Raw genomic sequence first — 115,343 nt, 5'->3', positions numbered from 1 at the left:
AGTTCCTCAATGTTTTGGTTAACGATAAGTCGCACAGATGATACTGGGTTTTATGATGTTATACAATATACACAGGGGCAGTGATAAATAAGGCTGAGTTGTATTTTATCTTTCGCGATAACTTAAGCGCTGTTATTTCGCTGCTTTGCGTAATAATTAAATGTGCTTTTTTTGACCGATTTCTTGCGATAATCAAATAATATTATATCTTTCAATATAATGAATAAAAGAAATTCGGCCAAAGGAATGACAGGGAATGTTTATATTGCCCACGGAACTTACCATTGCAAATGTTGATGAATATCAATCATTATTTCTTGAATTTGTCGCTAGCCATAATGACATCACTCTAGATACCAGTCGTGTCAGCCTAATTGATACTGTGGGCATACAGTTATTACTTACGATGGTTTCTCATGTGGTGACGCAAAAGAAAACGCTTATCTGGCAAAACCAATCTTCCATTATTGAGCAAAGTATTAGGGCATTAGGAATTGATGAGCCTATTTTAGCGCCGTATTTCAATAGCTAGCATTGGCCGTATAGATGATTTTTACAATATAAGGAAAAAAGTATGTCTAAAGTATTGGTTGTTGATGACTCTAACTCAATTCGCGATATGGTGAGTTTTACCCTAAAAAGTGCGGGTTATGAGACTGTCGAAGCAAAAGATGGACACGAAGGCTTAGCCAAAGCACAGGCAGATAACTTTGACTTAGTCATTTCGGACGTCAATATGCCCAATATGGATGGTATTACTTTATGTAGTGAGTTGCGTCAGTTAGATGATTTTAAGTTTACGCCTATTCTGATGTTAACCACTGAAAGTTCTGGTGACATGAAATTAAAAGGAAAATCTGCTGGCGCTACAGGTTGGCTGGTTAAACCGTTTAATCCTGATAAGTTGTTGGCGACAATTAAACGAGTGATTCGGTAAATCATTATGAGTGTGGATCTCTCGCAGTTTATTCCTAGCTTTTTAGAAGAAAGTTTTGAAGGGCTTGAGTTAATGGAGTCGAGTCTGTTAACACTTGAGCAAGGAGATGATGAAACTATTAATTCAATTTTCAGAGCCGCTCATTCGATAAAAGGCGGAGCTGGTACTTTTGGTTTTGAGCATGTAACAGAGTTTACTCATTTAGTTGAAACCTTATTGGATGAAATGAGAGATGGCCGGCGGGCAATAGTACAACCTGATGTTGAGTTGTTATTAGCATCAGTTGATTGTATGCGTTCGTTAATCGAAGCGATCCGAGACGATGAACAATGTGATACCACTAAAATAGAAGAAACATCCAAGTTATTAACGATAGCGTTAAATCAAAAAGCAAAAATAGTTGGTACAGAAAAAAGTTCTTGCCAAGACGAGCAAACGCTTGAACAACGAAGTACGGCAACTACCTGGCAAATCGAATTTATTCCTGAACACCACTTAGTGCAAACCGGTAATGATCCGTTATTACTGTTTAATGTCTTGGCCGATTTAGGCCGTCTGACAGTAAAAGCTAATTGTAAAGAGCTTCCAGCTATTACCGATATTGATCCGAAAGAAATATATATTAGCTGGCAGTTAACATTAGTCTCGTCGGCAACAGAACAAGAAATCAGAGAAATTTTTGAGTGGGTTGAAGATGAATGTCAACTGAATATCACGCAAACAAAAACGGATATGTCGTTACAGCAACAGCAATTATTACCAGCTGAGGAACATAAATTAACGGATAGTGAACAAGCGAAAACCAATCAGGAAACGGTTAAAACTAACCCTAAAAATAATCAAAAAACAGCGGTAAAAGTAAAGCAGGATGTCGGTTCTATTCGCGTTGGAGTCGATAAGGTGGATAGCTTGATCAACCTGGTTGGGGAATTAGTGATCACCCAGTCAATGTTATCCGAACTCGGTAACGATTTTGATTTAAGTAAAATAGACCGCTTAACTTCTGGTTTAGAGCAACTGTTACAAAACACCAAAGAATTACAAGAAAGCGTGATGCGTATTCGGATGTTACCGATTAGTTTTGCTTTTAATCGCTTTCCTCGTTTGATCCATGATTTGTCGAATAAAATGGGCAAAGAAATTGAACTGATTATTAAGGGTGAACATACGGAATTAGATAAAACGGTAATGGAGCAAATAGGCGATCCATTAACGCATTTGGTGAGAAACGCTGTTGATCATGGCATTGAAGCGGCTGAAGAACGTCGGGCTAAAGGTAAGAATGCAAAAGGTAAGATCACCCTCGATGCATACCATCAAGGTGGCAGTATCGTGATTGAAATCAATGATGATGGCGGCGGTATTGACCGAGAGGCTGTTTTTAATAAAGCGGTTGAAAAAGGCATCGTTGAGCAACATAGCATATTCAGTGACAGTCAGGTATTTGATCTCATTTTTGAGCCAGGCTTTTCTACCGCAAAAGAAATTAGTGATATTTCTGGTCGTGGTGTTGGTATGGATGTGGTGAAAAAGAACATTCAGGCATTAGGAGGCCGGATTCAGGTGGAATCGGAACCAGATAAAGGTTCAACTTTTAAGGTTAACCTACCGCTGACTTTGGCGATATTGGATGGGCAATTGGTGCGTGTCGGTAGTGAAATTTACATTATTCCTTTGATCACTATAGTCGAGTCATTGCAAGCAAAGGCTGAATACATTAACCGGGTTTCAGGAGATATGGTGCTTTATCGACTTAGAGAAGACAATGTGCCGGTTATCTCTGTTGGTCAATTATTTAATATTCAAGTGCAGCATCAAAAGATAGAAGACGCTCTATTGGTGGTAGTTGAAGCTGACGGGCAAAAAGTAGGGCTAATGGTTGATGATTTATTAGCTCAGCAACAAGTGGTGATTAAAAGCTTACAGGATAATTACCAGCAAGTTGACGGGATCTCCGGCGCTACTATTTTAGGTGATGGTTCGGTCGCTATGATATTAGATGTCACCGGATTAATTCAAATGGCTATAGGTGATCAACAAGCTACAAGTACGCGTCATTTATCTTCATTAGTCCCAGAGGTAGAAGTTTAAATGGACATTCAAGCATTAGCTCATGAAATCCCTGATATCGATCAATCTATGGTTGATGAGATCGATTTTATCTCAAATGGTAAACAATTTTTAATGTTTAATCTGGCTAGTGAATGTTATGCCGTCGATATTTTATGTGTTGAAGAAATTCGTAGTTGGGAATTACCCACTAAAATCCCTAACTCACCGGAGTATGTTAAAGGGGTGATTAATATTCGCGGGTTGATAGTACCTATTATTGATTTCAGACTTAAATTTAACATCTGCCGGGCTGAGTATCTAGATTCAACGGTAGTGATGGTGTTAACCATAGAAAATGGTGGAACAACGAAAACAATGGGCTTTGTTGTTGATGCCGTATCTGACGTTATTGATGTTGAGGAACAAGATATTCAGGCAGATTCTGGCTTTGTTGGCTCTATTCCTCAGGAAAGTATTCAGGGACTGGTTAATGTTGGGGAAAGTGTTGTCACTATTTTAAATGTCAATGCGCTGCAGCAATTAGGCATTTAGCGGAAAAGTTAAAAGGTGAGGGACGATGAGTGATGAGCAAGAATATTTAACATTTAAAATCAAAGACGAAGAATTTGGCCTTGATATTTTATATGTACAGGAAATTCGTGTATGGAGCTCAGTCACTGAACTGCCGAATAAGCCTAATTACTTTAAAGGTATTATTAATCTTCGCGGCGTCATTATTCCTGTGATTGACTTACGGCAGCGGTTTGAAATTGAACCTTTGGAATACAGCGCTACAACCGTCACTATTATTCTGCGTAGCCAAAAATCAGAGCGATTGAATGCGATTGGCATCGTTGTCGACTCAGTGTCTGATGTTTATAAGGTGAGTAGTGAAGCAATTCGCCCGGCACCTGAATTTGGTAGTCATATCGATAGTTGTTTTTTAAATGGTATTGCATCTATTGATGAGAAGTTAATCATCCTACTCGATACGCAAAAATTACTGGATCAGAATGAGCTTTATAGCGCCACCAGTAAAGAAGAACTAGCTGAAATAGTGGATTAAATAAATTAAGAATTAATTTGTGTAACCAGGTGAGAAATTGTTTATTGGGTAGTTTGACATCCCTGCAAGTACGCATGTTTAAGGAAATATAGCTTTGAGAAAGTTGAGGTTTACGCTTTTTATCAAAGAATATTAACGGAGAAAATGATGTTAAATAAATTACTTGGCAATATAAAACTAGCTTATAAATTAAGCTTAGCTTTTTTTATGATATTAATTCCTTTGGCAATAACAACATACCACCTAGTTACAACTTCGCTCAATGAGGTTAATGTCGCTCGTAGTAGTCGTGAAGGTATTTTAGCGATAGCGCCATTACAGAGTATTGCTCAAAATGTTGCTGATCACAGAGGGGCTTCTGCTGGTTTTTTAGGTGGCGATCAATCATTAGGTAATCGCCTTAAACCACTAGAACAAGAAGTGAATGGCGATTTTAATGAGCTGGCTAAAGTGTTAGCAGATGTTGAGTCGTTTTCATTGACCAATGAAATGAAGATATTAAAAAAAAGCTGGACGGATTTAATAGAGGTTAACTTATCGCTTTCAGCACAGCAATCGATGAGCAGACACAATCTGGTGGTAAAAGAAACTCTGGCTCTAATCCAACTGGTAGCTGATAAATCTGGCCTGTCATTAGATGCTTATATCGACAGCTATTACATGATGTTGGCGGTTACTAATCAATTACCTAGTCTGGCAAATGATCTAGGAGTCTCCCGTGCCCAAGGCGCTAAAGTACTTGCGGCGCAGTCGCTTGATGATAAGGCGAAGATAGCGATACTTGATAAGCTGAGTAATATTAAAGCTTGGGTGGTAGGTCTGGAAACAGGCAGTGAGCGTATTTTTGAGGAAAATTCGGCGGCAAGACTGCAACTCTCATCAAAACTTAATGAGGCGTTTAATGCCGTAAACAACATGGTGGCGTTAATTGATAATGAAATTATTCAGTCAGCATCTTTGGACTATGGTGCAGTTAAATATTACGGGGAAACTACAGCAACAGTAGAGCAAGTGTATGGCTATACCGATGCAGTGATGAGTGCATTAACAGAAATTCTTGAAGAGCGGGCTGCAACTAAAGAAAGTAGTATGTATATTGAAGTGTCACTGATTCTGGTCGTTGTTGTTGTTGGTTGTTTTATTGCCTTTGTTATTATCAGAAGTGCGATTAATGCCATGGATTTTGCGATACAGACCTTTGATAGTATTGCCAAAGGCAATTTGGATAATGACTTATCAACTGAGGATACGGATGAGTTTGGTCAGTTGACTAATGCAATAGCGAACATGCAACAAACGCTAAAGGATAAACAAAGTGAAGTCGGTCGCTTAACTTGTGCCGTTGAAGGTAGTACTACAAACTTTATGATGGCAGATACCAAAGGCAATATTGTCTACGCTAATCCTGCGGTGAAAAAAATGTTACGTCGACGAGAAGAGCGTATACGTTCGGTATTTTCATCATTTAGTGTTGATAATATCGTGGGCACTAACTTTGATACTTTTCATAAAAATCCGGCCCATCAACAAAACTTATTAGGTAACCCAGATAACCTCCCTTACGAAAGCGAAATATCCATTGCTGGGTTGAGTTTTAACCTTATGGCAATTGCCTTACTTGATGAACAAAAAAATCACTTGGGAACCGTTGTGCAATGGCTCGATATTACTGAGGAAAAAGATGCTCAACGCCAAGTGGAGAAATTAATCAACGATGCGACGTCTGGTAAATTGGATAGCCGAATAGACACTTCTGATTATCAAGGTTTTATGCAAGATCTTGGTAATAACATTAATGGCCTAATGGATGCGATTGTTAATCCGATAAATGAAGCTATTCGTGTCGCTAAATCCTTATCAAAAGGAAACTTAACAGAAACGATGGATGGCCAATATGATGGAGAATTTTTAGCACTTGCTGACGCAATGAATGCATCTATTGCTAACTTAAATAACATGGTGAATGAAATTCGCACCGCATCGACCAATGTCTTTGATTCGGCTCGTGAAATCGCCGAAGGTAATAATGAATTAAGTCACCGAACCGAGTCGCAAGCGTCAAGTTTAGAAGAAACGGCGTCGGCGATGGAAGAATTAACCAGTACAGTGCAACAAAATGCAGAAAATGCCTCAGAAGCGAGTAAATTATCAAAATCTGTGATGGATAAGGCAACTAATGGTGGTGAAGTGGTGAGAAATGCCATTACTGCTATGAGTGATATTAATAAATCCAGCAATAAAATTGCCGATATTATTAGCGTTATTGATGAAATAGCGTTTCAAACAAATTTACTGGCCCTTAATGCTGCTGTAGAGGCTGCTCGCGCTGGTGAACAAGGGCGAGGCTTTGCGGTTGTCGCTGCAGAAGTGAGAAATTTAGCGCAACGCTCAGCCGGGGCTGCGAAAGAAATAAAAGGGTTGATTAACGATAGTGTCGATGCTGTCGGCCAAGGCACTAAATTGGTCGATGAAACCGGGCAAACCTTTACTGAGTTGGTAGCAGCGATTGAGGATGTTGAGAAAATGATCGGTGATATTGACAGTGCCGGTAAAGAGCAAGCTGCAGGTATTGGTGAAGTGAGTGCCGCTGTTAGTCAAATGGATGAAATGACGCAGCAAAATGCGGCGTTAGTTGAAGAAGCGGCAGCGTCTAGTAAATCAATGGAAGAGCAATCTCAGTCGTTATTAGAACAAGTAGCGTTTTTTAGCAATGATGACGATGATAGCTTTAGTCGGTCACCAATTGCCAATATTGTCAGTAGCAGCGAGCAAGTGCTTGCGCAGCCGGCCCCGGTAAGTCAGATCAAACGAGAAAGAACCGTTTCAGATCAAGAATGGGAAGAATTTTAGTGTTTGCCTATGAACGACATCAGAGAACGGCCATTTCGTCTGACGGACAAAGAGTTTAATTTTGTTTGTCAGTTTGTCTATGACACAGCCGGCATTGTTTTAAATGCAAGTAAACGTGAGATGGTCTATCGCCGCCTCACGCGTGTGATCAAAGAACGTAAACTCGCGTCTTTCAGTCAATATTGCCAATTATTAAAGCAAAACCCTGAACAAGAAAAACACTACTTTATTAACGCGATCACAACGAATTTAACGAGTTTTTTTCGAGAAAAGCATCACTTTGATTATTTACTGTCAATAGAATTACCACAACTGTTGAAACGAAATAAACAGCAACAAAGAATACGTATCTGGTCGTCAGCTACATCGACCGGCGAAGAAGCCTATAGTATCGCGGCTATCGTATATGAGAGTTGTAAGCAGTCTTTATCTTCTTGGGATATTAAGATATTAGCAACGGATATTGATGGTAATGTTTTAGCAAAGGGAAAAGCTGGTATTTATGACGAAAAGCGTATTGAAGATGTCCCTTCGGTATATTTAAAACCGTATTTTATTAAAGGGACAGGGGAAAATGCTCACAAGGTAAAAGTTGCTCAATGTCTACGTAATCTATTGACATTTAAAGAGTTAAATTTGTTACATCAATGGCCGATGAAGGGGCCGTTCGATATTATTTTTTGTCGTAATGTGATTATTTATTTTGATAAAAAAACGCAAATTGAATTATTTGAACGCTTTTACGAAATGCTAGCTCCTGGTGGCTTGTTGATTTTAGGACATAGCGAAAACTTGGGACATTACCAACAATATTTTAAGAATGTTGGACGAACAATTTTCAGAAAGCCCTTTTAGGGCTATGAGGCTAGGATGCTCTTTAATAATCAAAAAAATATCCATGTAGCACAATCTCTTACCACTTGTCTGCCTGAATTTTCACATATCAACCACTACTGGGATAAAGAACGAGCAAGCGTAGTTGCAAAAATATTGCCGGGCGAATTTTATATGACTAAAGACGATATTTTAATTGCCACTACGTTAGGTTCCTGTATTGCTGCTTGTATCTGGGATAAAAGTTTAGGCATAGGGGGAATGAATCATTTTATGTTGCCTTTGATTGAAAAAGAAGCGCACGAAGTGGAATGGGGGCAAAGAGGTTTGACATCTGATGCGACTCGTTATGGAAATTTTGCCATGGAGCATTTGATTAATTTGATTTTAAAATGTGGTGGTCGGCGGATAAATCTTAGAGCTAAACTTTTTGGTGGTGGGAAAGTACTCAAACAGATGTCTGATATTGGCCAAAAAAATATTGAGTTTGCCCGTCAATATTTGGCACAAGAAAACATCGTTTTAGAAAGCGCTGATCTTGGTGATTGCTTTCCAAGAAAAGTGCTGTTTCATCCCAAAACAGGTAAAGCTTTTGTCAAAAAATTGAATAACTTACATAACGATACTATTGTTAAAAGAGAGTTTGATTATCGTAATCATATTGATAAAGAACCAGTGGATGGTGATATTGAATTATTTTGACAATTGTATGAATTATCAGGCGTTATATTGATATGAGAAAAATTAAAGTATTGATCGTTGATGATTCTGTGGTGATCAGAAATCTTGTCAGTGAAATATTATCTAGCGACTCACAAATCGAAGTGGTTGGTGAAGCAGAAGATCCATATATTGCCCGGGAGTTAATTAAAAAGCTCAATCCCGATGTGTTAACGTTAGACGTTAAAATGCCCAAAATGGACGGTATTACTTTTTTAGAAAACTTAATGCGTTTAAGACCCATGCCCGTTGTGATGCTGTCGACATTAACTTCTCAGGGGGCAGATATTACGTTACGGGCGTTAGAACTTGGCGCTTTGGACTTCATTGAAAAACCGAGTTTTGAAACCCTTATTGCATCTAAAGATAATTTTAAAGAGCAGTTGCTAACTATAATTAAGTCGGCAATGACCGTCGAACAAAAAAAATATTCATTAGTACAGTCTGTATCTGATATTAATTTAACACAACCGTTGCCGTTTAATGGTACTAAAAGAGAGAACCATTTAATCGCCATTGGTGCGTCAACTGGTGGCACGGAAGCGATAAAAAGCGTGCTGGTTAACCTCCCCAGTAACAGTCCTGCTATCGTGATCACCCAACATATTCCTAAAACCTTTAGTGCTCGTTTTGCTGAACGACTCAATGAAAGTTGTCATATTTGTGTGCAGGAGGCAAAGCACAGGCAGAAAATTAAGACAGGTTACGCTTATATTGCACCAGGTGATCAGCACTTGAAGGTTACTGAAAAAAACGGTTCATTGTTTTGTGTGTTAGAAGATAGTGCATTAGTTAACCGTCATAAACCTTCGGTGGATGTGTTATTTCATTCACTGTTACCAATGGCAAACAATGTGCAAGCGGTGTTGCTAACTGGAATGGGAAATGATGGTGCTCGCGCAATGCTTGCGTTGAAAATGCAAGGGGCGCGCACTTTAGTACAGGATAAAAATACCAGCTTGATATGGGGTATGCCGGGCAGCGCTGTTCAACTTAACGCTCATACGGATATCTGTGAACTTAAACAAATACCGGAGTTATTACTGAGCTACGCCGAGCTAGATAAAAAGCAAATGAAGGAAGCGTTTTGAAAGTACCACGATAAAAAATTGTTTAGCTAAGGTTAAACAAAGGTGAAATTGAGAGTTATAAAAATATAAACGTAAAGGAAATTATATGTCATTACAAATTGAAGAGTTTGCAGGCAATAACGTTACTATCGCGATTGAAGACAGATTTGATTTTTCATTGCACCAGCAATTTAGAGAGGCCTATATTCATCGTACCGAACAAGGGGTGAATGTAATATTAGATTTAAGTAAAACCTCCTATATGGATAGTTCCGCACTGGGTATGATTTTATTATTAAAAGATCATATTGAACAGCTATCTGGTACCTTGAAACTTGTCAACCCAAGTGATGCTGTCTATAAGGTGTTAGAGATAGCTCAATTTCAGCGTTTGATGACGATTGAAAGATAGATGTCGTTATTATCGGGTCATAAGCAAGGAAAGTTAGCGTTAGTCGTGGATGACTCGGCAACGCAACGTAAGGTATTAAGCGTTTTATTAATAGAAGAAGGCTACCGAGTTATCACCGCTGAAGATGGTGCTCGAGGAGTGGCACTTTATATTCAGCAGCAACCGGATTTAGTACTAATGGATATTAGTATGCCGGTGATGAATGGTTATCAGGCGGCTCGAAAAATTAAAAGCTTATCGCTAAAAAATAACTTATGTCCGCTTATTTTTATTACCAGTATGGATACTGATGAATCTTTTATTGAGAGTATAGATGCTGGTGGCGATGGCATTTTAGTCCGGCCATTTTCTCCTGAGGTTTTCAAAGCAAAAATTAAATCAATTCAACGGATCAGCGATCTATACAGCCAAGTTAAAAGGCTGCAACAACAGCAGCAAAAAGATGCTGAGCTGGCTGAACAATTAATGTTTGGTGTGATAGAAACCCGTAATTATGCGCTTGATAAAATCGGCATAATAAAAAAGGCAGCGGCGCTGTTTAGCGGTGATATACAATTAACTGCACTAAGTCCTAATGGGGATGTTAATGTCTTACTGGGAGATTTTACCGGTCATGGTTTACGTTCTTCGATTGGTGCGATCCCGTTAGCCGAAACCTTTAGAGCAATGACAAAAAAAGGCTTCTCCTTAGCTGAAATAATTACTCAGGTTAACCAACAACTCTATCATCTTTTACCCGCCGACTTATTTTTAGCTGCCGGCGTGGTAACAATTTCCAATCATGACCAATCGGTGTATGTCTTTAATGCCGGGTTGCCAGATACTTATCTTTTTGATCATCAAGGGAAAATTAAAAAGAAAATTAGCTCGTTTCACCCTCCATTAGGTGTGCTATCTAACTTGCTGACAGACGTCAGTGTTAAAGTGTTATCAATAGAGCAGAATGATCGCATAGTGTTGATCAGTGATGGCATTATTGAAGCGCGTAACGAACAAGGAGAAATGTTTGGTTATCAAAGGTTTGAGGATGCTGCGATACAAGGTGTTAATGGGCATAGCGTTAGTCAAACGGTGCTGAGGCAGGTTGAATTGTTTTGTCAGCAAATGCCACAGGAAGATGATATTTCCTTGATTGATTTGCCATGTGGTGGCTGGCAGCAAAGCTTTGCCGTTAATCAACAAAATATGCAGCCTTTAAAGGTCAGTGATACACAAAATAATGCTATACCGGCATGGCATTGGGACTTAAATTTAACGGGTAAGCGCTTAGCGAAAATTAATCCCGTTCCTTTAGCGATGAATTATATTCAAGAATTAGAAGGTCATGGCGATCATTGGCAAAGCTTATTTACGATTTTAACGGAGTTGTATATGAATGCGTTAGATCATGGAGTATTGAGGTTGAGCTCCGGTTTAAAATCATCGCCAGAGGGGTTCGCCCAATATTTCAGTGAGCGAGAAAAGCGGTTGAAACACTTAACTTTAGGTTTTATTCATATCGTCATTCAATATTATCCATTATCCAATGGCGGCAAAATTGTTGTAAAAGTAAAAGATAGTGGTGATGGCTTCGATTTTCCAGTGCTAAATACTATGCCCAAGCAAGGCGTAGCACATCAACAGCAGTTGTCAGGGCGAGGTATTGAATTGGTTCAACAGCTTTGTCAGGATTTGCAATTTAGTGAACACGGTACTTTAGCGAAAGCTTCATTTTTTTGGCAGAATCAGCAAGACAAAAATTAGCAAAGAAATATTCTAAATGACTGGACGTGTCGCTATAGCGCAGATTAATAGCAATTGAATTAAATATTAGTTTCAATTGCTATAGGTTGCTGGTGAAAATGTGTAATTTCAGAAAAATTCACTATGCTTAAGGTTGGACTGTTGATCTTTAGAGATCACATTGTGTCCGAATTAGGCGTGATTTAATTACGACGTCACGGTTGCAATAGCAGATCACCTAACAAAGAACGATCTGGTTATTGAGCCTTGTAGACGTTGAGTCATTAAATCCGTACAGGCAACAATGGAGTTCATCGCTTTTGAATTAAGCCTAATGGCTAGCAAGAGTGATGATAATGAAACAAAGGAATGCTTTTAAAATGTCTAAACCTAAAATACTGATCATAGATGACGAACAAGATTATTTGGAACTGTTATCGGAAGCATTGGAACATCAATTCCTCGTTTATAGTGCAGACACCTTACAAAGAGCAGAAGCCATTATTGCAGATATTGGCACTGTAGAAATAGCTTTGGTCGATGAAAATATAGGACAAGATAAAGGCTCAGACTGGATTAAGCAAAAGGTAAAACAACAAGACGTTGCGATTTCTTTTGTTTTATATTCCGGGCTCGCAAGTGAAGATGCGATTTTAAAAGGGTTGGAATGTGGGGCTGATGACTTTTTAGTTAAGCCGATGTCTTTGCTGGCGTTGAGTAATAAACTGGAAAAATTAATCGCCTACCAAAAGCAAATTCATCAGTTTGAAAATGAAATTTGTTCGAAAGACAGAGTCATTAATATTTCGATGGCGCAGGCATCAAAATACGGCAGTTGTATGCAACTGACTTCTAGATTAAATCAGTGCTTTTCATTAGAAAAAATCAGGGATGAAGTCTTTTCTTATCTTTACAGCACTAATTTGCAAGGCTGTATCGCGTTTTATCCTTTTACTGGCCCTGCGGAATATTACAGTTCAAAAAATGGTTTCTGTTCGCCAGTAGAAAAAGGAGTGATGGAGCTATTAAAAGTAAAACCTCGGCTCTATCGTTTTGGTTCTCGCACTATTTTTAATCATCCATTAGTGTCAATTTTAATATTAAATTTGGAAGATGGTTCGATTGAAACTGATATTTATATTGATGCCTTGGCGTCTGTGATCGAATGTATTGGTGCTAGGATGGCGTTTATCACTTATAAAGATTCGTTAGAAACGGTACAAGATCAAATTTTGGCTGCGGTGAGTAAAACTAAGAAAATGATTGGAATTTCAAAGCATCATCAGCAAGAGGTGATGAATGAAATAGTGCAAAATATCGGTATGAGTTTTCATGTACTTGATATGACAATGGAGCAGGAAGAGTTCTTAACCGAGCTTGTACAAAATGCGTTACAAAAACATAGTCAGGATGATGCATTATTTATTGATATTAGTCACTTGCTTGATAGTGCGTTAACGAGTGTTGATGAGTTGAAACAATTGAATACAACACAGGAAATGCCAGAAGAAGTGCTCAATGAAGAGGATGAGCTATTTTGACACCAATAAAATGTGATTTTGGTATTGCGCATTTACCTTTTGCAGCGCTCAGTGTAGATACTTCAGGTAAGATAATTGAGGTGAATGATCGTCTTGAGCAGCTAACGGGATACTCGTGCAAGGAATTGCATGGTAGCGATATCGAAAACTTATTGTTTAAAGAGGTGATCTCTTCTTATACGCTATATCAACAAAAGTCTGATCAACATCCGCATACCTCCGCGTTTTCCTATCTAATTGAATTACCGCTTAAATCTAAGCAAACGCTAAACTGCCAGGTTAAAGTTAGTGAGATCAACAATGGTTATTTATTGTGTCTTGAGTATCAAGAGGGTGATCCGATAAAAATGTCTGCTTCGATTAAAGAGGTCACTCAGGAACAAAAATTAATCACACAATTAAAAAAGCAAAACCGCTATTTACATCTGGCAGAACGCTTAAATCAGTCTGGCCACTGGCGGTTGGATTTAAAGCAAGACCAATTATATTGGTCAAAAGGGATATATATTATTCATGGGGTCCGTCCTGGACAGTATCAGCCTGAAATAGCCTCTGCGATTGATTTTTACCTAAAGGAAGAACAAGAACGGATTCAGCAATTACTGGATGATGCGATTGAGTATAAAAAAAGCTTTCATTTTAAAAGCACTATAATCAATGCTCAGAGAAAGCGCGTGCAAGTAGAATGTATCGGAGAAGTTGAACTGAATGATAACGAACAAGTAGTCGCTATTTTTGGTGTTTTTAAGGATATTACTCAAACAGTTGAAACTTATGAGAAGCTAAAACTACTGTCGAAAGTTAATTATACCATAAAGGTACCGATATTTTTTATTGATGAAGCGGATAAGGTGGTTTATCAAGAGTTGTCATCACAAATGGCCAGTGAAGGAATCGGTCTATTTGATTATATTAATTTTAGTATCAAAGATTATTTGCGCTATAAAGGGTTGGCAAAAGAGCAAGGGCAAATAAAGCAAGCTAACATTAGTTTTGATAACTATATATCGGTTTTCGATTTACAGGTGGTATTTGAGTCAGAAGAGGGGCTCTATATTTGGATTGTTGAAAATACTACTGAAAATTATCGAAAAGAGCAGCAACAAATTATTAGTAATCGTTTAGCTTTATTAGGTAATACCTTTGGTAATGTCTCTCATGACATTAATAATGTACTTGGTGTTGCGCTTGGCGCAACAGAAATGCTCGAATTGAAAGTGGCTCATGGTAGTCAAGACATAGGCAAATATATCGACCGAGTGAAAAATGCTATAGATAAAGGTAAAAATGTCACGGAGCGATTATTAGCATTTACCCGTAAGCCAGCCGTTAAAATTATCGAGTTCGATCCAATTCAAGAAATTAAAGAAAATCAATACTTATTTAAACAGCTGTTACTCAACACCATAGATTTTCAATGTCAGTTTGACGATATTCATTGCCAAATTAAATTTCCTCAGGGCGAATTTATCAATATCTTGCTGAATCTGGTGTTAAATGCACAAGATGCGATTCAGGAACAAGGATTGATAGGAACGATAGTGATGAGTGTTGGCCTTAACGAGCAGAAAATGCTGGAAATTCACGTCAAAGACAGCGGTGTAGGCATCGAACAAGAAAATTTAGCAAAAATATTTGATCCCTTCTATAGCAGTAAATTGGTTAATAAAGGCAATGGTATCGGCTTAGCAAATGTTTACGGTACTATCCATAAATATAATGGTGAAGTGCTGGCAAAAGGGCAATGTGATTTAGGGGGGGCTGAATTTATTTTAGCATTCCCTTGCCGAGTTTTTGAGCAGCAAGTCAATACTTGCAAACAGAAAAAGACCAAGATGGCGATGAGTGAAAAATCAGTATTAGTGCTGGATGATGAAACCAGTATTGGTGAATTTGTCGCGCTGTTTTTAGCTAGTAAAGGGGCTGCGACAGAATATGTTCAAAGTAAAGAGTCGCTACTTAAGGTGCTAGCTTGTGACTGTGTGTTTGATGTTTTTATTACCGACATGATCTTACCCGATATTTCTGGTCGGGAAGCGGTTGAATTGGTACAAGAAAAGTTCCCTGAAATAAAAGTGTATTCAATCAGCGGTTATATCGCTGAAGAAGATAATAAATGGCAGCATCCAGTATTAAGAAAACCGTTTAACTCTGAAGAGCTGGCTGATTTTTTAACTAATAATTAAATAGATTATTTCTAAGCTGTTTGTTGTTGTCAATATGACTTACAGATGATTTCAATTATATATTTATTAAAAAATGAAAATATTTTACTTTGAGATAATAGCATTGTACCCAAATAAGTGCTTCAATAATAAGATAATTAGCTGTCAGGTTAATAAATGTGAATGTGTTACATAAAGATTCCTATACCATTTTAGCGGTCGACGACGCGAAAGACAGTTTATTGCTGCTAGAGTGTGATTTACAGCAGGCAGGTTATGATGTGCTGTTAGCGGATTCCACTGAATCAGCGTTTGAATATCTGAAGTCGACACAGATTGACTTGCTATTACTTGATATGTATATGCCTGGGCAAACGGGATTATCTATCCTGATGAAAATTAAAGCCGACTCTCAATTTGATCATATTCCAATCATCATGATGTCTGCTTCAAATGATGAAGATCAGGTAGTTGCCGCCTTAGAATTAGGGGCAAATGATTATGTGAATAAACCTTACAATAGCAAAATTTTACTGGCAAGACTTAAAAACTCCTTAGTGTTGATGGAGAAAACCATTCAATTAGAAGCACTGGCAAACACTGACTTTTTAACTAAGGTTAATAATCGTGGTAGCTTTGAAAGTATGGTAAACAAAGCGATTAATCAGGCTAATCGGGAAAAACATGCGCTTGCATTGGCGATGTTTGATCTGGATTTTTTTAAAAAAGTTAATGATAAGTACGGCCATGAATCTGGTGATAAAGCATTGGTGGAATTTGCTCGTATTTTAACCGCATCGTTTCGTGATTATGACGTTGTTGGCCGCATTGGGGGTGAAGAGTTTGCGGTTTGTATGTTGAATTCCACCATTAAAGAGGCATTTAACGCTTGTGAGCGTTGTCGGCAATTGTTAATGAACTCAGCAATACAAATAGAGTTTGACGGCAAAATTGAGGAGATTTATATAACAGTCAGTGTTGGGTTAGTTTCAGAGGCCCCGCCGATTAATGATTATGATGATATGCTGCGCCGCGCTGATCATATGCTGTATCAGGCAAAGGAAAATGGCAGAAATCGGACTTATGTTGAGCAGTCAAAATTAGCCGATAAGGGGAGCAAGGAAGATATGGAGCAGGCGAATAGCGAAGTTAGCAATGCGCATCAATGTGTGTTTAGCGGCATTACTTATCAAGTTGGTCTTGATAATGTACTGGGAGATAAGGACTTATTTCATGATATTTTGGTGATGTTTTATCAGGATCATGGTCGAGATATTGAGCATATTGAACAGGCGCTGCGACAAAAAGACTATCAGCAAGCTCAGCATCTGGTTCATACCTTAAAAGGAGTCGCTTCTTCCATTGGAGCAATGGAGCTGTTTGATGCGGCGAAAGCATTAGACGTTGCATTAAACGATCGTCAGGAAAGTCAGTTTCAAACATTGTTTATTGATGTGAACAGTAAACTTACTGAAGTGTTATCTGGCATCCAACAAAAATTAGCAAATAAACTGTGAGGCGTTGAGATTTTTTAATCAATCGATTTCTAGTTCTATATCTGACTTAGGAATACAGCAGCAAGGTAATATTTCACCTTCGCCAATAAAAGCAAGTGGTTCTCCGTTTGGATACTCTATTTGCCCTTTAATTAACTTCACTCGACATGCGCCACAAAAACCATCACGGCAATGGTAATGTACTTCAACTCCCGCTTTTTCTAAGCAATTGAGTAAGGTTTTCGCTTGAGGGTCGTAGTCAATCGTTTGTTGTTCGACTACGACCTTATGCTGTTGTTTGCTACTGTTTGTATGAGTATTCGCATCAGCCATTTTTAACCACATAGTTGCTGACGCTAGTTTTTGAGGCATTATTCATGATCAGAGATCAAAATCATCAAAATCATCGCTTGATACGGCTGAGTCAACTTGCCCAACTAGGTAACTGGATATTTCCGTTTCTTGCGGTGCAACTTGAACATTATCACTGACTAGATAGGCATTCATCCAAGGTAATGGATTACTTTTTATAGTAAATGGTGCGTCGAAACCAATGGCAGTTAAACGCTGATTACTAATATATTCAATATACTGATTTAAGATTTCTGCGTTTAAACCGATCATTGAACCGTCTTTAAATAAATATTGCGCCCACTCTTTTTCCTGTTCAACAACATCTAAAAAGATTTGTAATCCTTGATCACGTAACTCATCTGCTATTTCTTTCATTTCTGGATCGTCTTTACCTGACATCCAGTTGTTGAGGATATGCTGAGTACCAGTTAAATGTAGGGCTTCATCACGGGCGATTAGTTTAATGATCTTTGCATTACCCTCTAATAATTCACGCTCTGCAAAGGCGAATGAACAGGCAAAGCTGACATAAAAGCGAATTGCTTCTAACGCATTTACCGAGCAAATTGCTAGGTATAAACGCTCTTTTAGCTTACGTTCTGACACTTCTATCGTTTCACCTTCAACCTCATAACTGCCTTCGCCTTGAGATTGCAATAACTGGGTGGTGATGATCACTTTATCAAAGTAATGGGCAATGGAGCTGGCTCGTTTTAAAATTGCTGGATTGACGACAATATCATCGAAGACATCACTTGGATCGCTAAATAGGTTACGCAAAATATGGGTGTAAGAGCGAGAGTGAATGGTTTCACTAAAGGCCCAGGTTTCAACCCAGGTTTCTACTTCGGGTAATGACACTAACGGTAATAACACGGCATTCACTGAACGTGCAGCCATGCTATCAAGTAAGGTTTGATATTTAAGGTTAGAAATAAAAATATGCTTTTCTGAGTCTGTCAGTCCTTGCCAGTCGGCCCGATCTTTTGATACATCAATTTCTTCAGGACGCCAGAAAAAAGACAATTGTTTTTCGATTAATTTCTCAAAAGCAATATATCGTTGTTGATCGTAACGGGCAACATTAACACTATTCCCCATAAACATTGGCTCTGTTAAGGCGTCATTTGGGGTTTGGTTAAAGGTACTGTAGGTCATCTATGGCTCCTAGAAACAATAGCTACAATTTATTGTTTCAAAAATCTATCTATTCTTTGTTTTTTAATATGAGTATGTTGCGCCATAGCCAATAGCAATGGCGCACAAGAGTTGGTTAAATTTTACAAGCACCGCCTGCACAATCATCGCTTTCAAGCTCTACGCTGTCATCTGCACCGTCACGAGTGTTGTGGTAGTACATGGTTTTGATGCCAAGTTTATAAGCGGTAAGTAAATCTTTTAAAATTTGCTTAACCGGCACTTTATTGCCTTCATATTTTGACGGATCGTAGTTAGTGTTGGCAGAAATGGTCTGATCAACAAACTTCTGCATAATGCCAACCAGTTCTAAATAGCCTTCGTTGCTTGGAATAGCCCACAGTAACTCATAGTTATCTTTGAGTCTTGCATACTCAGGTACAACTTGTTTTAAAATACCGTCTTTACTGGCTTTGACGCTGATTAAACCACGTGGTGGCTCAATACCATTAGTTGCATTAGAAATTTGTGACGACGTTTCTGATGGCATCAGTGCTGAAACAGTAGAATTTCTAACGCCGTGCTTTTTAATGCTTTCTCGCAGTGTTTCCCAGTCTAAATGCAATGGTTCACCGGTAATGTTATCAACTTCTTTTTTGTAAGTATCAATCGGTAAAATACCTTGAGACAAACGGGTTTCATTAAACTTAGGACATGCGCCTTGCTCAATAGCCAGTTTGTTTGATGCTTTTAACAAATAGTATTGAATTGCTTCAAAGGTTCTATGAGTTAAATTATTCGCACTGCCGTTTGAGTAATATACGCCATTTTTAGCCAGATAATAGGCATAGTTGATTACACCTATACCGAGTGTTCTTCGGCCCATAGTGGCATTGCGTGCTGCCGGCATTGGATAGTCTTGATAATCTAACAGACTGTCTAAGGCTCTGACCGCTAAATCTGCTAACCCTTCTAATTCATCTAAGCTGTCAATTGCTCCTAAGTTAAACGCAGACAGGGTACAAAGCGCTATTTCACCTTCAGGATCGTTAATATCATTTAACGGTTTGGTCGGTAACGCGATTTCTAGGCAAAGGTTACTTTGTCTAATGGGCGCAACTTCCGGTAAAAACGGACTATGTGTATTACAGTGATCGACATTCTGTAAGTAAATCCGACCGGTACTTGCGCGTTCCTGTGCAAACAGTGTAAATAGCTCAATCGCTTTAATGCACTTTTTACGAATAGAATCATCCGCTTCATACTTTAAGTACAGCTGTTCAAATTTTTCCTGATCTTCAAAAAACGCATCGTATAGTCCTGGAACATCGCTTGGACTAAACAGGGTAATTGACTCGCCTTTAATCAAACGCTGGTACATAAGTTTGTTAAATTGCACGCCGTAATCTAAGTGGCGAACCCGGTTTTCTTCTACACCGCGGTTGTTTTTAAGCACTAATAAGCTTTCTACTTCTAAGTGCCACAACGGATAAAATAAGGTTGCCGCGCCGCCGCGAACACCACCTTGAGAACAACTTTTAACCGCAGTTTGAAAATGTTTATAAAACGGAATACAGCCGGTATGGAAAGCTTCACCATTGCGAATTGTACTGCCTAATGCACGAATACGACCTGCGTTGATCCCTATGCCAGCCCGTTGCGAAACGTATTTAACGATAGAGCTTGATGCGGCATTGATCGAATCCAGGCTGTCACCACACTCAATTAACACACAGGATGAAAATTGACGGGTAGGAGTTCTTACTCCAGCCATAATCGGGGTTGGTAGCGAGATTTTAAAAGTCGATATCGCGTGATAAAAACCTTCAATATATTGCAAACGTGTTTCTTTAGAGTATTTGGCAAATAAACAAGCAGCAACCAAAATATATAAAAATTGGGCACTTTCGTATATTTCACCTGTGACTCGGTTTTGAACCAGGTATTTGCCTTCAAGCTGTTTTACCGCAGCATAGCTGAAATTAAGATCTCTTCTATGATCGATAAAGGCTTCCATTTGCTCAAATTCTGCTTCGCTATAGTCAGTTAATAAATGCTGATCGTATTTACCAGCCTCAACTAAGTTAACGATATGCTGATAGAGCTTAGGGGGTTCAAATTGGCCATAGGCTTTTTTACGTAAGTGAAAAACCGCTAAACGTGCTGATAGATATTGATAATCAGGCGTTTCTTCTGAAATAAGGTCAGCGGCCGCCTTAATTATAGTTTCATGAATATCTTCGGTTTTTATCCCATCATAAAACTGAATATGTGATTTTAATTCTACTTGTGAGACAGAGACATTATCTAAGCCTTCTGCTGCCCAAGTGATCACTTGATGGATTTTTTCCAGATCTATGGGTTCTTTTTTACCGTTACGTTTGGTGACAAAGAGGTTGTTATTCATGAAAAACCTGTATTATTTACGATTATTTTTTTAATTATCTAGAGTGAATGTTTACAAAAACACAAATTTGAGTTAATGCACTATATCTTGGGGCTAAACTCAAAACTGATCACAAGATAATGAGGTTTTGGCTCTATTGCAAGCACTAAAAAGTGTATAATTTGACTAGGATTTATACGAAGATTTATTTAGTTAGTAACAACTAACTTAGTATCGTCTTTTTAATTTGATTTTTAAGAAACGCAACGATTATTTAGTTTTTTTTTCTTTAAATAGATTTATTTTAGTCATAAATTTTACCCCTATATTCCTAATTGTCATATAGGGTGAAAAATATATAAATTACAATGTGTTACTTATATTGTTTTATAAATAATCAGCTTGATTATTATATATACATTAAACAATCTTTGATGCTTTTTGCGATATAGTCAGCCTGCCATTGATTAATATCATCACTTGTTTTGATATAGCCCCAAGCGGCAACAACTGTTGTCATTTTGGCACGGTTACCTGCTTCGATGTCTCTTTGGGCATCGCCAATGTATAAACAATGCTCAGGTGAAGCTTCTAAACGTTGGCAGGCAAATAATAACGGTGCTGGGTCGGGCTTTCTGGTCGATAGGGTATCTCCACCCACAATGACCCGACATTGCTCAAATTCTACATAGTGAGGTAACAACTGTTTAGTGAGTTGTTCCGGTTTATTTGTCACTATGCCCCAAGGAATGTCATTTTGATTCAGTGTGTTAAGCAATGAAGAAATACCAGGGTAGAGGCATGTTTTAATTGCAATATGCGATTGATAATAAGATAAGAATCTCTCACGTAGCACATCATAGTCATAATTTTTGAGTCGTTGTCCAAAACCGAGCTCAAGCAGGCCTTTGGCGCCATCTGAAGCAACAGGGCGAAAAATCTCGCGTTCAATTTCTGGCAAATTGTGCCCGGCTAATACGTGATTTAAAGCGGCACCTAGATCATCTGCGGTATCTAATAAGGTGCCATCGAGATCAAATAAAACGGCGGCGATGTTGCTAGGTTCTTGACTCATGTTATGACACCTTCTGACAACATAAAATGTAATTTACCTCTAACGAGTCAATTAATTTATGATTTTCGGTCAATGGATTATAATGAATGCCTGCAGCGTCAATGCATTTTAAGCCATTGGCCTCAGCCCAGCCGATTAAAGTAGAAGGGCGGATAAACTGCTGATGGTCATGAGTGCCGTCAGGCACTAATTTTAAAAGTTTTTCTGCCGCGACAATTGCCAGTAAATAAGACTTAAGTGTTTTATTGAGTGTTGAAAAAAACACAAAACCGCCAGGTTTTACTAGGGTGCTGCAAGCCTTTACGATAGACGCGGGATCAGGGACATGCTCTAACATCTCCATACACGTTACGGCGTCAAATTGCCCGGGCAATTGTATAGCCATTTCTTCGGCAGTAATTTTTTGATAATTGACAGTTATTCCTGATTCTAAGGCATGTAACTTGGCAACATTAAGCGGCTCTTCCCCCATGTCGATGCCAGTAACATCTGCGCCAAGTCTGGCAAGACTTTCTGCTAAAATGCCGCCGCCGCAACCTACGTCGAGTATTTTTTGCTCAAATAACTCCTGCATATACTGAATAATAAATTGTCGGCGCACCGGATTAATTTGATGTAAAGGTTTAAATTCTCCATCAAGTTCCCACCATTGACTGGCGACTTTTTCAAATTTGGCAATTTCTTCTAGGTTGACGTTTTGCGACATAGTGATAAAGCAGATCTAAATAGTTAAAGAGCTGGCATTCTAAACTAAAGTTAATATATCGCCTAGCGCTGATGAGGGGGAATGTTTGATCTATCACTTGGATAAAGTGCAATTAGTTGTGTGAGATTTAGTCAATTCGCTGTCAATCCAAGCACAGTAAATGCAAGAATGATGTCAGATTACCTTATTGCGAAAATAATCACTTGAAATAGACGCGTAAGCAAAGCAGAATGTCATGCTATAAAGCAGTACTGCCTATTGAATCTTTGTGATAATATGCGCTGCGTTTTTTACAATAATAATTTCCATATTCTAATTTTTAGGGATACCGTCGTTTTATGACCGATCTGGCAAAAAATGTTGCTCCAGTCAATATTGAAGATGAGCTAAAAAGTTCCTATCTAGATTACGCGATGAGCGTCATTGTAGGACGAGCGTTACCTGACGTTCGGGATGGTTTAAAACCGGTACATCGTCGTGTGTTATTCGCGATGAATGTACTAGGTAATGATTTTAATAAACCTTATAAAAAATCTGCCCGTGTTGTTGGTGATGTTATCGGTAAGTATCACCCGCATGGTGATACTGCTGTTTATGACACTATAGTTCGTATGGCACAACCATTCTCAATGCGTTATATGCTTGTTGATGGTCAAGGTAACTTTGGTTCTGTTGATGGTGATTCAGCGGCAGCAATGCGTTATACCGAAATCCGCATGGATAAAATATCGCATGCTATTTTAGCCGATCTCGATAAAGAAACCGTTGACTTCGTACCTAACTATGATGGCACAGAACAAATCCCAGCGGTCATGCCAACACGTATTCCAACGTTACTGGTAAATGGTACTTCAGGTATTGCGGTTGGTATGGCAACGAATATTCCACCGCACAACTTAACGGAAGTGATTAATGGCTGTTTAGCTGTTATTGAGAACGAAGATATTACTTGTGATGAGTTACTCACATATATCCCTGGGCCGGATTTTCCTACCGCTGGTATTATTAGTGGCCGAGCTGGTATTGAAGAAGCTTATAAAACGGGCCGTGGTAAAATAAAAATTCGCGCTCGGGCTGAAATAGAAGTTGACGAGAAAAGTGGTAAAGAAACCATTGTTGTTCACGAGTTACCTTATCAGGTAAACAAAGCTCGCCTAATTGAAAAAATGGCAGAGTTGGTGAAAGAAAAACGCTTAGAAGGTATTTCCGCATTACGTGATGAGTCAGATAAAGACGGCATGCGTATGGTGATTGAAGTTAAGCGCGGTGATGTCGGTGAAGTGGTATTAAATAACCTCTTTAAATTGACACAAATGCAAATCTCTTTTGGTTTGAATATGGTGGCCTTAAGTAACGGCCAGCCTAGATTATTCAATTTAAAAGACATGCTGGAAGCCTTTATTCTTCATCGCCGTGAAGTCGTGACTCGTCGTACTATTTTCGAATTACGTAAAGCACGTGATCGCGCTCATATATTAGAAGGTTTATCGATTGCACTTGCTAATATCGATCCTGTTATTGAACTGGTGAAAAATTCTAATAATAGAAAAGATGCTGAAGAAAAGTTAGTCGCACGTGGCTGGGAATTGGGTAATGTTAGTAGCATGCTTGAAGCCGCTGGTACTGATGCTGCACGTCCTGAATGGTTAGAGCCTGAATACGGTATTCGTGATGGTTTATATTATTTAACGCCAGAACAAGCGAAAGCGATTGTTGATTTGCAGTTGTATAAACTCTCTGGCATGGAACACGAAAAAATTCTAAATGAGTACAAAGAGTTATTAGACTTAATTGCCGAGCTAATGCATATTTTAGCCAGCCCGGTACGTTTGATGGAAGTGATTCGTGAAGAATTAGAGTTGATCCGTGATGAATTTGGTGATGAGCGCCGTACTGAAATTACAAATGCGTCACATGATTTATCGTTAGAAGATCTAATCTGTGAAGAAGATGTAGTGGTCACGCTATCTAACGAAGGTTATGTCAAATATCAGATATTATCTGATTATCAGGCACAGCGCCGTGGTGGTAAGGGTAAAGCCGCGACTAAGATGAAGGAAGAAGACTTTGTCGAACGTTTATTAGTGGCAAATACCCATGATACGATTTTATGTTTCTCAAACCGAGGTAAATTGTATTGGCTTAAGGTTTATCAATTGCCATTGGCGAGTCGCACGGCCCGTGGTCGTCCAATTGTTAATTTATTGCCATTAGAAAGTGATGAAAAGATCACTGCAATTCTACCGGTTAGAGAATACGAAGAAGATAAATTTATTATTATGGCGACCGCGTCTGGCACGGTGAAGAAAACGCCATTAACGGCATATTCTAATCAACGTGCAAACGGTATTATTGCCTTGAACTTACGAGATGACGATACTTTAATCGGCGTTGATATTACCAACGGAGAAAATGACATCATGTTGTTCTCTGACGAAGGTAAAGTGGTTCGCTTTAATGAAAAAGCCCGTGATAGTGAAACGGGTGAAGTGAAGCTAGATCCTGAAACGGGTGAAGAAATTCACGCATTACGTGCAATGGGACGTACAGCGACCGGGGTACGAGGTATTAAGCTTGAAGGTAACCAAAAAGTGGTGTCTTTGATCGTACCGAAAAATGATGGCGCGATCTTAACAATAACGCAAAACGGTTACGGTAAGCGTACTGCGCTGGAAGAATACCCTGCGAAAAGTCGTGCAACCAAAGGGGTTGTTTCGATTAAAGTCAGTGAGCGTAACGGCCCTGTCGTTGGTGCTGTTCAGGTTGAAGATCAGGATGAGATCATGTTGATCACAGATAACGGTACCTTAGTACGTACTCGCGTCAATGAAGTCAGTGTCATTGGTCGTAATACACAAGGGGTGCGTATTATCCGTACTGCTGAAGATGAACACGTGGTAGCACTGCAACGTATTGATGAAATAGAAGAAGATGAATTACCTGATGACGAAGGTGATACATCAATAGAAGCAAATGAATCGTTTAGTGAAACGCCGCCGGTAGCTGAACAAAGTGAACAACTCAGCGAGGGCGATAACGACTAGCGTTACCGCAATATAAAATAAAATAGGCGGTATTAACCGCCTATTTTTTTATATATGGAAATATTTATTCTTGCGAGCCATGGATGGTGTTAGCAAGGGTTTATGTACAGAAAGTACTGTATGTCGGGGTTACATGGATGTAAAAGAGCGACGATGTACACGACTGCACGGGTACAGGAGTAGGGCAAACAGGATGCCTGAGCCGAGGATATACGGTCAGTTTTTGTTTCTGGTTGGGCTAAGTGCCTAGATCCGTGTAGGCAATGTCGCAAGAGCATGATTGCTTCAAGTGGCAATGACATTTTAGTCACACATTTTTTGATCTTATTAAGTCTCGTTGGCTGTAATAAATCACACATTTACATTTACTATTAGAAAAGGTTGTAAGTTTCTCATGTCCGCTGTTTATAATTTTTCTGCAGGTCCAGCCATGCTCCCGGCTCAAGTGATGCAACAGGCACAGCAAGAGTTCCTCAATTGGCAAAATACTGGTTGCTCAGTGATGGAAATGAGCCATCGAAGTAAAGAGTTTATTGCACTAGCGGAAAAAGCTGAGGCAGATTTACGTGAACTCATGCATATCCCAGATAACTATAAAGTATTATTTTGTCACGGTGGTGGCCGAGGACAATTTTCTGCCGTACCGCTCAATTTGTTAGCTGCCGGCAGCAAAGCGGATTATATTGTTAGCGGTTCCTGGTCAAAAGCCGCAGCGCAAGAAGCAGCAAACTATGGTGAAGTGAATACAATCAATGTCGTGGAAGAAGTTAATGGGGTTAAGCAAGTCAAGGATAGTCGTGACTGGCCGTTAACATCCGATGCCGCATATGTCCATTATTGCCCCAATGAAACAGTAGATGGTATTGAAATGTTTGATATACCTGAAACTGGTGGTGTGCCATTAATTGCAGATATGTCATCAACCATATTGTCTCGTGAAATCGATGTCAGTCAGTTTGCGATGATTTATGCTGGTGCCCAAAAGAATATTGGCCCGTCGGGCTTAACGATAGTTATTATTGAGCAATCTCTATTAGGTCAAGCACGTAAAGAGACGCCCTGCATCATGAATTATCAATTGATTGCCGATAATGATTCTATGTATAACACACCACCTACCTATGCTTGGTATTTAGCCGGCCTGGTATTCCAGTGGTTGAAAGAGCAAGGCGGTGTTAGTGCGATACAACATAATAATCAGCAAAAAGCCGAGTTGCTTTATCAATATGTCGATCGCAGTGATTTTTATCGTAACGGAATTATTTCTAATAACCGTAGTTTAATGAATATTCCTTTTTGGTTAATGGATGAATCACTCGATAGCAAATTTCTCAGCGCTGCAAAAGAGCAAGGGTTAGTTGCGTTAAAAGGTCATCGTTCAGTCGGTGGTATGCGCGCCAGTATCTACAATGCAATGCCGCTAGAAGGTGTACAAACACTGGTTGATTTTATGAAAGCATTTGAACAGGAGAATAGTTAACGTGGAGCAGTTAACCTTACAGCCAATCGCTAAAATTCAAGGCGAAGTGTTTTTACCCGGCTCTAAAAGCTTGTCTAACCGCGCGTTGTTAATTGCAGCATTAGCGAATGGCACAACTAAAATCACCAATTTACTGGTCAGTGACGACATTCAGCATATGTTAAATGCATTAGCGAGTCTTGGTATTGAATATCAGTTAAGTGATTGCGGTACAGAGTGCACTGTTGTTGGTAATAGTGGTTTTTTTAACACAACTGAAGCACTCGAGTTATATTTAGGTAATGCTGGTACCGCAATGCGACCTTTATGTGCAGCACTTGCTGCAAGTCATGGCGAGTTTGTCTTAACGGGCGAACCAAGAATGAAAGAAAGACCAATTGGTCATTTGGTTGATGCATTAGCACAGCTTGATGCGGATATTCAATATTTAGAAAACAAAGATTATCCACCGGTAAAAATTGTCGGCAAAGCATTGTCTGGTAGTACAGTGACGATCGATGGTTCTATTTCTAGTCAGTTTTTAACGGCTATTTTGATGATAGCGCCCTTGTTAAAAACCGACACTAATATCGTCATTGACGGCGAACTGGTTTCTAAGCCTTATATTGATATCACTTTAGATATTATGCGCCGGTTTGGTGTGACAGTGAAAAATAATAGTTATCAATCATTTACTGTTAAAGGTGGTCAAAAATACCAGTCTGTAGACCGGTATATGGTGGAAGGGGATGCATCTTCTGCCTCATATTTTCTTGCGGCCGGTGCAATTAAAGGCGGAGAAGTTACTGTACATGGTGTTGGTAAATTAAGTGTCCAGGGAGATAAACATTTTGCTGATGTGCTCGAAAAAATGGGAGCAGAGGTTATTTGGCATGATGAGTCTATCACGGTTAAAGGAAAAGCATTAACGGCGGTTGATATGGATATGAATCATATTCCGGATGCGGCGATGACAATCGCCACAACGGCACTTTTTGCTAACGGTACCACCACTATTCGTAATATCTATAACTGGCGGGTTAAAGAAACAGATCGGCTAACTGCAATGGCAACTGAGCTTAAAAAGGTTGGGGCACAAGTTATTGAAGGAGAAGATTATATTTCGATTACTCCGCCACAGTTATTAAAACATGCTGAAATTGATACCTACAATGATCATCGGGTGGCAATGTGTTTTTCTCTTGTTGCACTGAGTGATACTCCCGTGACGATAAATGACCCTAAATGTACGGCAAAAACATTTCCTGATTATTTTGACAAGTTGGCGCAAGTCTCCTGCTGAAAATATGTTACAGAATAATTTTTTACGCGATTTTGAAATATAATTCCCGTATAATGCCGCCGATTTTCGACATTAGGAGATAAATGTATGCAGGAAAACATTCCAGTGATCACGATAGATGGTCCCAGTGGTGCTGGTAAAGGAACTGCAGCACGCTTAGTCGCTGAACAGTTAGGATGGCAACTGCTTGATAGTGGTGCTATTTATAGAGTGTTAGCGGTAGCAACACAGTATCATCATCTTTCAGTTGAAGAAGAGGAGCCGTTGATCCCGATTGCTGCACATTTAGATGTCCAGTTTGAAATTTCATCCGATGGAGAAAGTCGGGTGATACTTGAGGGTGAAGATGTCACTGATCATATTCGCACCGAAGAGATTGGCGCGATTGCCTCTAAAGTAGCGGCATTTCCCCGCGTACGAGAAGCGTTATTACGTCGACAACGTGCGTTTAAAGTTTCTCCAGGGTTAGTGGCCGATGGTCGTGATATGGGCACAGTGGTCTTTACTGATGCGCCAGTGAAAGTTTTTTTAACCGCCAGTGCGGAAGAACGCGCGCAGCGCAGATTTAATCAGTTGAAAGAAAAAGGCTTTGATGTTAAAATCACGCGCCTTCTGGATGACATACGTCAACGAGATGAACGTGATCAGAGCCGTAAAGTGGCTCCGTTAGTGCCAGCAGAAGGGGCGTTAATTGTTGATTCTACTGAGCTTTCTATAGATGAAGTCGTCGGTAAAATTTTATTATTTGCTAATGAGAAATTGACGTAACTATTAATTTCAACTGTTTTGGAATTAATTTTTCACCTAACGTAAGGATACTTTAGGTTTATTAACAACCCCATGACACATGTAAGTGGATTGGATAACTTAAGAGTTCATATAAATATTATGACTGAAAATTTTGCCCAACTTTTTGAAGAAAGTTTAAAAGAAATCGAAACACGTCCTGGTTCAATCATTAAAGGGACTGTAGTAGCCATCAACAAAGACAACGTTTTAGTTGACGCTGGTTTAAAATCTGAATCTGTTATCTCAATTGACCAATTTAAAAACTCTGCTGGTGAAGTAGAAATTGAAGTTGGTGCAGAAGTTGATGTTGCATTAGACGCTACTGACGATGGTTTTGGTGAAACAATACTTTCTCGTGAAAAAGCAAAACGTCATGAAGCATGGCAAGTGCTTGAAAAAGCATATGAAGAAAAAGAAACTGTTATCGGTGTTATCAACGGTAAAGTTAAAGGTGGCTTCACGGTTGAAGTTAGCAACATTCGTGCTTTCTTACCAGGTTCATTAGTAGATGTTCGTCCAGTACGTGACACAGCTCACCTTGAAGGTAAAGATTTAGAATTTAAAGTTATTAAGCTTGATCAGAAGCGTAATAACGTTGTTGTTTCTCGTCGTGCCGTTATCGAATCTGAAAGCAGCGTAGAACGTGATGCATTGTTAGAGTCGTTAGCAGAAGGTATCGAAGTTAAAGGTATCGTTAAGAACTTAACTGATTACGGTGCATTCGTAGACTTAGGTGGTATCGACGGTTTATTACATATCACAGATATGGCTTGGAAGCGTGTTAAGCACCCAAGTGAAATTGTAAACGTTGGTGACGAGATCCAAGTTAAAGTATTGAAGTTCGATCGTGAACGTACACGTGTTTCATTAGGTATGAAGCAGTTAGGCGAAGATCCATGGGTAGCTATCGCTAAGCGTTACCCTGAAGGTGCTAAACTTTCTGGTCGCGTAACTAACTTAACTGACTACGGTTGTTTCGTTGAAATCCAAGAAGGCGTTGAAGGTTTAGTTCACGTTTCTGAAATGGATTGGACTAACAAGAACATCCACCCATCTAAAGTGGTTAACTTAGGTGACACAGTTGAAGTGATGGTATTAGAAATCGATGAAGAGCGTCGTCGTATTTCTCTAGGTCTTAAGCAATGTATCCCGAATCCATGGGAAGAGTTTGCTAAGAACTTCAGCAAAGGTGATAAAGTTTCTGGTAAGATCAAGTCAATTACTGATTTTGGTATCTTTATTGGTCTTGACGGTGGTATCGACGGTCTTGTTCACTTATCTGATATTTCATGGGCAGGTGGTGAAGAAGCTGTTCGTGAATACAAGAAAGGCGATGAAATCTCAGCTGTGGTATTACAAGTTGATCCAGAGCGTGAGCGTATCTCATTAGGTGTTAAACAGACTGAAGATGATCCGTTTAATCAATACCTTGCAGATAACAAAAAAGGTGCTATTGTTACAGGTAAGGTAGTTGAAGTAGACGCTAAAGGTGCTAAGATTGAATTAGCAGAAGGTGTTGAAGGTTACTTACGCGTTTCTGATATCTCTCGTGAGCGTATCGAAGATGCTTCAACTGAATTATCAGTTGGTGATGATGTAGAAGCTAAATACATGGGCGTAGATCGTAAGAACCGCACTATCAGCTTGTCTATCAAAGCGAAAGATCAAGCTGATGAGCGTGAAGCAATGGACAGCTTAAACCAATCTGAAGATACTGGTTTAAGTGCTATGGCTGCAGCGTTTAAAAACGCTAAAAGTTAATTTTAGCTAGGAGGAGGGAGGTATTGTATATTCAATACTTTCCTCAATTTGTAAACCATTGGCGTGATGCTAAATGAACACTGGGGGGTCGAATGACCAAATCAGAACTCATTGAAAGATTAGCAGACAAATTAAATCATTTATCTGCAAAAGAAGTAGAACAAGCTATTAAAGAAATTCTCGAAATGATGGCGCAGACTTTATCTAAAGGTGAGCGTATTGAAATTAGAGGCTTTGGTAGTTTCTCCTTGCATTATCGTGCTCCACGCGTTGGTCGGAACCCAAAAACTGGTGAGTCAGTAGAACTTGCTGGTAAATACGTTCCGCACTTTAAACCTGGCAAAGAATTACGTGAAAGAGTAAATCTTTCAATAGCGTAAATAAAATCATATACTAAAAACGGCATGCATAGGCATGCCGTTTTTTTTCGATAATTGTTTACATGGGTAAAGGTTTCCAGTGCGAGTCTATTTAACTCTTATATTAATGCTGTTGCTATTGTTAGTAGCATTTATCTTTGGCAGTCAGAATGATCAATTGATCACCTTGAATTATTTGATCGCTCAGACAGAAATATCGGTCGCTGCTGCGGTAAGTTTATTTACCGTAATTGGTTTTTTTCTCGGATTACTTTTTGCAGTTTTGTGGAAACTAATGCGAATAATTAAAACAAAACCGGGTAAAAATGCCACTTAACGTTACTGGTTAACACATCAATGTTAGAACTTTTATTTCTGCTACTACCTGTTGCCATGGGATATGGTTGGTTTATGGGACGCAACAGCGTGAAACAACGCGACCATAGCGCCAAACAGGACCTATCGATAAAATACTCGACAGGAATAAATTATCTACTTTCAAATCAACAAGACAAAGCAATAGAGTATCTACTGGAAACCTTGACGGTCGAAGATGATACTGTCGAAGCGCACTTTGCTATGGCGAACTTATTTCGCAAACGTGGAGAGCTGGATCGCGCACTGAAAGTTCATGAACATTTGGTGAGGCAAAAGCATCTGCCAACGAAAGCAAAGCAACAAGCGGCATTTGAATTAGGCAAAGATTTTTTAACTGCGGGCCTGTATGATCGGGCCGAGTCGATGTTTCATACGTTAATGAAGTCTAAGGTCTTTGCACAGCGCTCACTGACCTATTTATTGCAAATTTATCAATCGACTAAAGATTGGCAACATGGCATTGAACTAAAAAAAGCGATTGTTAAATCAAAAGATAAAAAACTACTTCATACCTTAGCTAATTTTTATTGTGAGCTGGCGACTATCGCCTTGGAAAAAGATCAATTTATTGAAGTGCTGGAGTTACTGGAAAGTGCCTTAAGGTGTGATCCTAACTCTTGTCGTGCAAATTGGCTAATGGCAGAAATTTACGAAAATCATCAGCAATATAATGAAGCTTGTCAATGCTATAAAGATATTTACACTCAGGATAACGAATTTTTTCCTGATGTTATTGATAAAATGGCTAACTGTTATCATCAGTTAGACGCAGACGATGAGTTTTATTGCTTTATTAAAAAAGTATATGATGAAACTGGCGGTAGCAGTGCTTTAATCAAGTATTTATCATTGATTGAACATAAACACGGTCATGTTAAAGCGCAGGAGTTCATGTTATCTGCATTGAAACGACGGCCAACGATTCAAGGTTTTAAGCATTTTATTAAAATGCAAATGAATCAACCTGAGCAGGACCATGAAAATTTGGCGATGATTAAAGAATTAGTTTCGGCTTACCTCAATATCAAACAGCGTTATAATTGCCGAAACTGTGGCTTTAACAGTAGTACTCATTATTGGTCTTGTCCTTCTTGCCATGACTGGGAAACATTAAAGCCCGTTCGAGGCCTCGAAGGGGAGTAACCTCTGTTTTTGCCAGTTAATCCAATCTCTTTGTCAAAGATACTCATTTATGCTTATAAACTCCGTTTCTTTTCCGCGATATTGAATTAACTGTCTTCAAAGGCAAAGATTACTTGTATAATGACATTATTAAGTTTTTTAAAAGAATTTACCTAAGGAAGTTTTATGAATGATCCAAAAGTGGTAGTGGCATTAGATTTTGATAGCCAGGCGGATGCCCTTGCTTTTGTTGATAAAATTCAGCCGAGTGATTGTCGGTTAAAAGTGGGCAAAGAAATGTTTACTTATTTTGGTCCGGAATTTGTTAAGGCTTTGGTGAACCGTGGCTTTGACGTTTTTTTAGATCTTAAATTTCACGATATCCCTAATACGGTTGCCAAAGCGGTTACTGCCGCCGCTGAACTTGGTGTCTGGATGGTAAATGTTCATGCTTCTGGTGGCAGTGAAATGATGAAAAAAGCTAAAGAAGCATTAGTACCATATGGTGATAAAGCGCCGCTACTCATCGCAGTTACTGTACTCACCAGTATGGGAGCTGAAGACTTAGCAGGTTTAGGTATTACTAAATCTCCAGCAGAACAAGTGAAGCATTTAGCGCAACTGGCGCAGCAATCAGGAATAGATGGTGTTGTGTGTTCAGCGCAGGAAGCGCAATCATTAAAGCAGCTATTAGGAAATGACTTTAAATTAATAACACCTGGGATACGCCCGGCGGGTGCCAGTAGCGATGATCAGAAACGCATCATGACGCCGGAACAGGCGATAGCAGATGGCGTTGATTACTTAGTGATAGGCCGTCCAATAACTAAATCTTCAGATCCTCACCTAGTGTTACAAGAAATTAATCAGTCGATTAGTTAACTATTTATTGTCAATAATCGCTTAAAAGCCATGGTTTGCTAACAAACCATGGCTTTTTGTTACTTACTTGTTTTGATTCGCTAATATATTAAAATCAAAAGATTGTAGTAATTCATTTAGTCGGATTAACGGTAAACCAATCAAGCTATTTGGATCGTCACCTTCGAGCCGATCAAATAAACAGATACCCAAACCTTCACTTTTAAAACTACCTGCACAATTAAGCGGTTGCTCGGCATTAACGTAATTTTCAATATCTTGTTGGTTAAGTTGCTTAAAATGGACTTTAAATGGTTCTACTAATGATTTTACCGTGCTTGAAGTGCTGCTATAGATAGCTAATCCAGTATAAAAGGTAACGCATTTTCCGCTGAACTTTGTTAATTGCTTAATTGCATTTTCAGCAGTGTGAGGCTTACCTAAAATTTCTCCATCACAGGTGGCAACTTGATCTGAGCCTATGATCAGCGCGTTATCATGCTCATTGGCTACTGCTTTGGCTTTTAATATTGCTAATCGTTCCACCAAAGCCTGAGGTGTTTCGTTGACTAATGGAGTTTCATCTACTTGTGGTTTGGCGCAGCTAAAGGCAATGTTTAACTTTTCCAATAGACTTTTTCTAAATGGGGAGGTTGAACCTAAAATAATAGCTTGTTGTGTCATTAGTGAGATTGTCATACAAAAATTAATCAGATTTTGCTAATATGAGGGCAATATTGCAAAATTAAACGGATTTCGTTAATTTTCTTTTGACACATGAGGCTAACGGCATTATTATGCGCGCCTTATGCAGAATCTTAAGCTTCCGATAACAATCGACCCGTATAAAAGCGCTCAACGTAGACTTGAGTGTCAGGGACTATTTGCAATATCGGAAATGAATAGATTGCTTGCTGTCAGTGAAATAAACAGCGAGCAAATTGAAGTTAAATTTAATTTTGATGTGGATGAACTTGGCTTGGTGGTTATATCAGGTAAGGGGTCGGCAACAGTTAATTTAACTTGTCAGCGATGTACTGATGCATTTGAATATTTACTGGAGATAGACTTTTCGTTTAGCCCGGTAAAAAATGCTGAAGCTGCTGAAGATTTGCCATCATATTATGATGCAATTGAATTAGATGAAAATGGTGAAGTTAACTTGCGAGAGTTAGTGGAAGATGAGTTAATCCTTGCGATTCCATTAATACCTAGGCATGACTTCAAAGATTGTCAGTCACCAGCTGATAGTGTTTGGGGGAAATTACCTGAAGAGCATGATAAGCCGAATCCATTTGACGTATTAAAAAAACTTAAGTAACACTATTTGTTACCAATCGATTTTAGGAGTTAGGAAATGGCAGTTCAAAAGAGCAAAAAGTCTCGTTCAAGACGTGGCATGCGCCGTTCACATGATGCATTAACCGCTGAAAACTTATCAGTAGATCCCGTATCTGGCGAAACACACCGTCGTCATCATGTAACAGCTGATGGCTTTTACAAAGGTGTTAAAGTAATCGCTAAATAAGCCATTACTTGGTAAAACATTTTGACTAGTCTAACCATAGCGTTAGATGTTATGGGGGGCGATAAAGGCCCCCTTGTAACTATTCCTGCGGCAGTTCTTGCCATCAAAAAGTCGGCGCAATTACATTTAATACTTTGCGGTGACGAAACGATTATTCAAGAAATTCTGATAAAACATAATGTTTTAGAGCACTCTCAGTTATCGATAGTGCCAACGACTGAAGTTGTTGCTATGGATGAAAAACCGAGCTCAGCGCTTAGAAGTAAAAAGCATTCATCGATGCGTAAAGCACTGGACTTAGTCGAACAGGGTAAAGCGCAAGCTTGTGTTAGTGCGGGTAATACTGGTGCTTTGTTTGCCATGGCACATTATGTGTTAAAGACTCTACCAAGCGTTGAACGTCCCGCATTGATTTCCTCATTACCCACTCATAGTGAACATCAGCATGTTTTTATGTTAGATCTTGGCGCTAATGTCTTTTGTGATTCTAATATTCTTTATCAGTTTGGTGTGATGGGATCGGTAATGGCAGAGCAGGTTGATGGTATCTCGGCTCCTCGCGTTGCGTTATTGAATATGGGCGTTGAGGATATTAAAGGCAGTGATCATATTAAGCTGGCTGCGACTAAATTGAATGATAACCCCTCAGTGAACTATGTTGGCTTTATTGAAGGGAATGACATTTTTAATAATAAAGCCGATGTCATTGTTTGTGATGGTTTTGTAGGCAATGTTGCCTTGAAAACTTGTGAAGGTGTTGCCAGACTGGTTTACCAAAAATTAAAACAGGTACTGTCTGAGCATGTTTTTGCACGTTTAATTGGTAAAATTTTAGCTCCCTCATTAAAAAAGCTTTTTAAACCACTGAACCCCGACCAGTATAACGGTGCAAGTTTGATAGGATTGCGCGGAATTGTAATAAAAAGTCATGGTAATGCTAGCGTTTCAGCATTTCATACCTCGATATTAGAGGCTGTGAGAGAAGTTGAACGCCAGGTACCAGAAAAAATAAAAATGACATTAGAGCAAGGCTTAAAAGAGCGTCTAGAGTAAACAGCATTGCTAGGCTTATAAGCACAAATAATTTGATTAACTCTTGAGTCATGGAGTTGTTAACCATATTTCAAGATGTAACCTTCGACTAATTAGGTAATATAATGCAAAATAAATTAGCTTTTATTTTCCCCGGGCAAGGCTCACAAGCGATTGCTATGTTGAGTGAATTTGCCGACAATGAAATTGTTCAATCAACTTTTTCAGAAGCATCTCAAGCGTTAGGCTATGATTTATGGCAATTAGTTGCTCAAGGACCGGCAGAAAAATTAAATCAAACTAACTTTACTCAACCTGCTTTATTAACTGCAAGTGTTGCTTTGTGGCGATTATGGCAAAGTGAGTCAACAGTAACACCTACAATGCTGGCCGGTCATAGCTTGGGTGAATACTCTGCCTTAGTTTGCGCTGGCGTATTTTCACTCGCAGATGGCGTTAAATTAGTGGAAAAACGAGGTGAGTTTATGCAAGCGTCAGTACCAGAAGGTGTTGGTGCGATGGCTGCTGTTATCGGTTTAGCGGATGATAAAATTATTGATGCTTGCCAACAATCAGAGCAAGGGCAAGTCGTTTCTGCAGTAAACTTTAATTCACCCGGTCAGGTGGTTATCGCGGGTAATAAAGAAGCGGTTGAGCGTGCCGGTGAACTTTGTAAAGCAGCAGGAGCAAAACGTGTATTACCGTTGCCTGTTAGCGTTCCATCACATTGTGCCTTAATGAAAGAGGCGGCGGATAAGTTAGCTGAACAGTTTAACCTGGTTCACTTTAATCAACCTCAGTTACCTGTTGTCAACAATGTTGATGTTGCGATTGAAGATGACGTAGAGGCGATTAAAAATGCTTTGATCCGCCAGTTATATAGTCCGGTAAGATGGACGGAAACTATAGAAAAACTAGCTCAGTCAGGGGTTGAAATCGCATTAGAAGTTGGTCCAGGTAAAGTATTACAAGGCTTGGTTAAGCGTATTGATAAGTCAATTTCATGTATTTCGGTTAATGATCAGGCATCATTAACTCAAGCAAAAGAATTAGTAGGATAAATTATGTTTACATTAGAGGGACAAGTGGCACTAGTGACTGGAGCCAGTCGTGGTATAGGTAAAGCAATTGCGACGCAGTTAAAATCATTAGGCGCGACTGTTATAGGTACAGCAACGTCTGAGCATGGTGCTGAAAAAATTAGTGAATATTTAGGTGCAGGCCAAGGTATGGTGTTAAACGTCACTAGCAACGAATCTATCGCTGATTTATTTGATGCGATAAAAGAAAACTTTGGCGGCGTTGATATTTTAGTCAATAATGCTGGTATCACTCGTGATAACTTGTTTATGCGCATGAAAGATGAAGAGTGGGACGATATTATTGATACTAACTTGTCTTCTGTTTATAAAATCAGTAAAGCAGTGATCCGCTCTATGATGAAAAAACGTCATGGCCGTATTATTAATATCGGCTCGGTTGTCGGCACTATGGGCAATGCGGGTCAAGTCAATTACGCAACGGCAAAAGCAGGTTTAATTGGCTTTACTAAGTCATTAGCTCGTGAAGTTGCTTCGCGCGGTATTACGGTTAATACGATAGCGCCAGGTTTTATCGATACCGATATGACACAGACGTTAACGGATGAACAAAAAGAAGGCATTTTTTCGCAAGTACCAGCCAATCGTTTAGGTAAGCCGGAAGAAATTGCAAATTCAGTGGCGTTTTTAGCGTCTGATTGCGCGGCCTATATTACTGGTGAAACTTTGCACGTAAATGGCGGCATGTATATGGTTTAATTAGAGATAATATTTAATATTACTCTTGATAAATCATAATAAGTAAGCATAATAAATACACTGTCTACAGGTTAGACCAGCTTAAAAAGCAAAATTAGAAGCTTGCAAGGAAAGCTGTAGACGAATACACTACACGCAATTTTGAAAAATTGTATTTTCTAGTAAAGGAAAAAAAATGAGTACTATCGAAGAACGCGTAAAAAAAATTACTGTTGAGCAATTAGGCGTAAGTGAAGATGAAGTAAAAAATGAAGCTTCTTTTGTTGATGACCTAGGTGCAGATTCTCTAGATACAGTAGAATTAGTAATGGCGTTAGAAGAAGAATTTGATACAGAAATTCCTGATGAAGAAGCTGAAAAAATCACTACAGTTCAAGCAGCAATTGACTACGTAACTGCTAATCAGTAATTACAGCATTTATTAAGAATTTTTCAGGCGGTATCTAACCGCCTGATTTTTTTCTGCTATTTAATAACAGATATAATCTACATATATTCCAGTTAACATACCTGCCGTTAAAGGCATGGTACTACCTTTCACATTAGCTCTACGGAGGCAACTCGACAGATGAGACGTGTTGTGGTTACCGGTTATGGTATGCTTTCCCCATTAGGTAATAATGCTGATACTACGTGGCAAAACTTATTAGCGGGTAAAAGCGGTATTGATACCATAGATCATTTTGATGTAAGTCACTTTCCTACTAAATTCGCTGGTTTAGTTAAAAATTTTGATGCTGAGTCCTACGGTATTGCGAAAAAAGATGCCAAAAAAATGGATACCTTTATTCAATATGGCTTAGCAGCTGGCATTCAGGCATTTAATCATTCAGGCCTGGAAGTGACGGAAGAAAATGCCGCTCGTATTGGCGTTGCTGTTGGCTCTGGCATCGGCGGTTTAAGCTTGATTGAAGAAAATCATAGTAAGTATCTTAAAGGTGGCGTGAGAAAATTATCTCCCTTCTTTTGTCCATCGACGATATTGAATATGGCAGCAGGGCACTTATCAATCAAATTAGGGCTTAAAGGACCTAATATTGCCATTGTCACTGCTTGTACTTCAGGTGTGCATAATATTGGCCATGCTGCGCGGATGATTGCTCATGGTGATGCGGACGCGATGCTTGCTGGAGGCGCTGAAAAAGCATCAACAGAATTAGGTATAGGTGGTTTTTGCTCGGCACGCGCCTTATCAACACGCAATGACGATCCTCAAGGGGCGAGTCGTCCTTGGGATAAAGACCGTGATGGTTTTGTGCTCAGTGATGGTGCTGGTATTGTGGTGATTGAAGAATATGAGCATGCGCGAGCACGTGGTGCGACCATTTATGCTGAGATCCTTGGTTTCGGTATGAGTGGTGATGCCTATCATATGACCTCACCACCAGCTGATGGTGCTGGTGCGGCATTAGCGATGGAGAATGCTTTAAAAGATGCCAAAGTGGATGTTAGCCAAATTGGTTATATTAATGCACATGGTACATCAACACCTGCCGGTGATATTGCGGAAACTAACGCAGTCAAATCGGTTTTTAAAGAACATGCTTATAATACTATGGTCGGCTCGACTAAATCGATGACGGGTCACTTGCTAGGTGCAGCGGGCGCAGTAGAAACCATTTTTACTGTACAATCGTTATTTGATAATAAAGTAGCGCCAACTATTAATTTGGAAAATCCGAGTGAAGGCTGTGATTTAGATTATATTCGCGGTAGTGCCCGTGATGTCAATTTAGAATATGCCTTGTGTAACTCTTTTGGTTTTGGCGGCACGAATGGCTCATTAGTGTTGAAAAAAATCTAATCGCTGAGCAATAAAAAAATGTTAAGCCTGAATATGCTGGTCGTATTCAGGCTTTTTTATTGGTGGCATATTATCGCGCTATTAACATATAATGGCGCTTAGTTATAACTTGTTATTAGATAATGATTTTTAATGTTTCATTGCTTTATTAATGGTCAAAGGCAACAACAGATTGCGACAGATGATCGTGGTTTAGCCTATGGTGACGGCTTGTTTACTACCGCTAAGGTGGTCAATGGAGAGGTGCAATGGTTGGCAGAGCATTTAACTCGTCTGGTGGAAGGTTGTCGTTATTTAAAGATATCATATGACCATCAAGCATTAGTCTCAGAGCTTAATCAAGCTGTTTCAGCATGTCAGTTAGCTGTAGTGAAAGTGATGATCACTGCTGGGAGTGGTGGACGTGGTTATTCACGGCAAGGAGCCTTAAACGCGCAGCGAATAATTTCTCTTCATCCTATGCCGACACGTTATAGTCAATGGGCTCAGCAAGGTATTACACTGGAAAATGCGAATATACAGTTGGGGTTGAACCCGCTGTTAAAAGGATTAAAACATCTTAACCGTTTAGAGCAGGTCTTACTCAGGGCGGAGCTCGATCAGCGTGATTGTGATGATTTACTGGTGTGCAATATTAATAATGAAATCATTGAAACCAGTTGTGCTAATCTTTTTTGGTTTCATCGTGGGCGACTTTATACACCAGAACTATCTGATTCTGGCGTCAAAGGGCTTTATCGCCAGCAGATATTAGCACAGGATGCAAACATAGAGGTGGTGAAGGCAACGTTAGCGGATGTAACTCAACTTGATGCTATGTTTATCTGTAACAGCATTATGGGGATTGTCCCGGTGCGCTGTTATCAGGGACAAGTACTGGCTCTAGATAAAGTATTGCATTATCGTGCGCAATTTAACCAATGTATCAGCCAAGGGAAGTAACTGTTGAATAAGTTGAAGCGTTTTTTATTTACCGGTGCTAGTTTATTACTACTTGTTGTCGGTATACTCGTAGCCGTTACTCATTACCAGTTAACAAAACCTAACCTGTTAGCTGAGCCGGCATTGCTTACCGTTAATAACGGTAGCTCATTTCATCAGTTTACCAAGCAATTAAAAGCATTGGGTGTAATAGAGACTCGTTTTTGGCTACGAAATTATGTTCGTTTTTACCGCAACGCTGTGATAATTAAAGCAGGAACCTATCAAATATTACCGTCGCAAACATTAAAGCAAATACTGCAAATGGTATCGCAAGGTAAAGAGCATCAATTTACGATTACTTTTATTGAAGGTTCTACTTTAAAACAATGGTTGGCATTGATACGAGCTAATCGCCATATTACTCATACATTAGATCCGCAAAAAAATGGCTATCAACAGGTGGCCAATAAGTTAGCGCTTAAGCAGTCACATCCTGAAGGGCTTTTTTATCCCGATACTTATGCGTTTACTAATCAAACCTCAGATGTTGAGTTACTCACCCGAGCCTATAATAAAATGCGACAAGAGCTGGAAAATGCCTGGGCGAACCGAGATGGCGGCCTACCTTATGATAATGCTTATCAAGCATTGACTATGGCGTCGATTATAGAAAAAGAAAGCGGGCGACATACGGAACATGAGTTGATTGCATCAGTGTTTGTTAACCGCTTAAATCAGGGCATGCGACTTCAAACGGATCCCACTATTATTTATGGCTTAGGTGACAGGTATCAAGGCGATATCAAACGTGCGCATAAGAAAGAAAAAACGGCGTATAATACTTATAGAATTAATGGATTACCACCAACACCAATTGCTATGCCAGGAAAATCGGCTATTCATGCTGCTATGCATCCAGCCCCCAGCAATTATTTATATTTTGTCAGTAATGGCCAGGGCAAGCATATTTTTACAGAAAATTTGACCGATCATAATAAAGCTGTGGTGAAATATCAGCTCAATCGGTAGGGGCTGTTGCTTTTTCAATTTAGCCTTCGCTGTCCTCTCATTTCAATCAGTGATTGCTAGAAAGTAAGTCGATGCTATTTTTAGCGGTATCGATAGCGTTTTCTTGCTTCGATAAAGCGGGTCTAATGCAGGAGTCAGTGGCAATCCACCTAACGATGAAACAAATAGCGCACCTTAGCAATTGAGTTTGCAATGCTTATTTGCGAGAATGCTCGGCAAATAACTTTCACTAACTGGCCGTGATAGCTTCACCTCTATAAACGACAAATATCTTTATCACCAAATTAGATAAGTCCTTTGAGTTAGCTAAACACTATTGAGAGAAAAAATGAAAAAAGGCTTTATGGTTGTTTTCGATGGTAGCAATGGCGCGGGTAAAACAACGGTAATTAATGAAGTAGAAAAGTATCTGAGTGCAAAAGGGCTAGATGTGGTGTTAACCAGAGAGCCAGGTGGTACACCGATAGGTGAGAAGATCAGAGAAGTTATTCTTGACCCAAGTACACCGGAAATGTGCGATCTGACGGAATTAATGCTATTTGGCGCCGGACGGGCGCAACATCTTGAACAAAAAATTAAACCGGCATTGGCGGCAGGAAAAATTGTCATTTCTGATCGTTTTGATGCGGCAACCTTTAGTTTTCAGCACTATGCTCGAGGTATAGCATTAGATACTATCGTTAAAATCAATGATTTGGCGCTTGATGGCTTTCGACCAGATATTAATATTATTCTTGATTTAGATCCGTTAGCAGGGCTCGAAAGAGTAAAAAAACGAGGTCAAGCGCTGGACCGCTTAGAAGATGAAAAACTGGATTTTCTCACTAAAGCACGCAACGGTTATTTGATTCAAGCAAAAAATCATCCGGAAAAATTCGCGATAATTGATGCATCGCAATCAAAAGAACAAGTACTGAGCGATGTGCTGACCGTGATTGATACCTTGTTAGCTCAACAACAATAATTTTTTGATAAGGTCATTTTGATGAAGTCGTGGCTATTAGCTGAACAGCAAGTATTAATCGAGCAAATTCATCGTAAGAATTTGCCTCATGCTATTGTTCTGTCAGGCGTTAGTGGCGCAGGAAAAAAGGAATTGGCTCATTGGTTAGCTAATGCATTGATGTGCCAATACTCTGCACCGGCAGAACCATCATTATTAGCGAATAATCCTGCTGATATTCCGTGTGGTCAATGTAAAAACTGTCATCTTTTTGGCCAAAATAGTCATCCTGATCATCTTGATGTTGTTGCTGAGGGCAACCATATTGGCGTTGATCAAATTCGTCAGGTTAGTCGTTTTTTAGAAAAAACAGCCCAGTTAGGTCATAACCAGGTGGTAGTGATTGATGGTGCGGAGATGATGACTGAGTCAGCCGCCAACGCGTTATTGAAAACATTAGAAGAACCAACAGCACATTGTTACTTACTGCTGCTGGTAAAAGATATTCAACACTTGTTACCAACCATCGTCAGTCGTTGTCGTCAGTTACCATTACGGCCGCCAGTGGGGGCTGAGTTAACGGCGAATTTAGGAAAAACCAGTCAAGATAGCTTTGTTAACTTATCGCATTTTGCTGAACTTGCTGATCCTGAAATTCATCAGCAGTACCAGCAAGTAGTGCAGCAGTTTATCAGTTTTTTATATCTGGGCCAGCAACGCATGGCGCTATTAACCTTGTTAGAAACTAGTGCCCATAGTGTGCGTTGGCTTGAAAAAATAGCGGTGGATTTGTTGAGAAGTCATCATCAATGGCAAAGCGTCACCTTACCACCTGCGATTGACCTTGATAAATTTTCACGCTTTCTTCATGATAAACAAGATGCGCTTTATCAGGTATATCAGGCGATTAATGCCTATAATAAAAAAGTCACCAGTTACAGCCAATTTAATCAGACATTTGGTTTAGAAAAACTGCTTGTTGAGATTCAGTTCATTATCGATGATTAAGGGAACAAGATGGAAAGTTTGTATTTAGAATTTGTTAGCGATAAAGAGCTGTATTTGTCTTATATGCCATTTGTTAAAAATGGTGGTCTGTTTGTCAGAACGACAGAAAAATTTGAATTAGGTACGGATATTACCTTAGAGGTCCTGTTACCAGATTCGCTTGAACCTTCAGAAGTGATTGGTAAGGTTTGCTGGTTAACACCAATAGGCGCACAACACGGTACGCCTGCAGGTATCGGTATTGCATTTGTAGAAGATCCGGAAAATACCCGTAATCAAATCGAAAAAGCGATCAGTCGTTTACTTAATTCTTCTGAGCCAACGCTCACTATGTAGCTGTTTAGTAGTCAATTTACTTTATATAATATCCTAGGAGTAGTTTTTGTTTATCGATTCCCATTGTCACTTAGATCGTCTTGATCTTGCTTCATTCGACAATAACCTCGACAAGGTAGTGCAGGCAGCACATGACGCTCAGGTCACGCAAATGCTTTGTGTGAGTGTGACATTAGCTGACTTTCCTACCATGGCTGAGAAGACAGCAAATTATGACAATGTGCTGTTAACTTGTGGAGCGCATCCACTCAATCAGGAAGATAAAACAGATTATCAGCAGTTACTTGAATTAGCCCAACACCCACGTGTTATCGCAATCGGTGAAACTGGTTTAGACTATTTTTATGCACCGGAAACAAAAGAAATTCAGTTAGATTCATTTGAAAAGCACATCAAAGCTGCAATTCACTTGAATAAACCATTGATTATTCATACTCGGGATGCGCAACAAGACACCCTTAATATGCTGCGTCAACATCAGGCAGGTAAAGTTGGCGGGATTTTGCATTGTTTTACTGAAACCTGGGAAATGGCGCAGCAAGCGATTGAAATGGGATTTTATATTTCCTTTTCCGGCATAGTGACGTTTAAAAATGCCAGTGCTCTTAGAGAAGTAGCAAGAAGAGTCCCGGATGAGCGAATTTTAATTGAAACTGATGCTCCTTATTTGGCGCCAGTACCATATCGAGGTCAACAAAATCAACCGGCTTATGTGGTAGAAGTAGCAAAACATTTAGCCAGTATCCGCGGCCAGTCGGTAGAAGAGATTGCGAAAATCTCCCGTGAAAATTTTCAGCGATTATTTGCCCTTTCTTAAGCTTATTTTTAATTATTGTAGATAAAAACAGCCCGAAACTATTAGCTAGTTTCGGGCCCAGGGGATGGCTCAAAAAGGAGATGAGCCGTGCGCTAATTAACAGGTTATGTTACTAGAACAATGAAAATATATGCGAGCATCATTGGGTCATAATTAATCTGTAAAACTAATTGTAGTGCAAACTCTAGCAAAAGCTAATAATATTTATAAAAAAAATATCTCATTGATATTTATTGGTTTTATTGGTTTTGATTGATTTTTGTATACACCTAACTCACCGCTTATCTACGGCTAGCTAACAGTTTGTGCACAGGCTATGCACTAGGCTTTATGCTGAGCTTATGTATACTGTTGGCTTATTATTTAAAGGTGTGATTTTTCGTTTTGCTAAATAAAATTTGGATCAGCTTTTTTACTATCGCATTTGTTTCAGCGCTCTACCAGTGGTTGGTACTCGATCAGGCATTGATTTTTGAGCAATTGGTCAATGCGATTTTTTCGATGTCGAAGGTGACAGTGGAAATAGCGATTGGCTTAATTGGCGTGCTCAGTTTTTGGCTTGGTATGATGAAAGTGGCAGAGCATGCCGGATTAATGACGAAGCTGGCAACATTAATTTCTCCATTATTTACTCGCTTAATGCCAGAGTTACCCCACGGCCATCCGGCTATTGGCTCAATGACCATGAACTTATCAGCGAATTTTCTCGGGCTTGATAATGCCGCTACACCTTTGGGTTTAAAAGCAATGCAGGATTTGCAAACCTTAAACCCTAATAAAGATACAGCCAGTAATGCTCAGATCTTATTTTTAGTGCTTAATACCTCGTCGGTGACCTTGTTTCCGTTAGCGGTTTTTGTTTACCGGGCACAGCAAGGAGCTGCTTCACCTACCGATGTTTTTGTGCCGATTATCTTGGCAACATTTGCTTCAACCATGGCAGGTTTACTAAGCGTTGCTTTTGTTCAGAAAATTAAGTTGTATAACACTGTGGTGCTCGCTTATTTATTGTCAGCGTTTGCTATTATGGCGGCCATAGTTGTTTATTTTCTTAACTTGTCAGCACAAGCTTTGTCTACTCAGTCGTCGTTAGTTGGCAATTTTTTGATCTTTAGTACTTTATTAGCTTTTATTGTGCTGGCGACAAAAAAGCAGGTTAATGTTTACGATAGCTTTATTGAAGGGGCACAACAGGGCTTTGAAACTAGTATTAAATTGATCCCTTATTTACTTGCTATGTTAGTGGCTATTGGTGTTTTTCGTGCCAGTGGTGCGCTTGAGCTATGTGTCGGCGCTATTCGTACATTCGTTAATTTTTTTGGCTGGGATGCCCGTTTTGTCGATGCATTGCCTACTGCCTTTATGAAGCCTTTAAGTGGCTCAGGTTCTAGAGCGATGATGATAGAAACTATGAATACCTATGGTGCGGATTCCTTTGCCGGGCGATTGGCGTCGATTATGCAGGGTTCAACAGAAACCACTTTTTATGTGCTAGCGGTGTATTTTGGCTCGGTGGGTATTCGCTATTCAAGACATGCCATCAGTTGTGGTTTGATCGCCGATATTGCTGGTATGTGTGCAGCGATCAGCGTTTGCTACTGGTTTTTTGGTTGAGCGAGTAAAGTAGGGAGTAGGTAGTTTTTTATAACCAATTAGCAGGTAAAATAGCAAAATAACGACAAATGCTGACCATTGAACAAAGATAAGCTGCAATTGAAACAGGTAGCTTAACGTTAATAGCAGTAGACTATTGATAATAATAAATCTGCTCTTGCCAATATCCTGTAAACCAATGTTGAATGCTCTACTATAGTTTTCCACCATAAAATCCAATGAATTAATAACAAAGGCTAATGCCAATAGCAGTAGGCACCATTTAACTTCTGTCGTTAAGGTAAAATGAGATTGCTCAAGGTGGAATAACAGCGCAAACCACAGAAAACAGGGGATTAGTGGCAAGAGAGTCATGACGATAAATAAAGGTAATGGTTTTAAACCGGAAACAAAACGTGCAACGAATTGTCCCAGCATAATTGACCATGTAAGCCACCAGGCAAGATAAAACTCGTGATAATCGTTAAATGGCACAATAAATTTGTGCAATGATGTTAAGTAATCAGCACCTAAGTCTATGCTAGAAATTAACGTTTGTGAGTCAAATTGACTGGACAGCGCCAAATAGCTCCATAAGCCAATAAATATTAAGACACTTAGTTGGCTGATACGCATCATTAATGATATTCGTGTACTGATCACTAGCGCTGTTAGAATAATCACCAGTAATATAATGAAGGTGAATAGCGGATGATCACTGTGTCGTTCAGATAAATAAAATGGTACTAACTGGGTAAATAAGGATAGAGTAAACGCGCAGGTGATAATGACCACTAAGGCACTGAGTTTTTGTACCCATTGTTTGCTAAATAATTGTAATTTGGGCTCTAAAGTTAAGAAGTATAAGGTCGAGACATAGTACAACGTCCACGCAGTGATCCCCCAAAAACCAAGTTCAATCGCTAACGGGTTTGTGAAGCTATAAATATTTTTCTCTTGATATTGTGGAAATTCAATTAGCGGAAGTAATATAAAGCCGCCATCGAGACCAGAGGTGAATAAAATAGCGCTCAGCAGCCAAATTGATCTGGGCTGTTTTCCTGACAATTGGCTATTACGAAAGCGCCACGTCAATATGGCGCCAAATAGCAAAACGCTAATAACTCCAAATCCTATTAGCAATTTGCACCTGTGGTGTTTAGATTAAAGTCCGCCGAGTCTAAGGGACAAAGTTGTCAGTTTTATGACGAGTTAATTACTGTATTGGTCGATTAATTGCTCCGCTAGAGCATGACAGTAATTTGCGGCATTGAGAAATTGTGCATTAGAACCTTGAGATAATGCGCATCTGAGCCACTGACCGTCTATTTGTGCGGCAAGCATGTTAGTACAATAATCAAGGTAGTCCCTTTTTATCAGCGCCTTAAATGAATAACGCAAGTTACTGGCGAGCCTCGCGTGATTGACTCTTTGAAGCTGGGATAATTCCTTATCATGCATTGATTGCACCCAAAAACTGAGCCAAGCAACAGCCGCTTTATTGGAGCTTTGTGCAGTACTGAAATTAGCATTAATGATAAAGGCTAAGCGTTCTTTTGGTGTTGGTGTACTGTCAGTAAATTGCTGCAGAAAATCCTGTTTAAGCTGCTCTAACAGATAAATCGTCGTGCCTTTGAGTAACCCTGCCTTACCGCCGAAGTAGTGGCTAATAATACCACTGGATACCCCGGCAAGTTTACTGATGGTTGAAATAGTGGTGCCGTGCATACCGTGTTGGGCAATAGAAGCTAAGGTGGCATCTATTAGTTGCTGTTTACGAATTTTCTCCATTCCAATTTTAGGCATATATAACTCAAATTTTAATACTTCTGGACTATTCATTAATAAGCAGAAATAAATAGCCTTTAAGGTCAATAACATATAGCTATTTATCTTAAGGGGAAAGCAGTGGAACACAAGTTAATTTTTTATTAATTGAACGTTCAATAAAAAATAACATAGCTGTAACATTTGCTCATTATGATGCTGGCTGTTTTGAAACTTAAACAGAAATAATAATCATAAAGTGAGTGAATTATGTCTCGACAACTAAAAACTAAATCATTGTTATCGCTAGCTATTACTAGTGCTATTGCGATGCCGGCCTTGGCGGATAATGCCAAAGATGAAACTAACACTATCGAAGAAGTTGCAGTTATTGCAAAAAAATTATCTTATGCCAATAACACGGTCGATGTGACCATGATAGATCAACAAGCTCCTATCACTAGTGTATTGGCGGTGATGGATAATCTTCCTGGTATCAGTATTAATGAAGGGGATGCTTTTGGTGGCGATGACTGGTCAACTTCTATTAACATGCGTGGTTTTTCTATCGACGGTAATCAGCAACAACTAGGGATGACTGTTGATGGTATTCCTAATGGTGGTTCAAATTATGGTGGTGGTGCTAAGGCAAACCGTTATTTAGATACCGATAATCTGTTAACGGTTGAAGTGGCGCAGGGAACATCGGATATTTCTTCCGCTTCATTAGATGCGCTCGGCGGTACTTTTAACTTTGTCAGTAAAGACCCTGAGCAACAGCAAAGTACAACGATTGCCTATACTACAGGTTCTCATGATGCGCAGCGTTATTTTGCCCGTTATGAAACGGGTGAAATTGCGCAAAATACTTTTGCTTATATTAGCTACTCTGATACTTCAACCAGTCGTTGGGTTGGTAAAGGTTCAAACGGCGGTGCTGATAAGCAGCATGCGGAAGTAAAGTTCGTCTCAACTCAGGGGAAGTTTACCTATACCGGACGTTTATCTTATGATGATGTTGCAGAAGATAACTACAATAACGTCAGTATCGATCAATTTAAGCAAACGCCAGACTGGGATCAATTAACCTGGAACTGGACTGGTATTCCACATTTTGATCAAATGTTTGCTGAAGGCTGGTCAACCCTGCGTGAAAACACCTTGGCTTATGTCAAAATTGATTATGCATTATCTGATGTCACTAATTTTGAAGTGACGCCGTATTATCATAAGAATAAAGGTCGTGGTGACTGGATCCCACCATATTTAATTTTACTGGATGATAGTGGTGATGCGGTATTGGATGAGAAAGGTAATCCGGTCAGATATGGTTTTGCTGATCAGCAAGGTCTTCCACTAGCTCCTGCTGCCGATTGTACGGCTAATTATAGCTGGCCGTGGAATTCAGGCACGGGTCTACATCCAGCCTGTTACGGTGATGATGCGGTCCCTGTAATGTCTTTTCGTCATACTCATTATGCAAAAGAACGTACTGGCTTTACTGCTAAAGCACAAACGACTATCGGCGACCACGATTTATTAGCCGGTATCTGGTATGAAACTTCTGAACGTGATGAACACCGGGATTGGCATAAGGTTATCGATGCCCGGGTTTATCATCATTTTGATCAAATACCTTACTGGACTCAGTATAAAAACACCTTCGATCAAGATACCTTAAAGTGGTATTTACAAGATACCATTACGATCAGCGATTTCACTTTGAACTTAGGTGTACAGCAATATTTAGTCGATATTAAAAAGACTGATCATTTTCATTCGGCGAAAAATGCCAAGGTTGACAGTGATTCAGATGTACTATTTAGCACAGGTTTGCTTTATCAGTTAAATCCGGCAACAGAATTGTTCGCTGGTTATAGTGAAAACTTTGCCTCAATTAAAGATGGGGTATTGGAACGTGATACTTCAACGTTAACGGAAATTGAGCCGGAAACCGCGGAAAATATAGATTTTGGTATTCGTTATTTTGGCGAAAACCTTAATTTACAGGTAACTGCGTATTCTATTGAGTTTAATGATCGTATCACCTTTATTGCGCCGGGCAGTAATACCGATGGTATTGACTATACCATAGGGACTAACGGTACTTATCTTAATGTTGGTGGTATTGATTCTACCGGGTTGGAACTAAGCGCCAGCTATAAGCTAAACGATAATTGGGAGTTGTATGCGTCATTTACCAAAAATGATTCAGAATATGTGGGCAATGCGCCTGGATTTGAAAAAGGTCAGCAAGTTATCGACTCGGTAGATGACATGTGGGTATTGTCGGCAAACTACTACAACGGTGATTTACGCTTTGGCGCATCAACCAAGTATACCGGAGAGCGCGGTCAAGCGGATGATTATCTGGTGACAGATGTAAATCTGGGGTACACCATTAATTTTACCGGACAGGGAATAAAGTCGGTTGATTTAGCTTTGGTAGTGAATAATTTGTTTGATGAAGATTATTTATCTACCGGTACAGGTAACGGCACGTCATTTTTTATTGGTGCACCTCGCACTACTAGTTTGACAGTTAACGCAAGCTTTTAAACAAGGAGCAGGAGGGAGATACACTCTCTCCTGTTACATTATCAATGAAAAAAACAATAATCACTTTATTACTTTGTGCTGCGGCACTGCCGTCAATAGCCAATGAGCGTAACCTGATCTTAGTTACTATTGATGGTTTACGTTGGCAAGAAGTGTTTAATGGCAAGCAGCAAGCGTTAATAGAAGATAAAATATTGACCAAACATGTTACGCCATTGATCCAAACATTAACCAAGCAAAATAGTGAGCAGGCAAAACATACGTTGATGCCTTTTATCTGGGATACTGTTGCGCAGCAGGGGACGTTAATTGGTGATCGCAACAAGGGCTCAAAAATGTCGGTCAGCAATAACTGGCATTTTTCTTATCCTGGCTATAGTGAAATATTCACAGGTGTTGCCAACGATAGTTTGAATTCCAATAACAAAGTACCTAACCCAGAAGTGAGTTTTGTTGAATGGCTCTATCAACAACAGGGCTATAGCAAAGCTGCGGCGTTTGGTAGCTGGGATGTTTTTCCTTATATTTTTAATACCGAGCGTAGCAAGTTGTATGTTAATGCTGGCTTTGATGACGCTATGGCGGCTTATCATTCTGAGCAGGCAAATCTACTTAACGCGTTACAACGGGAAATTCCAAGTCCATGGCATAATGTTCGACTTGATAGTTTTACTCATAGATTCGCTCTGGATTACCTAGAGAAAAACAAGCCTAAAGTGTTAGTGATTTCGTATGGTGAAACCGATGATTTTGCTCATGATGGCCACTATGATCAGTATTTATCAGCAGCTCATCGTACTGATAACTTTCTCGCGGATTTGTGGCAGAAATTACAACAAATGCCAGAATATGCCAATAACACTAATTTATTGATAGTCACTGACCACGGCCGTGGAAAAAACAAACAGGACTGGCAACATCACGCTTCGGCGCAGGCGGTGAAAAGTTATATGAAAGGGCTGAAGCAATTTAAAGAGGGCGTGCAAGGTTCGGCGCATATCTGGATGGCGGCAATCGGACCTGATATTAAGACCAAAGGTTTACTCACTACTGAACATGAGATCTACCAAAAACAAGTGGCGGCAACGGCACTAACTTTATTGGGACAATCCCCAAATGCGTTTAATCCGGATGCCGGTGCAGCGATTAAGGAGTTATTATAATGAAACTCAATAGCGCTTTATTATGCCTTGGCTTGGTTTTATCTGCTCAAACTGTAGCGGTAGATAAAATATACTTCGGTTCTTGTGCCAAACAATATAAAGAGATGCCCATTTTTGATGCGATAGTGGCGGATGATCCTGATGTCTTTATCTTTTTAGGGGATAATATCTACGGTGATACCCAAGATATGGCCGAGCTTAAAGAGAAGTATCAGACGCTTGGTAAACATCCAGGTTTTAATAAGCTCAAGCAAACCGCCGAGTTAATCGCCATCTGGGATGATCATGATTTTGGTGAAAATGATGCGGGGAAGGAGTATCCGAAAAAACAGGAATCACGGCAGTTAATGCTGGATTTTTGGCAGGAGCCGAAAGATTCTCCACGCTATCAACGTGATGGTATTTATACCAGTTATTTTTATGGTGAAGGTAAGCAGAAAGTACAAGTAATTTTACCGGATTTGAGATGGAATAGGGATAGATTACACAGCGTATCTAAGCTTAGCTATGTTGCCGAGAAAGCCCCTAAAAATATGGGACCTTATATACCTTCACCGGATAAAGGCGCTTCTATGCTAGGTGAAGCACAATGGCAGTGGTTAGAGCAAGAGCTGTTAAAACCGGCGGCGATAAAAGTTATCGGCTCAAGTCTGCAATTGTTACCTGAATTTACTGGCTGGGAAGCCTGGGCGAATTTCCCTGAAGATAGACAGAGACTGTTGGATTTTATTGTTAAACATAAAATTCCAGGGGTGATATTGATCAGTGGCGATACTCATTGGGGAGAAGTGTCTTATCTGGATAATGATAGAGGCTATGGTCTATGGGAAGTGACAAGTTCCGGCTTAAGTGAAGAATGGAAAGATGTCAGTCCTAATCAGCACCGTATTGGTGCCTATACGCATAAGGTTAATTATGGCTTTATTGAGATTGATTGGCAGCTAGCGGATCCTCAGATAGCTATCGGTTTAAAGAACGTTAACGGTGATATTGTTAATCAACATCTATTTCGACTCTCGTCCCTGCAGCCATAAAATGGCATTTGGCCTGAACCTGGTTTAGGCCTTTTTTATTTTTAGCCAGTAAAGTCTACTACTTTAGTACTAATTGTCGACAATTTCCCCTTTCCTCTCTTGACTATTAAGATTACTGGGCTATGATCCAACTACCTTGATTTGATTGTCGACAATTTGATGACATTTATTAATCCCTTACAACCTCAGGCTATTACCACTTCAGATAAAGTATTTGAACAAATGCAGTACGCTATTGTGGAAGGTAAAATATCTGCGGGCAGTAAAATCAGTGAACCTGAATTGGCAAAGCAGTTTCAGGTCAGTCGGTCTACCTTACGAGAAGCACTTAACCGTTTAGAAAAATGCCACTTAATTGAACGTAAAGCCAATGTTGGCTCTCGAGTAGTCAGTTGTACTATTGAAGGGCTACTGGAAATTTATGTAGTTAGGGAAGCGCTGGAAGGTATGGCGTGTCGTCAGGCGGCATTAAATATGTCAGATGAGGAAATTGTCGACATGCAGGCTATGCTTAAACAACATGCCAGTGCTCAGGATCTAAAAGATGGTATTGCCTATTATCAGGAACAAGGGGATCTCGACTTTCATTATAAAGTGATTTTAGGCAGTCATAATCAACAGTTAATTAACTTGCTATGTGGCCAGCTATATCATTTGGTGCGTATGTATCGTATCCAGTTTGGTATGAACAGCCCAAGAGCCTCTCGAGCATTTGATGAACATTCGCGCATTATCGAAGCGATTGCCGACCGAGATGGCGAACTGGCAGAGATTTTAATGAGACGTCATATTGCAGCGTCTCGTAAAAATATTGAGAAAAAAATCGCGCAATTACAACAAGAGGACAAATAGTATGTCTGCAACATTATCTCCAGGAGCGAAATTTCGCCAGGCGCTGGAAAATAACAAACCACTGCAAGTGGTGGGAACTATAAACGCTTACTGCGCCATAATGGCAGAACAATTAGGCCATCAAGCCATTTATTTATCAGGCGGCGGTGTTGCTAATGCATCATACGGTTTACCTGATCTTGGTATGACGTCATTAAACGATGTCATTGCTGATGTTCAGCGGATCACAGCAGCGTCGAGCTTACCGCTATTAGTGGATATAGACACTGGTTGGGGCGGCGCATTTAATATTGCCAAAACTATCCGAGATATGGAAAAGGCTGGCGCCGCTGCGGTTCATTTGGAAGATCAGGTAGCACAAAAACGCTGTGGTCATCGTCCGAATAAAGAAATTGTTTCAACCGAAGAAATGGTCGACCGAATTAAAGCGGCAGTTGATGCTCGTACCGATAAAGATTTCTTTATTATGGCGCGCACCGATGCCTTTGCTCAGGAAGGATTAGAAAAAGCGTTAGCCCGAGCAAAAGCTTATGTTGCAGCTGGCGCTGACGGTATTTTTGCCGAAGCGGTAAAAACTGAAGAGCATTACCGTGCTTTTACTGAAGCTTTGGATGTACCCGTACTGGCTAATATTACTGAATTTGGTCAAACCGAGTTATGGAACAAAGAGCAATTAGGTGAGTGGGGCTGTGCCATGGTGCTGTACCCGTTGTCAGCATTTAGAGCGATGAATAAAGCGGCAGAATCTGTTTATAAAACCTTACTACGTGACGGCGATCAAACAGCTGAAATCGACAATATGCAAACTCGTATGGAGCTTTATGATTACCTTGGTTATCACGATTATGAGAAAAAATTAGATTCATTATTTGCTGAAGGTAAAAATAAATAGCTAACGATATGTGTTTTAAAATTATAAATTAAACAACAAGTTAAAAATATAAAATAACTTTTTGTTTTTGGTTTAAGCAAAAAGTTCAAATTCAAGGAAACTGAGCACAGCGTATAAGTGTACGTGAGCACAGCTGACGCAGAAGTTGGGCTTTATGCAACAACCAAATCAATAAAGTCAGAGGAAAGTATTATGGTTGATAAAAAATTAGGTGGTGCAGGCTTACGCGGTCAAAGTGCAGGTGAAACAAAGTTATGTACTGTTGGTAAATCAGGCAGTGGTTTAACTTATTGTGGTTATGACGTTTCAGATTTAGCGGATAACGTGACCTTTGAAGAGGTAGCCTTTTTATTATTTAACGGTGAGTTACCTAATCAAGCGCAATTAGATACTTATAAGACCGAATTATTTGCGATGCGTGATTTACCACAAGCATTAAAAGAAGTCTTACAACGTATTCCCGCCGATGCTCATCCAATGGATGTAATGCGTACCGGTTGTTCGTTTTTAGGTAATTTAGAGCCTGAACTTAATTTTAATGAGCAAAGCCGGGCTGCTAACCGTTTATTAGCGGCGTTCCCTGCAATTATGACTTATTGGTACCGTTATTCTCATGATAATGTTGAGATAGACTGCGTTACCGATGAAGATTCAATCGGTGGTCATTTCTTAAAATTATTAACTGGCAAAACACCGTCTGAATTACACCGCAAAGTGATTGATGTTTCATTGATCTTATATGCAGAGCATGAATTTAATGCTTCAACTTTTACCGCCCGTGTTTGCGCTTCTACCTTGTCTGATATGTTCTCTTGCGTTACCGCTGCTATTGGTTCGCTACGTGGGCCATTACATGGTGGGGCGAATGAAGCAGCAATGGATATGATCCAGGGCTTTAAATCGCCGGAAGATGCGAAAGTACAAATGGCCGGTATGCTTGAGCGCAAAGAAAAAATCATGGGCTTTGGCCATGCAGTCTACCGCACCTCAGACCCACGTAATGTTATTATTAAAAAATGGTCTGAAAAATTGGCACAAGAATTTGGTGATAGCTCTCTTTATGATATCTCGGTTGCCTGTGAAGAATATATGTGGGATACGAAAAAACTATTTTGTAATGCCGATTTTTTCCACGCGTCAGCCTATCATTTTATGGGTATTCCAACGAAGTTGTTTACCCCGATTTTTGTTTGTTCACGCCTAACCGGTTGGTCGGCACATGTGATGGAGCAAAGATCAAATAACCGTATTATTCGTCCATCAGCCGACTATATTGGTGTTGAACCTCGCAAAGTTGCGCCAATCTCAGAAAGATAGGCCGCTTTAGGTATCTTTCACTGACGGTAATTGCGATGTTTATTGTAGTTACCGTAGTCATTTAAACCATAGTGGTCGAATAAAAACCATAGTGGTCGAATAAATTTGTGGACTAAATTATGAACTATCAATACCGCAAACCATTGCCTGGTTATTCGCTTAACGGCATCGCTGTCGATTTTTTCGACACCCGTGAAGCGATTGAAAGCATTGAACCAGGCAGTTATGCCAAACTTCCTTATACTTCTCGCGTCTTAGCTGAGCAGCTGGTACGTAAATGTCAGCCGGAAAATTTAACCGATTCATTAAAGCAGATCATTGGCAACAAACGTGATTTAGATTTTCCCTGGTATCCAGCTCGCGTTGTTTGTCACGATATTTTAGGTCAAACTGCGTTAGTAGACTTAGCCGGATTACGAGATGCGATTGCGGAGCAGGGAGGCGATCCGGCGAAAGTGAATCCGGTAGTGCCGACTCAATTAATTGTTGATCACTCATTAGCAGTGGAACACGCAGGTTTTGATCCCGATGCATTTGAGAAAAATCGTGCGATTGAAGATCGACGTAATGAAGACAGATTCCATTTTATTGAATGGACTAAAACGGCATTTAAAAATGTTGACGTTATTCCTGCCGGTAACGGCATTATGCATCAAATCAACCTCGAGAAAATGTCGCCGGTGATCCAGTTACGTGATGGTGTTGCATTTCCTGATACTTGTGTTGGTACTGACTCTCATACCCCACATGTTGACGCTTTAGGCGTTATAGCTATTGGTGTTGGCGGCTTAGAAGCAGAAACGGTGATGTTAGGTCGGCCTTCGATGATGCGTTTACCTGATATTGTTGGGGTGAAGCTAGTTGGCAATCGTCAACCGGGTATTACCGCCACCGATATCGTGTTAGCAATTACTGAATTTTTACGTAATGAAAAAGTTGTTGGTGCATATCTCGAGTTTTTTGGCGATGGGGCGAAAAACCTCACTATTGGTGATCGTGCGACTATCTCCAATATGACGCCAGAATATGGCGCTTCAGCAGGGATGTTCTATATCGATCAACAAACGATTGATTATTTGAAGATTACGGGACGCGAGCCAGAGCAAGTCGAACTTGTGGAACGCTATGCTAAACATACCGGTTTATGGGCGGATGAGTTAAAAGATGCCGAATACCAACGTGTATTAGAATTTGATTTATCAAGCGTTGGCCGTAACATGGCTGGCCCTTCTAATCCTCACCGTCGCTTACCAACTTCGGCATTAGCCGAGCGTGATATTGCGGTTGATTTAGATAAAGCAAAAGCACAAGAAGAACAAGGTTTAATGCCAGATGGCGCGGTGATCATCGCAGCAATTACCAGTTGTACTAATACGTCAAATCCGCGGAATGTCGTGGCCGCTGGTTTGGTGGCGAAAAAAGCAAATGAGCTAGGATTAGTACGTAAACCTTGGGTGAAAACTTCATTTGCACCGGGTTCAAAAGTGGCGAAGCTTTATTTGGAAGAATCCGGGTTATTGCCAGAAATGGAAAAACTTGGGTTTGGTATTGTTGCATATGCCTGTACCACCTGTAATGGTATGTCAGGTGCGTTAGCTCCTAAGATTCAACGAGAAGTTATCGAACGTGATTTATATGCGACGGCAGTGCTTTCAGGTAATCGTAATTTTGATGGTCGTATTCATCCGTATGCGAAACAGGCATTTTTAGCGTCTCCTCCTTTAGTGGTCGCCTATGCTATTGCTGGGACGATGCGCTTTGATATTGAGCAGGATGTCTTAGGGCAAGATGCGAACGGTAACGATATTCTCCTAAAAGATATTTGGCCATCGGATAGTGAAATCGATGCGATTGTTAATGAGTTTGTAAAACCGGAGCAATTTAAACAAGTTTATACCCCGATGTTTGATTTAGGCGCCTTTGAACCGGCAGAAAGCCCGTTATACGATTGGCGTGAAATGAGTACCTATATTCGCCGGCCCCCATATTGGGAAGGAGCATTAGCAGGTGAACGTACCATGAAAGGTATGCGGCCGTTAGCAGTGCTGGGGGATAACATTACGACCGATCATTTATCACCATCGAATGCTATCTTGCTAGACAGTGCCGCTGGCGCATATTTGGATAAAATGGGCCTACCGGAAGAAGACTTTAATTCTTATGCGACCCATCGCGGTGATCATTTAACCGCACAACGAGCAACCTTTGCTAACCCTAAATTGTTTAATGAGATGTGCCGTGAGCAAAACGGTGACGTTAAACAGGGTTCACTGGCACGTATTGAGCCAGAAGGTGTTGAGAGTCGGATGTGGGAAGCGATTGAAACCTATATGGAGCGTAAACAGCCGTTGATCATTATCGCTGGTGCAGATTATGGCCAGGGGTCTTCGCGTGACTGGGCGGCAAAAGGGGTGCGTTTAGCGGGGGTGGAAGTGATAGTTGCTGAAGGCTTTGAGCGTATCCACCGTACTAACTTAATTGGTATGGGCGTGCTTCCGTTAGAATTTATTAATGGTGAAACCCGTAAATTCTATCAGATTGATGGCAGTGAAACGTTTGATGTTGAAGGTTCTACCGCACCTGGTGGTGCTATGACAGTCGTGATGACCCGGAAAAATGGTGAATTGGTGAATATTCCTGTTAAGTGTCGTTTAGATACCGCGGAAGAAGTCACCGTTCATGCCGCAGGCGGCGTATTACAGAAATTTGCCACTGATTTCTTACAATCAAATGGTTAATTAACGGGTTATCTTTGTTTGGTGTACGAGGAGACATTTGTTCACTTTATATATCTGCGGTGATAACAAACTAATTTCCTCATGATGTAAATTAATTGGCTGATGACTGAATGAAAAGCAGCAAATAATATTTGCTGCTTTTTATCTACAGAATAAAGAACATATCATGGCGTATTTGATACGAAAATTGGTGTGTTCTCTAACAAGGAGAAAATCTATGTCTTTTGCTCCACAAATTAAAATTCCCGCAACTTATATGCGCGGTGGCACTTCAAAAGGGGTGTTTTTCAATTTAGTTGACTTGCCTGAACGTTGCCAACAGCCTGGTGAAGCACGGGATAAGATGTTACTGCGCGTGATTGGCAGTCCTGATCCTTATGGTAAACAAACCGATGGTATGGGAGGCGCAACGTCCAGTACCAGTAAAACAGTGATTTTGTCAACGTCAGACAAACAAGATCATGACGTTGATTATTTATTTGGTCAGGTGGCAATTGATAAAGCGTTTGTTGACTGGTCTGGTAATTGTGGTAATTTAACTGCAGCGGTTGGCTCTTTTGCTATTAATGCAGGTTTAGTGGATGCAACACGTATTCCGCAAAATGGTATTTGCACAGTGCGTATCTGGCAAAAAAATATTGAAAAAACTATTGTCGCTCAAGTGCCAATCACTAATGGTCTGGTACAGGAGACTGGTGATTTTGAACTTGATGGCGTCACCTTTGCAGCAGCGGAAGTACCGGTTGAATTTATCGCGCCGGTTGACCCGAGTGAAGCGATGTTTCCAACTGGAAATATCGTAGATGAGCTGGAAGTTCCGGGTATTGGTACTTTTCAGGCAACGATGATTAATGCCGGTATTCCGACTATCTTTTTGAATGCCGATGAAATTGGTTACCAAGGGACAGAGTTGCAAGATGATATTAATAACGACCCAGCTGCCTTAACGCGCTTTGAAACTATTCGCGCATACGGCGCGATAAAGATGGGCCTGATTTCAGAGATTAGTGAAGCTGCTAAGCGTCAACATACCCCGAAAGTAGCATTTGTCGCACCGGCAAAATCTTATCGCTCATCTAGCGGTAAATCGATCACGGAACACGATATTGATTTAAACGTTCGGGCGCTTTCTATGGGGAAATTACACCATGCAATGATGGGGACCGCTGCTGTGGCAATTGGTACTGCAGCCGCTATTCCGGGTACCTTAGTGAATCTTGCTGCTGGCGGCGGTGAGTGTTCGTCAGTCACTTTTGGTCATCCATCTGGGACGTTAAAAGTTGGTGCTAAAACCAATCTGTTGGGGGCGAATTGGACGGTGAATAAAGTGATCATGAGTCGTAGTGCTCGGGTATTAATGGAGGGCTGGGTCAGGATCCCAGCAGATAGTTTTTAGCTCATTCTAGCTGTGATAACTATCGCTTTTTCAGTTTTACGCCGTTAGATTAAGAAAAATTTAACGGCGTTATTCTATCTAATTAGTGTACACTGTTAGCTATGTCTATTTAGCAGCCAACACTATGAAAATCATCTCATTATTGCTAGTGAGCCTATTTGTTCAGCCATCCTTTGCTCAGCAATTGCAGGTACCTGCCAATGTTGAAGTGGTGAAAGTGAATGGTATAGCGCAAGGTTTTAACTTGTTTGAACAGCAACACATGGTGCCATTGCGTCAGGGGCGCAATGTCTTGACCATTCAATACAGCGAATTATTTGACGATGTCGACTATGATGATCATACCCGAATTAAGTCCGCCCTGATGGTGTTAGTCTTTAATATTGCTAAGCAACAAGCACTAACATTGTTAACGCCATACATTAATGATCAAGTTCAGGCCAAACAATTTGCTGACTCACCACATTTTGCTATTGTGGACGATGAAAACAATAATATAGCGATGGAACTGTTTGATCTTGATAACTATCTTGCTGTTACACGTAACCAAGAAATTGCACAGCAGCAAAGCAAAAATATTGAGCAAATAGCATCAGTCGATAGCGCAAAAGCTACTCCTGTTACCGATCATCAAGCATCAACTCATCGTCCTATTACAAAAACTGAATTAGCACAACAGTATGCACTTGATATGCTCCATTATTGGTGGCAGCAGGCGACGGATAAACAAAAAATGCAATTTAAATCAGCGATATCAACGGTAAAAGATAAGGAGATAAAATGAAAAAATTAGTTATGATAGGTGCTTGTTTGCTATGGCTCTTTAGTACCTTAACTATGGCAAATGAAGGAATCGAAGTCATAGGTAAAGCGAGTGTTGATGTGATGCCAGATCAGTTTTCATTAACCATTAGAATTAAAGAAAGAGGGCGTAGTGCAAGCAAAACTAAAGCCTTAATTGACAGTAAAAGTGCGCAAATTACCCGAATGTTTGTTCAAGAGGGGGTCAAGGCATCGGCAATAGATTCATCGCAAGTCTCTATGTATCCGATATATGAAAAGCCAGCAATGAAATTTCAGCCGAGTGAAGTGAAAACCCAAATCAATGAAAATAGTAAGGTTAAGTTTTCAACGAAGCAAAGTGCTCAAGCGAATGAACAGCAAGTCGCTTGGTTTGATGTTGGTCGCACGATAACCGTGTCGTTTACTGAATGGGCTATTTATGACAAAGTCTTAGATCAAGTGGTGAAATTAGGTGTTAGTCACATTTCACCAATGGAAATGTCATTTCAAACTCCGGATAAACATTATCAGCAAGCACTATTTAAGGCGATAGCACATGCTAAAAGTAAAGCGCTGGCAATAGCGGAACAAGCAGGAGTAAAACTTGGTCAATTAGTGTCGTTAAAAGAAACCTCACATTTTGCACCTGTAATGTATCGGATGGCGAGTGAGTCGAGTACAGCTTTTAACTCAAGTACAACAAAAAAAGCGATCTCTGCTCAAGTTATCGCCGTTTATCAGATAGATGGTTAAATAATGTTAATTTCTCGGCGATAAAGCTTTAATTTGTTACACTATCGCGGTATGTTATGCGATTTTTAGCGAAGTTATAATTGAGTGATGGATAAAAAGCCGTTTTACGAGCAATTAGTTGCTCAGGTTGAAGCAATTATTGGTGATGAATCAGACGTTGTTGCTAACATGGCAAATTTGAGTGCCATACTGTTTGATGCTTTGGAGCAAGTGAATTGGGTTGGCTTTTATCGCTGTGTTAATGATGAGCTGGTGTTAGGCCCATTTCAAGGGAAAGTCGCTTGCATTAGAATTCCTGTGGGACAAGGAGTCTGTGGTACGGCGGTATCGGAAAATAAGACGCAGCGAATTGCCGATGTTCATCAGTTCTCCGGGCATATTGCCTGTGATGCGGCAAGTAATGCGGAAATTGTTATTCCGGTGCGAATCAATGATCGTGTTATCGGGGTATTAGATATCGATAGCGTGGCATTTGAACGTTTTGATGAGCAGGACCAGCAATGGTTGGAACAAGTTGTGCAAGTATTTGAACAAACTTTAATTCGTTATAACGTTGATAAATTATGAAAGAATTTGTCGTCATCCATGATTATTTAGTCTCAGAAGCCGTTGTTGGTGACTGGGAGGGTGAAGAAGAGCATGTGGCTGAAAATTTAAATGAAATTTATCACACGCTCTATGACTATGCCGAAGAAGATATTGAACCAGAGATATTAAATCAGTTATTAGCTTTGGTTTGGGAACATTGGATAGGGCAAGAAGCCCTGGCCGAAATTGAAAGTGAGGATATTAGTGACTGGTGTTTGCATGTTCTGCAAAACCGCGAACAATATCTTGAAAATTAGATTATTATTAATAAGTTGTATTTATGGAAACTAAAACAGAAAGTGATGTAACTAAGCCAGAAGACGCGCCAGTAGAGGCCGCTACTGACCAAGCCAGTGAGTCACAAACCGCTGAACAAAAGCGTATTAGCACCAAAGAAATTATTGCTCACTTAGCAGAGAAATTTCCGGCGTGTTTTTCGATTAAAGGACCAGCGAAACCGCTTAAAATTGGTATTTTTCAAGAGTTAGCTGAAAAATTGGCAGATGATGAGCTGGTCAGTAAAACTCGTTTACGTCAAGCATTGAGACACTACACCAGCAGCTGGCGCTATTTAAAAGCGATTAAAGTAGGTGCACATCGTGTTGATGTTGACGGCAACCAAGCTGCTGAAATTGATCAAGAACAAGCAGATTACGCTGACAAAACGCTAAAAGAGAGCCAGGAAAAATTTGGTAACAAAAATACTAAAGACAATGCTGGCAAATCCTCGTATAAGGGGAATAAGCCAGCAAATAAGGGATCTCTGCCAGCGCGTAAACCTAAAGACAAAGCGAAATTTAAAACAGTGAAAAGCTCGCCACGTGCACAAGCTAAAGTAGCTGCTAAACTTAAACCAGTAGAGTCTTCTGCAGTAAAAGTAGGTCAAGCGGTAAAAGTTCAGCTTGGAAATGCACCGCTTGATGCTGTGATCACTGAAGTGTCTGGAGATGAAGTGAGTGTGCAACTAAATTCTGGAATGGTTGTCAAAACTCAAATCAAAAATATTTTTACTGAATAATTGGAGTAGCAAGCATGCAAAAATTTTGTCGTATCGCTCTTGCCGTATCATTCTCACTAACTTCGGTTAGTCTTCTCGCATCTACCGACATAGACAAAACTAAACCTCTGCCAATCTTAGCGCCAGAGAGTCAGCATGCTACTTCTAGTAAACGAATAACTGCTCAATTTACTCGTGCACACTATAAAACTGTGCAGATGAATGACGTTTTGTCAGAGCAAATTTTTGATCGCTATATTAAACAGCTCGATTATGGCCGTAATGTGTTTCTTGCCTCTGATATTGCAGGGTTTGAAAAATATCGTCATGAATTTGATGGTGTGATTGCACGCGGCAAATTAGACATAGCTTATGATATCTATAATCTGAATATGCAACGTCGGATGGAGCGTTATCAGTATGCATTGAGCTTGCTTGATAAGCCGTTCGATTTTACTAAAGATGAAGTTTATCACTATGATCGAGAAGAGCAGCCATGGCCAGTGACCGAAGCTGAGTTAAATGAAATTTGGCGGTTAAAAGTTAAGTCTGATGCGCTAAATCTTACCTTAGCGGGGAAAAAATGGGATAAAGTTAAAGAAGTATTAGGTAAGCGGTATCGCTATGCCATTAAACGTTTAAGCCAGAGTGAAAGTGAAGATGTTTTTCAAATAGTAATGAATAGCTTTGCTCGAGTTGTTGAACCTCATACTTCTTATTTATCACCAAGAAACGCAGAACGCTTTCAAATGGATATGAACTTGTCACTTGAAGGTATAGGTGCGGTGCTTAGGGCGGAAGAAGATTATACCGTGATCCAAAGCATAGTGACTGGTGGTCCTGCGGATAAATCTAAACAGCTTAAGCCTAAAGATCGCATTGTAGGCGTCTCACAAGGAGACGAAAAGTTTGAAGACGTTATTGGCTGGCGTTTAGATGATGTTGTTGATTTGATCAAGGGACCAAAAGGCAGCAAGGTAAGGTTACAAATTTTATCTGGTGAAGCAGTCGATGAGTCTAGCATCAAGGTTGTTTCTATCATTCGTGATAAAATTGTTCTTGAAGATCGAGCTGCTAAATCTCGGATCATTTATGAAAAAGCCGGTGATGAGAAAAGTAAAAAATTGGGAGTAATAGATATTCCAAGCTTTTACAATAATTTATCGCGGGATGTTAAAAAAGAGATTGATAAGCTTACTGCTGAAAATGTCGAAGGTATTATTGTTGACTTACGCGGCAATGGTGGCGGTTCGCTAACAGAAGCAACATTACTAACGGGTTTGTTTATTGATAAAGGACCGGTAGTGCAGGTGCGTGATGGTGCGAATCGAATTTCTGTGAATCGTGATCGTGATGGTATTACTTATTATGACGGACCGTTAACTGTCATGGTTGATCGATATAGTGCGTCGGCGTCAGAAATCTTTTCTGCCGCAATTCAGGATTATGGCCGTGGCATCATCGTTGGTGAGCATACTTTTGGTAAAGGGACAGTACAGCAGCATCGTCCGTTAGGTCGAGTATATGACTTGTTCGAAAAACCATTTGGCAGCATTCAATATACTATCGCTAAATTTTACCGTATTAACGGTGGCAGTACGCAACATCGGGGAGTGTTACCTGACATCGCGTTCCCCACAGCTATTGACCCAGAGGACTGGGGCGAAAGTAAAGAAGAAAATGCCTTACCTTGGGATCAAGTACCGCAAGCGCGTTATGCGCCGTTATCAAATCTGCAGGCAGATGTAGATTATTTAACCTCGCTCTATCAAGATCGCATTAAAGAAAATAAAGAATTCAATTATCTGCTTGATGACATTGAAGAATATAAAAAAGAGAAGGATAAGAAATTTGTATCGCTTAACCTAGCAGAGCGTAAAGCGAACCGCGATCAACGTAAGGTGAAACAGTTAAAACGTGCTAATGAACGCTTAACACTCATGGGTAAAGAGAAAATTACCAGCCTAGAAGATTTGCCAGAAGAGTTGGAAGAAATCGATCCGTTTTTAGATGAAACTGCACGCATTACCTTTGATCTGGTGACCTTAGGTAAAGTGGCGAAAAAGTAACAGATAGAGTATCAAGCTAAACCGCCGTTAAGGCGGTTTTTTTTAGAGCAATATTTTTACACAAATTTTATGAATAGTTATTTAATTTGGCTGAGTGTAAGGTTGTTCAAAACTTAGCCATCACAAATAAAGTACTTGCAACCCTAGCAAACAACGGGCATGTTACATGCCGTCTTAAAAAATTATTATAATAAAACACTAATGTATTAAGGTAACACTAGTCTATGTCAGATCATAATCAGCTTAAGGCGCCGAGTTTTGTCGATGCTTTTATTCCGCTTATCGCGCTTGTTTTTATGTTATCGGCTTCGGTAACGTACTTTTCCGATAATTCTTCTTATGGGCCGAATCAAATTGCCCTGATGTTTGCGTTAGGGATCGCCGTCATTATCGGCTTAAAAAATGGCTATACCTGGGCGTCAATTGAAAAAGCGATAGTGCATGGTATTTCTATCTCATTAGGGGCTATTTTGATTTTAATGGTGGTAGGAGCATTAATAGGGACTTGGCTATTGTCCGGTACGGTGCCAACTATGGTGTATTATGGCCTGCAAATTATCGACCCTAGCTGGTTTTATGCTGCAGCTTGTGTCGTTTGTGGTATTGTTGCTATGAGTATTGGTAGTTCTTGGACTACAGCAGCGACGGTTGGTGTGGCTTTTATCGGTATTGCTAATGGCTTTGAAATGTCCACTTCTGTTACCGCTGGGGCGGTAATTTCAGGGGCGTATTTTGGTGACAAATTATCTCCTTTGTCAGAAACAACTAACTTGGCACCAGCAGTTGCAGGTAGTGAGTTGTTTGAGCATATCCGTGCGATGTTATGGACTACAATTCCGTCAATATCTATAGCACTGATCTTATTCTTAGTGATTGGTTTTAATCATTCGTCAGCGAATGTTGGTAGTACCGACAGTATCGAAACCTTAACCAATACTTTAGAAGCAACCTATAATATTACCGCATTGAACTTGATCCCATTATTAGTGCTATTAACACTGGCTTATAAGAAGATGCCAGCGTTTCCTGCGGTTGCCATTGGTGCGGTTATTGGTGCGATTTGGGCGGCCATTTTTCAGCAAGATCTTATTCACAATATGGCGCAAGACGGCATGTCGACCATAACGGCAAATGTCACGGTTATCTGGACGGCATTTTTTGATGGTGTGGTGGTTGAAACCGGCAACAGTGAGATTAATGAGTTACTGAGCCGTGGTGGTATGTCGAGCATGCTTAATACTATCTGGTTGGTTATGTGTGCCTTAAGTTTTGGTGCGGTACTTGAGCACCTAGGCATGCTGAAAAAGTTTGTCCAGTCGATATTAGCAGCTGCAAAATCAACGGGCAGTTTAATTGCCAGTACCGTAGCTACTTGTATTGGTACTAACCTTATAACGGCTGATCAGTATATGGCGATTGTGATGCCAGGGCGTATGTATAAAGAAGAGTTTGAGCGCCGAGGTTTGCATCCGACTATGCTTAGCCGTACCTTGGAGGACTCTGGTACCATTACTTCACCGTTGATCCCATGGAATACCTGTGGTGCATTTATGTTTGGCGCCTTAGCGTTAACCTCATATGATTATATTTTTTATTGCTTCTTTAACTTAATTAATCCGCTTCTGGCAGTTATTTATGGTTTCGCTGGCTTCAAAATTAGGAAATTAGCGGACAATTAATTACACTACTGATAAATTAATAATTATTCATAAAGCCTGTTAATCACAGGCTTTATCGTTTTTAGCCTTTCAATAGGATTTATTTTATGACCGATACTAATGCGCGTATTCTTGCCGATTACCAACCGAGCGATTTTGCTATTTTATCTACAGAGCTTGAATTTGATTTAGCTGATCAGGCAACACGTGTAGTCAATAAAATGCATATTGAACGCATTACTGATAAGGCGCAGCCATTAATTTTAGATGGTGAACAGCTCAAATTAATATCCGTGCAGTTAAATAATATTGAGTTAAGCGAGTCTCAATATCAGCTTAATGAAACTAGCCTGACTATAGATACTGAAGCACAAGACTTTATTTTAACTGTTATTACTGAAATCGATCCACTGAACAATACTGCCCTTGAAGGGCTATTTAAGTCAGGAGATGCTTTTTGTACTCAGTGTGAAGCAGAAGGCTTTAGACGCATTACTTATTACCTTGACCGTCCTGATGTTATGGCTAAATTTACGACTAAGGTTATTGCTGATAAGAAACAGTACCCGTATTTACTGTCTAACGGCAATAAAATAGCAGCGGGGGATTTAGCCAATGGAAAGCATTTTGTTACTTGGCAAGATCCCTTTTTAAAGCCATGTTATTTGTTTGCTCTGGTGGCGGGAGATTTTGACGTTTTACGTAGCAGCTATACTACGGTTTCCGGTAGGGAAGTGGCACTGGAGCTGTTTGTTGATAGAGGAAATTTGCCAAAAGCTGAGCATGCAATGACGTCACTGAAAAAATCGATGCAATGGGATGAGCAAACCTTTGGTCTCGAATATGATTTAGACATCTATATGATAGTGGCGGTCGACTTCTTTAATATGGGAGCGATGGAAAATAAAGGTCTCAATGTTTTTAACAGCAAGTTTGTTCTAGCCGACCAAAGTAGTGCGACAGATACTGATTACTTTAACGTAGAGGCAGTCATCGCCCATGAATACTTTCACAACTGGACCGGTAACCGGGTTACCTGTCGTGACTGGTTTCAACTGAGCCTTAAAGAAGGTTTAACGGTTTTTCGCGATCAGCAATTTAGTGGAGATATGCATTCTGCTGCCGTTACCCGTATTCAAAATGTTCGGGTTTTACGAGCACAACAATTTGCTGAAGATGCGGGTCCTATGGCGCATCCTATCCGCCCTGAAAAAGTGCTGGAAATGAATAATTTCTATACGTTAACCGTGTATGAGAAAGGGGCTGAAGTGATCCGGATGATCCACACCTTATTAGGCCAGGATAAATTTCGACAAGGTATGGATCTATACTTCCAGCGCTTTGATGGTATGGCAGTAACTTGTGATGATTTTGTTGATGCCATGGCAGACGGCTCAGGTATTGATCTGAGTCAGTTTAAACGTTGGTACAGTCAATCGGGAACACCTGAACTAATCGTTAAAGAAAGCTTTGATAAACAACAGCAGTTATTTACCTTAACGATTGCTCAGGTTAATAAACCAAGTAAACAACAAACTGAGAAACAGGATTTATTAATCCCAATAAAATTAGAGTTACTGTCAGACAATGAGAAAACCCAACATTTAATCACGCTAAGTGATAGCCAGCAAAAATTTGAGTTTAGTGGCTATAGTGTTAAACCTATTGTCGCATTTTTATCTGGTTTTTCGGCACCGGTGAAAGTGAATTTTCCACAACGGGAACAGGAATTAGCCTTGATTATGGTGAAGGCAAGTGACGCTTTTAATCGTTGGGATGCTGGTCAGCAATTGTTAACCCGTTATATTCATGCGTTAGTACAAGATGCTGATTTTACTTTGCCGCAAGACCTAGTCGTAGCATTTAAACAAATTCTGACCCTACCGGGTGATGCTGCGTTAAAAGCAGAACAATTAACCTTGCCAAGCTTTGATGAGCTGGTAGAACAGTTTGAACAAATAGATCCGATCAAGTTATTAGATGCACTAAAACAAATCAGGCTGTTTTTAGCTCAGGGATTAGCGAGTGAATTTCATCAGCAGTTCCAGCGATTATCCGGCAGAGCATATCAAAACGACGGACAGTCTATTGGTGAGCGAGCGTTGAAAAATGTCTGTTTAGCTTACCTTAGTCACTTATCTGATTATCAAAGCCTTACCGTTAATCAATATCAAAATGCAGATAATATGACGGATACTCTGGCGGCGCTACACTATCAGGCGCTAACGGCAAGTGCTAGATTTAGTGAACAGATCAAAGATTTTGAGCAAAAATGGTATCAGACACCGTTAGTAATGGATAAATGCTTCATGCTACAGGCACTGTTTGCAGATGAAAGTATTTTCAACAAATTAGCGGTATTGGAACAACACCCGTTATTTATTTTGAAAAATCCAAATAGAGCGCGTTCGTTAATAGGTGCTTTTAGTCATAATAATCCAAGGTATTTTCACTGTCTTTCTGGTCGTGGTTATCGTTTTTTAGCTAAGCATGTTGCTGCACTTAATGACATTAATCCGCAAGTAGCTTCGCGGTTAATCACGCCGCTGATACAGTTTAAAAAGTTTGATAGCAAACGTCAGGCAATGATGAAAACGGAATTAGTTAACTTATCGCAGTTAAGCAACCTATCAAGAGATTTAAAAGAAAAACTCGATGCTGCTTTAGGTAATTAATGACGTAATAGCTAGTGTGATGAAGTATTATTTTGCGATTAACATGACCAGCCAGGAATTTTTCCCTTATTATCAGGGGAAAATTCAGGCAATAGTGGTGACTTCTACCACAGGAAAACGAATACAGTTTCCTGCGATGCATTTACGAAAATTTTTAACTGCCTCTGGTGTACGAGGATATTTTTGTCTGGAAACAGAAAATAATAAGTTTAAATCTTTGCTGAAAATGTCTGATTAGAGCTAAAGCTTTAAACAGTGGTCAGACCATCTTGGGGGCTAATGGTCTGATGTGCTGATAGCCTTGCAATAGCTTTATCTACTAATAGTATAAAAATTTCAACATTATAAAAATCACTGTTTAAAACAACTGTTTTAAACGGTGATTTTTATTCCTGATTATCTAGTGTGCAAGTCATTAAAATACAGCGTCTTAACAATTGTTTTTAACTCTTGCTTAGCATTAAAAATGATGCAATTATTGTTTTATACTACTACATTAATACTAGTGACTGGTTGATGAGTTATGCTTATTGGTGTGCGTAAATACAATTACTAGAAAAATTAATAACAAGTTATAACAATAAATTGTTTCGGGTCTGGGGAGAGAATAATGAAACAAAGCCCAATTAAAAGGTTTTATCAAAAGCCGTTGGCTACAGCGATCACAGCAGCATTGATGTGTTCCGTTTCAGGGCAAGCATCGGCAGCAAACTTTGAACTAGGGGATTTCGATATTCGTTTTGATTCGACTTTCTCTATCGGTGCCAGTTGGCGAGTCGAAGATCGTAACTGGCAAGATAATGTCGGTATTTCTAATAATTTAAACAATGGTTTTGACTTCTCTCATTATCACCCAGCGCTCAATGCTAACCCGGTGAATGTTGATATTTGGCGAGGCCAGGGCAGCTATTCAAATAATGGTGATTTGGGTAATTTAAATTATGACGCTGGCGAAATGTTTTCTCAGTTATTTAAAGGTACACATGAATTAGATATTCGTAATGACAATATGGGCTTGTTTTTGCGAGGTATGTACTTTTATGACATGGAAATGAGTGACGGTGATCGTCCATGGTCAAATGCTATTACTGGTGAACGTAATGATCCCTGTCGTGATAGCAATGCCAGTGATCAGGTTTGCCATGATGTTCGTTTATTAGATGCCTATTTTTACGGTGATTTCTATCTTGATGAAATGCCGCTATCGGTCCGAATTGGTCAGCAGGTGATAGGTTGGGGGGAAAGTACATTAATTTCCCATGGTATCAGTGAAATTAACCCTATTGATATTGCCCGTATAAAAGCGCCTGGCGCTGAATTAACGGAAGCCTTTATTCCGTTTGGTGCCGTTTGGGCGTCACTTGGTGTCACAGAAAATTTTAATATTGAGATGTTCTATCAGTATGAATGGGAAAAAACCATACTACCTGCACCAGGCAGTTATTTTTCTACTAATGACTTTGCCGGAGACGGCGGTCATTACAATAATGTTCAGTTAGGCTTTACTGGTAATCCGGATATCGATTTAAACTTTTTGCTCTCAGGATTAAATGAATTGGGTGCAATGGCAAGTACTGGCGATCCACAAATGATTGCTGCAGCAAGTGCTGCTTATATGGCGTATCCAACAAAATTAACTTTGAAAGCGCCTGGTTCAAACGGCATGGTAGAGCCAGAGGATGGTGGTCAATATGGTGTCCGTTTATCTTGGTATTTACCTGAATTTAATGAAACTGAACTAAGTTTATATCACATTAATTATCATAGTCGTCGCCCATTATTTTCTGGGATCACCGCTGATTTTACTACTGCCTCTGTAAAGGGAGACATTAATTATCTCGCTAGTCACACCATAGATGAAGATAATTATCATCAGTTAGATGCATTTTCTAAAGTGCTATTGACTTACCCTGAAGATATTAAACTTTATGCAATGAGTTTTAATACCACTGTAGCGGGTACAGCGTTGGCGGGGGAGATCACTTATCGTCAAGATGAGCCGTTGCAAATAGATGATGTAGAGTTACTTTTTGCTGCGATGCCACAACAGTTAGCACACCCAGATTCTGTTAATTATCGTCCAGACCTTGATGGTGTTTCACAGATGCCCACATTTGCCCCAGGCGAAACTGCAGACGGCTTTATTCTGACTGATACTGTGCAAGCACAATTGACAATGACGCGTTTTTGGGGACCTATGTTTGGTGCCAGTCAAACGACAACCTTATTGGAAGTTGGTGGTATTCAAATTAATGATATGCCAAGTGAAGATGAATTACGCCTTAATGGTCCTGGAACTGACAGAAACGGTGGTATTGCCGGTAAAGAAGGTTTAGCGTTAGCGCTACAAGGTGGCGTGGAAACGAATCCATTTCCAGATGATTTTGCCTGGGGGTATCGTTTAGTGACGAAACTGGATTATAGCAATGTTTTCTCAGGTATTAACATGTCACCACGCATTGTCTTTTCTCACGATGTTAGTGGGGTAACACCTGATCCGTTATTCTTATTTGTTGAAGACAGAAAGTCTATTTCAGCGGGAATTTCGTTTGATTATCAGAGTCGTTGGTCTGCTGATATCAGCTATAACGGTTTCTGGGGTGGTGTCGGCACTACTAATAAAATGGAAGATCGTGACTATGTATCTTTCAACGTAAAATATTCTTTATAAGGGCATAATAAGATGAAAAAAATAACCTTATTATCATTAGCGATTGGCTTAGCATTTTCTGGGTTTTCACAGGCTAAGGTTGATGAGCAACAAGTAAAAAAATTATCAGGTGAATTAACACCTATGGGTGCGGTTAGAGCGGGTAATGCCGATGGTAGTATTCCTGAGTGGACCGGTGGTATTACTTCTGCTCCTGAAGGCTATCAACCGGGGATGCATCATTTAGATCCATATCCGCAAGATAAAATAAAATTTACCATTAATCAGGCGAATCTTGAGCAGTACAAGCAATTTTTAACACCAGGGCAGATCAAAATGTTTGAAACCTACCCTGATACTTTCAAAATGAATGTTTACCCGACTCATCGATCTGCTTCTTACCCTGAGCATGTTTATCAGGAAACCATTAAAAATGCCGGACGTTCTGAATTGATCCAGGATGGTAACGGTATTACTCAAGCCGCTGTTGGTGTGCCGTTTCCTATTCCTCAAACAGGTTTAGAAGCAATATGGAACCATATTTTACGTTATCGTGGTGAAGCATTAACACGTGAAGGTGGCCAGGTGACACCAACTGCGTCAGGCGATTACACTTATATAGGTTTTGATGAGCAGTTAATGTTGCCGTATGGCGTTAAAGGCGCTTCTCCAGAGGAGTTAGAAAAAACCAATATTTTGTTTAAATTTAAGCAGAAAGTGACAGAGCCTTCTAAACTGGTCGGTACCGCGTTATTGGTACATGAAACTATGGATCAAATTAAAACGCCTCGTCAGGCCTGGATTTATAACAAGGGCATCCGACGTGCACAAAAGGCACCAACGGTGGCATATGATGCCCCGGGCACGGCGGCAGATGGTTTAAGAACCACTGATGACTTTGATATGTTTAACGGTGCGCCTAATCGTTATACCTGGACCTTAAAAGGTAAACAGGAACTCTATATCCCTTATAACGATTATCGACTGCATAGTGATAAAGTCACTTATGACGAGATAGTACAAGCTGGTCATATTAACCAAGACTTGGTTCGCTATGAGAAACATCGTGTTTGGGTGGTTGAAGCAAACTTAAAAGAAAATACCCGCCATATCTATAAAAAACGTGTTTTTTACATTGATGAAGACAGCTGGCAAATTGCTATCACAGATATTTATGACGACCGAAATGAACTTTATCGCATCGGTATGGCGCACGGGCTAAATTACTATGAAGTGCCGACTCAATGGTCAACCTTGGACGTTTTCTATGATTTTCAGTCTAAGCGTTATATTGCCATCGGTTTAGACAATGAAAACAAAATGTATGATTTTTCAGCTAAACTTAAAGATGTTCAGTTTACTTCTCGTGCCTTACAGCGAGATAATCGCTAGTTTCGACTAGCAAGGTAAATGGCTGGCAGATGCCAGCCTTTTTTTTGATTACGCCAATGTTTTAAGGTTAGGGTTAAATGAGAATATTAATTGGCCTTGTTTGTGCCATATGTTGTTTTTCTACAGTTTCGGCGCAGCAGCTACCCCAGGCAGCAATCCAATCTGAATTGGCAGTTCGTTCAATGCTATTTGATATTGTTAAGGTTGATAATAGCTTTATGGTCGCGGTAGGAGAACGTGGCCATATACTTCGCGCTAGCAGTGTTGATAGTTGGCAGCAGGTTGATGTACCGAGCCAAACAACATTAACGGCTGTTACCTTTGTCGATGCGCAAACGGGCTGGGCCGTTGGTCATGATGCAACCATTTTAGCAACCCAAGATGGCGGTTTTTCTTGGCAGGTACAGCAGTTTTTGCCCAGCACACAAAAGCCATTGCTTGATGTTGCGTTTAAAGATAGTAAAGAAGGCGTTGCGGTTGGCGCCTATGGTTTGTTTTATCGTACGATTGATGGAGGCCGTAGCTGGCAGCAAGAATTTCATACTTCTTTGCTAGCGGAAGAAGATCTGCAATACCTTGAAGAACTCAGACAAGAAGATGAGCAAGTTTATTTAGATGAACTAACCAGTATCTTACCTCATTTTAATCGAGTCGTTATTGATGGCCGAACCCTGTATCTCATTGGTGAATTAGGCTTGATTGCAAAAAGTAATGATTTTGGCCGCAGCTGGCAGCGATTTGAGGAAATATATCAGGGCTCATTTTTTGATTTAGCACGTACTCAGCATGGCAATTTATTAGCGATAGGCCTAAGAGGAAATATCTATCGCAGCTTAACTAATGGCGAGCAGTGGCAAAAAAGTGAATCGGGTGTGACGACCTTATTAAATACCATAGTATTGGCCGGAGAAGCGCAAGTGTTTTTGTTAGGGAATAACGGGGTGTTATTAGAAAGTGTGGATGATGGCGTAACCTTTGACAAACGAATTCAAAATGATGGCAAGGCATTACTTGCTGGCGTTACCTTTAACGGGGATCTGGTAGTTGCCTCAGAGGTTGGTATTAAAGTGTTAAAGGTAGTGAAGTAGTATGAATGTAGATGGATTAATTAATCGATTAGAAATTACGGTATTTAGGCATCGCGCTTTTGTGTTGACAATATTTGCGCTATTAAGTGCTTTGCTAGTCTTTCAGGCATCACAGATCAAGCTAGATGCAGCATTTACTAAAAATATTCCGCTTAATCACGAGTATATGCAAACGTACTTGAAGCACCAGGAAAATTTTGGTGGTGCAAATAGTGTGTTAATTTCTGTCTGTCATCAAGAGGGGGATATTTTTAACAAAGAGTTTTTCACGGCGCTTAAAGGTGTGCATGATCAACTATTTTTTATTCCCGGGGTTAATCGGACTCAGGTTAAATCTTTGTTTTCTCCCAGTACACGCTTTGTTGAAGTTGTTGAAGATGGTTTTGCTGGCGGTCCAGTAGTGCCAGCAGATTTTGTCGCTGATGACAAAGGACTTGCAACGGTTAAAGCCAATATAGAAAAAGCCGGTATTGTTGGCCGGATTGTTTCTGATGATTATAGCTGCGCTATGGTGAAAGCGATTTTAATGGAGCGCAATCCTAATACAGGTGAAAAACTTGATTCTATCGCGCTAGCCAATATCTTGGAAAATGATATTAGAAAACCGTATGAAAAAGGTAATATTACGGTTCATATAATCGGTTTTACTAAAATGGTTGGTGATGTCGCGGACGGTGCGAAAGGGGTGGTGACATTTTTTGCCGTCGCCATCGCTATCACATCAATAATGGTCTTTTTATTTTCTCGTTCAGTGTTATTAACCTTGCTGCCGATTGCCTGTTCACTGGTTGCGGTTGTCTGGCAAATGGGGCTTTTATCTAGTCTCGGTTTTGGCTTAGATCCTATGTCTATTTTGGTGCCGTTCTTAGTGTTTGCTATTGGCGTTAGTCATGGTGTGCAAATGATCAATGCCATAGGTAAACATGTTGAGCAAGGCTTTACCACTAAAGAGGCGGCGCAATTTAGCTTTCGCTCACTGATCATACCTGGCGGGGCAGCACTGTTATCAGATACTGTTGGTTTCATTACCTTATTATCCATTGATATTGGTATTATCCGTGAATTAGCCATTACTGCCTCGTTAGGAGTTGCAGTGATAATTTTTACCAATTTATTGCTGTTACCTGTGTTGATTTCTTTCCTGAAATTAGACAAATCTGCCCGTTCACAGAGCAAAGAAGCTAATACGCCATTATGGCAGTTGATGGCGAGTGTCAGTAATCGTGTAGTAGCAAGTGTTATTCTAGTTTTTACAGCGATATTGTTTGTTGCAGGCTTTCACTATTCTAAACAGTTGAAAATTGGGGAGTTACATGCAGGTGCGCCGGCGTTACACGAAAGCTCGCGTTATAATCAGGACACCTTTTTGATCACTAATCGTTATGCGATAAGTGTCGATTATATGTCGGTGATTGTTGAAACTACGGCTAATGCCTGTACTGACGCCCAGGTATTAAAAACCATGGATGCGTTTCAGTGGCAGATGGAAAATGTTGCAGGTGTTCAGTCAGCGGTAAGCTTACCTTCTGTAATGAAAATCATTAATGCGGGTTATTATGAAGGTAACCTGAAATGGCGCATTATTTCTCCAAATCAATATGCCTTGGCACAAGCGTTATCTAACGTTCCTAGCTCTACTGGCTTGTTAAATAACGAATGTAGTGTCATGCCGGTGATCTTGTTCCTTGAAGATCATAAAGCGGAAACTATCGACCGGGTTATTGTAAAAGCGAAACAGGCGATTAGTGAGTTAAATAATGACGATTTAACCTTTAATTTAGCTTCTGGTCCTATCGGCGTGATGGCGGCGACAAATGAAGCGGTTGCTGAAGCACAATTGCCGATGATGCTCTATGTATATGGTGCCGTGATTTTACTTTGTTTTATTAGCTTCAGAAGCGTAAGAGCAACGATTGCGGTAGTTGTACCGTTATATGTGGTATCGACCCTTGCTCAATGGTTAATGACAGTACTTGATATCGGTTTGACTGTATCGACCTTACCTGTGATTGCGTTAGGGGTAGGTATTGGTGTGGATTACGGTATCTATATTTTATCGACCATGAGTATTAAGCTCAGAGAGGGGATGTCTGCGCATCAGGCTTATTTGGCAGCACTTCATGAACGGGGCAGTGCGGTATTGTTAACTGGCTTCACCTTGGCGATTGGTGTTTCTACCTGGTTTTTCTCAGATTTAAAATTCCAGGTTGATATGGGAGTGTTACTTACCTTTATGTTTTTAGTGAATATGTTAGCGGCGGTTACCGTGTTACCAGCATTGGCTTGTTTTTTATGGCGAGATAAAAAATAACTGAAAAAATTTCACTTAAATTACTTTGCATAAATAAACATGAAAATGGCCGAAAGGTCATTTTCTATTTATAACAAGTGAATAAAAAGGAACCGAACTGATTAAAAGCGCCTTCCAGCTAGCTCGATTACTGAGTTATGCGAAAAAAATAGCTCGCAATAGCCTAAAATTATTAATAAAATCCATCCTGTAGTCTATTCTGTTAGGCATAGATATAAAAATTATACAACAAATTATTTCAAGCGTTTTATCCAAAAGGAAAACGGCATGGCGTTAGTAGACGGTTTACCCTCTGTGATACTATCTGATGTAGCACAATTAATTAAACAAAAAGTTCCAGCAGAAACAGCTCCTTTAGTTGAAAAGTTTGCTGAGCTGCTTTATCGAAATATTTCCACATTAGACTTAGCTCATCGCAACGACAGCGATATGTACGGCGCAACATTAAGTTTGTGGAATTCGCTTAGTGACCATAAAGATAATACGCCGGTCATTAAAGTATTTAACCCTCAGGTTTCTAAGCACGGTTGGAAATCCAGTCATACCATCATCGAAATCATTACAGCAGATATGCCATTTTTGGTGGATTCTGTACGCATTGCGTTGAGTCGTTTAGGGGTAACGCCTCACTTAATGTTAAATAGCCCAATTAAATTAGTACGTGATAAACAATATAATATCAAGCAATTGGCGACCGCTTCAGATAAAAAAATAAAAGCGACGTCAACTGAAACGGTATTTTTTGTCGAGATCGATCGTCAAACCGAACAAGACGTGATTGATAGTATAGAAAGAGAACTACACTCAGTGTTAAGTGATATTGCGATCACGGTCAATGATTGGAGCGAGATGAAAAAACGCTTAACTGAAGTGATTGCCGATACTGAAAAAGCGAAAGTTCCTTGTTCAAAAGAAGAGCACAGCAATGGTTTAGAGTTTCTCCGTTGGTTGTTAGCTGATAACTTCACCTTACTTGGTTATCGTTCCTATGACGTTAAAACTTTAGAAGGAGACTTAGCGTTATCAGCTAATGTCAAATCTAGCCTAGGTCTGATGAAGCAATCAAAAGGCACGAAAGAACGTTTACTTTCTCATTTAAGTCCTTCAGCGAGAAAACTTGCTTTAGGTGATAATTTACTGATCTTAACGAAAACCAACTCTCGTTCTCGCGTTCATCGTCCAGCACATCTTGATTATATTGGTATTAAACGTTTTGATGCTAAGGGTAATGTGATAGGCGAAGAACGTTTTGTTGGCTTATTTGGCTCAGCGTATTATACCAATAGTGCGTTAGATTTACCGCTGATTGGTGCTAAAGTGGCCGATGTTTGTAAGTCGTCTGGATATGCTCCTGGCACTCATGCTTTTAAAACCTTGATCAATATTTTAGAAACTTATCCACGTGATGAAATTCTGCAAACAAATACCGAAGAGTTATTGCAAAATGTCTTGGGTATTTTCCAAATGCAGGAGCGAGATTATTCTGGATTATTTATTCGTCGCGACGCCTTTGATCGTTTTTATTCTTGTATGGTGTATGTGCCTCGTGAAAGATACAACACGGCATTAAGGATTAAAACACAAAAACTATTGCAAGAATCATTTGGTAGCGATCAAGAAGTGGAGTTTACCACTTTCTTTTCAGAATCCGCTCAGGCGAGAACGCATTATATTGTGCGCGTTAAAACAACAAAAGCAGACATCAACGTGAAAGAAATTGAAAAGAACTTAAATGAAGCCGCGCGCAGCTGGGATGATAAATTGGCAGCGGTGTTAAATTCTCATAAAGGGGAAGCAAAAGGTAAAGCATTAAGCCGTAAATATGTTAGCTTCCCACAAGCTTATAAAGATGAAGTGTTGCCAGGCAGCGCGATTGTTGATATTGAAAAGTTTGAAGCGTTATCAGACGCGAACAAACTGGAAATGTTGTTTTATCAACCACAAGAAGAAGCGCAAGGTAGTCGTTTTGTTAAGTTAAAACTATTTCATAAAGGTGAGCCATTACATTTATCCGATGTTTTACCTATGTTGGAAAACTTTGGCTTACGAGTGATAGGTGAAAGTCCGCACGCGGTTAGAACGTCTGACGGTGAAACTTGTTGGATCCTTGACTTTTCAATGTTACTGACCGGCAAAAAGACCTTTAACCTTGAGAAAGTGCAAAGCTTATTTCAGGAGGCCTTTGCGAAAGTATGGGCAGGTATCTTAGAAGATGATGGTTTTAACCGTTTAATCTTAGGGGCGGAATTAGCTGGTCGTGAAGTTTCTATCCTGCGTGCTTTTGCTAAATACGAACGTCAAATTGGCGGTACTTTTAGTCAAAACTATATCGAAGATACCTTTTTCCGTTATCCTAATATTGCAGAATTATTGATCAAACTGTTTAACTTGCGTTTTGATCCTAATGCAAAATCAACCGAAAAAGCAATTAGTAAGGTCCTAGAGCAAATTGAAGCGTCATTAGATAAAGTCGCTAACTTGGATGATGACAGAATTATTCGCCGCTTTGTTGAAATGATCAATGCGACTATTCGTACTAACTACTTCCAGCCGCATCCAACATTGGGTGAGAAATCTTATATCTCATTTAAGATTACGCCGAGCTTGATTGCCGATATTCCACAACCTGTACCTGCATTTGAAATTTTTGTTTATTCACCACAAGTGGAAGGCGTGCATTTACGTGGTGGTAAAGTTGCTCGAGGTGGCTTGCGTTGGTCAGATCGTCGAGAAGATTTCAGAACAGAAGTGTTAGGCCTGGTTAAAGCACAGCAAGTTAAAAATACCGTGATAGTACCAGTTGGTGCTAAAGGTGGATTTGTCTGTAAACAGTTACCACATGGCGATCGTAATGAGATATTTGAAGCGGGTAAGGAATGCTATCGCACCTTTATTCGTGGTTTATTAGACATTACCGACAATATTGTTGCTGGTGAAATAGTACCACCGGAAAACGTTATTCGACATGATGAAGATGATCCGTATTTAGTGGTAGCAGCCGATAAAGGGACTGCGACTTTCTCAGATATTGCAAACGGCATTTCTGAAGAATATAACTTCTGGATGGGAGATGCGTTTGCTTCAGGTGGTAGTGTTGGTTACGACCATAAAGGCATGGGCATTACCGCAAAAGGTGCATGGGAATCAGTTAAACGCCATTTCCGTGAAATGGATATTGATTGTCAAACCACTGATTTTACCTGTATTGGTGTTGGTGATATGGCGGGTGATGTATTTGGTAACGGTATGTTGTTATCAAAACATATCCGTTTACAAGCGGCATTTAACCATATGCATATCTTTATCGACCCAAACCCAGATTCAGCTTCTAGTTATAAAGAGCGAGAGCGCTTATTTAATTTGGCTGGCTGTACTTGGGAAGATTACAATAAAGAATTGATCTCTGAAGGTGGTGGCATTTTCAACCGTTCAGCAAAATCGATTAAGATAACCAGCCAGATCAAGAAAATGCTCGGTACACAAAAGCAAAATATGTCGCCGAATGAATTGATCCAAGCCATTTTAAAAATGAAAGTGGATTTATTATGGAATGGCGGTATCGGCACTTATGTTAAATCCAGTAAAGAATCTCACTTGGAAGTGGGAGATCGTGCAAACGATTCATTACGGATAAATGGTAATGAGTTGCAAGCGAAGATTGTTGGTGAAGGTGGTAACCTTGGCTTTACTCAATTAGGCCGTATTGAATATGCCGCCAAAGGTGGCCGCATTAATACTGATGCTATCGATAATGCTGGTGGTGTCGATTGCTCAGATAATGAAGTTAATATCAAAATTTTACTTAACGGCTTAGTACAAAGTGGTGACCTAACCGTTAAGCAACGTAACAAATTGTTATACGATATGACGGATGCAGTTTCTGAGATTGTGTTAGAAGATTGTTATCGCCAAACGCATTCGATGTCGATCACCAACCAACGTGGCGTTAATCAATTAAAAGAGCAAGCGCGCTTTATTCATGAGATGGAACGTGCCGGTAAATTAGATCGTGCATTAGAGTTCATTCCAAATGATGAGGAAATCGCTGACCGTTTAGCTCAAGGTCAGGGGCTTACCCGTCCAGAGCTTGCTGTATTGCTTGCGTATAGCAAAATGGTTTTGAAAGAAGATCTGGTGTGTTCTGAAATTACTAACAACTCTTACTATGACCAATTGCTATTTGAAGCTTTCCCGCAACAGCTACAAGAAAAATATCGTGAGCAGATGCAGGAACATCCGTTAAGAGCTGAAATTATTGCGACTAAACTTGCTAATAATATTGGCAATGATATGGGGTTTAATTTCGTTAATCGTATGCACGAAGAAACCGGCGCTTCGGTAGCGGAAATTGCAAATTGCTATGTGATGGCAAGTGCAGTATTTGAAATGTCAGATGTTTGGCAGAAAATCAGCGATTTAGATAATAAAATTTCCACTTCAGTACAAACGGAGATGTTATTCCAGTTACGCCGCACTGTACGTCGTGCGACACGTTGGTTCTTACGTCATCGTAATAAGTCATTAGATATACAGCAATCTATTGATTTCTATGGTAGAACTTTTAAATCGTTAACTAAACAGATTGACACAGTAATGATCGAAGAAGAAGTTAACATGCTTAAACGCGTAGAAACTGACTTGGTCAATGCAGGTGTTCCAGCTGGTATTAGTCAGCGCATTTCACAGCTAAGTACCTTATTCTCTGTGATGGATCTTGCTGAGTTAATCGATAGTGATGGTCGACCGGCTAAATTAGTGGCGGATCTTTACTTTAAATTGGGGGCTCGTTTAGACTTGCATTGGTTCTTAGATCAAATTACCAAGCAGCCTGTGTCTAACCATTGGCAAGCGTTGGCTAGAGCGTCATTTAGGGAAGAGTTGGATTGGCAACAACGCTCGATTACTGCCGTTATTTTACGTAGCGACCCTAAGAGTAAAGATGTTGAGGCGATGTTGGATCATTGGTTTGATGCTAACGAACAACCGTTGAAACGTTGGAATCATATTTTAGATGACTTTAGAATTGGGCAAACGCATGAATTTGCTAAGTTCTCAGTAGCATTAAGAGAGTTAATGTTGTTGAGTTTGAATTGTGACCCAAGCAAATAAAATGATAGAATCCCCGCAAATGCGGGGATTTTTATATATAGCGTGTTATTTATCGGCAGAATAAGGATATTGTGCTGGTTCAAGAGCTAAGTGTTTACCTGAGCACTTGAATAATAAACACTCATAGCTGTTTGCCAATTTATTCTACACTGTAGTCGTTGATAACAGCGTTTCTATTGATGTCCCACTGAAAATACCGATAATATTTATTAAGCAATCGAGGTGATATGTTTTATTCAGCCATTCGTAAAATTTTATTTCAATTTGATCCGGAAACTATCCATGAGTTAACGATTAAAGGATTAAAATCGACCGGAGCAACACCATTTAATTTTGCGTATAAGCAACAAGTGCCGAATAAGCCGGTGCAAGTGATGGGAATTCATTTTCCAAACCCTTGCGGTTTGGCAGCTGGTTTGGATAAAAATGGTGAGTGTATTCGGGCATTTGATGCAATGGGGTTTGGTTTTGTTGAAGTGGGCACTGTAACACCTAGACCACAGCCTGGTAATGATAAACCAAGAATTTTCCGTCTGCCACAAGCGAATGCGGTGATCAACCGTATGGGGTTTAATAACAAAGGGGTAGATTACTTAGTTGATCAGGTGAGAAAAGCTAAATATAGCGGTGTGTTAGGCATTAACATCGGTAAAAATAAAGACACTCCGGAAGAAAATGCTAAAGATGATTATCTCTATTGCATGCGTAAGGTCTATAACTTCGCCAGTTACATTACGGTAAATATTTCCTCTCCTAATACCCCTGGACTTCGCTCATTACAATATGGGGACGCGCTAAACGAGTTATTGGCTGCATTAAAAGCAGAGCAAACAGTGTTAGCTAAGCAATACGATAAATATGTACCAATCGCCGTTAAAATAGCACCAGATCTTAGTGAGCAGGAAATTAACTCTATTGCCGAGTGTTTAATTAATAACGACATTGATGGTGTTATTGCCACTAATACTACGTTGGCGCGAGATGGGGTTGAAGACCTTGAACACGGTAATGAAACTGGTGGTTTAAGCGGTGCACCAGTGAAAGATAAGAGTACTGAAGTGATCCGGTTATTGGCAAAAGCGCTGGATGGTAAATTGCCAATTATTGGTGTCGGTGGTATTTCATCAGGAGCCGATGCGAAAGAAAAAATAGAAGCAGGTGCGAAACTGGTGCAAGTCTACACTGGCTTTATTTATCAAGGCCCTGAGTTAGTGAAAGAAATAGTGCAAACGTTACGACGTTAGTACTGTGATAACGAATATTACAAAAAAGGGGCTTTAGGCCCTTTTTTACGTTTAATAGCAAACGAACAAGGCGCTTGTATCAGATATTTATCATTTCTAGCCACAGAGTTTAGTTATCTGACTTTGATATTGATGGTGTGAAAATTAAGCCAAAACAAGCATGCTATATGCTTGTCTTGGCGATTGAATTGTCGATTATGGTTGCGTCGCAGCAGGGGGATTACTTGGTGCTTGGTGCTCAGCTGATTTTTCTAATTGCGCTAACCTTTCGACTAATAAGGTCACAGACATTTCCAATTGATTAACAGTGGTAGCCACTTCTATTTGTTGACTATCACGGCTTGAAGATTTTTCTTCCAAGGTGTCTATTTGTGCCCTTAGCTTGCTAATATCATCCTGAATATTATTAGCCGCGTTAATTTGATCTGCTAATGCATTCATATTAAGTTCGTTTGACGTTTGCTTTTCATTAATGTCATTAATTGCAGATGCGGTGTTTTTCAACTGTTGACTGTGGTTACTGCTGGCCGTTTGTAGTTTTTTGTTTGTTGACTGTAACTCTTTAATTTCACTTTGATTACGACGCCAGGCTGATGCCCAGAGCTTATCCATTTCATCCCAGAGTTTATTGGTTTTTTCGGTGATAGCTTCGAGCTTGGTTTTTAAGGCAATGGTGGATTCGCCCATTTCTTCACCTGTGGCGGAAAGCTGATTCTCTAATGATTGAATGCGTTGCTCTGATTGCTGAACTAACAGCTGTAATTTCAGGTTCTGCTGATAAAAGTACCAAGCACCACCTGCTAAGGTCAGTAGAATGGCAACTAGTAATAGTGTTGTCGCTACTGAGGACGATTGCTTTACTTCTTGCTGGGGGCTCAGTTGTGTTTTGGTTTTCGTTGCTCCCTGTGGTCGACGAGATGATTTAACCTGATCTTGATCTAAGGTAATACTGGGGATTTCGGGTTCAACACGATTTGACACTATGCTAGCCTTAAGTGGAAAAATACTAAAGGCTAACTGTAAAACAAAATCTTCCAATATTTAATAGTTTAACTGGAATTAATTGCGATATTTAACGAAAAAACCGATAAATATCGCAATTTATCGGTTTTTAGCTTGGTTATGTTTGATTTTAATAGCTGTCGTTATGAACACTCATCACGGCGCGGCCGGAAGGATCTGCCATTTTACTAAAGGCTTCATCCCAGGCGAGTGCTTGCGGTGTGCTACAAGCCACTGATTTGCCACCCGGTACGCATTCCGCTGCCGACGCGAGTGGGAAGTGTTGTTCAAAGATGCAGCGATAGAAATAAGCTTCTTTGGTATCGGGTGTATTTACTGGAAATTTAAATGCCGCATTTTCCAGTTGTTGATCGCTAACCTGACTTTCGACATAAGACTTCAACCCGTCAATCCAAGAGTAACCAACACCGTCAGAAAATTGCTCTTTCTGACGCCATAGAATTTCTTCTGGTAGGTAACCTTCAAAAGAAGCCCGTAATATGCCTTTTTCCATTTTACCATTGCCACACATTTTATCTTGTGGGTTGATGCGCATAGCGACATCCATAAAGTTCTTGTCTAAAAATGGAACTCGGGCTTCAATACCCCAAGCAGACATAGATTTATTAGCGCGTAAGCAATCAAACATATGGAGTTTTTCCAGCTTACGGTTTAATTCTTCATGAAACTCTTGGGCATTTGGCGCTTTATGGAAATACAAATAACCACCAAATATTTCATCAGCACCTTCACCTGACAGAACCATTTTTATCCCCATGGCCTTAATTTTTCTCGCCATTAGGTACATAGGGGTAGAAGCACGAATTGTTGTAACATCATAAGTTTCGAGGTGATAAATCACTTCTTTTAACGCATCGATGCCTTCTTGTTCGGTAAAGATCACACTGTGATGAATCGTACCAATACTATCTGCTACTTTTTGTGCCGCTTCTAAATCTGGTGAACCGGCTAAGCCACAAGCAAATGAATGCACGCGTGGCCACCAGGCTTCAGAAAGATCGTTTTCTTCCACTCGGCGGGCGGCAAACTTTTGTGTTATCGCTGATACGAGCGAAGAGTCGAGGCCACCAGACAATAAAACACCATATGGGACGTCTGTCATCAGGTGGCTTTTAACGGAATCTTCTAATGCTTCACGAATTCTGTGTTTGCTGGTGTGATTATCTTTAATCGCACTATATTGATGCCAGTTTCGCTTATAATACTTAGTTAATTCTCCGCTGCGGCTATCTAAATAATGGCCTGGAGGAAATTCGCTAACGGTTTTACACACTGGCATCAAGGCTTTCATTTCAGAGGCAACATAAAAGTTACCGTCTTCATCATAGCCAGTATATAACGGAATAATGCCGATATGATCACGAGCGATCAAATAGCTATTATCCTTTTCGTTATACAGACAAAAGGCGAACATGCCTTGCAATTTATCGATAAAGTCAACGCCATGGGCTTGATATAGCGGCAAAATGACTTCGCAGTCAGAGCCCGTTTGAAATTGATAATCTACGTCTAGTTCACTGGCAAGGGCAGTGTGGTTGTATATTTCCCCATTGACCGCCAGGATATGGCTTTTATCTTGATTGTAAAGCGGTTGAGCACCATTTTCGGTATCAACAATAGCAAGTCGTTCGTGGACTAAAATTGCATTTTGATTACTGTAGACGCCAGACCAATCTGGTCCTCTATGACGTAATAAACGGGAACATTCGATGGCTTTTGGCCGTAAAGCCTCTGCATCTGTTTTTATATCTAATATACCAAATATCGAACACATTGAAGCGCTACTCCTTAATATAGATTTAATTTATACAATGTTAGTCATTGATTGTGATCAGTTAAGCTAGCTTTGGTAACACAGATGGTTGTCAGTGGCAAATACACAGTAATGCGCATAAGCCTCCAGCCATGGCCGCCAGTTAACTGAGCTGTCACTTTGCCATTTCTTAGCTAAAAATCAAGGGTTAATTTTTAAATTTTGTAAATAAATTACATTTTATAATCTATTATTTTTATTAGGATTTTAAAAAGTGTATTGATTTTTCGGTATTTTTTATGAGCTTTTACTCTAATTGTGCTGAATTAATGATGCTGATAATAATTTTAAGTTTCGATAGTAAACTGGTTATAAGTGTTAGTCTTGTCCCTGAAAGAGGGCATTGAGATGCTTATAGTTGATTTTGAATATCGAAGCAATGTGCTATGTAAGAATGCTAAAACTAATAAGAGTGTTGAAATGAATAAGTATCTAATGAATTTAGTAGTACTGGTGTGGTTTTGGCCTGGCAACCTAAGTGTTGCAGTCGCGCAGCCGTCTAATGCCTTAAATAGTACTTTGAGTATTGAAGAACAACGCTTAACAAAAGCGCAACAGATAATGCCAGAAGTGTTTCAGCCATTAACGCAACGTTTATCAATGTTTGAACAACACATCGCAAAGGCGCGAAATTTTACTGCGTTAACACAAGTGGTGATCCGTCATGCTGGTGGTTTGTGGAAAGATGCGATTCTGTGGTTTGATGCTTCTCAGCGTTATGATGATCGGCCATTATATTGGGCAAGGATACAAATGACCAAGTTATTAAAACAGTCGCCGAGCTTTCTTCAGTTATTACCTATGCAACAACAAAAAATTCTTTGGTTATTGGAACTATTATCGCGCGGTCAAAATGATGTTAAGTTTAATAAAGGAGCAAAGAAAAAAATTCTTATTACCGGTTTCGATCCGTTTTTACTCGATCGTAATATCAGACAAAGCAACCCCTCTGGCGTTGCAGCGCTAGCACTGGATGATTTGTTGCTCAGTAGAGATGGCATAAGTGCAGAAATTGAAACTTTGATCTTCCCGGTTCGTTTTGCTGATTTTGATCAAGGTATTGTGGAGATTTTACTCGCGCCTTATTATCAAAAAGTAGACATGGTAGTCACCATTAGCATGGGACGATCAGGGTTTGATTTAGAACGCTTCCCAGGATTGCGCAGAAGTGCAAAAGCGTCAGATAATCTAAATATTAAAACGGGAGCTTCACCAGATAAACCTAAAGTGCCATTATTGAAAGGTAAGTCTTTGGACGGGCCGGAATTTGTCGAGTTGAGTTTGCCAGTTGCCAAGATGATCAAGGTTCAGCGCCCGTTTAAAGTGAATGATAACCGAAAAGTTCTTACCTTATCTGGTAAGGTAGAAGCGCAATCATTATCAGCGCTTGCAGACAAAATATCAGTTGCTGGCTCAGGCGGTGGATATCTTTCTAATGAAATATCGTATCGTAGTATTTTACTACGAGAGCAGTTAAACCCGCTACTGCCGGTTGGTCATCTCCATACCCCGAAATTTATTGGTTTTGCGCCAAAAACATCAGCGCAGATAGTAAAACAAATTAAGCAGATATTAACTGAAGCAATCGATGGGATTTAGCCTTATAGTCGCAACCCTTATCATTTTGTGTTTACTATGGGCTATATCTATCGCTTGTTTAATTCTGATCTCCAAAGACATGACCTAGCCAATATAATAAATTACCAGTAGTTGCGGTTTTATCATTTTACTATGGGGCCACTGGCAGGGGTTGAGTGTTTTCTTGTATCAATTGGTTTCTTCGTTGGACAAAGCCAGTTAAAATAGCGCGCAATTTGATCCTAATTGAGTTTTAATAAATCAATGTTTGAACTGAAGTATAAAACGCCGTTTAGCTGGACCGAAGCGGTGCTAGAAGATTTTGACGCCTTCTTAAAAGATCACGCTGCCGCCGAGAAGAAAGCGTCAGGCATGGCGGTTTCAATGTTGTCACATTACCCTGACCGTAAAAATTTAGTGCGAGCGATGACAGATTTAGCGATAGAAGAGCTGATCCATTTTAAGCAAGTAGTAAAGTTAATGCAGGCCAGAGATATTCAAATGGCAAATGATGAGAAAGATCACTACGTAAAAAAAATTCGTGCTGTTTTTCGTAATGGGAAAGAGGTCTTTTTTTTAGATCGTTTATTAGTGGCTGCGGTGATTGAAGCACGTGGTCATGAACGTTTTGCCTTAGTCGCTGAAGCCTTGCCTGCCGGGAAAGAAAAAGACTTTTACGTCTCTATTGCAAAATCAGAAGAAAAACATAAAAACCTTTTTATTGAATTAGCTTATGAATATTTTGACAAACAGGAAGTTGATCAGCGCTTAGAAGAGATTTTAATTGAAGAAGCAAAAATCTGCGAAAGTCTACCTTTTAGGGCTGCGCTGCATTAATCGTGTGGATTATAGAAACTAACCAGCTAGCGGTGCTAATTTGAGTAATTTAGCTAAGTACCTTGCAAATTATGCACAACTTGAAGTGCGGGCATTAAATGATTTTCCAGCTAAGCTGAGTTATTCCCATGTGGTGGTGATCCCTGCTTATAAGGAAACGAGTACTTTTATTGAAACGTTTTTATCATCTCAGCTTGCTCGACAAAACGTTTTATTGATCATTGTGATTAATCAGCCGGATATTGATAGTGATATCCGGCCACAGCAACAACTTGCCACTGAAATTTTAAAACGTGGTCAAGTGACATGGCAACAGGATAATTTAACTCATGTTGTTTTCTCATTTGGCAATAGTGCATGCCTGCTAGTAGACCGTTATACCCATCCTATAGATGTAAAGCAGGGCGTTGGCTTAGCGAGAAAAATAGGTGTCGACATAGCGTGTCAGTTAATCAGTCAGCGCAATATTACCACAGACTGGCTGCACTCGACTGACGCCGATGCAACGCTGCCGGATAATTATTTCACTGAACTAATCAATCAAATTGAACAACTTTGTGCGAGTAAAAGTACTGAACCGGTTGTTGCTGCTTGCTATGATTTTCATCATGTTAGCGCTAATATTGAGCTGCATTTAGCCAATCAAGTGTACGAGCAGGCGTTACGTTATTATGTTGCTGGACTTGAATATGCAGGATCTGCTTATAGCTTTTTTACTATTGGCAGCATCTTAGCATTTAAAGCATCTGCTTATGCCAGTGTTAGAGGTTTTCCGAAGAAAAGCGCGGGTGAAGATTTTTATTTACTGAACAAGCTGGCAAAAATGGGACAAGTGATCCGTGTGGAAAAGAGTGTTATTCGCCTAGCGGCAAGAACTTCTGACCGGGTGCCATTTGGCACTGGACCGGCGGTGCAACAAATTTTGACTGAGCAACAATCTGCGGCAAATTATCGCTATTATCACCCTAAGGTTTTCAGGCAACTAAAATGCTTAATAGCGAGCTTTGAGCTTTTATTTGAGCAGACTGAGCAACTTGCTAACTGGTATTTATTATTAGGTGATGAACTAACCGCCGCGTTAAAAGCTATTCATTTTGAGCATTTTATTAGCAAGCAAGGTCGTAATGATCGCCGCCAGTTTAATAAGCAGTTAATTGTTTGGTTTGATGCCTTTAAAACACTGAAGTTGATCCATTATCTGCGCGATCATTATTATCCTAATATACCTTTAACGGATGCGATAGCACAGGCTGATTTTCAGTTAGTAAAGTAATGTAAACTTGAGATAAAAAAACGGCTACTTAACAGTAGCCGTTTTTGTTTGGACAGGTATTTACCATGCTAAGGTTTTGTTGGTCCAGCATTACTGCGGTTAACAACATGTGCTAGCATCGCCATTCTACCAGAGGTAGCCGCGGCAGTTCGTTCCTCATTCGCTAAAAAGCTGCGCGGAATTTCATTAACCGTGTTAATTGTTGTCGGCTTAGCCATATCAGATGAAGCGCGATACTGTACTCTGGCTTTTGGAGTCGTTATCTGCGTATCGATATCCGTGTTATTCACTGCGCTGCCATTTGCTTTATTATCAACAGTCGATTGCTTATCAATGATTGCATCGCTGTTATTATTTGCAATTGGCTGTGCTACGTCGTTAGCAGCAGATTCTTTACTTTCTGTCGCTGATGATTTTTCTGCAGAAATTTCTAACGTGTTATCTAAAGAGTTTTCCTCGGCTAAAGTTGTGTTGTCGTTTGTTACATCCGCTTCAACTTCAGTACTTATTTCAGCATGTTGCTCGGTATTTTCAGGGCTACTTGGCTGTTGACTTTCAACCGCTTGTTTCACTTCTGGTTGAGCAGTTTCCTTAGCGACACTGACAGGTGCACTTGCTTCAGTTGATGGGGCTACACTAGCGTCTGATGATGCTTTTTCTTCAGTAACATCTTCAAGCGGAAGATTCTGTTGTACTTCCTGTCGTGACTCTTTTGCTTGTTCTTCAGCTTCAGGGTAACGAGCTTCAACCGGATCAGCCGTTGCGGTAATTTCGATTGTCTCTACAGCTTCGTTAACTTCTTTACTCTCGCTTTTCGATCTGCGTCTTTGTCCGTGAGAGCGTAAGTGACGTGGTGAACGACGGTTGCGTGAACGTTCTTCCGTTGATTTATTCGGCGCATTACTATCGTTTGTTTGTGCGTCTGGCTTTTGCTCTACCGCTTGAACAGCTGCTGGTGCCTGACTATTATCTGATTCTTTTTTTGCCTTGTTCGTTGCATTATCATCAGCGAGTCGTACTTTTTTCCGGCTGTTGCGGCGTTGGCGCTTCTCCGCTACTTTCTCTTCTTTCGGCTTTGCTGTGCGATTTTGCTGCGGTTTGCGGTTTGGTCTTTCTGGCTTATTTTCCGCTGCTTTTTGCTTCTCAGCCGCAGGTTTTCTCTCTCCCCGTTTTTGTTGACGGTTATCGCCTTTTGCATTAGTGCGTGAACGTGGATTTTTACGATTGCGTTGCGAACGCTGGTCCTGATCACGTTTATCGGCAGGTTGAGATTGTTTGCTTTTGGCTGCATCTTCTGTTTCACCAAACAAACCTTTTAACCATTTAACTAATCCAGAGAACAAACCTTCTGAACTCTCAACTGGTTTTGGTGTTGCTTTATTTGCTTTAGGTGCTTGTTTGGGTGCTGACATTCCCTGCAATAAAGGTTCGTCTTTTTTCGCAGCAGTTTTATCAAACTTCGGCATTACAGCTTCTTCAGGTGCTGCTTCAATTGCTGGTACTTGATAGCTGGCTTCGGCAATGCTTTCATCTAACCGAATGCGGATCACTTCATATTGAGGTGTCGACATATTTGGGTTAGGTATGATCAATACTTTAACGCCGTGATGTTTTTCTACATGGAATACTGAACGACGCTTTTCATTCAATAAATAAGTCGCGACAGGTACAGGCACTTGTGCATGGACTTGTTGGGTATTGTCTTTTATCGCTTCTTCTTCCATTAAGCGCAACACTGATAATGCAAGTGATTCTACGCCTCTAACGTGACCAGTACCGTTACAACGTGGACAAACGCCTTGACTGGTTTCACCAATAGATGGTCTTAAGCGCTGACGTGACATTTCCAATAAACCAAAGCGAGAAATTCGTCCAAGTTGGATACGAGCACGATCTGGTTTTACCGCCTCACGCATGCGGTTTTCAACTTCCCGCTGGTGACGTACTGGTGTCATATCGATAAAGTCGATGACGACTAAACCACCTAAGTCTCGCAAACGTAATTGACGAGCAATTTCATCAGCGGCTTCTAAGTTGGTATTAAACGCCGTTTCTTCGATATCACCGCCTTTAGTGGCTCGTGCTGAGTTAATATCAATCGACGTCATCGCTTCCGTTGGATCGATAACGATTGAACCACCAGAAGGTAAGCGTACTTCACGTTGGAACGCTGACTCTATTTGGGTTTCTATTTGATAATGAGTAAACAGCGGTACATCGTTGGTATAGAGTTTGACCTTGCTGGCAAAATCAGGACGAACAATTTCGATATGTTGTTTAACGCTTTCAAACGTTTTAGGTCTATCAATTAATACTTCACCAATATCGCGACGTAAATAATCACGAATAGCACGTAAAATAACATTCGTTTCTTGATGAATTAAAAATGGTGCAGGGCGGCTGGCGGCTGCTTCTTCAATCGCTTTCCAGTGATGAAGTAATACGTTTAAATCCCATTCTAATTCATCATAATCTTTACCAACACCGGCAGTACGGACAATAAGCCCCATGCCTTTAGGTAGACTAAGTTTATTTAACGATGTTTTTAATTCAGTACGCTCGTCACCTTCGATACGGCGAGAAATTCCGCCAGCTCTTGGGTTATTTGGCATTAGTACTAAATAACTACCCGCTAAGCTAATAAAGGTAGTTAATGCTGCACCTTTTTGACCGCGCTCTTCTTTATCGATTTGTACGATAACTTCTTGGCCTTCAGTCAAAACATCTTTAATGTTCGGACGACCCTGGAAGGTATAACCTTTAGGGAAGTATTCGCGAGCGATTTCTTTCATCGGTAAGAAACCGTGGCGTTCTGCGCCATAATCAACAAATGCGGCTTCTAGAGAAGGTTCTATGCGGGTGATTTTTGCTTTATAAATATTGGCCTTTTTTTGCTCATGACCAGGACTTTCAATGTCAAGATCATAAAGTTGTTGACCATCAACAAGTGCTACACGTAACTCTTCCGATTGTGTAGCATTAATTAACATACGTTTCATAGTTTGTTTGACTCAATTTTAGTCACAACACACTATTTGCTTAGTACACAAAGCAATCTGTCGCTATGGTAACAGCGATTTGTCAGCCTCACGGATGTCAATCTTAATGCGCCATATTACGCAAAAAGCTGTTAAAATTTTCTGATTGTCTATTCAATAAACAGGCACTTTACCTGTTTAGTTATGTTTCTTCATGTGCTCAGCAAAAGTGCTGTGCTTGTTTTAACAATCTTAGGGTAGCGATAATCATCATTGTTTATTTATGATGCGTTATATCTGTTGAAAATTCCCAAGACGATTAAATCTAATTTACCTAGTGCTTTTTTGTCGCTGGATAAAATGTTTATGCGTTTGTTTTGACAGGGTACTCACGTCAATTACGCAATAGGCCATTCAGTTATTCAGTCATTTTTGTCGTAATGCTCAATAATGTAGCCGCAAATTACCTCTTACAATTCGTAAAAAGCTTCCAATTTTAATGTTGCCGTTCAATTATAGTGCAACTTGGCTATTATCCCACTTTTTTTATGAAAAAGGCAATTAAATCGTCAGCTTATTTAGCGTAATTTTATAAAAAAGTATGTTAAACTGCGCGTTATGACAGAAAGTACTAAACCTCAAGTCAGATTTATCACCGTTGATAGTGAAGATGCTGGCCAAAGAATCGATAATTTCCTGGTAAAAACGTTAAAAGGTGTGCCGAAAAGCATGATTTATCGTTTGTTGCGTAAAGGAGAAATTCGTGTAAATAAGAAACGCACAAAGCCTGAATACAAATTAGTTGATCAGGATGTGTTGAGAATTGCGCCGATCAGAGTCTCGGAAAAAGCGCCTGCCGTATCTACACAACTTAATGTTGTCGCGAATCTGGAAAAACAAATTTTATTTGAAGATGATCGCTTAATCGTGATTAACAAGCCTTCAGGTATGGCAGTTCACGGCGGTAGTGGCGTGAATTTTGGTGTGATTGAAGCGTTGCGGGCGTTACGCCCGGAAGCGCGGATGTTAGAGCTAGTGCATCGTTTGGATAGAGATACTTCCGGCTGCTTAGTGATTGCTAAAAAGCGCTCGGCATTGCGTAATTTGCATGAACAGCTACGTAACAAAAAAGTGCAAAAGTTTTATCATGCGCTCGTGAAGGGGCGCTGGTCATCTAAGCTGACGCGTGTCACCGAAGGATTAAAAAAGAACGATTTAAAATCTGGTGAGCGAGTGGTAGTGGTTGATAATATTAACGGTAAAGAATCGGAAACCCGTTATAAGGTGTTACAACATTATAATGGTGCGACGTTAGTTAGAGCGTTTCCTGTGACCGGACGTACTCATCAAATTCGCGTTCATTGTCAATGTAAAGGCCATCCTATTGCAGGGGATAACAAATATGGTCATCCTGAATTTGACGGTGAGATGAAATCTTTGGGCCTTAAACGTTTATTTTTACATGCTGCCAGTATTGAATTTACTCACCCGACAACGGAGCAGCGCTTAAAAGTGGAAGCGCCACTGGAAGCGTCGCTGGAAAAATTATTAAAACAGTTAGTTAAAGAAAAACGTAATTAAAGAAAGTAACCGTTAGATGCATCATTATAAGTTAGTGATATTTGATTGGGACGGTACTGTGATGGATTCTGTCGCCCGTATCGTCTCTTCTATGCAATCAGCAGCAAAAGATCTGGCATTAGAAATCCCCAGCGCCGAGCAAGTGCGTGAAATTATTGGTTTAAGTTTACCAAAAGCTGCGGAAATTTTGTTTCCTAAATTGACTGCTGCTATAGGGGAAAGTCTTCACCAGCGATATAAGGTGCAATATAAGGCATTGGATACAACGCCGACTCCCTTATTTGATAATGCGATAAATTTGCTTGAGCAATTACGACAACAGGATAAATTGTTAGCGGTGGCTACCGGTAAAGGCCGAGATGGATTAGAGCGAGTATGGCAAATGACGGATACGAAGCATTATTTTCATAGTTCGCGCTGTGGTTATGAATGTCAGTCGAAACCGCACCCAGAAATGCTCGAGCAAATTTTAGCTGAGCTTAATGTTCGACCTGAAGAGGCGGTAATGATCGGGGATACTCGTCACGATATGGCAATGGCAAAAAATGCCAATGTTGACCGCATAGGTGTCACTTATGGCGTCGATGACAAAATCACATTGGCGCAGTACCAGCCTAAAGCGATTGTTGATTCATTATTTGAGTTGCAGGACTTATTGTTATAATTTGTCGCTGAATGCTTAACTAAAGAAGGCATTCAATAGAATGCCTTCTTGCTTTTATTTGTCTGTTGCGGCGTTAAATCGCGTTAGTAACATCCACAGATAGTTTAAGTAATTGTCCTGGTTGCAAGTATTTACTGCGACTTAAACTATTCCAGCGTTCAATATCGCGAATGGTGACATTAAATTTATCGGCAATACGGGCAAATGAATCACCGCGTCTCACTTTGTAAGTAATGTTGCGTAATATTGCTTGTTCTACCGGTTTATCTGACACGTTAGCAATTTTAGCCTGACGCCAGATCACCAGTTTCTGTCCTGGCTTTAAGGTATCTTTAGGAGCCATGCCATTCCATTTTGCTAATTGACGATAATTAACCTTATAAGCGCGGCTGATATCCCAGAAATTATCTCCAGTTTTTACCGTATAGGTAATTTTTTCATTGCCACGGCGATAGTTTTGTTTTTTCGCTAAACGCTGTTCTTGCGATAAAGTATAGGCATCAAGAGATTTGGCTGCGACCGGAATTAACAGGTGTTTACCTTCACGAATTTGAGTGCCGCGAATATTATTGACTTGTTTGATCACGCCAATATCGGTATTAAACTTATTCGCAATCTTGCCTAAGCTATCACCACGACGAATTTTATAGCGCTGCCAAGCCAGTCGCTCTTTATCACTTAAGTTGCTTAATCTAGACTTAAAAGCAGTGACTTTATTATTAGGGATCACGAGATAATGTGGCCCCTTAGGATCCGTTGCCCAGCGGTTATAACCTGGGTTAAGGTGCTGTAACTCTTCTAAACTCATCCCCGCCAATTCAGCTGCTTTGGCTAAATCTATTTGCGAGCCGATATCCACCGCACTGATAACACTTTTGTTTTCTATCGGGTAGAAGCTGACGTTAAAATCATTAGGGCGTTTTACTAAATCGGCAAGGGCTAATAATTTAGGGACATAAGCCCGGGTTTCTTTCGGTAGATCCAGTGACCAAAAATCGGTTGGAATATTTTTACGTGCATTATTACGCATCGCTCTTCTGACTCGTCCTTCGCCTGAATTGTAAGCTGCCAACGCTAATAACCAATCGCCATCAAAAAACTTATTAAGATATTGTAAGTATTTTATTGCACCTTTGGTTGACGCCACAACGTCTCGTCGGCCGTCATACCACCAGTTTTGCTTCATACCGAAACGGGTGGCAGTGCCTGGAACAAATTGCCACATGCCTGATGCCCGGCCATGAGAGTAGGCGAAGGGGTCAAAGGCGCTTTCAACAATTGGTAGTAACGCGATTTCCATCGGCATATTTGCCGCTTCCAGCTCTTCAACAATAAAATGCATGTAGGGCTCAGCACGTTTAGCGACGCGATCTAAATAAGACTGGTGTTTGGCGTACCAGTTACGTTGTACTACCACGCGACGGTTTTGTGGTATGTCAAATGCGAGTTGTGTTCTAATCCGCTGCCAGACATCGTCACTGACGATTGCTTCGTCAGATAAGTTTAACGAGACATCGGCAACCGGATGGATAACTTCGATATTTTCATCAGTGAGTAACGCCTGACTAATATCAACGGGAGATGCGGTGTGCTCGGCTAATAAATTTGTCGAGGTGCCATCATTTTTGTCTACGGCTACACTTTGCTGTAGATTTGTCGACTGACAGCCCATTAAGGCGATCGCAATGGAAATTGAAAAAGATAAAGACTTCATGAATACTTTATTTATTGATTGTTAGCCTTAGTTTACTAAATTGCGGCGTTGATTCAACATTTTGCCGTTAAAAGCTGTCTTTCCATTTTCTAATGGTGGCAAAAACAGCTACTTCATCATGCAATGCATGAGCTAGGTATTGCTGGGCACTTTCTTTGATGCTAGTTTGATCTGCTCGTAAAAACGGATTAATTTGCTTTTCCAATGCGATAGATGAAGGTAATGAAACTTTATCCTGACGACGAAGTTCTGCTACTTGATGATAATAATGAACTAACTTAGGGTTTTTGGGTTCAACCGCCAGCGCGAATTCTAAATTGGCTAGTGTATATTCATGGGTACAATAAACAGCCGTTTGCTCGGGTAACTGTTTGAGTTTATTTAATGAAGTGTGCATTTGTTCTGGACTTCCTTCAAATAATCGGCCACAACCACCTGAAAATAAGGTATCTCCGCAAAATAATAACTCGTTATTGTAATAGCCAATATGATCCAGAGTATGACCAGGTAACTCTATTACTGTCAGGGTTACATCAAAATCTGTTAATTCAATTTTATCCTTTTCTTTAAGTTGACGAGTTACATCGGGAATTACATTGCTCTTTGGTGCTAATACCTCTATCGGCCACTGTTTGTTATGGCAATATCTTACTAGTTCTGAGATACCTCCGGTATGATCGGGATGATGATGAGTAATGAGAATATGAGATAATACCAGTTGCTGTTGTTCAATATGATCAATACATACTTTCGCATCACCTGGGTCAATTAAGGCTAAATGATGACTTTCACTCTTTGTTATCGCCCAGATATAGTTATCGGAAAAAGCTTTTATTGGAGAGATGTTAACGTGATTTAACGTTTGACTTTGTGACATAAATCATCCTCAATAATAATATGCTGTTATTATACTGTGGTAACGATAAATTGCCCATCCATGTACTATGATATTAACGAACCTGATAGATAAATAATGAAACCTGCATTAGCATTTAGACAGCCTCACTCGCCATCAAGTTGGCAAAAGTTACCTAACGGTCCATTGATTCTAGACGAAATCAACAGTTTACTGGCGCCTTGGTGGCAAAAATTTTTCGGTTACCACTTACTGAAAATAGGGGCATTAAGCGGTTTTATTGACAGTAGCCAATGTGCGATTAAACATCAGGTAACTGTTTCTGAAAAACAAAAAGTTTGTGATTTATCTGCGAATACCATTTTTGCCGACATCGATGATTTACCTGTACTGGAACATAGCGTTGATGTTTGTGTGTTAAGTCATGTGTTGGAGTTTTCTTTGGATCCTCATCATGTTATTCGCGAGGCCAATCGAGTGTTGATCCCTAACGGCTATCTGGTATTAACCGGATATAACCCATTAAGCTTAGCTGGGTTGAACAGTTTCGTCCCTTATCGTCGCCAACAACGACCGTGGAATGAGCGCTTTTTCTCTGCCATGCGAGTGAAAGATTGGTTGAATCTAATGGGGTACGAAATATTAATGGATCAACGTTGTCTTCACTCTTCATTAGCTCACCAAATGAGCCAGGGAGTGATAGCCCGCAACTGGCGTAAATTTGCCCAGCAATATTTACCAAGTTTAGGGTCTATTTATGTTATTGTTGCCAAAAAGCGGGTGTTGCCGTTAACGCCAATTAAACCGCAATGGAAATTACGGGCGAAATTGCAGCCGGTCAATGTCACCCCCATGAATTCTTCACGAATAAGTAATAAGTAGCACTATGATATTAAGAGCAGAATTAGAATCCTATTTAAATCAATTATTAACGCCTGAGCTGATCAAAGATTTTTGTCCGAATGGATTACAAATCCAAGGGAAAGAACAAATCAATAAAATCATCACCGGGGTAACGGCGACTGAAGCGCTGATCGATCAGGCCATCGTAGCGAAAGCGGATGCAATTATCGTCCATCACGGATACTTTTGGAAAAATGAATCTTATGTTATTCGTGGCATGAAATATCGACGGATCAAAAAACTGCTAGATCATGATATTAATTTATTTGCCTATCACTTGCCGCTGGATATTCACCCTGAGCTTGGGAATAATGCCCAGCTGGCAAAGTTGTTAGAGATTGAAGTTACAGGGCCGCTAGAGCTAGGTAATCAGCAAAGTGTCGCTATTCAGGGGCAACTTAAAACAGCTATTGCGGCTGAAGACTTTGTTAAGCGAGTTGATTGCAAATTGGCCCGAACCTCATTGCATATCGCACCACCATCAAATAAAGCGATAAAAACGATTGCCTGGTGCACTGGTGGAGGCCAGTCATATATCGAGCTGGCAGCCGAGCAGGGGATAGATTGCTTTGTCTCCGGCGAAGTCTCTGAACAAACTACCCATATTGCCCGGGAAATGGATATACATTTTATTGCTGCCGGCCATCACGCCACTGAGCGTTATGGCGTACAGGCACTGGCTCAGCACCTTAATGAACAACTAGCGCCTAATGCTGAGTTTATTGATATCGATAACCCGGTGTAATTGTCGCTGTATATTGGCTTATATCCTATTTCCTAAAAGGATTTAAGCCATTGTACTAATAGCCCGAGCGTTTCATACCATGCAGTGGTGGTTTGTACTAAATTTTGACTGTTTGGCAGGTAATAAAGCCAGCGTTTTTCTTGCTCAAATCCTTTGACATAAAAGTTGGCTGGCGCCGCGATCACTTCGACCCCTTGTTGAACAAAGTAGTTAATCGCGCGTGGCATATGATCGGCGTTAGTTATGAGTGCCGCTTTGCTGCCTTTTATCCGAGGAGCAATAAGTTCAGCTTCTTCTTCGGTATCTTTTGGAAAACTCTCGATCAGTATCTTGTGCTTAGGAATGCCCAATAATATTGCCGCTTGTTTGACTTTTTCAGCATTGGATTCCTGATTATCAAATGCGGCACCAGAGGCAATGATTTGCGCCTCTGGGTGTAAACGATAAATACGCACCGCTTCTACTAAACGCTCCAATGAACAAGTAAACAGTTGTGCGGTTGCCGGTAATTTTTTATCTGATGTATGACCGCAGCCGAGTACCACAATATAGTTTAATGAACCGGTAGGGTTGTTATAACTTTGGTACTGACTTTCTAACGGTAATATTAAACGATCTGATACCCAGCCAATAGAAGATAAAATAAGGATCAAGCTACCAGCAATCAGACAGTTAAAGCTTAATTTTGGCTTTTTATGGAAAAAAACAATGGCGATTATCAACAAAATAGAGATGATGCTAAGCGGCATTAATAGAAAACCAAGTACCTTTTTCAGAAAAAATAAATCCAATTTTAATCCCCTTTGATTAAAAACAATATTTTAGCAATCTAGCGTGTACTTTGAATAGCAAAAGAAATACTTTTTTAGTGGTTGATTTTTTTTTGATACTAAGGTTTAATGCCCTTGTTGTAAAATTAGACTAATTACTCAAATTAAAGCTTTTATCTAAAGATATTGAAGCTTTGCTGAACTGCTTAGCATAGCGCTAAAACGTTTTGGTCTGATATTACACACCAGAAGAGGTGCATTAGCCAGGTAAATAACAATAGGAACCACATTCCTTTGACGGTTATTGAGGGGGACTAGTGCCGAGGAGCTGTATATGTGTGGCATTGCAGTTTCGGTCACTAAGGTTGAATCCTTAGGATTGTCACCGCTACTAACATAGGACCAAGGTCCAGCGTTAGATAGATAAGGGTGGAGAGCTTCTGGCTGAAACGTATATTTCCGTACTATGTTGCGGATACTCTTCAGTCATGCTCTTCCTTAGATATTTTTGTCGTCACATACGACCATTAGGGAGACCTTTTATATGTTATCCATTACATTACTTGATAGTGTACTATTGATGCCCGCTGCTAGAGAGGGTAGTTCATGTCGTTAAACAATTTAACTGTTGCTAAATTTGGTGGAACCAGTGTTGCTGATTTTCAGGCAATGCTACGTTGTGCCGATATCGTTAAAAATGACGCTACTAATCGTTTAGTGGTCGTTTCTGCCAGTTCAGGTGTCACTAATTTACTGGTACGATTAAGTCAGCAAAATATTCCAGCTAGTGAACAACAATCAATTTTAGCGAACATCAGCGACATTCAGCAAAATATCTTAGTTCAGCTTAACGATCAGCAATTAAGTGACGAAATTTCTGTTTTGCTGGATGAACTGGCTGAACACGCGAAGGCGCAGGGTATTAATCACAGTAAGAGCATTGCAGATACTATTTTATCGTACGGCGAGCAAATGAGTTCTCGTATTTTTGCCAAAGTATTACAATCTGTAGGCGTTGATAGCGCGTATTTTGATGTTCGCCAAGTGATGAAAACGAATAGTTTATACGGTCAGGCGCTGGTTGACATTGAACAGTTACAGAAAAATGCGAAAGAATATCTCGCCCCTAAACTTCAACATCAGGTGTTAGTGACCCAAGGCTTTATCGGTCAAAATGAGCAAGGTGAAACTACGACATTAGGCCGTGGAGGTTCTGATTATAGTGCTGCTTTATTAGCGGAAGCATTAACGGCGAATAATCTGGCAATTTGGACCGATGTGGTTGGGATATTTACTACCGACCCACGTATTACTGATCAAGCACGCTCGATTAAAGAGATCAGCTTTGGTGAAGCGGCAGAAATGGCCACCTTTGGTGCAAAGATCTTACACCCGGCCACGCTGATCCCGGCAATGCGGCAAAATATCCCGGTATTTGTCGGTTCCAGTAAAGAGCCTGAAAAAGGTGGCACCCGCATTCAACAACAAGTGGAATCGAGACCGACATATCGTTCCATTGCGTTGCGCAGAGAACAGACCTTAGTCACAGTTAAAAGCCCAGCAATGCTACATGCTAGCGGTTTTCTCGCGAATGTATTTGCGGTCTTAGCAAAACATGAACTCAGTGTTGATTTGATCACTACGTCAGAAATCAGTGTTGCCATGACTTTTGATAATCCAGAAGGTTCAACTCAGGCATTATTAAATTCTACCGTGGTGCAGGAACTTGAACAGCTATGTGAAGTTTCTGTCGAGCACGGATTGTCATTAATCGCGGTGGTCGGTAATCAAATCCATCGTACTAATGGGGTTGGTACCAGTATTTTTGATACCTTAAAAGGCATTAATGTTCGGATGATTTGCCAAGGAGCGAGTGAGCATAATTTGTGTTTTCTTGTGGATGAACAACAGGCGAATGAAGCGGTAGAAAAATTGCATAGCAGTTTGTTTGCTTAACATTAATCTTGACCGGATAAAGAAAAAGCTCAGCGATTGCTGAGCTTTTTCTTTTGTCGTGAAGTTTTTTTATTGTGCTTCATAAGCCAGTGGGTCAACGGCATTATTATCGCTAAATGCTTCTAAGCGTTCCTGACAGGCACCACATTTACCGCAAGCTTTTTCTCGGCCGTTATAACAGGTCCAAGTATCGCTATAATCTAAGCCCATTTTTAAGCCATCAGTTAAAATATCCGTTTTAGATACATTCAGATAAGGGCTAAAAATTTCCACGGGTTCATAATTCGCTATCTGACATACTTCATTCATTTTTAACACAAATTCAGGTCGGCAGTCCGGGTAAATTGCATGATCGCCGGAGTGTGCGCCGTAATATACCTGACTGGCCCCCACAGATACTGCATAACCCACCGCCAGTGACAATAGGATCATATTACGGTTTGGCACGACCGTAGATTTCATATTATCAGCTTCATAATGCCCTTCAGGGATGTCAATATCATCGGTTAATGATGACCCGGCTAATAATTGATTGATTGCAGAAATATCAATAACTTTGTGCTCAATACCTAAGTGGTTGCAAACTGTGCGAGCACAGTCGAGTTCTTTAACGTGTCGTTGGCCGTAATCAAAAGACAGCGCATAAATTTGTTTTCCGTCCTTTAACGCACGATTAAGGACAGTAAATGAATCCATGCCACCAGAATAAATTACAACGACTTTATTACTCATATTTGATGCTCTTTCGGGGTATAATAAAAAACTTGCGCATTTTACTGTAAATCATCAACGGGCTAAAGCATAAAGTGAACACCACAAGTTATAAAATTAATGAATTATTTGAAACGATTCAGGGAGAAGGTTCATTTACTGGACAACCTTCAATATTTATTCGTTTGCAGGGCTGCCCGGTAGGCTGTTCATGGTGTGATACAAAACATACCTGGGAAATTGATTTAGATCAGCAAATACCAGCAGCACAAATGCTAGCTAAGTCTCAGGAAACTGAAGCCTGGTCAGCGCTGAGTCCGATAGAGATCCTTAAGGTTTTTAACGAACAGGGCTTTCAGGCTAAACATATCGTGATCACTGGCGGTGAGCCTTGCATGGTGGACTTAGTGCCTTTATGTTCAGCCTTAGAACAAGCCGGTTATAGTTGCCAGATAGAAACTTCAGGAACTTTTGAGGTGTTAACAACGGCTAATTGCTGGGTGACTGTGTCACCAAAAGTAAAGATGAAAGGTGGCTATCCGATTTTAACGTCGGCGATGCAACGGGCAAATGAGATTAAACATCCGGTTGCAACAGAGCAACATGTAGATGACTTGCTGGCGCTAATAGCAGAGCATCAAATTAACGATACCCCGATTTATTTACAGCCGATCAGCCAGAAAAAGCGCGCAACGGAATTGGCGATTCATACTTGTATTAAACATAATTGGCGCTTATCGGTTCAGGTCCATAAATATATCGGCATAGAATAGCTTACTTTATCTTAGGTTATTTAGCTAACGGCAGAGCGATGGTGACCGTTACGCCTTGTGGGTTATGGTGATTATTGGCTGAGATAGAGCCGCCATGAAACTCGCAAATGAGACGAGCGATATAGAGACCTAATCCTAAATGGGGCTTTTGATCGTCTGGTTTTGCGACTTGATTATCACGAATTGATACCATGGAGTCGAACAATCGTTCGGTCATTTCCTCAGGTAATAAACTGCCGTTATTACTGATATAAAGCCTAAACCAGCCATGTTTTACTTCACTACTGAGGGTAATTTGCTGATCCTGACTAAACTCTACCGCGTTAATGATCACTTTATCGAGTAATTGTGCGAGATGCTCCGGAGAACCGAATAGCTGAATATTTGGCAAAGTGTAGGACAATTGAAACTTTACCTCGGGGTAAATTTGTTGGTAACCTTTGACACAACCATTGAGCACATCAAAAAAATTAAACTGACTTTTATCCGTCGTTTTTAACATTTGCTCTAACCGAGTTGCTTCACTCATATTGGTTAAGATCAAATTTAAGCGATGCAAGCCCGTTTGAGCACGCTCGATATATTCATTGTGGCGGTTACTGTCTTGCTGCATCGTTAGGTTTTCCAATGAGGTTCTCACTACCGCAATTGGCGTGCGTAACTCATGAGACAGCCGAGAAGACATATTTTCCAGATAATGGTTATACTGGCTTAATCGACTGACAGCGGTGGAAAAACTGCGGGACAAGTCACCAATTTCATCGTTGGCTTGCGATGCTGGCATCAGGTTATTTATGCGGCCATGTTCATCAATAGCAAGTTCAGCTTGGTTTCTTAAGGTTCTGATGCGATTAGAAATTCGTGAAGCGAAAAAGAAAAACGCTAAGATACCAAATAGCATAATTGCTAAAATACTGGTAAAGAGTTTTTCTAACGCTTGATTACGGACCGTTCGAATACCATTGTTGGTTTCTTCAACTATCACAGCCCCATGAACATTATTGCCGAAATAAATAGGGTAAGCCGCAGTTAAAATGACGGCTTTATTATCGGAAGTTAGGCGCCATTGCGACATCGGCGTACCGGTTAATGCCGATTCAATGTGTTTACCTGTGAGGTTTTGTGCGTCATAGAGTTGATCGATAAAATCTTTCGGTGGCTGAGTTAATAGCTGGTTAAATAACGGTTTCAGCCAAAATTTTAGTTGGCTGTACCAGCTGTTATCTGGTTGTTGCAGGTTTAAATTCTTTTGCCATAAACCGTTGGCTTTTTTAATATCACCGGCTCTTGCCAGTACGCGCCTGTGTTGATCGACCACCCAGATGCTGGAGTTAGTATAGCTCATGCCTTTAACGATACGTTCAATCTCTGGTGAAGGTACTAAAATAGTGCCTAAGGTATTGGCAGATGACGGATTGGCGCTGGCAATCGTGGTGATGACGTTGCCAAAATGCTGATCAACATCGTGGACGGCAAACGCTAGATTATCGCTTATTTTGGTAAGCGGAATACGAAATTCAACGTGATAACCCTGGTTATTATTACGCCATTTTCCTTGAATAAAAGGCGCAGCTACCGGGGTCACTTGTGTTGGGTGGTTGATTTGAAACGCATCTATCCAACCTGAATTTTTATTACTAATAATAAAGCGTTGAAATGTACCTTGTGGTGTGGTGAATGCTAGTTCCAGATGATCGTTTTTATTAATACTCAGTGCATTGCTATCGCGCATGATCACTTGATCATCAATCACCTTGATAAAAAAGTATAAATACTTATCAAATTTACCGACGCTGGCCGTGTAGTTAAGCGATAATTGACTCGCGCTGCTGACTTCACTACCAGGTAACACATTGTCTAGCCCATAATAATGGGCTTTATTAATAAAATCTGGCCAATCTAAATAATCACCGTCAAGGTTGATTGGTTGTGATAACTGATAACCGTACAGATCTTTACCTTTTTCAACGCTGGGTAAAAAGCTCGCTTGATTGTTAAACAGGTTTGGTCGTTCATGTAAGGCAGTCGCCAGCGCTCGCGCGGTACCTAAAATGGTTTGCTCCTGACCAAAGCGCAGATATTTTTCCATTTCCCAGACATATTGATAACCAAACCAGGGGATGGTTATCAAAAATGTGGATAGCAATAATAACTTACTGCGTAGACCAAATCTTAGTTTCATTATGATGCTGCTGTGTCTGATGGGGATTCTTGCAACCAGCGATAGCCCATGCCATAAACGGTTTCGATACAATCAAAAGCAGCATCGATTTGAATAAACTTTTTTCGTATGCGTTTGATATGTGAAGTAATCGTACTGTCATCGACATAAATATTGGCGTCTTGCATCAGTTGCTGACGGTTTTTTACGTGGCCGGGTTGTTTGGCTAAGGTATAGATCATCCAAAATTCGGTAATGGTGATATCAACCGGCAGTTGATTCCAGCGGATCAACATTTTTTGACTGTCGATGGTTAATGAACCGATAGTTAACAATTGATCTTCTTGTGTTGGTTGTTGCCAGGCATCTTCGCGGCGAAATAACGCCGCAATGCGCGCTGTTAGGTGAGGCAGGCTAATATCTTTGGTTAAATAATCATCGGCGCCGATACGTAATCCGGAAACGGTATCCACATCGTTATCACGTGCAGTTAAGAAGATAATTGGCAAGGTCGAACTTTGACTTCTTAGCCACTGACATAAGACAAAGCCTCCGTCATATTCCTGTGCTAAACCTATATCCAATATGACCAGGTGGGGTAATTTTAGCTGAAATGCCAAGGTGGCACTCTCGCGATTAGCAAAGGTTTGCACTTGATATCCTTGAGCACGCAACACGTCAGCATAATTTTCTCTGATCGCTGCTTCATCTTCTACGATAGCAATACGTTTCAAAGTGAATACTCTCTTACGACTTAGTTTTTCTGCACTATAGCGAAAATAATTGGCAAAATCGCGCATTTATTAAAATTGCCATAATGTTGCCACATTTGACCTTAACATTGCCTTTTTTGCGCCGGTTAAATGCCTTTTTATCTTGTTTTAATAGCCATATCAAACAACGCAAGTGATGACTTGCAATTGCATAAACAACTCACTGATATAAAGGATATAACTATGGCTATATTAACTCGCCCAACCTTATTTAAAAGTAATGCATTGACCTGCGCTTTGCTTCTCACTTTGGTGACAACACCGGTAATGGCTGATGAAGCTTCGGCTAAGGTGACACCAGTATTAGACAGGCAGACTTTAGCTGAGCAGCAAAAAAGAAATGAAAATATTGGTTTTGGCACCGGTATGGTGGTTGGTGCTATTGCTGCTGGTCCAATTGGCGCCATTGTTTCAAGCGTTATCGGGGTATTAACCGCCAATCATATCAATGTGGTAGATGAAAAGGAGCAATTAGCCGTGCAGTTAGATAATCAGCAGAACGAATATCAGGCAGCGTTATCACGTTATCAACGTCAGTTACAGCTAGCGGAGCAATCCTATCAAGATGAGTTGCTTTCTTTACAGCAAAAGCAACAGCTTGCCAGTCAACTACAGGCAGAAAATTTATTAATGAGCCTGCAGTTTTCCACTGGCTCGAGCGAAATTAAACAACATTATTTACCACAAATATCCTCGTTGGCTAAATTGCTACAGCAGTCGCCGAATGTGAATGTTGATTTATCTGGTTATACCGATCTGCAAGGAAGTGATGAGCTTAACCATGCGCTATCGATTGCCCGGGTTAATTCAGTGAAAAAGGCGTTAATTGAACAGGGCATTGAACCAGAACGTATTAGTCTCTATGCCTTTGGTGAACAAGCGCCTGTGGTCGCCAATAATGAGCGTCAAGTCAGTTTCTATGACCGACGTGTAGTGATCAAGTTACAACCGAATGGCATGGATCAACCCAACCAACATACAGTGAGTAATAATTAAAAAGGAGGTGATTATCTTTTAAGATAAAATAATTGTTGATGCAAAGCCAAGCTCCCGTCTTGGCTTTTTTTCTTGGCTCAGCATATAGTAAGGCAATCACATATAAAAGGAAATTACTATGGCGTGGCAGTTGTTATTGTTATCATTTTTTTTAGGCAGCATTCATGTTGTGGGTGCCCACGACTTTCATTCTCCAGAGCCAGGTGTCAACGATAATAAAGCAAGGGGCAAGCAGTTGTTGATTGAACAAGGCGTTGTTCAATATTTGGGAAATGAAGCGTTATTGGTTGCAACAAAACAGCAGAAAATACTCTTTGATCCGTTTTTTCACGACAATATCGGCATTTATCAATTGGTACCAGATAAGGTTAAACAGGCTATGTTCGCGGGCGCTGCGCCATTTGATGATGTTGATGCGGTGTTTATCAGCCATGCCCATAGAGATCATTTTGCTGTAGACAGTGTTGCCCGTTATTTGCAAAACTTTACGCAAGTGAAATTATATGCCTCACAACAAGCTATTACTCAGTTAACTCAGTATATGGCTGAACAGCAATTATCAATTGCGCCATCACGTATGATAGCGGTTGATTTGCAATTGGGGGACGATGTCTGGCAACAAAAAAGTGCAGGGTTAGCGGTATCAGCTATCCGTATTCCACATGCCGGGTGGCCCAGTCGTGCTGACGTTGAAAATATTTTGTTTCAGGTGGTGTTAAACGATAATGTCAGCGTGATGCATATGGGAGATGCAGATCCGGATGTTCAACATTATCTGCCTTATCGTCAGCATTGGCGACAACATACAATTGATATCAACTTTCCCCCATACTGGTTTTTCTTTTCCGCAGAAGGGCGTGATATTTTAACAGACATTATTTCAGCCGATAGTAATGTTGGCATTCATGTACCGATGAAAGTGCCTAACCAGCTAAAAAGTGGTCAGTATCAATATTTTTCAACCGTTGGCGATAGTAAAACTATTAATCGTTCTTTTTAGCTAACATAGGGGTGTTTTACTACAATAAAACTAAAGATAAAAATTAGAAAAATAATATGCTTAGAATATGTTTGTTGTTAATAACATTGCCATTGCTTCCGTTGAGTTATGCAAGTCCAATAAACAAAGACAACGTGATAGTGATCAGTGCCTTGCCGGATAATCCGATCATTAGCTGGGTCAAAGATGTTGTCCATCAAGCCTATACAAATATTGGTTTTAACGTAAAATTTCAAGAATACCCACCGATGCGCGGCATCAGTGAAGCTAATAGTGGCAATGTTGACGCTGTGTTAGTGAGAGCGGAATTAATTGAGCAGTCTTTGCCCGATTATATTAGGGTGCCGGTGGCGTTGGGTCACGGGGATTTGGTACTTTATTGTCAATTGTCTATGCCTTGTTCCAAAGAGGCATTAGATGATAAACATAACCTAATTGGTACGATAAGCGGTAGTATTGCGTCTGCTCAATTTATGGTAGATAAGAAGGCTAGCAGTTACCAAGTACCACGAGATAGTCAGATCAGCAAGATGCTTCAGGCGTCACGACTTAATTATATCTTATCGATAGATGTTAAAGGTTATGGTAATTACTCGGATTTAGATAATAATCAGTATCAACGTGTGGTACTAAAGTCATTTGATGCTTTTCATTATCTTCACAAAAGTAAATCGACCATTTTGCTTCAGCTACAACAAGCGTTATTGGAAGCCAAACTAGCGGCCGAGGCCGATTTTCCAATATTAAACCATTAAGCTTTGATGATTTTATAAGGTGGTAAAGACGCGAGTAATTCTTTGCCGTAGCGCTTGGTCAGTAGACGTTTATCCATGATGGTGATCACGCCAGTGTCTTGTTCATTTCTTAATAACCGGCCGGTAGCCTGGATCAATTTTTTTGACGCATCTGGCACCGATATCGACATAAACGGGTTACCGCCTTTGGCGCTAATATATTCAGCTTGAGCTTCTTCTACTGGGGAAGTCGGCACTGAGAAAGGCAACTTGGTAATAATCAAATTAGTTAAATATTTCCCAGGTAAATCTAGCCCTTCAGAAAAACTTTGGGTGCCAAAAATAACGCTGGCGACATCGTTATCACAGCGCTTTTTATGGGTGTCGATAATGTGCTGTCTTGCTTGTTCACCCTGAACCTGAATTTGCACCTGATGTTGCTCTCTAAGCGCTTTTGCCACTTGTTCCATTTGCCAATAGGAAGAAAACAATACCAGGGTCGCCTTGTCTTGCTTAATTAATGCGGGTAATTGTTTAATTAATTCGTCAGTAAATTGTGGACTACTGGGTTCATTAGTCATCTTAGCAATGACTAATTGCGCATTGCTTTGATAATCAAATGGTGAGTCTACTTTTTGATATTGGGTGCCATCGTTGGTTGCTAGTCCAACCTGACGACGAAAATAATCAAACGAATTTAACGCTAAAATGGTCGCAGAACATAACACCGCGCCTTCACATTTTGACCACAACATATCTTCTAGAGTAAAGCCGACCTCGATTGGTGATGCCGATAATAAATAATCCTGGCGTTTGCCGCTGATTTTTTCTAACCAGCGTGCCAATGGAGCAGATTTTTCACTGTCGGTTTTGGCATACATTGCCCATAGGGCGTTAAAATTTTCCAGTCGCTGAATAATAAAACCTGATTCTGCCAGTAACGGCTCAGCAAGGTAACTTTGACTGTCTCCATCTTTTACCGATTCCACCAACAGGTTATAGAGTTTGTTACTATGGCTTAAACATTTCTTACTTAATTCTGTCAGGTCTTCTGCTTGTTGCTTGATCAGTTTGGGGACTACGCCATTTTCAAAACGAAAAAGTGCCGAATCATTATCATTAGTAAATGTTGAGTTATTTTTGTTTGCTGGCGTGAAATATAATGCCTGATTATTGTCGATAAAACGCAATACTTTTTGTAATTCTGCGATTAACTCCTGACAATCATCGGCGAGTTTCAGTGATGGTGAGATAGCTGAATTCGATTTGATCAATTTTGCCATTTTATCGCCTAACTCTTTGGTTTTTTCAAGCCAGTCTAGGGCTCCCTTTAAGGTAACACTTGCGCTTGAATGGTCACGCGTAACCTTTGGCAGATGATGTGCCTCATCGATAACGTAAAATGTATCTTCTGGCGCGGGTAAAATTTTCCCACCACCGAGTTCTAAATCGGCAAGCAGTAAACTATGGTTAATCACCAATACCTGACATTGTTCCATGGCCTCTCTTGCCTGATGAAATGGACAATGATTATGTTCATTCTGTCCTTTGATGCAGCTATGTTTATCTGATTGAATTGACTGCCAGATGTGCTGAGGAATCGGGTCGGCCCAGGAGTCACGATCGCCTTGCCAGCGGTTTTCTGCTAACGCCTGATTGAGATTTTTTAATAACTTAAGCTCATATTCACTCGGTTTTTCGGCAAAGGTAAAACCTGCTTGAGGATTTTCTTCCTGGCTCACTGCTTGTTTGAGTTTTTGTCGACAGACGTAACGTTGGCGTCCTTTAACTAACGCAAAATTAAAATCTAAGCCCGCATGTTTTTTTAAAAACGGTAAGTCTTTATCAACTAATTGTTCTTGTAATGCCACCGTCGCGGTAGAAATACAGACGGTTTTTTGTCGTGTCAGTGCTAAAGGGATCGCGCCTAATGAATAAGCTAAGGACTTACCGGTACCAGTGCCAGCTTCGATAGCAATGATTTTACGGGTTTTGTCATAATCACCCGCTAAGGTTTTAGCTATTTCCGCAATGAGAAAGGTTTGCTGTTTTCTTGGATTAAAGTTGCTTAGGTTCTCGCCAATTGCCTTGTAGGCGCTGCGAATCGCCTGTTTTATTTTATCGGATAGCATAAGTAGTAGCGGAAATTATTCCTTTAGCTCGACTAAGCTCGGTTTCCTTTGCTCAGCTTTTATTTTACAATGCTGTATATATTAACAGTTTGTGGTGGCTAATTATAGCAACTGAATTAAATTTTTGATCATTGAGCGAGAATTAAACGGCATATAGGCACAGGTTTTATATTATAGGCAAAACCTAAGTACCTACATTGATGTAGGCAAGGCTTTGATTGCAGATAATGGTTATTCTCGGTAACTGCTCCTGCGTTACCCTAATATATTACATCCATGTAATAACCTTATCAAAATCAGTAACGCTGCATATAAGCCTTTTAAACTCGCCTTTTGGGAGTTTGTCAGGAAAATGATAACTGTACAAATTGTGTTGTTAGAGAGTAACTACAACGGCATCAATTTGTTTTGTTCTAATTTCCCTGACATAGCTCTGAATGGGTTAAATCGTTATTTCAATTGGTATTAGAACCTTTAAATGGAAATTCCTGCAGATAAATTATTGTCAGGCTTTTTACTGACGCGCCAGGCTTTTGATACTCAGCAGGGGATTTGCCTGTCTTATTGGCTAAAGACCGAGCAGGGGCCGGCCAATGTTTTAGTTACGCAGCAATCGACGGTGTTTTTTGTTGAAGCAACTCTACAACAGCAGGTAACGCAATATCTAAATGATCATGCCATCAGTTATGAGAAAATAACGCCATTGGCGTTAAAAACCTTTAATCAGCAATCAGTTTGCGCTATCTATTTTCGTTCGATGCGCGATTATTATCGTGCAAAAGAAATCTTAGCGAGTTATCGCATCAAATGTTATGAAGATGATTTTCGACCGGAAGATCGTTTTTTGATGGAACGTTTTGTCACCGCCCATTGCCAGTTTAATGTCAGTGAACAGGCAATCATGGCTGAAAATACTTCCAGTCACGCAGCCCCTCGTATTTATGCCCAACAATGTCGGCCGATCCCTAAAACACAAATAGACAGTGGCTTTTTATTGGACATGGTATCACTGGATATTGAATGTTCGATGCAGGGTGAGCTTTACTCTATCGGTTTATATTCCCATGCGCTAAATGGTAAGTCATTAACGCAAGTGTTGATGATAGGTGACAATTCAAACACTAAGAGTAAGTTGCCATTAATCGAGCGGCAACAAATTGCGCCATGCATTAGATGGCTTGAGGATGAAAAGGCTTTGCTTGTCGCATTAATTGACTGGTTTAAGCAACACGACCCGGATGTGGTTATCGGCTGGAATGTCGTACAGTTTGATTTTAATGTATTGCAAAAACGTTGTGATTTGTATCAATTACTTTTTTCAATCGGTCGTGACGGTAAAGCGCCTAGATGGCGGAAAAATAATAATAGTGGCCAGCAATATATAGATATCGCAGGTCGGGTAGTGCTTGATGGTATCGATTTGCTAAAAACCGCCACTTATAACTTTCCAAGCTTCTCACTCGATTATGTCGCCACTGAATTGCTGGCTAGAGGGAAGAAAGTTGAAGATGTTGATAACCGGGTGCAGGAGATCACCGACAATTTTCATCATGATAAATTAGCGCTTGCAGCTTATAACCTGGAAGACTGCCGTTTAGTGACACAGATTTTTGAAAAAACGCAATTACTGGAATTTGCGATGTTACGGGCGCAATTAACCGGGCTGACTTTAGATCGTATCGGCGGTTCAGTCGCAGCCTTTACTAATCTCTATTTACCTAAGTTGCATCGTGCAGGTTATGTCGCGCCTAACCTTGGTGATGGTTTAAAAGGTTTAGTCTCGCCAGGTGGCTATGTCATGGATTCTATTCCTGGGCTTTATCAAAATGTACTGGTGTTGGATTTTAAGAGCCTATATCCCAGTATTATTCGCTCATTTAATATTGACCCTATGGGAATGATCGAGGGGTTAAAAGCACCAGAAGATGCTATTGAAGGTTTTGATGGTGCGTATTTTTCACGTGATAAGCATTTTTTACCTCAGATCATTAAAGATCTGTGGCAAGAGCGGGATAAAGCAAAGCAAGAAAACAATGCGGCGTTATCGCAGGCAATTAAGATTATTATGAATTCCTTTTACGGTGTCTTGGGCTCGACCGGCTGCCGATTTTTCGATCCTCGTTTGTCTGGCTCTATTACTAAACGTGGCCATCAATTATTAAAGCAGACGCAAGTCTGGATTGAAGCGAAAGGTTATCGGGTGATTTATGGTGATACTGATTCGATATTTGTTCATGTCGGTAATGATAAAAGCGCCGAGCAAAGCCGAGCGCTTGGAGCATCATTGGCTGAATTTATCAATAGCCAGTGGCAACAAAAATTAGAGGCGGAATTTCATATTAAAAGTGAGCTAGAAATTGAATTTGAAACTCATTTTAGTCAGTTTTTTATGCCGACAATTCGCGGGCTAGATGTTGGTACCAAAAAGCGTTACGCAGGTTTAGTGCGGGAAAATGGTGATACTCAAATTATATTTAAAGGACTGGAAAGTGTTAGAACTGACTGGACCGAATTAGCAAAAACCTTTCAACGTAGTCTGTATTTAAAAGTCTTTAACCAGGAACCAGTCAAAGAGTATGTTATGCAAGTGGTGCAAGATACTTATGACGGTAAATTGGATGATTTACTCGTATACCGTAAACGGATTCGTAAACGACTCAGTGAGTATGTGAAAAATGTGCCGCCGCATATTAAAGCAGCGCGCGCAGCTGATGCTATTAATCAACAACAAGGCAAACCGTTAAAATTTCAGGGTAAAGGCTGGATTGAATATTATTTAACTACAGCAGGGCCACAGGCCAAGGGCTATGTTACCGCGCCATTGGATTATCAGTTATATATTGATAAACAGATAGCTACTGTTGCAGATGCCATTTTGCCTTTTATTAATGAGTCGTTTACGGCGATTGTTGATCAACAGCAATCATTGTTTTAAAAAGTGTGCTGACGTAAATGCTTCAACAGCATTTTCATGAGGAGCCAGAGAACTGTTGTTAGATAGACAGGCAATACGCGTAAGGTCTTGCGAGGAAGCTCAATATAGACATCCAAGCTGATGAAGCGTGCTTTTATTACGCTAGCAACTATTTATCAATAAACTGAATTATGTGAATTATGTGACAACAGTTTTCGAGACAAATGTTTTAATATTAATAACCATAATGCATGTGCAGGCTGATAAAATTATAACAATCACTCGCACTTTTTTTGATTAGGGTTTGATTAAAACGAATAAAGATGTTTAGATGGCTAGAATGCTAAAGTGTCACGATATCTAAATAAGTCAATGGAATTAGTTTAATGAGAAAAGATACCAAAATCGTTAATGCCGGACGTAGTAAAAAATGGACGAGAGGCGTAGTAAATCCACCGGTGGAACGAGCATCAACAGTAGTGTTTGAGTCGGTAAAAGAGATGAAACATGCCACTGCCCATCGTGGTGAGCAGGTATTATTTTATGGTCGTCGCGGCACTTCTACGTCTTTTGCTTTTCAAGATGCGATGACAGAGCTTGAAGGTGGAGCGGGCTGCGCGCTGTATCCATCCGGCACAGCGGCGATTACCAATGCGATTTTAGCCTTTGTTAAAGCTGGTGATCATATTTTAATGGTCGATACAGCTTATGAGCCAACCAGAGACTTTTGCGATAAGGTTTTGACCCGTATTGGCGTTGAAACCACTTATTATGATCCGTTAATAGGTAAAGATATTGAGCAGCTGATCCAAGAAAATACCGCTATCGTCTTTTTAGAGTCTCCTGGCTCAATCACCATGGAGGTGCAAGATGTGCCAGGTATTGCTAAAGCTGCTCATCAACATGATTGTATTGTGATGTTAGATAATACCTGGAGCGCAGGTGTAAATTTTCAGCCGTTTGATTATGGCGTGGATATCTCGATTCAGGCGGCAACAAAGTACATTGTCG

91 protein-coding genes, 3 pseudogenes and 1 riboswitch (1 of these 95 only partly in view) are annotated in these 115,343 nt (G+C 40.2%); of the genes and pseudogenes, 76 read left to right on the top strand and 18 right to left on the bottom strand.

Annotated features, from left to right (window positions below):
- Positions 1-256 precede the first annotated feature (256 nt).
- From QQK06_RS00820 to QQK06_RS00755, 14 genes are all read left to right on the top strand, one after another.
- Positions 257-532, top strand: a complete 276-nt coding sequence (locus tag QQK06_RS00820; protein WP_284242618.1) for an STAS domain-containing protein — start codon at positions 257-259, stop codon at positions 530-532.
- A gap of 42 nt (positions 533-574) precedes the next feature.
- Positions 575-937 (top strand): response regulator, encoded by a 363-nt coding sequence (locus QQK06_RS00815; protein WP_284242616.1) that lies wholly within the window; start codon positions 575-577, stop codon positions 935-937.
- A 6-nt stretch (positions 938-943) separates the two neighbouring features.
- Positions 944-3,028, top strand: a complete 2,085-nt coding sequence (locus QQK06_RS00810) for a chemotaxis protein CheA (RefSeq protein ID WP_284242615.1) — start codon at positions 944-946, stop codon at positions 3,026-3,028.
- Entirely contained in the window at positions 3,029-3,541 is a 513-nt protein-coding gene (locus QQK06_RS00805) for a chemotaxis protein CheW (protein ID WP_284242614.1), read from the top strand. It abuts the gene before it with no gap.
- A gap of 25 nt (positions 3,542-3,566) precedes the next feature.
- On the top strand, positions 3,567-4,055 hold the full coding sequence (locus tag QQK06_RS00800) for a chemotaxis protein CheW (protein ID WP_284242612.1): 489 nt from the start codon (positions 3,567-3,569) through the stop codon (positions 4,053-4,055).
- A gap of 207 nt (positions 4,056-4,262) precedes the next feature.
- A complete protein-coding gene (locus tag QQK06_RS00795) occupies positions 4,263-6,905 on the top strand; it encodes a methyl-accepting chemotaxis protein (protein ID WP_284242611.1) in 2,643 nt (880 codons plus the stop codon).
- Between the two features lie 9 nt (positions 6,906-6,914).
- Complete coding sequence (locus tag QQK06_RS00790) at positions 6,915-7,760, top strand: CheR family methyltransferase (protein WP_284242610.1); 846 nt, start codon at positions 6,915-6,917, stop codon at positions 7,758-7,760.
- Positions 7,761-7,775: 15 nt separating this feature from the next.
- A complete protein-coding gene (gene cheD, locus QQK06_RS00785; protein ID WP_284242609.1) occupies positions 7,776-8,441 on the top strand; it encodes a chemoreceptor glutamine deamidase CheD in 666 nt (221 codons plus the stop codon).
- A gap of 32 nt (positions 8,442-8,473) precedes the next feature.
- A complete protein-coding gene (locus QQK06_RS00780; protein WP_284242608.1) occupies positions 8,474-9,550 on the top strand; it encodes a protein-glutamate methylesterase/protein-glutamine glutaminase in 1,077 nt (358 codons plus the stop codon).
- An 85-nt stretch (positions 9,551-9,635) separates the two neighbouring features.
- Positions 9,636-9,941: an STAS domain-containing protein gene (locus QQK06_RS00775; protein ID WP_284242607.1), complete on the top strand. Its 306-nt coding sequence runs from the start codon at positions 9,636-9,638 to the stop codon at positions 9,939-9,941.
- Positions 9,942-11,684 carry a SpoIIE family protein phosphatase gene (locus QQK06_RS00770; RefSeq protein WP_284242606.1) on the top strand — a complete coding sequence of 581 codons (1,743 nt, stop codon included), beginning with the start codon at positions 9,942-9,944 and terminating at the stop codon, positions 11,682-11,684.
- 359 nt (positions 11,685-12,043) lie between these two features.
- Positions 12,044-13,204, top strand: coding sequence for a response regulator (locus QQK06_RS00765; protein WP_284242605.1), 1,161 nt, complete (start codon positions 12,044-12,046; stop codon positions 13,202-13,204).
- Positions 13,201-15,390 (top strand): ATP-binding protein, encoded by a 2,190-nt coding sequence (locus QQK06_RS00760; protein ID WP_284242604.1) that lies wholly within the window; start codon positions 13,201-13,203, stop codon positions 15,388-15,390. The genes QQK06_RS00765 and QQK06_RS00760 overlap by 4 nt, the downstream gene beginning before the upstream one ends.
- Positions 15,391-15,548: 158 nt before the next feature.
- The gene (locus QQK06_RS00755) at positions 15,549-16,886 is read left to right on the top strand and encodes a diguanylate cyclase (protein WP_284242603.1); all 1,338 of its coding nucleotides are present in this window, start codon (positions 15,549-15,551) and stop codon (positions 16,884-16,886) included.
- Between the two features lie 18 nt (positions 16,887-16,904).
- Here the strand turns inward: QQK06_RS00755 and yfaE are convergent, their stop codons facing one another.
- From yfaE to ubiG, 5 genes are all read right to left on the bottom strand, one after another.
- Positions 16,905-17,237 carry a class I ribonucleotide reductase maintenance protein YfaE gene (gene yfaE, locus QQK06_RS00750; protein ID WP_284242602.1) on the bottom strand — a complete coding sequence of 111 codons (333 nt, stop codon included), beginning with the start codon at positions 17,235-17,237 and terminating at the stop codon, positions 16,905-16,907.
- Positions 17,238-17,246: 9 nt separating this feature from the next.
- Positions 17,247-18,377: a class Ia ribonucleoside-diphosphate reductase subunit beta gene (gene nrdB / locus QQK06_RS00745; RefSeq protein WP_284242600.1), complete on the bottom strand. Its 1,131-nt coding sequence runs from the start codon at positions 18,375-18,377 to the stop codon at positions 17,247-17,249.
- Positions 18,378-18,492: 115 nt separating this feature from the next.
- Positions 18,493-20,763: a class 1a ribonucleoside-diphosphate reductase subunit alpha gene (gene nrdA, locus QQK06_RS00740; protein ID WP_284242599.1), complete on the bottom strand. Its 2,271-nt coding sequence runs from the start codon at positions 20,761-20,763 to the stop codon at positions 18,493-18,495.
- A gap of 388 nt (positions 20,764-21,151) precedes the next feature.
- Entirely contained in the window at positions 21,152-21,817 is a 666-nt protein-coding gene (locus QQK06_RS00735) for an HAD family hydrolase (RefSeq protein WP_284242598.1), read from the bottom strand.
- A 1-nt stretch (position 21,818) separates the two neighbouring features.
- Positions 21,819-22,529 (bottom strand): bifunctional 2-polyprenyl-6-hydroxyphenol methylase/3-demethylubiquinol 3-O-methyltransferase UbiG, encoded by a 711-nt coding sequence (gene ubiG, locus QQK06_RS00730; protein WP_284246547.1) that lies wholly within the window; start codon positions 22,527-22,529, stop codon positions 21,819-21,821.
- 332 nt (positions 22,530-22,861) lie between these two features.
- On the opposite strand from ubiG, the gene gyrA reads away from it, so the two are divergent.
- From gyrA to pyrF, 9 genes are all read left to right on the top strand, one after another.
- Entirely contained in the window at positions 22,862-25,567 is a 2,706-nt protein-coding gene (gyrA, locus tag QQK06_RS00725) for a DNA topoisomerase (ATP-hydrolyzing) subunit A (RefSeq protein WP_284242597.1), read from the top strand.
- A 394-nt stretch (positions 25,568-25,961) separates the two neighbouring features.
- The gene (gene serC, locus QQK06_RS00720; protein ID WP_284242596.1) at positions 25,962-27,047 is read left to right on the top strand and encodes a 3-phosphoserine/phosphohydroxythreonine transaminase; all 1,086 of its coding nucleotides are present in this window, start codon (positions 25,962-25,964) and stop codon (positions 27,045-27,047) included.
- Between the two features lies 1 nt (position 27,048).
- Positions 27,049-28,329, top strand: coding sequence for a 3-phosphoshikimate 1-carboxyvinyltransferase (gene aroA / locus QQK06_RS00715; RefSeq protein ID WP_284242595.1), 1,281 nt, complete (start codon positions 27,049-27,051; stop codon positions 28,327-28,329).
- Between the two features lie 87 nt (positions 28,330-28,416).
- The gene (gene cmk, locus QQK06_RS00710; RefSeq protein WP_284242594.1) at positions 28,417-29,097 is read left to right on the top strand and encodes a (d)CMP kinase; all 681 of its coding nucleotides are present in this window, start codon (positions 28,417-28,419) and stop codon (positions 29,095-29,097) included.
- Positions 29,098-29,217: 120 nt separating this feature from the next.
- Complete coding sequence (rpsA, locus tag QQK06_RS00705; RefSeq protein ID WP_284242593.1) at positions 29,218-30,879, top strand: 30S ribosomal protein S1; 1,662 nt, start codon at positions 29,218-29,220, stop codon at positions 30,877-30,879.
- A 92-nt stretch (positions 30,880-30,971) separates the two neighbouring features.
- Positions 30,972-31,259, top strand: a complete 288-nt coding sequence (gene ihfB, locus QQK06_RS00700; RefSeq protein ID WP_284242592.1) for an integration host factor subunit beta — start codon at positions 30,972-30,974, stop codon at positions 31,257-31,259.
- A gap of 106 nt (positions 31,260-31,365) precedes the next feature.
- The gene (locus tag QQK06_RS00695) at positions 31,366-31,575 is read left to right on the top strand and encodes a LapA family protein (RefSeq protein WP_284246546.1); all 210 of its coding nucleotides are present in this window, start codon (positions 31,366-31,368) and stop codon (positions 31,573-31,575) included.
- 20 nt (positions 31,576-31,595) lie between these two features.
- Positions 31,596-32,759 (top strand): lipopolysaccharide assembly protein LapB, encoded by a 1,164-nt coding sequence (gene lapB / locus QQK06_RS00690; protein WP_284242591.1) that lies wholly within the window; start codon positions 31,596-31,598, stop codon positions 32,757-32,759.
- Between the two features lie 165 nt (positions 32,760-32,924).
- On the top strand, positions 32,925-33,620 hold the full coding sequence (pyrF, locus tag QQK06_RS00685) for an orotidine-5'-phosphate decarboxylase (protein WP_284242590.1): 696 nt from the start codon (positions 32,925-32,927) through the stop codon (positions 33,618-33,620).
- A 63-nt stretch (positions 33,621-33,683) separates the two neighbouring features.
- On the opposite strand, the gene QQK06_RS00680 is transcribed toward pyrF, so the two are convergent.
- Complete coding sequence (locus QQK06_RS00680) at positions 33,684-34,298, bottom strand: Maf family protein (protein ID WP_284242589.1); 615 nt, start codon at positions 34,296-34,298, stop codon at positions 33,684-33,686.
- Between the two features lie 109 nt (positions 34,299-34,407).
- On the opposite strand from QQK06_RS00680, the gene yceD reads away from it, so the two are divergent.
- The 14 genes from yceD to QQK06_RS00610 all read left to right on the top strand — a co-directional run bounded on the left by yceD (position 34,408) and on the right by QQK06_RS00610 (position 46,433).
- Entirely contained in the window at positions 34,408-34,920 is a 513-nt protein-coding gene (yceD, locus tag QQK06_RS00675; RefSeq protein ID WP_284242588.1) for a 23S rRNA accumulation protein YceD, read from the top strand.
- 36 nt (positions 34,921-34,956) lie between these two features.
- Positions 34,957-35,127, top strand: coding sequence for a 50S ribosomal protein L32 (rpmF, locus tag QQK06_RS00670; RefSeq protein WP_116000475.1), 171 nt, complete (start codon positions 34,957-34,959; stop codon positions 35,125-35,127).
- Between the two features lie 18 nt (positions 35,128-35,145).
- On the top strand, positions 35,146-36,180 hold the full coding sequence (gene plsX / locus QQK06_RS00665) for a phosphate acyltransferase PlsX (protein ID WP_284246545.1): 1,035 nt from the start codon (positions 35,146-35,148) through the stop codon (positions 36,178-36,180).
- Between the two features lie 104 nt (positions 36,181-36,284).
- Positions 36,285-37,220, top strand: a complete 936-nt coding sequence (fabD, locus tag QQK06_RS00660) for an ACP S-malonyltransferase (protein ID WP_284242586.1) — start codon at positions 36,285-36,287, stop codon at positions 37,218-37,220.
- 3 nt (positions 37,221-37,223) lie between these two features.
- Positions 37,224-37,958 carry a 3-oxoacyl-ACP reductase FabG gene (gene fabG, locus QQK06_RS00655; RefSeq protein WP_284242585.1) on the top strand — a complete coding sequence of 245 codons (735 nt, stop codon included), beginning with the start codon at positions 37,224-37,226 and terminating at the stop codon, positions 37,956-37,958.
- Between the two features lie 175 nt (positions 37,959-38,133).
- Positions 38,134-38,367: an acyl carrier protein gene (acpP, locus tag QQK06_RS00650; protein ID WP_184422433.1), complete on the top strand. Its 234-nt coding sequence runs from the start codon at positions 38,134-38,136 to the stop codon at positions 38,365-38,367.
- 159 nt (positions 38,368-38,526) lie between these two features.
- A complete protein-coding gene (gene fabF, locus QQK06_RS00645; protein ID WP_284242584.1) occupies positions 38,527-39,762 on the top strand; it encodes a beta-ketoacyl-ACP synthase II in 1,236 nt (411 codons plus the stop codon).
- A 132-nt stretch (positions 39,763-39,894) separates the two neighbouring features.
- Complete coding sequence (gene pabC / locus QQK06_RS00640) at positions 39,895-40,704, top strand: aminodeoxychorismate lyase (protein ID WP_284242583.1); 810 nt, start codon at positions 39,895-39,897, stop codon at positions 40,702-40,704.
- A 3-nt stretch (positions 40,705-40,707) separates the two neighbouring features.
- Positions 40,708-41,715 carry an endolytic transglycosylase MltG gene (gene mltG / locus QQK06_RS00635; RefSeq protein ID WP_284242582.1) on the top strand — a complete coding sequence of 336 codons (1,008 nt, stop codon included), beginning with the start codon at positions 40,708-40,710 and terminating at the stop codon, positions 41,713-41,715.
- A 328-nt stretch (positions 41,716-42,043) separates the two neighbouring features.
- Positions 42,044-42,679 (top strand): dTMP kinase, encoded by a 636-nt coding sequence (gene tmk, locus QQK06_RS00630; protein ID WP_284242581.1) that lies wholly within the window; start codon positions 42,044-42,046, stop codon positions 42,677-42,679.
- A 21-nt stretch (positions 42,680-42,700) separates the two neighbouring features.
- A complete protein-coding gene (holB, locus tag QQK06_RS00625) occupies positions 42,701-43,666 on the top strand; it encodes a DNA polymerase III subunit delta' (protein ID WP_284242580.1) in 966 nt (321 codons plus the stop codon).
- Positions 43,667-43,675: 9 nt separating this feature from the next.
- Complete coding sequence (locus QQK06_RS00620) at positions 43,676-44,002, top strand: PilZ domain-containing protein (RefSeq protein WP_284242579.1); 327 nt, start codon at positions 43,676-43,678, stop codon at positions 44,000-44,002.
- Positions 44,003-44,048: 46 nt separating this feature from the next.
- Positions 44,049-44,819: a TatD family hydrolase gene (locus QQK06_RS00615; RefSeq protein WP_284242578.1), complete on the top strand. Its 771-nt coding sequence runs from the start codon at positions 44,049-44,051 to the stop codon at positions 44,817-44,819.
- A 384-nt stretch (positions 44,820-45,203) separates the two neighbouring features.
- Positions 45,204-46,433: a nucleoside recognition domain-containing protein gene (locus QQK06_RS00610; protein WP_284242577.1), complete on the top strand. Its 1,230-nt coding sequence runs from the start codon at positions 45,204-45,206 to the stop codon at positions 46,431-46,433.
- On the opposite strand, the gene QQK06_RS00605 is transcribed toward QQK06_RS00610, so the two are convergent.
- Together QQK06_RS00605 and betI are read right to left on the bottom strand one after the other, a co-directional pair.
- Complete coding sequence (locus tag QQK06_RS00605; RefSeq protein WP_284242576.1) at positions 46,347-47,507, bottom strand: BCCT family transporter; 1,161 nt, start codon at positions 47,505-47,507, stop codon at positions 46,347-46,349. The genes QQK06_RS00610 and QQK06_RS00605 overlap by 87 nt on opposite strands.
- A gap of 117 nt (positions 47,508-47,624) precedes the next feature.
- Positions 47,625-48,218, bottom strand: a complete 594-nt coding sequence (betI, locus tag QQK06_RS00600) for a transcriptional regulator BetI (RefSeq protein WP_284242575.1) — start codon at positions 48,216-48,218, stop codon at positions 47,625-47,627.
- Between the two features lie 231 nt (positions 48,219-48,449).
- On the opposite strand from betI, the gene QQK06_RS00595 reads away from it, so the two are divergent.
- The 24 genes and pseudogenes from QQK06_RS00595 to pyrD all read left to right on the top strand — a co-directional run bounded on the left by QQK06_RS00595 (position 48,450) and on the right by pyrD (position 83,447).
- The gene (locus QQK06_RS00595; RefSeq protein ID WP_284242574.1) at positions 48,450-50,738 is read left to right on the top strand and encodes a TonB-dependent receptor domain-containing protein; all 2,289 of its coding nucleotides are present in this window, start codon (positions 48,450-48,452) and stop codon (positions 50,736-50,738) included.
- Positions 50,739-50,782: 44 nt separating this feature from the next.
- Positions 50,783-51,901, top strand: coding sequence for an alkaline phosphatase family protein (locus tag QQK06_RS00590; protein ID WP_284242573.1), 1,119 nt, complete (start codon positions 50,783-50,785; stop codon positions 51,899-51,901).
- Positions 51,901-52,935, top strand: a complete 1,035-nt coding sequence (locus QQK06_RS00585; RefSeq protein ID WP_284242571.1) for an alkaline phosphatase D family protein — start codon at positions 51,901-51,903, stop codon at positions 52,933-52,935. The genes QQK06_RS00590 and QQK06_RS00585 overlap by 1 nt, the downstream gene beginning before the upstream one ends.
- Positions 52,936-53,094: 159 nt before the next feature.
- Positions 53,095-53,310 (top strand): annotated as a pseudogene (locus tag QQK06_RS19735) (GntR family transcriptional regulator); the annotation flags it as partial.
- Positions 53,290-53,727, top strand: a pseudogene (locus tag QQK06_RS19730) (GntR family transcriptional regulator); the annotation flags it as partial. The pseudogenes QQK06_RS19735 and QQK06_RS19730, both read left to right, overlap by 21 nt.
- Before the next feature lie 61 nt (positions 53,728-53,788).
- Positions 53,789-54,679 (top strand): methylisocitrate lyase, encoded by an 891-nt coding sequence (prpB, locus tag QQK06_RS00575; protein WP_284242569.1) that lies wholly within the window; start codon positions 53,789-53,791, stop codon positions 54,677-54,679.
- Positions 54,680-54,871: 192 nt separating this feature from the next.
- A complete protein-coding gene (prpC, locus tag QQK06_RS00570) occupies positions 54,872-55,996 on the top strand; it encodes a bifunctional 2-methylcitrate synthase/citrate synthase (RefSeq protein WP_284242568.1) in 1,125 nt (374 codons plus the stop codon).
- A 119-nt stretch (positions 55,997-56,115) separates the two neighbouring features.
- Positions 56,116-58,734 carry a Fe/S-dependent 2-methylisocitrate dehydratase AcnD gene (gene acnD, locus QQK06_RS00565; RefSeq protein WP_284242567.1) on the top strand — a complete coding sequence of 873 codons (2,619 nt, stop codon included), beginning with the start codon at positions 56,116-56,118 and terminating at the stop codon, positions 58,732-58,734.
- 217 nt (positions 58,735-58,951) lie between these two features.
- Positions 58,952-60,130 (top strand): 2-methylaconitate cis-trans isomerase PrpF, encoded by a 1,179-nt coding sequence (prpF, locus tag QQK06_RS00560; RefSeq protein WP_284242566.1) that lies wholly within the window; start codon positions 58,952-58,954, stop codon positions 60,128-60,130.
- Between the two features lie 124 nt (positions 60,131-60,254).
- A complete protein-coding gene (locus tag QQK06_RS00555) occupies positions 60,255-60,914 on the top strand; it encodes a DUF2057 family protein (protein ID WP_284242565.1) in 660 nt (219 codons plus the stop codon).
- Positions 60,911-61,666 (top strand): SIMPL domain-containing protein, encoded by a 756-nt coding sequence (locus QQK06_RS00550; protein ID WP_284242564.1) that lies wholly within the window; start codon positions 60,911-60,913, stop codon positions 61,664-61,666. The genes QQK06_RS00555 and QQK06_RS00550 overlap by 4 nt, the downstream gene beginning before the upstream one ends.
- An 87-nt stretch (positions 61,667-61,753) precedes the next feature.
- The gene (locus QQK06_RS00545; protein ID WP_284246544.1) at positions 61,754-62,233 is read left to right on the top strand and encodes a GAF domain-containing protein; all 480 of its coding nucleotides are present in this window, start codon (positions 61,754-61,756) and stop codon (positions 62,231-62,233) included.
- Complete coding sequence (locus tag QQK06_RS00540; protein WP_284242563.1) at positions 62,230-62,511, top strand: hypothetical protein; 282 nt, start codon at positions 62,230-62,232, stop codon at positions 62,509-62,511. The genes QQK06_RS00545 and QQK06_RS00540 overlap by 4 nt, the downstream gene beginning before the upstream one ends.
- Positions 62,512-62,534: 23 nt before the next feature.
- Complete coding sequence (proQ, locus tag QQK06_RS00535; RefSeq protein WP_284242562.1) at positions 62,535-63,272, top strand: RNA chaperone ProQ; 738 nt, start codon at positions 62,535-62,537, stop codon at positions 63,270-63,272.
- A gap of 14 nt (positions 63,273-63,286) precedes the next feature.
- Complete coding sequence (prc, locus tag QQK06_RS00530; protein ID WP_284242561.1) at positions 63,287-65,320, top strand: carboxy terminal-processing peptidase; 2,034 nt, start codon at positions 63,287-63,289, stop codon at positions 65,318-65,320.
- A gap of 224 nt (positions 65,321-65,544) precedes the next feature.
- Entirely contained in the window at positions 65,545-66,999 is a 1,455-nt protein-coding gene (gene nhaC, locus QQK06_RS00525; protein WP_284242560.1) for a Na+/H+ antiporter NhaC, read from the top strand.
- 86 nt (positions 67,000-67,085) lie between these two features.
- Complete coding sequence (gene pepN / locus QQK06_RS00520) at positions 67,086-69,653, top strand: aminopeptidase N (RefSeq protein WP_284242559.1); 2,568 nt, start codon at positions 67,086-67,088, stop codon at positions 69,651-69,653.
- Positions 69,654-69,672: 19 nt separating this feature from the next.
- Positions 69,673-69,891 carry a DUF2835 domain-containing protein gene (locus QQK06_RS00515; protein WP_284242558.1) on the top strand — a complete coding sequence of 73 codons (219 nt, stop codon included), beginning with the start codon at positions 69,673-69,675 and terminating at the stop codon, positions 69,889-69,891.
- A 372-nt stretch (positions 69,892-70,263) separates the two neighbouring features.
- Positions 70,264-72,324, top strand: coding sequence for a DUF1302 domain-containing protein (locus QQK06_RS00510; protein ID WP_284242556.1), 2,061 nt, complete (start codon positions 70,264-70,266; stop codon positions 72,322-72,324).
- 12 nt (positions 72,325-72,336) lie between these two features.
- The gene (locus QQK06_RS00505) at positions 72,337-73,695 is read left to right on the top strand and encodes a DUF1329 domain-containing protein (protein ID WP_284242555.1); all 1,359 of its coding nucleotides are present in this window, start codon (positions 72,337-72,339) and stop codon (positions 73,693-73,695) included.
- 77 nt (positions 73,696-73,772) lie between these two features.
- Positions 73,773-74,783 (top strand): WD40/YVTN/BNR-like repeat-containing protein, encoded by a 1,011-nt coding sequence (locus QQK06_RS00500; protein WP_284242554.1) that lies wholly within the window; start codon positions 73,773-73,775, stop codon positions 74,781-74,783.
- Position 74,784: 1 nt separating this feature from the next.
- Complete coding sequence (locus QQK06_RS00495; RefSeq protein WP_284242553.1) at positions 74,785-77,094, top strand: efflux RND transporter permease subunit; 2,310 nt, start codon at positions 74,785-74,787, stop codon at positions 77,092-77,094.
- 267 nt (positions 77,095-77,361) lie between these two features.
- Positions 77,362-82,203 (top strand): NAD-glutamate dehydrogenase, encoded by a 4,842-nt coding sequence (locus QQK06_RS00490; RefSeq protein WP_284242552.1) that lies wholly within the window; start codon positions 77,362-77,364, stop codon positions 82,201-82,203.
- A 227-nt stretch (positions 82,204-82,430) separates the two neighbouring features.
- Positions 82,431-83,447 (top strand): quinone-dependent dihydroorotate dehydrogenase, encoded by a 1,017-nt coding sequence (pyrD, locus tag QQK06_RS00485; protein ID WP_284242551.1) that lies wholly within the window; start codon positions 82,431-82,433, stop codon positions 83,445-83,447.
- A gap of 195 nt (positions 83,448-83,642) precedes the next feature.
- Here the strand turns inward: pyrD and QQK06_RS00480 are convergent, their stop codons facing one another.
- On the bottom strand, positions 83,643-84,428 hold the full coding sequence (locus QQK06_RS00480) for a hypothetical protein (RefSeq protein ID WP_284242550.1): 786 nt from the start codon (positions 84,426-84,428) through the stop codon (positions 83,643-83,645).
- 151 nt (positions 84,429-84,579) lie between these two features.
- Positions 84,580-86,244: an asparagine synthase B gene (asnB, locus tag QQK06_RS00475; protein WP_284242549.1), complete on the bottom strand. Its 1,665-nt coding sequence runs from the start codon at positions 86,242-86,244 to the stop codon at positions 84,580-84,582.
- A 459-nt stretch (positions 86,245-86,703) separates the two neighbouring features.
- Here asnB and QQK06_RS00470 point away from each other — a divergent pair, with 459 nt between their 5' ends.
- From QQK06_RS00470 to QQK06_RS19755, 4 genes are all read left to right on the top strand, one after another.
- A complete protein-coding gene (locus QQK06_RS00470) occupies positions 86,704-87,882 on the top strand; it encodes a C15 family peptidase (RefSeq protein WP_284242548.1) in 1,179 nt (392 codons plus the stop codon).
- Between the two features lie 243 nt (positions 87,883-88,125).
- Entirely contained in the window at positions 88,126-88,698 is a 573-nt protein-coding gene (locus QQK06_RS00465) for a MiaE family protein (protein ID WP_284242547.1), read from the top strand.
- A 40-nt stretch (positions 88,699-88,738) separates the two neighbouring features.
- Entirely contained in the window at positions 88,739-89,971 is a 1,233-nt protein-coding gene (locus QQK06_RS00460) for a glycosyltransferase family 2 protein (protein WP_284242546.1), read from the top strand.
- A 192-nt stretch (positions 89,972-90,163) separates the two neighbouring features.
- A complete protein-coding gene (locus tag QQK06_RS19755; RefSeq protein ID WP_488803636.1) occupies positions 90,164-90,523 on the top strand; it encodes a DUF6198 family protein in 360 nt (119 codons plus the stop codon).
- 440 nt (positions 90,524-90,963) lie between these two features.
- Here QQK06_RS19755 and rne read toward each other — a convergent pair.
- Positions 90,964-92,970: pseudogene (gene rne / locus QQK06_RS00455) on the bottom strand (ribonuclease E); the annotation flags it as partial.
- A 597-nt stretch (positions 92,971-93,567) separates the two neighbouring features.
- Between rne and rluC the strand changes: the two are divergent.
- Positions 93,568-94,530 (top strand): 23S rRNA pseudouridine(955/2504/2580) synthase RluC, encoded by a 963-nt coding sequence (rluC, locus tag QQK06_RS00450; RefSeq protein ID WP_284242544.1) that lies wholly within the window; start codon positions 93,568-93,570, stop codon positions 94,528-94,530.
- Positions 94,531-94,546: 16 nt separating this feature from the next.
- Positions 94,547-95,194 (top strand): HAD-IA family hydrolase, encoded by a 648-nt coding sequence (locus tag QQK06_RS00445; RefSeq protein ID WP_284242543.1) that lies wholly within the window; start codon positions 94,547-94,549, stop codon positions 95,192-95,194.
- A gap of 73 nt (positions 95,195-95,267) precedes the next feature.
- Here QQK06_RS00445 and QQK06_RS00440 read toward each other — a convergent pair whose 3' ends face one another.
- Both QQK06_RS00440 and gloB read right to left on the bottom strand, forming a co-directional pair.
- The gene (locus QQK06_RS00440) at positions 95,268-96,908 is read right to left on the bottom strand and encodes a lytic transglycosylase (RefSeq protein WP_284242542.1); all 1,641 of its coding nucleotides are present in this window, start codon (positions 96,906-96,908) and stop codon (positions 95,268-95,270) included.
- Positions 96,909-96,975: 67 nt separating this feature from the next.
- On the bottom strand, positions 96,976-97,785 hold the full coding sequence (gene gloB / locus QQK06_RS00435; protein ID WP_284242541.1) for a hydroxyacylglutathione hydrolase: 810 nt from the start codon (positions 97,783-97,785) through the stop codon (positions 96,976-96,978).
- A 96-nt stretch (positions 97,786-97,881) separates the two neighbouring features.
- Here gloB and QQK06_RS00430 point away from each other — a divergent pair, with 96 nt between their 5' ends.
- Entirely contained in the window at positions 97,882-98,646 is a 765-nt protein-coding gene (locus tag QQK06_RS00430) for a class I SAM-dependent methyltransferase (RefSeq protein ID WP_284242540.1), read from the top strand.
- A 7-nt stretch (positions 98,647-98,653) separates the two neighbouring features.
- Positions 98,654-99,412 carry a Nif3-like dinuclear metal center hexameric protein gene (locus QQK06_RS00425; RefSeq protein WP_284246543.1) on the top strand — a complete coding sequence of 253 codons (759 nt, stop codon included), beginning with the start codon at positions 98,654-98,656 and terminating at the stop codon, positions 99,410-99,412.
- A 32-nt stretch (positions 99,413-99,444) separates the two neighbouring features.
- Here QQK06_RS00425 and QQK06_RS00420 read toward each other — a convergent pair whose 3' ends face one another.
- Positions 99,445-100,203 carry an ElyC/SanA/YdcF family protein gene (locus QQK06_RS00420; RefSeq protein WP_284242539.1) on the bottom strand — a complete coding sequence of 253 codons (759 nt, stop codon included), beginning with the start codon at positions 100,201-100,203 and terminating at the stop codon, positions 99,445-99,447.
- A 220-nt stretch (positions 100,204-100,423) separates the two neighbouring features.
- A riboswitch (Lysine riboswitch) is annotated at positions 100,424-100,630 on the top strand.
- Between the two features lie 158 nt (positions 100,631-100,788).
- On the opposite strand from QQK06_RS00420, the gene lysC reads away from it, so the two are divergent.
- Positions 100,789-102,138 carry a lysine-sensitive aspartokinase 3 gene (lysC, locus tag QQK06_RS00415; RefSeq protein ID WP_284242538.1) on the top strand — a complete coding sequence of 450 codons (1,350 nt, stop codon included), beginning with the start codon at positions 100,789-100,791 and terminating at the stop codon, positions 102,136-102,138.
- A 69-nt stretch (positions 102,139-102,207) separates the two neighbouring features.
- Here lysC and queC read toward each other — a convergent pair whose 3' ends face one another.
- Positions 102,208-102,870 carry a 7-cyano-7-deazaguanine synthase QueC gene (gene queC, locus QQK06_RS00410; protein WP_284242537.1) on the bottom strand — a complete coding sequence of 221 codons (663 nt, stop codon included), beginning with the start codon at positions 102,868-102,870 and terminating at the stop codon, positions 102,208-102,210.
- A 74-nt stretch (positions 102,871-102,944) separates the two neighbouring features.
- Here queC and queE point away from each other — a divergent pair, with 74 nt between their 5' ends.
- The gene (gene queE, locus QQK06_RS00405; protein WP_284242536.1) at positions 102,945-103,622 is read left to right on the top strand and encodes a 7-carboxy-7-deazaguanine synthase QueE; all 678 of its coding nucleotides are present in this window, start codon (positions 102,945-102,947) and stop codon (positions 103,620-103,622) included.
- Positions 103,623-103,638: 16 nt separating this feature from the next.
- Here queE and pdsS read toward each other — a convergent pair whose 3' ends face one another.
- Complete coding sequence (gene pdsS / locus QQK06_RS00400) at positions 103,639-105,807, bottom strand: proteobacterial dedicated sortase system histidine kinase (RefSeq protein ID WP_284246542.1); 2,169 nt, start codon at positions 105,805-105,807, stop codon at positions 103,639-103,641.
- The gene (gene pdsR / locus QQK06_RS00395; RefSeq protein ID WP_284246540.1) at positions 105,804-106,517 is read right to left on the bottom strand and encodes a proteobacterial dedicated sortase system response regulator; all 714 of its coding nucleotides are present in this window, start codon (positions 106,515-106,517) and stop codon (positions 105,804-105,806) included. Before pdsR ends, pdsS begins: the two co-directional genes overlap by 4 nt.
- A gap of 222 nt (positions 106,518-106,739) precedes the next feature.
- Between pdsR and pdsO the strand changes: the two genes are divergently transcribed.
- From pdsO to QQK06_RS00380, 3 genes are all read left to right on the top strand, one after another.
- Positions 106,740-107,552: a sortase-associated OmpA-like protein PdsO gene (pdsO, locus tag QQK06_RS00390; RefSeq protein ID WP_284242535.1), complete on the top strand. Its 813-nt coding sequence runs from the start codon at positions 106,740-106,742 to the stop codon at positions 107,550-107,552.
- A gap of 118 nt (positions 107,553-107,670) precedes the next feature.
- On the top strand, positions 107,671-108,552 hold the full coding sequence (locus tag QQK06_RS00385) for an MBL fold metallo-hydrolase (RefSeq protein ID WP_284242534.1): 882 nt from the start codon (positions 107,671-107,673) through the stop codon (positions 108,550-108,552).
- A 71-nt stretch (positions 108,553-108,623) separates the two neighbouring features.
- A complete protein-coding gene (locus tag QQK06_RS00380) occupies positions 108,624-109,307 on the top strand; it encodes a hypothetical protein (protein WP_284242533.1) in 684 nt (227 codons plus the stop codon).
- Here the strand turns inward: QQK06_RS00380 and dinG are convergent.
- Positions 109,304-111,418 (bottom strand): ATP-dependent DNA helicase DinG, encoded by a 2,115-nt coding sequence (gene dinG / locus QQK06_RS00375; protein WP_284242532.1) that lies wholly within the window; start codon positions 111,416-111,418, stop codon positions 109,304-109,306. The two genes, QQK06_RS00380 and dinG, sit on opposite strands and share 4 nt — an antisense overlap.
- A 478-nt stretch (positions 111,419-111,896) precedes the next feature.
- On the opposite strand from dinG, the gene QQK06_RS00370 reads away from it, so the two are divergent.
- Together QQK06_RS00370 and QQK06_RS00365 are read left to right on the top strand one after the other, a co-directional pair.
- Positions 111,897-114,353, top strand: coding sequence for a DNA polymerase II (locus QQK06_RS00370; RefSeq protein ID WP_284242531.1), 2,457 nt, complete (start codon positions 111,897-111,899; stop codon positions 114,351-114,353).
- A 365-nt stretch (positions 114,354-114,718) separates the two neighbouring features.
- Positions 114,719-115,343 carry the 5' portion of a cystathionine beta-lyase gene (locus QQK06_RS00365; protein ID WP_284242530.1) on the top strand. 557 nt of this gene lie beyond the right edge of the window, so the window shows 625 of its 1,182 coding nt (coding positions 1-625); it begins with the start codon at positions 114,719-114,721; the stop codon falls past the right edge of the window.

Source organism: Thalassotalea insulae, assembly GCF_030161395.1.
Lineage (GTDB): Bacteria > Pseudomonadota > Gammaproteobacteria > Enterobacterales > Alteromonadaceae > Thalassotalea_E > Thalassotalea_E insulae.
Note: the sequence above shows the minus strand (reverse complement) of the source record. Positions and strands in the feature narration are given on the sequence as shown.

Excerpts from the sequence above, each read along its gene's own strand:
- QQK06_RS00820 (WP_284242618.1), top strand. The coding sequence starts at position 257 with ATGTTTATATTGCCCACGGAACTTACCATTGCAAATGTTGATGAATAT.
- QQK06_RS00815 (WP_284242616.1), top strand. The coding sequence starts at position 575 with ATGTCTAAAGTATTGGTTGTTGATGACTCTAACTCAATTCGCGATATG.
- QQK06_RS00810 (WP_284242615.1), top strand. The coding sequence starts at position 944 with ATGAGTGTGGATCTCTCGCAGTTTATTCCTAGCTTTTTAGAAGAAAGT.
- QQK06_RS00805 (WP_284242614.1), top strand. The coding sequence starts at position 3,029 with ATGGACATTCAAGCATTAGCTCATGAAATCCCTGATATCGATCAATCT.
- QQK06_RS00800 (WP_284242612.1), top strand. The coding sequence starts at position 3,567 with ATGAGTGATGAGCAAGAATATTTAACATTTAAAATCAAAGACGAAGAA.
- QQK06_RS00795 (WP_284242611.1), top strand. The coding sequence starts at position 4,263 with ATGATATTAATTCCTTTGGCAATAACAACATACCACCTAGTTACAACT.
- QQK06_RS00790 (WP_284242610.1), top strand. The coding sequence starts at position 6,915 with ATGAACGACATCAGAGAACGGCCATTTCGTCTGACGGACAAAGAGTTT.
- cheD (WP_284242609.1), top strand. The coding sequence starts at position 7,776 with ATGCTCTTTAATAATCAAAAAAATATCCATGTAGCACAATCTCTTACC.
- QQK06_RS00780 (WP_284242608.1), top strand. The coding sequence starts at position 8,474 with ATGAGAAAAATTAAAGTATTGATCGTTGATGATTCTGTGGTGATCAGA.
- QQK06_RS00775 (WP_284242607.1), top strand. The coding sequence starts at position 9,636 with ATGTCATTACAAATTGAAGAGTTTGCAGGCAATAACGTTACTATCGCG.
- QQK06_RS00770 (WP_284242606.1), top strand. The coding sequence starts at position 9,942 with ATGTCGTTATTATCGGGTCATAAGCAAGGAAAGTTAGCGTTAGTCGTG.
- QQK06_RS00765 (WP_284242605.1), top strand. The coding sequence starts at position 12,044 with ATGTCTAAACCTAAAATACTGATCATAGATGACGAACAAGATTATTTG.
- yfaE (WP_284242602.1), bottom strand. The coding sequence starts at position 17,237 with ATGCCTCAAAAACTAGCGTCAGCAACTATGTGGTTAAAAATGGCTGAT.
- nrdB (WP_284242600.1), bottom strand. The coding sequence starts at position 18,377 with ATGACCTACAGTACCTTTAACCAAACCCCAAATGACGCCTTAACAGAG.
- nrdA (WP_284242599.1), bottom strand. The coding sequence starts at position 20,763 with ATGAATAACAACCTCTTTGTCACCAAACGTAACGGTAAAAAAGAACCC.
- QQK06_RS00735 (WP_284242598.1), bottom strand. The coding sequence starts at position 21,817 with ATGAGTCAAGAACCTAGCAACATCGCCGCCGTTTTATTTGATCTCGAT.
- gyrA (WP_284242597.1), top strand. The coding sequence starts at position 22,862 with ATGACCGATCTGGCAAAAAATGTTGCTCCAGTCAATATTGAAGATGAG.
- serC (WP_284242596.1), top strand. The coding sequence starts at position 25,962 with ATGTCCGCTGTTTATAATTTTTCTGCAGGTCCAGCCATGCTCCCGGCT.
- cmk (WP_284242594.1), top strand. The coding sequence starts at position 28,417 with ATGCAGGAAAACATTCCAGTGATCACGATAGATGGTCCCAGTGGTGCT.
- rpsA (WP_284242593.1), top strand. The coding sequence starts at position 29,218 with ATGACTGAAAATTTTGCCCAACTTTTTGAAGAAAGTTTAAAAGAAATC.
- ihfB (WP_284242592.1), top strand. The coding sequence starts at position 30,972 with ATGACCAAATCAGAACTCATTGAAAGATTAGCAGACAAATTAAATCAT.
- QQK06_RS00695 (WP_284246546.1), top strand. The coding sequence starts at position 31,366 with ATGCTGTTGCTATTGTTAGTAGCATTTATCTTTGGCAGTCAGAATGAT.
- lapB (WP_284242591.1), top strand. The coding sequence starts at position 31,596 with ATGTTAGAACTTTTATTTCTGCTACTACCTGTTGCCATGGGATATGGT.
- pyrF (WP_284242590.1), top strand. The coding sequence starts at position 32,925 with ATGAATGATCCAAAAGTGGTAGTGGCATTAGATTTTGATAGCCAGGCG.
- QQK06_RS00680 (WP_284242589.1), bottom strand. The coding sequence starts at position 34,298 with ATGACAATCTCACTAATGACACAACAAGCTATTATTTTAGGTTCAACC.
- yceD (WP_284242588.1), top strand. The coding sequence starts at position 34,408 with ATGCAGAATCTTAAGCTTCCGATAACAATCGACCCGTATAAAAGCGCT.
- rpmF (WP_116000475.1), top strand. The coding sequence starts at position 34,957 with ATGGCAGTTCAAAAGAGCAAAAAGTCTCGTTCAAGACGTGGCATGCGC.
- fabD (WP_284242586.1), top strand. The coding sequence starts at position 36,285 with ATGCAAAATAAATTAGCTTTTATTTTCCCCGGGCAAGGCTCACAAGCG.
- fabG (WP_284242585.1), top strand. The coding sequence starts at position 37,224 with ATGTTTACATTAGAGGGACAAGTGGCACTAGTGACTGGAGCCAGTCGT.
- acpP (WP_184422433.1), top strand. The coding sequence starts at position 38,134 with ATGAGTACTATCGAAGAACGCGTAAAAAAAATTACTGTTGAGCAATTA.
- fabF (WP_284242584.1), top strand. The coding sequence starts at position 38,527 with ATGAGACGTGTTGTGGTTACCGGTTATGGTATGCTTTCCCCATTAGGT.
- pabC (WP_284242583.1), top strand. The coding sequence starts at position 39,895 with ATGTTTCATTGCTTTATTAATGGTCAAAGGCAACAACAGATTGCGACA.
- tmk (WP_284242581.1), top strand. The coding sequence starts at position 42,044 with ATGAAAAAAGGCTTTATGGTTGTTTTCGATGGTAGCAATGGCGCGGGT.
- holB (WP_284242580.1), top strand. The coding sequence starts at position 42,701 with ATGAAGTCGTGGCTATTAGCTGAACAGCAAGTATTAATCGAGCAAATT.
- QQK06_RS00620 (WP_284242579.1), top strand. The coding sequence starts at position 43,676 with ATGGAAAGTTTGTATTTAGAATTTGTTAGCGATAAAGAGCTGTATTTG.
- betI (WP_284242575.1), bottom strand. The coding sequence starts at position 48,218 with ATGCCTAAAATTGGAATGGAGAAAATTCGTAAACAGCAACTAATAGAT.
- QQK06_RS00595 (WP_284242574.1), top strand. The coding sequence starts at position 48,450 with ATGTCTCGACAACTAAAAACTAAATCATTGTTATCGCTAGCTATTACT.
- QQK06_RS00590 (WP_284242573.1), top strand. The coding sequence starts at position 50,783 with ATGAAAAAAACAATAATCACTTTATTACTTTGTGCTGCGGCACTGCCG.
- QQK06_RS00585 (WP_284242571.1), top strand. The coding sequence starts at position 51,901 with ATGAAACTCAATAGCGCTTTATTATGCCTTGGCTTGGTTTTATCTGCT.
- prpB (WP_284242569.1), top strand. The coding sequence starts at position 53,789 with ATGTCTGCAACATTATCTCCAGGAGCGAAATTTCGCCAGGCGCTGGAA.
- prpC (WP_284242568.1), top strand. The coding sequence starts at position 54,872 with ATGGTTGATAAAAAATTAGGTGGTGCAGGCTTACGCGGTCAAAGTGCA.
- acnD (WP_284242567.1), top strand. The coding sequence starts at position 56,116 with ATGAACTATCAATACCGCAAACCATTGCCTGGTTATTCGCTTAACGGC.
- prpF (WP_284242566.1), top strand. The coding sequence starts at position 58,952 with ATGTCTTTTGCTCCACAAATTAAAATTCCCGCAACTTATATGCGCGGT.
- QQK06_RS00555 (WP_284242565.1), top strand. The coding sequence starts at position 60,255 with ATGAAAATCATCTCATTATTGCTAGTGAGCCTATTTGTTCAGCCATCC.
- QQK06_RS00550 (WP_284242564.1), top strand. The coding sequence starts at position 60,911 with ATGAAAAAATTAGTTATGATAGGTGCTTGTTTGCTATGGCTCTTTAGT.
- QQK06_RS00545 (WP_284246544.1), top strand. The coding sequence starts at position 61,754 with ATGGATAAAAAGCCGTTTTACGAGCAATTAGTTGCTCAGGTTGAAGCA.
- QQK06_RS00540 (WP_284242563.1), top strand. The coding sequence starts at position 62,230 with ATGAAAGAATTTGTCGTCATCCATGATTATTTAGTCTCAGAAGCCGTT.
- proQ (WP_284242562.1), top strand. The coding sequence starts at position 62,535 with ATGGAAACTAAAACAGAAAGTGATGTAACTAAGCCAGAAGACGCGCCA.
- prc (WP_284242561.1), top strand. The coding sequence starts at position 63,287 with ATGCAAAAATTTTGTCGTATCGCTCTTGCCGTATCATTCTCACTAACT.
- nhaC (WP_284242560.1), top strand. The coding sequence starts at position 65,545 with ATGTCAGATCATAATCAGCTTAAGGCGCCGAGTTTTGTCGATGCTTTT.
- pepN (WP_284242559.1), top strand. The coding sequence starts at position 67,086 with ATGACCGATACTAATGCGCGTATTCTTGCCGATTACCAACCGAGCGAT.
- QQK06_RS00515 (WP_284242558.1), top strand. The coding sequence starts at position 69,673 with ATGAAGTATTATTTTGCGATTAACATGACCAGCCAGGAATTTTTCCCT.
- QQK06_RS00510 (WP_284242556.1), top strand. The coding sequence starts at position 70,264 with ATGAAACAAAGCCCAATTAAAAGGTTTTATCAAAAGCCGTTGGCTACA.
- QQK06_RS00505 (WP_284242555.1), top strand. The coding sequence starts at position 72,337 with ATGAAAAAAATAACCTTATTATCATTAGCGATTGGCTTAGCATTTTCT.
- QQK06_RS00500 (WP_284242554.1), top strand. The coding sequence starts at position 73,773 with ATGAGAATATTAATTGGCCTTGTTTGTGCCATATGTTGTTTTTCTACA.
- QQK06_RS00495 (WP_284242553.1), top strand. The coding sequence starts at position 74,785 with ATGAATGTAGATGGATTAATTAATCGATTAGAAATTACGGTATTTAGG.
- QQK06_RS00490 (WP_284242552.1), top strand. The coding sequence starts at position 77,362 with ATGGCGTTAGTAGACGGTTTACCCTCTGTGATACTATCTGATGTAGCA.
- pyrD (WP_284242551.1), top strand. The coding sequence starts at position 82,431 with ATGTTTTATTCAGCCATTCGTAAAATTTTATTTCAATTTGATCCGGAA.
- asnB (WP_284242549.1), bottom strand. The coding sequence starts at position 86,244 with ATGTGTTCGATATTTGGTATATTAGATATAAAAACAGATGCAGAGGCT.
- QQK06_RS00470 (WP_284242548.1), top strand. The coding sequence starts at position 86,704 with ATGAATAAGTATCTAATGAATTTAGTAGTACTGGTGTGGTTTTGGCCT.
- QQK06_RS00465 (WP_284242547.1), top strand. The coding sequence starts at position 88,126 with ATGTTTGAACTGAAGTATAAAACGCCGTTTAGCTGGACCGAAGCGGTG.
- rluC (WP_284242544.1), top strand. The coding sequence starts at position 93,568 with ATGACAGAAAGTACTAAACCTCAAGTCAGATTTATCACCGTTGATAGT.
- QQK06_RS00445 (WP_284242543.1), top strand. The coding sequence starts at position 94,547 with ATGCATCATTATAAGTTAGTGATATTTGATTGGGACGGTACTGTGATG.
- QQK06_RS00440 (WP_284242542.1), bottom strand. The coding sequence starts at position 96,908 with ATGAAGTCTTTATCTTTTTCAATTTCCATTGCGATCGCCTTAATGGGC.
- gloB (WP_284242541.1), bottom strand. The coding sequence starts at position 97,785 with ATGTCACAAAGTCAAACGTTAAATCACGTTAACATCTCTCCAATAAAA.
- QQK06_RS00430 (WP_284242540.1), top strand. The coding sequence starts at position 97,882 with ATGAAACCTGCATTAGCATTTAGACAGCCTCACTCGCCATCAAGTTGG.
- lysC (WP_284242538.1), top strand. The coding sequence starts at position 100,789 with ATGTCGTTAAACAATTTAACTGTTGCTAAATTTGGTGGAACCAGTGTT.
- queC (WP_284242537.1), bottom strand. The coding sequence starts at position 102,870 with ATGAGTAATAAAGTCGTTGTAATTTATTCTGGTGGCATGGATTCATTT.
- pdsO (WP_284242535.1), top strand. The coding sequence starts at position 106,740 with ATGGCTATATTAACTCGCCCAACCTTATTTAAAAGTAATGCATTGACC.
- QQK06_RS00385 (WP_284242534.1), top strand. The coding sequence starts at position 107,671 with ATGGCGTGGCAGTTGTTATTGTTATCATTTTTTTTAGGCAGCATTCAT.
- dinG (WP_284242532.1), bottom strand. The coding sequence starts at position 111,418 with ATGCTATCCGATAAAATAAAACAGGCGATTCGCAGCGCCTACAAGGCA.
- QQK06_RS00370 (WP_284242531.1), top strand. The coding sequence starts at position 111,897 with ATGGAAATTCCTGCAGATAAATTATTGTCAGGCTTTTTACTGACGCGC.